This window comes from Paenibacillus tabacirhizosphaerae (genome assembly GCF_040812395.1).
In the GTDB taxonomy this organism is placed as follows: domain Bacteria; phylum Bacillota; class Bacilli; order Paenibacillales; family NBRC-103111; genus Paenibacillus_E.
The window spans coordinates 57,672-173,014 of sequence record NZ_JBFNXH010000011.1 but is presented as its reverse complement, the minus strand read 5'-3'; the positions used below and the strand labels follow the sequence as shown (position 1 = coordinate 173,014).

Here is a 115,343-nt window from a genome sequence, read left to right as displayed (position 1 = left end):
TATATCCGATCGGAAGATAACCCGTCTGTTGTATTGTATGTTGGAGATCGCTCCTATTTCAGGCAAGCAGCGAAAACTATGAGCGATATTTCCGGTGTGTTGATTACGAAAATAACTGGCAAACAAATGATTGCCTTCTCCTCCCCTGTGCTTGGGGATCAGAACGAATTCGAGGGGGTTATCGTCGGTTTGGTACCCTTGGAGATGCTTGATAAGCAAATTGAAGAGCTCAATTTTGGCAAAACGGGCGAGGTCTTCGTTCTTGATATGAATGGGGACATCGTAACCGCTTCCAAATCCAGGACGGAAGTAAATATGAAGATGTGCACTGATATTGTCCAAAGAGCGAAAGCAAACGTCAATTCAAACGAGTCTTATATCGGATTTCATGGCAAAAAGGTATATGGCCAATTTATACGTTCCTCAGGCAATGGTTGGATTATCGTCGCTGAAATATCGGAAAGTGAAGTATTTCAGAAATTAAACGAACTAAGCCTCACAATCATACTTATTACCTTGATCGCGCTCGTGCTCAGTTTTTTCGCTGTCATCTCCATCACAGCAAGGATTGAGCGGCCGATCCGCTATCTGCTTCGAGGGACGAAGATTATACAGAGCGGCAATTATGATTTTCAAATCGATTGTGACAATATTAAGCTGGCCCCGGTGGAGCTGAGACAGCTTTGCAATACGTTTAATTTGATGTCAAGCAAGCTGAAAACCAACATGGAGCTACTGGAGCATTCGGCACTCGTTGATCAGCTAACTCAGATTCACAATAGGCGCTATATTATGGCGGAAGGAAGTTGTCGATTACAGGTTTGTATTGACGCGGGACACCCTTGCACAGTGATGATGCTGGATATTGATTATTTCAAACGAATTAATGACACTCACGGCCACTTGGTTGGAGATCGGGTGCTCCACAGGGTAGCTACGATTTTAAGCGAACATGCGGGAGAGGATACATTGGTTGCCCGATATGGCGGCGAAGAATTTATTCTGCTAGCTCTTTATAAAGACGCAGAGCAAAGCGAGAGTTTGGCTGAGGCATTACGAATTCGTTTAATGAAGGAATCTAATGAGGATGAGAATGAGCAGGTGAAGATCCCTGTAACGGTGAGCATTGGGCTTGCGGAGTATGTACCGCATCGGCTTTATGGGACAACCGTACTGGAAGATATGGTTTATCGCGCTGACCAGGCGCTGTATCAAGCGAAGTCAAAAGGGCGCAATAGAGTGGAGCTAGATCGATGATGTTTCGTTGATCTAGTTTTTTTGTCTTTATAAATGTGGTCAGAAATCGGAATGTTTAGTGTATAATAGGCAGAGAGTCACAAAAATTACCAACATTTAGGGGGATTATATGCTAAATACGCCGCTGAGGCCTATGGGAATTGGAAGAATACTGGATCGGAGCTTCCAACTGTATCGAAAGCATTTTGTGAAACTGACGTTAATTATGTTGATGTTATACGGTCCATTTTATTTGCTGCAGCACTTGCTGCTGTTTCAAGAAACGGCGAACACCTCGGCTTCCATCCTATCTCAAATTCAAAGCGGGGCATCGTTGCAGGATTTGCTTCCACCAGGTGCAGCTTTCGGAGGCAAGGCGCCAAAAATTGATTTATGGAAAACGCTCGTTTTTGTGCTTGTGCTGCTTCCGTTATTTATGCTCGCGGTCATGCCGGCATCGATTGCTTCTGTTGTACACCTGGTGAAGGCTCATTTGATGGGTGAGCAGATACCAGGCATTGGGCAAATGCTCAAAAAGTCGTTCAGCCGCTTCTGGCCTTTAGTAGGAAGCACGGTTCTGTATGGACTTATTGTTTTTGGTATGTATGTGGCTTTTGCAATGATCGTTGCCATATTTGCGATTGTCTTCGCTCTAGGATCCGGTTTGTCCAGCATTATAGGTAGCCCGGGCGCAGGGACGGCTGTATTTGTCATCATCTTTTTTATCCTGCTGGGGTTAGGCATTATCGTGACCTGGTCTTATTTCTTGATTCGTTGGGGCTATTATTTGCCGATTGTCGCGCTGGGCGAAGATTCGATTGGTTTAAGCGGAAGTTGGAGACTAACACGCAAAAGCTTCTGGCGCTTGTTTCTTATGTTTTTTGTACTTATTCTAATTCTTTACCTTTTTCAATTAGTATTAAGCTTAATTATTAGTGCTGCTCTCGGTTTGGGGCTAGGCGCGCAATTGCTCCAAAGCTTGCTCTCGATTTTGGTGTCGCCGCTTTGGCTGCTGCCCTATGCGATAAGCCTTTTTGATCTGAAGGTACGCAATGAAGGCTTAGGGCTTGAGAGTTTAATTAATACTACTGTATTTGCTGAGCCGCAGGGGCATGAGGAAGAAGCACCTGTGAAAAATGAGAACCCAGAGGATTCGGATAACAAGAATGAATAGTGATAAAGAACTGCTGGAAGACATTTTAAATCAAGACGAATATAAGGCGTATGATGTCAAAGAGCATGGTTCATTGTTGGAATGGTTGAAACCATTTTTTCGCAAATTGTGGAGCTGGCTTCCTGATTTCAATGTGTCTGATACGGCCGCCGATTGGGTTACGTTGATCTTCTTGGTGCTGCTGATCGCGATGGCAGTGTTCGCTATCTATTGGTTTTCCAGACAGTTGATCAAGCAAAAACGCATTCGCTCTAAAGCTTACTTGCCGCTAGGAGAATTGAGCCGTTCGTACGACTATTATTGGGGGCAGGCCGCGGCTCTGAGAGGAACAAGGGAATGGAGGGAAGGCGTTCGGTTGGTCTTCCTTTCTCTGCTCTTTTACCTGGAAGAAAAGCGTTCGATTCGTGTGGAAAAATGGAAAACAAACTGGGAATATGCAGAGGAGCTGACAGGAACAGCGCCTCTGTTACTCCCTGTCTTTCAGGAGAGCTCGTTAGTATTCGAGCGAATTTGGTATGGCAAGGAAGACGTTACAGAGGAGCAATTTGTTTCGATGTACGGGCAGGTGGCAGGGGTAATAGGCAATGAGGGGGGCTTCAAGCATGAGAAGGCTGAATAGGCTGCATGTGGGACTAGCACTCAGTATTCTATTGTTTTTGCTGCTGGGCTATTGGCTGATTAAGCCTGAGATTGCCGATCAGTCGCCATACTTATCCTTTTCAGCGGATGTTGACGGAACCAAAGCCTGGAGAGAGCTGCTTCGTACCAAGCAGCCTGCCGTTAAAGAATGGCGTTTGGATTGGAACAATCTGCCGGGTGAAACGAATATGCTGCTAGTCGCCATACAGCCGAATGCTGTGTCAAAGTCGGATAGGGAGCAATTGCTTAAATGGGTTCGGCAGGGGAATGATTTCGTCCTGTTCGACCGCCATCCGGAAGGGTGGTCGCAGTGGACGACCGAACGTGTTGATCGCGGGGCTGAAGCAGATGGGAAGAATGGCAAGAACAAGGGTAAAGATAAGGGCAATAACGAAGCTAAGAACCAAGATAAGAACCAAGATAAGAACGAAGATAAGAACGAAGATAAGAACCAAGATAAGAACGCAGGTTGGGACATGGACCTTGCTGGTAAGATCGCGGGTGCGAAACAAGCAGTTGCGATTCAAGCTGGGCCGGAATTTACAACCGCGGAGGGTCCTTTAACCGGCGAAGTGGACACGCCCTATCGACTCAAGGCAGGCGATGAAGGGCAGACGTTGTTCGCCGATGAAAGCGGCGTGCTGGCCAGCCGCTTTCAGGTGGGAGCGGGCAACATCACCGTGGTGCTGACCCCGAATTGGATGCAGAATGGGACGATTGATCGAGCATCCCATTTCGAACTGATCTGGCCGCTGTTCGCGAAGTCGTGGCATGCCGTCTGGGTCGATGAGACCCATCACGGCTTAGGGACGAAGCCCGGACTGCTGGCCGTTTATCCCGCGTGGCTCGTGCTCGCCAGCGTGCAGCTTGGCCTTGCGCTGCTGATGTGGCTCTGGCTGCGCGGCAAGCGTTTTGGTTCCGTCCACACGCCGCGGGCGTGGACGGTCCGGCGCGGCGACGAGGGCGTGTTAGCCGTCGCCGCCTGGTATGAGCGCCTCGGCTTCCGCGACGAGGCGCTGGCGCACCAGCAGCAGCTCCTGCGGCAGCTGCTGGCTCAGCGCTGGGGGCTCAGCCCCAGCGTAAGTGCGGTGCAGGCCGCGGCCGCTGCGCGCGGCCGTTGGCCCGAGGAGCAGGCGGCGCGTCTGGCACGCCTGCTGGAGGATTGGCCGCCGGCTGCGGACGGCGGCGACGGCTCTGTGCCCCGCGCTGCGAAGCAGCGGGGCGTGAACGCGAAAGCGTTCGTTGAACGAACGCGTGAGATGGGCGACATGATCGCCTACCTGGAGAAGGAGTGAGCGAAATGAATCAATTAATCGAATCGATGGAGCAGCGCCTGCTGGGGCAAAAGCTCAACATCCGGCTGCTGGTAACCGCTATGCTGGCTGGCGGCCATGTGCTGCTCGAAGGGGTGCCGGGTCTCGGCAAAACAAGAATGGCCCGCACACTGGCGGAGCTGTCCGGCGGCGAGTATCGCCGCATCCAATTTACGCCTGATTTGATGCCCGGCGACATCACCGGCAGTGTCATTTACCATATGCAGGATCAGAGCTTTACAACGATCAAGGGGCCGATTTTCACGAATGTGCTGCTAGCTGATGAAATCAATCGTTCTGGGCCGAAGACGCAAGCGGCGCTGCTCGAAGCGATGGAAGAACGGCAGGTGACGATTCAAGGGAACACGTATAAGCTTCCTGATCCGTTCTTTGTAGTCGCAACACAAAATCCAGTTGAATACGAAGGGACCTACCCGCTGCCCGAAGCGCAGCTCGACCGCTTCTTGTTTAAGCTGGTGCTGGATTATCCCGGCGAAGAAGCGGAGGTAGACATTCTGCGCCGACACGTGCCGTTTCGTCAGGAGCTGGAGCAATCGCTTCAGGCTGTATTCACGCCTGAGCGAATTGCCGAGGAGCAGCGAAAGTTGGCCGATATTGTCGTGGAGGAATCTCTCTACGTTTATATTGCTACGTTGATCCGCAAAACCCGCGAGTCCAAACGGATACAGCTCGGGGCAAGCCCGCGTGCGGGCATTGCCGTGCTAATGGCCAGCAAAGCGTGGGCGCTGCTGGAAGGGCGGACGTACGTCACGCCCGACGATATCAAGCTTGTCGCGCGACCGGCACTGAGGCACAGGCTGCTGCTAACGCCTCAAGCGGAATTGGAGGGCGGAACCAGTGACCACATCATCCAAGAGACGCTCGGCTCCATTCCGGTTCCTCGCTAAGCTTCTGCTGCAGGATTTCGTTCTGCCGACTAAGCGGTTTATCGCGCTTGTTATGGCGGGAGCGGCTGTCACCGTGCTGGGCTCCCTATATGGGGTCGGACTTCCTGTGTTCTGGAGCTACAATGCTCTGCTCGTGGTGCTGACATGCGTTGATTTGCTTCTCCTTCCCAAGCGCAGCACATGGACGATTCATCGGAAGCTTCCCGACCGGATGGATGTTAGATGCGGATTTGAAGTTGGTCTCGAGCTTCGTGCGAAGACCGGTCAATCCGTTCAAGTTGAGCTCAGTGACGACTTGCCTGCTGTGTTCAGTGCCGTCCGTAATTCGCTTGGCGGCAGGTTCGACGGAACGGAGGCATCTTTCTTTTATACGACGATGGCTCTCGAAAGAGGAAAGTATGTGCTGGCCCATGTCTACCTGCGCTATTGGGGCGGCTTGAGTTTGTGGAAAAAACAGGTGCAGCTGACGCAAGCAGATACGATCGATATTTATCCCGACCTCTCGCAGGTGCGAGGTGTACTCGGTGCTGCGCAGGATGCTTTGATTTTGGAAGGGCATCGGCTGTTCAAAAAGCAGCGCAGCGGTTCAGAGTTTCACTATATTCGTGATTATGTGCAGGGCGATGATATCCGGCACATCAATTGGAAAGCGACGGCTCGCACGACCAAGCTCATGACGAACCTTTACCAACCGGAAAAAGGGAAAATTGTTGCGCTGGTGCTCGATTGCGGCCGCCAAATGGGCATTGAGCTGGAGGGGCAAGTGAAGCTTGACCGTACGCTGGAGGCTGCTTTGACTTTGGCTGCTGTTGCCCTGAAACAGGGAGATCAAGTAGCTCTGCTCGCTTATTCGAACCGCGTGAAAGTGTACGTTCCCCCCGGCAAGGGACTCCTGCATCTTCAGGAATTAACCCGGGCCGTCTATGATTTGCGGACTGATTTCCTGGAGTCTAGCACAGGGATTGCGATGTCTCATGTGCTTCGTTTTCTGAAGAAGCGTTCGTTCGTCGTGCTTTTTTCAGATATGGAGAGCTATATGTATAATCATGAACTGTTGCTCTATGTAGAGAGGCTGCGCAAAAGCCACCAGGCGCTGCTGCTCTCGTTGCATGATCCGCTTCTGCATCAGTGGAGCCGCATTCGTGCGGAGGATAGCCGTCAAGCTTACAGGCAAAGCATCGCTCATAAATTCACATGGGAACGACATGCCTATGTAACGAAAATGGCCGGCCGAGGCATCCCGGTTATGGATGTCCCAGCCGACCAACTTACGCTAAGCGCGGTCAACGCATATTTGGATTTGAAATCTCGCGACGTACTCTAATGCCGTACACATAATATAGCGCAAGCAGCAGTAACGTGACTCCGGCTATCAGGTATTTAACCTCCAGGGAAAGTGTGGAAGGCGTAATGTAGCCTTCTATCAGTCCTGCAATTATGAAGAGAGGAATCGTGCCGATGAGCAGTTTAGCCGATTCTTTGGCCGATTCTAGAAAGCGCAGCTTTCTCGGAAACGGGCCGGGTACGAAGAAGCGGTATCCCATATATAACCCGGCTCCGCCTGCGATGAAAATAGCCGTCATTTCAATAATCCCGTGAGGTAAAATATAGGCCCAGAACACGTAGCTTTTCCCTGATTGCATGAATACCGCAGCCAATGCGCCTATGAGGAGTCCGTTGGTGATCATAAGGTAAACGGTGCCGATGCCAAGCGTGACTCCGCTGATGAAAGCGAGCACGGCGACTTTAATGTTATTCGTCATAATGGTGGTAGAGACGAGCGGGCTATGCAGATTCCCGCGGGGCTCTGCCGTTTTGGATGGATCGATGTTGTCCGCCATCCCTCCCGGCAGAATTAAATGAAGATTAAGCGGATCGTTCCAAACCGACAAGAAACCGAGCAGTCCGCCAAGCAAAAAAAGGAGAAGGGCAAAAGCGACAAACAGTATTCTCGCTTGGATAAGCGAGGGAAAGTAGTGGAGAAGAAATGTCTTCATCTGTGTGGTGCTTTTGTTGTTCTCTTTGTACATCGCATTGTGCGCTCCCGATACGAGATGATTCAGATAGATCGTCGTTTCATCCGCAGGACGGTGAGTCTGCATCGTTGCAAGGTGTGTCGTCGTTATTTTGTAAAGTTCGGCGAATCGGTTCAAATGGCTGGCTTGCAGCTTGTTTCTTCCTTTATTAAGCTGTGCGAGGAGCTGCTCAAGTTCGGTCCATTGTGGTTTGTTTTCTTTAATAAAGCGTGATATTTCCATGCGGGCCTCCTAAAAGTTTTGCTTTAGCAAAACTGGCATCGTAAGCAATACGCCTGATGATCCTGTATATTTTACCATAATTTTGAATCCGTGAGGAGATGCTATGAACGAGTCCTTGGATAAAGAACTGACGATCATTACCCCCGAGCAGGTGCAGCTGCAGTTTCAAACCGCGGGACTCGGCAGCAGGGCGCTGGCCCATTTGCTCGATGCTTTGATTTTACTGGTTTTCAACGGGGTCCTGCTAATCGCCATAGTTGGTGTAAGTCGGTTGTATACGGGAAATTGGATGCCGACCGTTGCTGACTATATAATTGTAATTATCCTTGTTTTATTTATTGTTGTGAATGTAGGCTACTTTGTTTGCACCGAAGCCTATATGGGCGGGCAAACCCCCGGCAAGAGAGTAACAGGGCTTCGTGTGCTTCAAAATAATGGGCAATCTGCGACAATATTATCGATTCTTATCCGTAATTTATTTCGGCTGCTGGATGTACTGCCTACTTCCTATTTTCTCGGAGCCGTTGCGATTTTTTTTACATCCAAGGACAAGCGGATCGGGGATATGGTGGCAGGAACGATTGTTGTTATTGAAGCCAGAAGCGAGCGGTTGAAACGCAGACGCCAGATCGATAAAGCGATAGCCAAGTGGAAATTCAAAATGTCTCCTGTAGAGCTTGATCCCTACATAAAGCAAACTGTGGCAGCTGAGGATTGGCAGCTTTTGCAGGCTTGGATCGAGCGGCTTCCGACTATGCATGCGGCAAGGCTGAAGCAGCTAGCTATACCGATTTCAGACCATTTTGCGAGAAAATTCGAGCATGATTGGCGTAGTGAGCGGCCCGATCCTTCCGCGTATTTAATTATGATTTATGAGCAGCTACGGAGTGATTGGGAGGTTTGATGCCAGGCAAAATAGGGGGCTGTGTGTGTGGGAACTACAGCCATTGTCGGGGCGCCGAAGATGATAATGGAAGCGACTATCTTCGAAGAGGAACTATCCGCTCTGGGACTGCGCTCCTTAATATACTCCGTCCTTCGCTAATCCTCGGGGATCGCGAAGAGTTCCGTTCAGCGAACTAGTAAGCGAGCTATCTTCAGGACAAATTGAAGATCTGGCTTCCGAGTAACGAGCAAAACATATAAGGAGGAGAAAAAATGGGGATCGCAGTTCTTTACGGGAGTTCCCGCAGACAGGGGAATTCAGACACGCTTGCCAATCAACTCGTTGGGGGGGCTGAAGCGGATCAGATTTATTTGTCCGATTATAACCTCCAAGCGATCGATGATTATCGGCATACGGAACGCGGAGCTTACCCGGATGATGACTACCAGATGCTGATAAACCGCATTCTGGAGCAGGATGTCCTCGTGTTTGCTACGCCGATTTATTGGTATGGAATGTCAGGTGTCATGAAAACGTTTGTTGACCGATGGTCGCAATCTTTAGTTGAAGATAGGGCGCACTTCAAAACGAAAATGTCCACGAAAACCGCTTATGTAATTGCAGTCGGGGATGATGAGCCGCAGGAAAAAGGGAAGCCGTTGATCCAGCAGTTTCAATATATTTTCGATTTCGCAGGTGTTACATTTGCGGGCTATATTCTTGGTAAAGGGAACAAGCCAGGTGAAATTTTGCAGGATACCGAGGCGCAAATCGCCGTGGAGAAATTAAGAGGAAGCTTGCATTCACGTTAAACTTGTTTGCAAATTTAAAGGGCAGTAGGAATCTCACACATTCCTGCTGCCCTTTTCCTATTCTTCTTGATCCGTATAGAGCACCCGCGCTAGCAGGTCCTGGTTGTAGTTGCCGAAATTTTGGCCATAGATGGTTAAGCCGCGTTTGTTTTTCGACTTATCGTCGACGGCCATCTTGAAGTTAATATCACTCTTATAATCCAGATTGATATCTGACAGCGTCACATCAGAGATGCGGCAGCCGTCAATGAAGCTGCCTTCTTCATTCACACGGATCAGTTTTAGCACGCCGTATTGATTGAGGTGCGGCGGCCACCAGTCCGGATTGAACGTGCCTCGCTTGTCACCGAAATCACCAGGGCTTGTCCAGAAGCCGATCTCTTGACCATTAATATAGAAATAAATATCGGATGGATAATTACTGCAAAAGCCTGGCGCCTCCGAGCTTAATTCCATGGAAAATTGAATTTCCTTAAATAATTGGTTCGGTTTTAAATAATTCGGTATCCGATATTCCAGGAAGCCTTCTGCGAGCCAGACAATTTGGGAATCGATTCGCTGCGGATCGGCAAAATATCTCGGATCATCGAAATCCCCGATAATACTGTCTTTCGTGGCAAGACCGCAGGTAGGCAGCGCTTGATAGTTGCTGTAGTGACCCACTTTGATGTTGACTTCGTACAGATTGTCGATATCTTTGCTGCGAAGATCAACCATAAGTTTTTCTTCATTCAGGTAGCAAATCTTTTGAAGACCATGCTTGCCTACGGCGGTATTAATTTCGATTAAACCGCTTTCTTCGAGCTTCTTGATATGCATGGTGATAGCGCCATTCGTCAATTGAAGCTTGGTAGCAATATCATTTAAGTTTAAACTTTGATTTTTGGCCAGAAGCTCAAGAATTTCGATTCGAATCTCTGAACTTAATGCTTTAAATATATTTAAACCAGAGCGGAGCTCTTTGATGTATATCATATGTCCTGTCTCCTTGTTTATTTTACATTTATTATAAATGATATACGTAAATTAATAAAGATAAAGGCTAAAATAATTGATTTTTGGCGGAAAACGAATTATTTATGTAAAACAAAAAGGGGAATTGGAAAAAAATATAACTTTTTATATGACAAATTATTTCTCAGAAGCGTAATGTGAGCATGATATCTATTATTTTATATAAATGTGAAAGAGATAGTATGTCACGATACATCATTTTAAAGTGTCAACTTATCAATTAAGCGGTTTAAATTGGAAAAATGTAGTATTTAAAGCTTTCGTAAGCGCATTCAAATTAGTGTTGACAAATAAAAAAGAGGATTGTAATATGAAAACATAAATTGTTTTAGATAAATATGAAACGATTTAGATGAAGCAAATAGTTGATTGGGGGAATTTAAACATGCGCAAGACGACATTTAAAGTATTAACGGTTGCTATGGCTTCGATGTTAGCGCTTACGGCGTGCAGCAAGTCAGAAGATAAACCGGCAGCTAGCTCTCCGGCAGGAACGAATAGCCCAAGTGCAACGACAGGTACGGCAGCCGCTGGAAAACCAACTAAAGTTGTTTTCTGGACGTTCAATGAGCTTCATTCTAAGTACTACCAAGGTATGGCTGAGAAATGGAATAAGCAGCACCCTGAAAAACCGATTGAATTTGAAGGTAATGTATTCCCATATGATGATGAACATAATAAATTGCTGGTTGCCCTGCAAACAGGCGTCGGCGCTCCAGATATGGCAGACATTGAGATCAGTAAATTCGCCAACTATTTGAAAGGTACGCCTCAACTTGTTCCATTGAACGATATCATTGAGCCTGAAATGAAGAACCTCGTTAAATCGCGTTTCGATATTTATGCTAAAGATGGTAAATACTATGGAATTGACTATCATGTAGGTGCTTCCGTTATCTACTACAATAAAGAAATTCTCGACAAAGCCGGTGTGAATCCGGACAATATCAAAACTTGGGATGACTTCCGTACAGCCGGTAAAACCGTTCTTGAGAAAACGGGCAAGCCGATGACGACGGTAGAAGCAACTGAGCAATGGTCGATGTGGCCGTTGATTGCGCAGCAGGATTCCGATCTTCTGGGTAAAGACGGCAGCGTCACGCTGGACAGCGAGAAAAACATCAAAACCATGACATACCTGCAAAATCTGGTGAAAGATAAAATTGCGGTTCCGGCTCCAGGCGGATTCCACCATGCTGAAGAGTACTACGCTTTCATGAATAAAGGCGGCGCAGCTTCGATCTGGATGCCAATGTGGTACATGGGCCGTTTCACCGATTATATGCCTGAACTTAAAGGCAAAATCGTCATTAAGCCAATGCCGGCTTGGGAAGCAGGCGGTGCGCGCTCAGCAGGTATGGGCGGTACTGGAACGGTCATCACGCAGCAATCCAAGGTTCAAGATGTAATGAAACAGTTCCTTGCCTATGCGAAGCTGTCCAAAGAGGGCGCTATCGAGATCTGGAAACAGCTTGGCTTTGACCCTATCCGTTCAGACGTATGGAATGACCCTGCGCTGAAAGAGAAAAATAAATTCACCGAATACTTCGGCGAAAACATTTTCGATACGCTTAACACAGTAAAGGATGAGATCAAACCGGTTAATATTGGCGAGAAAACGCCTGCTATCATTGATGCGGTGAAACGTTCCGCCGAGTTCAAAATTATTAACGACCTGGAAGATCCGGCTAAAGTGTTGAAAGCTGTTGCTGAAGAAGTTCGCAAGCAATAATCATATATTCATTTTAATCATCACTAGCCTTGCAGCTTGCCAGGCTAGTGATTGTTTCACAGAAAGGAGGAAACGTGATGGATCAACAAGCCGCACTTACGGCAGTAGCTTCAAAACGGTCTAAACGAACAAGTCTGCTATATTCAAAGAAAACCGCACCCTATATTTTTGTTCTTCCTTTTCTGATCACGTTCCTGGTCTTTTTTGCTTATCCCGTTCTATCTACGGTTCAGATGAGCTTTCAGGAGATTTTGCCTGGAGCCACGAAGTATATCGGATTAAAAAATTATGAGAAATTGCTAAATGCCCATTTCTACAGAGCTATTTTTAACAGTTTCCTATATACGGTGTTAACGTTAGTGGTATTAATTCCATTTCCGCTTGTGTTTGCGGTATTTTTGAATGCCAAGATGATGATTTTCAAAAATTTCTTCCGTTCCACCCTGTTTGTTCCCGCACTGGTTTCTGCGGTTGTAGCAGGTACAATTTTCCGCATGCTGTTCGGGGAATTGGAAAATTCCTTCGTTAACTCCGTTCTGGGCGTATTCGGCGTAGGGAAGATGAAATGGCTGGGCAGCGCGCAGTTCGGCATGATTACACTGGTGCTGCTGGCTACTTGGCGCTGGCTTGGGGTCAATATCATATACTTCCTGTCCGGTTTGCAAAATATTCCGACGGAACTGTATGAATCCGCGGAAATTGACGGGGCGACAACGTGGACCAAGTTCACGCGCATTACGGTTCCGCTGCTTAAACCTGTAACGATCTATGTGCTTACGATTAGTGTATTCGGCGGTTTATCCATGTTTATCGAAAGCTACATGCTGTGGAGCGGTAACCGATCGCCTAATGATATCGGTCTTACCATGGTTGGGTACATTTATCAAAAGGGTATTGAGCAAAACGATTTCGGTATGGGTTCAGCAATTGGACTCACTTTATTGGCCATAACACTACTACTAAATATGATCCAATTGAAATTTTTTGGATTGTTCAATAAGGAGGACTAACAAGTGGATAATAAGAGATCACTTACTTTTTCTTCCGTAATGATGGTGTTGTTATTCATTGTTGTTGCGATCCTGGTCCTCCTGCCCTTCTATGCGATCACGCTTGCATCCTTTAAGCCGGCCAATATGGTGATCAGCCAAGGACTTACCTTCCGCATTCAGCCGGAATTGTTAACGATGGATAACTACACCTCATTGTTTACGAAATCGGCGCAAACGTACTTTACTTGGTTCAAGAATAGTATTGTTATCACGATTTTCGGTACGATTGTGACGCTGTTTTTCTCATCTGCCGTTGGGTATGGGCTCGCGATGTATAATTTCCGGTTTAAAAATGTCGTGTTCACCATGATTCTATTGATGATGATGGTTCCTCTGGAAATTATTATGCTTCCGCTTTATAAACTCATCATTAATTTCAAAATGATCGATTCGTACTGGGGCGTTATTTTGCCTTTTGTCGTCGCTCCGCTCCCGGTGTTCTTCTTCCGTCAGTATGCCAGCGGGTTGTCCAAAGAGTTTATGGATGCGGGACGTATTGATGGTTGCACGGAATATGGCATCTTCTACCGCATTTTTGTTCCTTTAATGGTTCCTGCCTTTGGCGCGATGACGATTCTTCAAGCACTGGGCAACTGGAATAACTTCCTCTGGCCATCACTGGTGCTGCGTACGAAAGAAATGATTACACTTCCGATTGGTCTAAGTTCTCTCATTACGCCTTACGGCAATAATTATCAAATTTTGCTTGCTGGTTGTGTACTTGCTGTTCTGCCGATCTTGATTCTTTTTATTTTCTTCCAAAGATACTTCATTTCCGGTCTTACTGTCGGCGGTGTTAAAGGCTAACGGATGAGACATCGCGAAGGTTGCGGTAAACTGGCGTGTGTACTTCTGGCAAAGGAGACACGCATTATGTATTTTCAACCGATGTGAAAGCGTCGGGCAGATTTGAAGGAAGTCATTCTATGATAAAGAAGAGAGTGGAATCATACATGAGAGAGAGAACAGTGGGTACAGCCGAAACATTCGTAAATCCAATTATTGAGCAGCGGGCTGATCCGTGGGTGTATAAGCATACGGACGGCTATTACTATTTCACCGCATCCGTACCTGAATATGATCGAATTGAAGTGCGCAGAGCAAGGGGGATTCAAGAGCTTGCTGCCGCAGAGCCTGTTACCGTATGGAAAAAATATGAGAGTGGTCCCATGAGCGCTAATATTTGGGCACCTGAAATTCATTATATACATGGCAAGTGGTATATCTATTTCGCGGCGGCGCGGACGACAGAGACCAATAACGGGTTGTTCGATCATCGCATGTTCGTTCTTGAAAATGGTTCTGAGAATCCTTTAGAAGGCGATTGGGTGGAGAAGGGGCAAATTCGCACGGACTGGGAGTCGTTCGCCCTCGACGCAACTCAATTTGAACATCGTGGCGTTCACTATCTGGTATGGGCGCAAAAAGACCCTGACATCTTCGGTAATTCGAATCTGTACATGGCTCCGCTCCAGAACCCATGGACGATTCTGGGCAAACAAGTCATGATTGCGCGACCTGAGCATGACTGGGAAATTATCGGCTTTCATGTAAATGAAGGCGCGGCTGTCATTAAAAAGAACGGCAAAATCTTTATCAGCTACTCCGCCAGCGCGACAGACTTTAACTATGCGATGGGCTTGCTGAGTGCTTCGGAAGATAGCGATTTGCTGGACCCTGGTTCGTGGACGAAAAACCCGACGCCTGTGTTCACCACCAATGAGTCTACTGGGCAGTATGGTCCAGGCCATAACAGCTTCACGGTGTCGAGTGACGGATCCGAGGATATTTTCGTTTACCATGCCCGTAATTACAAGGAAATTGTTGGGGATCCGCTTTATGATCCGAACCGCCACATGCGCGCGCAGCGTCTTGGCTGGCATGAGGATGGGACGCCGAATTTCGGTATCCCGGCGGCAGATGGGGAAGCCGTGTAATTCGGCGCACAAATAGATAAGCAGCACTCTCGCAAGCAGGTCGAGGGTGCTGTTTTTTTCTGCTTCTAGGGAAGCGGGCAGGTTGCATTGGCAGGCGAAGACCGTTACATTAGAAAAGGACATATGTCCTATTTGTTAAAGGCAGTTATTCCTTAGACTGTTTGAAGGGCAGTTTCCTGCCGGAAATTGCTGAAGCGGAGGGCTTATCTTGCAAAAAATTAACGATGCTGAGGCGATTCAGACGTTTGTGCGAAGGAACCATTTGGGTGATAAATTTGGACCGCAGGTCGTGGAAGCGATGGAGCTTCGCGTCTATGCCGATAGAGAAATGGTCTGTTTGATGGGGGAAATGCTGGACGGCTTGTATGTGCTCGTATCCGGCAAACTGAAAATTCATACGCTGCTCCCAAATGGCAAAACGATGCTGCTCCGCTTCTCCAGACCGCCATCCTTAATTGGGGACGTCGAATGGACGGCGCAGTATCCGGTCAAAAACAACGTAGAAGCTGTAGGCGAATGTTCGGTTCTTGTCATAAGCAGGGAGCTGATTATGGAGAAGGAAGCGAACAACCCGGCGTTTCTCTGGTTTATGATTCAGAATTTGAGCCATAAGTTGTATACACTTGGCAATGCATCGGCGATGAATTTGCTATATCCGGTGGAGAACCGGTTCGCCAGCTATTTGCTTTCACTGTTTTCGCAGGAAAACAGCAGCGAGCAGGCGGAGGAAATACGCACGTCTACATTGACGGAAACAGCGGAAATGCTCGGAACCAGCTACCGGCACTTGAATCGCGTGATCAATCGCCTGATTCAAGAAGGTGTGTTGGTCAGGAAGAAAGGCCGGCTTCTTGTGCTGAATGAGGCAAGATTACGAGAACTGGCGGGCAATCATTTGTACAACTAGACGGATCATTGAAAGGTAAAGGTCATTCATGAAGTCAACTCAATTACTGCGAACGTATAACTTTTTGTATTTTGCGCTCTTGGCGATGTTCGTCTCTTTTCTGCCGGTTTACTTGGATGCGCAGGGACTTCCTGCGACGAAGATCGGACTCATTATTGGAACGGGAGGCATTATTACGATCTTCGCCCAACCTATGTGGGGCATGATTAGCGACCGTACGAAAACGATTAAAAAGATCATGCTGCTCCTGTTGGCCTGTTCCTCCGTAACGGGGTACTTTTTGTATGCTTCAGGCAGTTTTATTGTTCTTCTTCTCTTTGCCATGCTCTTGTATTCCTTCCTGATGCCTCTGGATCCGTTAACGGAAAGCCTTAATTTCCAAACGGCTGAGGCCAGTGGGGTGAGCTACGGCTCGATTCGCACATTCGGCGCATTCGGGTATGCGGTGACGTCGCTTGCTGTCGGTTATGCCATGCTTTATTTCGGTGTTCATAGCTTGGCGCTTATGTTCGCGGGCATTGGAGTGATCAGCATGCTGGTTTGTCTCGGTTTGCCGGATGCGCCAGTAACCGGGAAGCCAGTTACGCTGAGAAGCTTGCGGGACTTTCTGGGACATCGCGAAACGGTCTGGTTTTTGATTCTGATATTTGTTTCTGCCGTGCCTCAGCGCATTAACGATACGTATCTTGGCGTATATATTCGGAAATTGGGCGGAACGGCCGATCTGGTAGGTCAAGCTTGGTTTCTTGCAGCGGGAAGCGAGATCCTCGTATTCGCTTTGAGCTTCTGGTGGCTGCGCAAGGGCAAAGAGATGATTATCATCGCGTTTGCCAGCATTTTTTATGTGATCCGCTTCCTTCTCTCGGCCTGGATTACGGATCCTCATTGGCTGACGTATATACAACTGCTGCAAATCTTTACATTTCCGATTTTTTATTCGGCGGCCATTCAGTACCTGTACCGAATCGTCCCTGAGGAGTGGAAAGCTACAGGCCAGACGGTGCTTGCCTTGCTTTTCTTTGGTGTTTCGGGCATTGTGGCTTCCTACCTAGGCGGATGGGTTTATGAAGCTTTAGGCGCCAGCACCTTATATGTCCTGATTTCATGCATGTCCTTTGTAGGCTTGCTGCTCAGCTTCGTCCTTCATCGCATTTATGGGAAGAAAGAGATTGAAATAACGGAAGCATCATAGGTAGGAGGTTGTCGAGGTGGAGATTCGCCGGATCGGAAACGAAGAGGTTTATGAGGCCTATAACCTGATGATGGACGTTGTGTCGCGTCTTTCCTCAGGAGCGATATTCGCAATGGACGATGTAGAGTACCTGCATGCTCATGTAGAGAACGAAGGCGAAATATATGGTGCTTTTCTGGATGGGAGGATGGTCGCTTATACCGTACTGGCGTTCCCAGGCCTCAAAGCGGGCAATCTCGGCAGGGAGTTCGGGGTGCCGGACGATGAACTGAATCGGGTCGCGGTGCTTGACGCTACAGTGGTGCATGAATCCGTACGCGGGCGAGGCTTGCAGCGCCGTTTCCATGAACTCCGGGAAGAGCGCGCCCGGGCGAGCGGCTGCTTATATCTGTACGCCACCGTTCATCCCGATAATCATGTCAGCAGGCGGAACTTAGAAGCCGCAGGCTTGGAACATCAATTTACTCGTCCTATGTATGGCGGCCTTCCGAGGCACTGTTATGCCAAGCGGTTAGATGAATAGGTGCAGCGCAAGAATAAGAAAACCAACGAAAAAAGAAGCAAAAGCCCGCTCATGAAGGGTTCTTGCTTCTTTTTGTTTTCGTCCAATTAGACCAGGCGGTAATCGTCTGTTTTTTCTCCGTCTTCCCAAATTTCTACGAAAAGCGCATCGCAATTTTCAAAATCGGAGGGATTCAGCGAGAGCGCTTTTTCCTCATCCGTGCCTACAAACACATTTTCCATACCGTCCTCGTTGAACGACAGAATGACATATATTTTCATAATTTAGAACCTCCATAGGCTGATTCTTTGCATTATAGCATAGTAGATATACCTGGAATCAAGCATCCTGTTAGTTCCAATACCCGTATAATCACTCACTGGCTGCCTACCTTTAAATTCTGCATAATGAAGACCATATAAGGCTTTATAAGAAAAAGGAGGCGCTACTATGCGTGCAGTTGTTATTCCTCAATTTGGAGATTTTCAAGTTCTTGCTTTAAAGGATGTTGCCATCCCTGATCCAGGTCCGTATGAGATCACAATCGATGTTGCTTACGCCGGGGTCAATTACGCCGAGGTTCTTTTTCGAAAAGGGGTTGTTTCTAATCTGCCCCTGCCGTTTGTTCCAGGCATCGAGGTATCCGGGACCATTCGGGCATTAGGTGAGCGGGTCACTGGTTTCCGTGTAGGGCAGCTCGTTGCGGCCTTATCCATTGGAGAAGGAGGCGGGTATGCGGAGGTCGTCAAAGTCCCATCGCAGTTCGTCTTTCCGCTTGACGAAGTAAAAGAGTCAGCCTTGGATCTTGCTGCTGCCGCTGCATTCCCGTCGAACGTAACAACGGCATACTTGATCGTTTCCGAGGTGTCCCGCATGCGGCAAGGAGAAACAGTGCTCGTGCATGCAGCCGCCGGAGGGGTCGGAAGCGCCTTGGGGCAAATAGCCCGAAAACTCGGGGCAGGTTGTGTGATGGGAACCGTTTGCAGCAAAGATAAAATCGAATATGCCAAGAGTCTTGGATACGACGCTGTTTTCCTCAGGGACGGCCATGAGCAATCGGTCATGGAGCTTACCAGAGGCCAGGGGGTCGACATCGTTGTTGATCCGGTTGGCGGCAGCATGCGGAAGACAGCACTTCAGGTACTCAAGCCCTTTGGCCGATTAGTAGCTATGGGGAATGCCAGTGACGCCGAAGACGTCCAACAATCCATTAACGAGTTGTGGTTTACGAGCAAAGCCGTGCTTGGTTTTAATTTACAACAAATGAGCGTTTACGCCCCAGATCTCATTTCGGAAGCTGCGCGCAAGGCGTTGTCCCTTGTGGTACGAGGAGACATCCGGGTCGATGTAACGGATATTTTGGAATTGCAGGAGGCGGGGGAGGCTCACCGCCGGATTGAAGAGCGAATAACAACAGGCAAGCTGGTGCTGAAAGTAAGGCAGTGAAAAGAGGATTGCCCTCGTTTAGTGCTGGATCAGAGATTGTAATTTTTCACTGGTGCCTGTTCCCTCAACCGGGATATACACGCAGCAATGCGCGTTGGTGTTGCCGTTAATTTGTGAAAAAGAATTAACGGTAAAGTTCAGCAATCCCGCTTGTGGGTGGTTGAAGCAAAGCGTCTTTATCGTCTTCTCCGTAATGTCATGGGTAGACCAAAGCTCCCGAAACTCGGGGCTTGCGCCGATTAATCGATCGATTAGCCTGCGAAACGTCAAATCGTTCAGACTCTTTTCATAGCGTCCGCGAAGCACAGCAGCTGTATATTGGGCATATGCCTCCCAATCCAAGATAGATTTGCGCAGCGCCTCATGGGTGAAAACAAGCCAAGCCATGGACCGGTCTTCAGGAGCCAAAGAAGGAAAATCGCAAATAACTTGGCATGCCGACGCATTCCAACTTAGAACCTCTGTACGATCCGTTGCAATAAAAGCTGGATATTGAATCTGGTGGACTATTTTTTCAATATCCGGCGACATGATCTGGGCGGAAGAAGGAGCACTTGGCACATCCATGTTAGCCAGGTGGAGCACATGCTGGTGTTCGTTCTCACTTAACCGAAGCGCCCTGGCTATACTGTCCAATACTTGCCTTGATGGCGTCACGGCCCTCCCTTGCTCCAGCCACGTATACCATGTGGTGCTGACATGGGCGAGTTGCGCCACTTCCTCCCGTCTAAGGCCGGGAGTTCTTCTTTTTCCGTAACCAAACGGAAGCCCTGCTTCAGAAGGGCTCAATTTCTCTCGGCGAGATTTCAGGAATTCCCCCAACAGTTGTGCTTTTTGTTTTTCCAAAGACATGGGAATATCCCCCGTTTCCTCTCATAAATCCTGAAATCCAAAATGCTGTTTGGCCAGCTCTTTGAACGTAGCGCGATCAATCTGTTCCTTTTTTGACTCGCCATGAATCCATTGAGTGAAGGATGTATCAGTTAATGTGATATTGCCATCCTTATTCAGCCTCGTTATCAGCGGAGTTTTATTAAATCGTGAATCTTTGTGCTGGGAGACGAGTTGCTGGACTTCGTTTGCTTCAGATAAATCTTCCAAAGGCCGCCTTGTATCAAACACATAGCCTAGTTTCCAATCTGTATCTTTGTAGGAGAGTTTCATTTCAAGGATATAGTCCCCATGCTCAATGTCTGTTGCTCTGATTCGAAATTCCCCGTTGTACGACGAGGTCGTTTCTCCATTTAGCGGTACAGGTTTTAGCGGCAGGTTTCCTCCAAATCCTGTATCGACCAAGTACGTGTGCCCTTCGTGCTGCAAAAGAATCGTAACATGGGTTCTCCCGAGATTCGACCAGCCGTTCGTATCATGATTGTAGACATCTCCGCGTATTAACCGCGCATGAAACCCGTTTTCGATCAAGAAAAGGTAAAGCAGCGGATTCAATTGATAGCATAGGCCGCCTTCGCCGTTTAAAAGAATTTTGTCAACCAAATGTTCTTTGGTTATCGTGCTTGTTCGATTTGAAATGATGTTTAAGTTTTCGAAAGGGAAGGTCGTTGCTGTTTTTTCAAGCAAGCTATCTAAATCCTCGAAGGTTAGTTTTTCGTTTTCCGGCATGCCGAGTCGTTTACGAAATAATCTATTCAAATCACTCATTAGGAAGATTTCACCCCGCTTTTGGAAAAAAAGGCACGCGTTTCGCTGCGTATTTGTTTGGACAACGCGGTATCCAGCTCTTCATTCAACCAGGTCAGCGTTTTGCCGCGCAGGAAAATGCGCATATGGTCTTCCGCTTCGAGCATAACTGAGTTGATCAGGCAGGAAGGAGTGCCTGAAGAACACGCATCGTGTTCTTTGTCCCGATAGAGGTAGCCGTTCGCGATAATATTTTTGCATTGAAAGATGGGGGTAGCCCCCTCAACGGCTTCGATAACATCCCAAAAGGAGATATCATCCGGAGACTTTGCCAGTTTATAGCCGCCCTTTACACCCGGTACGGAGCTTACGATGCCGGCTTTTGTTAATTTGCTGAAAATTTTGGAGAGATAGGTCTCGGAAACGCCTTGAAAAGCGGAAAGTTCCTTTATGCCAATGGTAGCGTCATGTGGGATATCAATTAAATAAACAAGGCAATGTAGCGTATATTCAACACCAATACTGTACTGCACGCAAACACCTGCTTTCTGGTTGAAAACGTTGTTAGTAATCATCTTAGGGAGATTTGTTTTTCTTGTCAAACATGGTAATTTCCTGTGCAGCCTGCGATCCATAAATGGCATTGACAGGATAAAAGCTAAGGGATATATTATGGATATAATATATCGTCGATTATAATTGTCGTCAATAAGATGGCGATATATGATCTTTAAAAGGAGAGAATAAACATGGAAAATCGGATGCTTGTTATTAATGCCCATCCCAAAGTTGAATCTGCATCATCTGTGAGCTTGAATGTTTTGAATCACTTTAAGCATGTTTACAAGGAACTGAATCCCAATGAGACCATCGATCAAGTCAATCTTTATGGAGAAGAGATTCCTTCGATCGATCAGACAGTGTTAAGCGCATTGGGGAAATTGGCGAATGGCGAACAACTTGTTGAGGAAGAGAAGCGGGTTACTGAGAGGATGTCTGAGGTATTGCAGCAATTTAAACGAGCAAACAAGTATGTCATTGTGATGCCGCTGCATAACTTCAATGTTCCATCGAAGCTGAAAGATTACATGGACAACATTTTAATTGCCCGCGAGACATTCAAATACACTGAGAATGGATCGGTGGGACTGCTGAAGGATGGCCGCAGCGTACTTGTAATTCAAGGAAGCGGGGCGGTGTACACCAATAATGATTGGTATACGGAGGTTGAGTACTCGCATAAATACCTTAAATCGATGTTTAATTTCATGGGGCTTGAAGATTATCAACTCATTCGAGTTCAAGGCAGTGCTGTTCTGGATCGCGACGAACTATTGAAAAAAGCCTATGGCGAAGCAGAAGCCGCTGCTGCGCATTTGTCCACAAAGTATGTTTAAATTTTTTGCAGAATTAAAGCGTTAGGGATGCCCATTCTAACGGAGAGCATATGTCGTCAGGTATGTGTGTGTGACGAGCTCGCGGAGCGGAGGGATTCCGCATGTATCGTGTGGCACGAGCATTTGGCAGGATGGACGCAGAAGATCCGGAAGTGCCACAGCAGTTTGGAGTATAGAAGTACCGCCACGATCTGCGATAGATCGTCTTTTTGCACGGGTGAGCGGAACGTAGGTGCGTTAAGAGGCGGTATTTTCGGTTGTAGGGACGTTTCGCGGAACTACAGTACTTTATGAGCAGGAAATGCTGGGTTTCAGGCACAGTTTTGCTCATTTAACGCACCACAGTTCCGCTTCAGGGGGAGAAAAGGGACGTTGCCGTGGAATAAGGCATCGTAGTTCCGTGGATATCGCTGTGCATGGTGAATAGGCGATCCAGCAGTACCTCCTCCGTTCTCTTGCGAAGCTTGCGGAGGCGAAATGTACCCGGGATTTTACAGGGGTGTTCATGGATAGGAATACCGGTTGGAAGACAGGTTAGTTAAAAAAGAAGTGGAAGGCAGCACAGAGTAGAACAGAAGTGGGTATGGGTATGGGTATGGGTATGGGTTTAGTTTTCTTAAATTACACTTTACATTTGCCTGCTTCCCCGACCCACTTCCTCGACGATTGCCCTAACCCCTTCATCGATTTGCTCAAGATGCGCGCGTGAAATGCTGATCCGCAAAAATTTTTCCCGATTCAGGTAACTGGATAAATAAAATCCTTTCCCGGGCACGACGCTAATTTTTCTTGTCAAAAGACGCTTGACCAGCCGTTCCATGTTGACCGTTTGCGGCAGCTTAAACTGCATATAAACGCCTGAACTGACACCTGATGCTTGGATCAATCCTTCATCGTTATACCGCTGCAATGTCTCATTCAACGCGCAAATTCGTGCCGCGTATTGGCTGTATATTTTGTGCTTGTGCCGCTCGTACATGCCGTTTTTGATATACACGTCGAGCGCTGCCTGGGATAGAAGCGAGGTGTCGGGGTACATTTTGTAAGTGCGAAACGTCTCCAGCAATCGTTCCGGCAGCACGGCAGCTCCCAATCGCAACCCGGGAAAAATGATCTTCGAAAAGCTCTTCAAATAAACGACATGCGAAGTGAGGCTGTAAGCGTAAATGGGATCGAAGCTCCGGTCTTCGCCCAAATCAGCCATGTAATCGTCCTCTACGACATACACGTTGTATTTGGTGGCCAAAGCGGCGATCGCCTTCCTCTCCTCCGTACTGTACGAGGTGCCTAGCGGATTGTGGTATCTCGACATCGTATAAAAAAACTTGATGCCGCCGCTTTTGAATTCCCCCTCCAACTCCTGCAAATTAATGCCTGCCGCTGTGCGCTCGATTCCGCGAACCGGTATACCCTCAGCTTCAAGAAAACGCAAATAAACATCGTAGCTCGGCTGTTCGACCAAAATGACGGAGTTGCCGCTCGGAAACGGCATCTTTGCCAAAATTTCCAACGCCTGCTGTGCGCCTGAAGTGACGACAATCCGCTCCGCTTGGGTAAACACTTGATCGCTGGCCAAATGGGAAGCAAGCGTGTGGCGCAGCTTGTCCAGCCCTTGCGGGTCGCCATATGTGAACAGGTTGTATTTGTAGGTATCGATTGCTTTGTTCAAGCAATGCTGGAAATCCAAATACGGAAATACGTTCAAATCCGGCGACGCCGAAGCGAAATCGATCAGTTTGCTTTCCTTGCGGCTGTGCGAATCTCCGTGCTTTTCGACGACGTAAAAGCCGCTTTGCGAGATCGAATAAATCGCATGGCGCTTCTCCAGCTCTGTGTATGCCCGAGTGATTGTACTGATGCTGCATGCGTACAGCTTCGCGGCGCTGCGGACGGAGGGCAGCTTTTGGCCCGGACAGTACTTACCATCCAAGATTTTTTGCTCCATATCGGAAAGAATGGACATATATTTGTTCACGCCGTTCCCCCTGTTCTAGTCAATTTAGGATGGATGTTTACGATAGGCGGAAGGCGCCATGCCGCTCCATTTGCGGAATTGCTTGGAGAAATACAGCGCGTCATTGAATCCGACCGAAGAGGCCACTTGATCGATGGTCATGGACGTGGCCAGCAACTGCTTTCCTCGCTCCATCCGGATTTTGAATAAATATTGCATCGGGGATAAGCCTGTGGATTTCTTGAACATTTTGCATAGATACGTACGATGGTAGCCCAACATATGAGCCAGTTCGTCAATGGAGACAGGCTGCGTGTACTGAAGCTCCAGATAACGAATCGCTTGTCCCACCTGCCGGTCAATCTCCGTTTCGCTCGCCGGTTTCACCATAAGCCGCTGACGATTGGCCTGCCCAAGCTCGCTTAGCAGGAGGCGAAGCCAGCCGCTGGCTTCCATATCTTCTAGCATCGGAAAGTCCGACTGCTGAAAGCAGGACCGAATCCGCCGATAACGGTGGCGAATAGAGCGGGGGCTGCTCCCTGAAATGACGGCATGCTCGGGGGTAACACCGATAGACGAAAGCATGGTTCCCGCCGAGCGGCCGACAAAAGCCACCCAGGCATACTGCCAGGGCCGGTCTTCATCTGCGATATAGCTGAAGAGCTCTCCAGGGAAAATGACGAACGTATCTCCCGCGGAGCAAGAATAGGTGCGCCCCCCTATTTCGAATGTTCCCTTGCCTGAGAGAACGGTATGAATGAGATAGTAATCGTGCACCGCAGGGCCCATTTTATGGAGAGGAATGGGTTGCCCTTCCCCGCTGAAAAGCACGGAGATTTCGGTATTGCTCGTCAAGGGGTTGATCATGACCGTAAAGTAGGTGTGGTCAGGATTCATAGGGTCACCTCCGAGGTGTTGATCTTTCAAGGGTACATTAAGAAACTACAAATGTCCATATTGGTGTTCGTTCAATCCGTATGCACGGAAGTGACCCTGAGCTATAGTGAAATGGAGGATATACAAGACTTTATGAAGGAGATGGTTCCATGTCCAAGATTACTTTTATAGGGGCAGGCAGTACCGTTTTTGCCAAAAACGTACTGGGTGATTGCATGCTTACTCCTCGGCTGAACTCTCCATGGATGACATTGTCGCGATGTGCGACGATCTGATCGACGCGCATGGGAAGTGGCTGCCGGAATATCGCTAGCGTTAAGATGAAAAAAGAAGGTCATTTGGATATGCGCTGCATACCCATGACCTTCTTTCGTTTTAACCGCCAAATGCGTTGCGGAACGCATGGCCCAGCACTTCCAGCTCGACGTTCCACAGAGGAGCAATGTCCGGACCGACATGCTCGTCAAACCAATCGGCCAGCACCTTGCGATTGCTTCCGTTCTCAACGATGAAAGGGAGGTTCAGCATCACCTTTTTCACATAAAGCTCTTCAGCTTCCGCCATTTGTTCAGGCGAGATCCATACTTTCAAGCGCTTGACGGTTCGGTACAGCTCTTTGCTGCACGCTCTGCGAATCCCGCGTGCGCTGGGAAACTGCTGCTTATGCTTTTCGTTCGCTTTATTAGTCAGCATCGCCGTATCTACGCTCCTCTCTATGCTATGTGTATGCATAGAAAGGGCGGAGAGCTACTGGCGAAGCCTTCGGAAGGCGCCCAAGTTGGGTAAAGGCGGATAACGGAGCTGCTTGGCTTAGCCCTACGGTGTGGCTAATCCACGACGATATAGCCGATCATGGGACCGCTGTGTGCGATATCGGCGTGCGTCATACAGATGAGGCGGTACGTGCCTTCCTCCTGCGGGGTAAAGGAGACGATCGTTTCCTTCCCTTTTTTGACCTCCCCGCTGATGTTCAGTCCTTCAATGAAGAACGGGTGGCTCTCGCCGTTTACACCGTAGATGCTGAGCTTGACCTTCTCCCCTTTATGCAGGACGACTGTACCTGGATCCCAGCGGTACGCTTCAATCGTTTTCCCGTCTGCGGTCGTCGATTTGAACTCGCCGGTAACTAAATGGATCGTTCTTTCCACAGCCGGTTCGGCTAGTGCAGGAAGAATCCGTCCCCGGTTCATATACAGCAAGCTGGAGAGGACGAGGAGCAGCGCGGCTGCTGCGAGGAAAAGATGCGTGCGTTTGATTATAATAATTTTGGACATAGCGGGTCCACCTCCTGTACAAGGGTCTTGTACATCTTATGCGGAGGCTTGTCAGCGCATGATTTTAAAATTTACTTCCAAATTGACTTTTAAATTCGAAAATCTCATCAACAGCTTGATGATACCCACCTGATTTTACAAAGGATTCCTTGATAGTTGTAACAGCTTCCTTGAAAGATGAGAGGTTTAACACCTGATCCACGGCTTCACGCAGCCCATTTGCTGTCAAGTCTTGCATTTGTAATTTAATGCCCGCTCCGATATTGGCGACTTGCCCGGCAATAATCGGCTGGTCCGCGCTTTGTGGGATTACAACCAGCGGAACCCCGTAATAGAGACCTTCGTTGGTACTGTTCATTCCACCATGTGTAATAAATAATTTAGTGTATTGCAGGACATCCGTTTGTGGAACATAATTTTTTACGATGAAGTTTTCAGGAATTTCCCCTAAATCAGAAACTTCGGTTTTGCTCCCAATAGACATGACAATCGTATGATCCGTGTTCTCGAATGCCTCAAAACAAAGCTTATAGAAATCAATTGCTCGATTAAAGACTGTACCCAGCGAAATGTAAATGGGGTTTTTCCCCTCGATTGCAGTAAAGTCGAAGTTTTCTTGAGTTAATCGTGAAGAGATGGATGGACCTACAAATTTATAAGTTTGGTCGAATGCTTCTCCATAAGGTTGAAACTCCCTTGTTGTATAAACGATTGTAAGTGGTGCAGGATTACAAAACACTTCGTAAGGAGAATGGATCTCCACATCATATTTTTCCTGCACCATTGCCGCCAGGCTTTGAAATTTATCGTTGATAGATTTAACTATTTCTGCAGGGGCCCTCAAGGAAAGGTTTTCCAACATTTTATCGAATGATTTTTTTGTCTGCGCAAAAGAAGTACAAGAGTTGATTGCAGGAAGCTTAAGAATTTGGGCAAGCAAACGTCCACAACCAAACATGGAATCATGGATGATGTAATCAAAATGCTCCCCTTCGATCTGTTCAAGAATGCTTGGTATGATTATATCTGCCGTAAGTAAAAGACCGTTGACTCTTTCGAGTAAATGATCTCTTCCGCCTGAGATAAAGGCTTGCATAAATTTTTGATCGTCAAATGTTCGTACTGAAGCTCCCGTCTTCTCAATACGCTCCCGAAAAGCTTCTACAGAAAAGTACACCACCTCTTCTCCACGCGAAATAAGCTCTTGCACAACGCCAATAGTTGGATTGATATGTCCCTCTGATCCACTACTAATAAATAAAACACGCGCCATTTCTATCACTCCTTAGGTATACTGTTCTCTAAATTGTGTAAAGGGGCACTGTCCATACCATCGCTCAAATTAAACAATGGATTCAAGTTAATCATAGTACAATACTTGAAAATCTCAAAGTTCTAATCCAAATTTTTCCTGTATTTTGCCAGCTGCTTAACGCAAACCGTTTCCTTTGCTGCTTGTGGAACCATGTTCCTTACCACCATTTTGCGGGGTAAGCCACCTTGGTCGCCCGGTGGTAAGCCAGGGCCACCAGCATGAGCAGTACCGCGCCAAGCAGCACCGGCGTGAAGAGGAAGCTCCACTTTGCGCCGGTGAGCATCACGAGCAAAGGATCTGCACCGGCAGGCGGATGCAGCGTGCGGGTCAGCTGCATCAGTGCGATCGCCGAGCCGACGGCAAGCGCCAGGCTCCAGGCGTGCACGCCGAAGGCGGACAATGCGCAGAGCCCGATGAGCGTGCTGAGCACGTGGCCGCCGACGAGGCTGCGCGGCTGCGCGAGCGGACTCTGCGGGAGCGCGAAGGCGATGACGCAGGATGCGCCGAACGGCGCCATCAGCAGCGGGATGTCCGCAGTATCGCTGAGTGAGCTGGCAATGAGGATGGCGAGGAAGCCGCCGACTCCGGGCAGGAGCAGGCGTAGGCTCGATTGTAAAGTAAGTTTCATAGTGCATACTCCTTCTTTTCATATGTTGGTTCAGATGATATCATGCTACATATATATTTTAAAAACGAATGATTTCGATATCTCGTATTTAAAAATACGATGGGTAGGTGATGGTTAACGTGATTGAACACATGGATGGCCGAAGCATGAAAACGTTCGTGACGGTCATGGAAGAGAAAAGCATCAGTAAAGCAGCGCTGCGGCTTGGCTACGTGCAGTCAACGGTCACGATGCACATTCATCAGTTGGAGCAGCTGCTGGGCAAGCCGTTGTTTCGCCGTTTGCCACGCGGCGTCGAGCTCACGGAAGCCGGCAAAGAGGTTGCGCCTTACGCGTACCGATTTCTGCGTTTGGGAGAAGCGTTGCAGGAGAAGCTTAGCGATCTTGACGAGCCCAAAGGGACTGTGCGGCTGAGGGCGCTCGAATCCTTTTGCATCGCGCATCTGCCGAAGCTGCTTCCCGGTTTATTTGATCACTATCCGCATATTCAATTGCACCTCGAAACCGGGTTTCAGCGTGATATCGCTGCGGAAGTATCCGGCCACCGTGTGGATCTCGGTATTGTTCCACGCAATCCACAAATGAAAAACCTTCATTTTGTGCCGCTCATGCGGGATGAGCTTGTATGGGTCGGTTCATTTGAACTTCTTCGCCTCATCGCGGAAGAGGGATGGAGCGCGATGGCAAGCACTAAAGTCATTGGTTTCGGGGGCCGTTGCATCTACCAGACGATTGCTGGTGAGCAATTAGCCGAGAAAGGGATTTCTTCATTTGCCACCTTGGAATTCGACAGCTCGGAACTGATTAAACAGACGGTCATTTGCGGTATGGGGCTTGCTTTGCTTCCTCGCACTTCAGTTGATATGGAAATAAGAGAGGGGAAACTGGCATGGCTCTCCGCGGAGAAGCCCCTTTTCTTCGAGCACGGATTAGTTTACGTCAAGGGCAAAGAATTGAGCGCTCCCGTACAGGCGTGCAAAGATCATCTTATTTCCTTTTTTTGTGCGGATCACAACAGTGAAACTGGTTGACATTGCCTGTCTATGGTAGAATAAACGTAGATAAAATATGGATATTTTTGTGGAGAGAGGGTTCATGTATGGGTGATTTGATTCACAATGTTTTGGTGTATCTGGAAGGACTTGGGTACTGGGGGATTTTCCTCGGGCTCATGCTGGAGGTCATTCCGAATGAACTGCTTCTGGCCTATGCGGGTTATTTGGTATCGAAGGGAGAAATCAACTTTGTCGGCGCCATCATTTGCGCAGTGGTCGGTGGAACGCTCGCACAAATCGTGCTCTACTGGATCGGCCGCTACGGAGGTAGACCTTTCCTGGAAAGGTACGGTAAATACTTGTTGATTTCCAAGCATCATATTGATGTGGCGGAGGCTTGGTTTAACCGCTATGGGACCGGTATGATTTTCACAGCCCGATTCATTCCGATCGTTCGCCATGCGATTTCGCTTCCCGGCGGCATGTCGAGAATGCCATTAGGCAAATTTACGCTGTACACAGCCCTTGCCCTTATTCCTTACTCATTCCTGTACGTGTATTTGGGCATGCTGCTCAAGGATAATTGGGAGACCATTGATGAAAAAGCAGGACCTTACATCAAACCTTTGATCATAGCGGCAGTCGTTCTTACTCTCCTGTATGTAGTTTATCAATTTTATTTGAAAAGAAAAGCTAAAACACAGCAATAAACTCGGAAATAAATTTGGAGCTTTTGTCTGTATTTGCTACAATAATAAGGGAACTGTTTATTACTAATAGGAGGTTGGAGATTGATGAGTACAAATCTTGCAAATAAGCTGCGTACCGGATTAAAACCGCAGCAGTTCATTGATGGCATGACCAAAAACCAAGAGCAATTCCTCGCATATTACAACGGATTCGAATGGGACAACGAAGAAGATAAGGAATACTTCGAGTCGCTGAACAATCGCGATGACCTGCGCTGCCTTATCGTGGCGGCAGATTGGTGTGGAGACGTTATTCGCAATGTGCCGGTCGTATTCAAAGCGCTGGAAAACAGCGGAGTTCCTACGGAAGTGCTCATTATCGAGCAAAATTACGATGTCATCGACCAGTTCCTTACTGGTGGCGGAAGAGCGATTCCGATCGTTATTTTCACCGATACAGGCGGTTTCGTACTTGGACATTGGGGTCCGCGTCCAGCCCATGTGCAGGCGGTTATGAATCAGTTCAAGAAGGAAAATCCAGATCGTGAAGCAGCCGATTACAACGAAAAAATCCAAGTGGCCAGAGCCGAAATGGGTCGTCAATATGGCGAAGGCAACGGTTACCATGCGGTTATTGTAAAAGAACTGCGCGATTTAATTTCATCGTTCTAATCTATAACTAATGAAGAAGATTGCGAGCATATCCTTATGATTAAAATAGAATCCTTTGCTTTAGGGCCATTAAGCACGAATGCGTATTTGTTATCCGATCCGGATACTAAACAAGGCATCATTATAGATCCCGGCATGAATCCGAAGCCGCTGATCAAAAGAATCGCCGACCTGGACATTGTGGCCATTCTTCTGACACACGCTCACTTCGACCATATCGGCGGCGTGGATGAGATCCGCAAGCTGAAAGGCTGCCCGGTTTACCTTCATGATCTGGAAGCGGATTGGCTGACGAATCCGAAGAAGAACGGCTCCGCGCGCTGGCCTGAGCTTGGCGGAGGGATCGAAACCGATCCGGCGGAGTATGCGCTGGATGAAGGTCAGGTGCTTGAATTCCTGGGAATCAAGCTGAAGGTGTTCCACACGCCGGGTCATTCGCCGGGCAGTGTGAGCTTCCTGTATGATAAGCACCTCTTCGGCGGTGATGTGCTGTTTAAGCTGTCGGTAGGCCGCACGGACCTGGCGGGCGGCGATTCTAATGCGCTGCTCGATTCGATCCAAGAGAAGCTGTTTGTTCTGGACGATGACGTTGTCGTCTATCCGGGGCACGGCGCCAAAACAACGATTGGTTTCGAACGCGACAACAATCCATATGTGTAACCAGATAGGGCTGCCGCCAGTTGCGGGCAGTCCTTTTTGTATGTGTTTTTACCGGCTGAGGCTCGTTCGCCCATGATAATGAACCATTTTTGTTGGCGTATGGGTGTTTACCGTGTTCGAGATAGGTGCTCTCCCATAGACTGATGTTGTAAGTAATTCACCTAACCATGAAGATAATAACAACTTCAGTGCTAATCTAAAAGGAGGTGCTTTACCCATGGAATATGTAAAACCAGGTTACGTTGCTCCAACTTACCCGGTTCAACCCATGCCACTGCCAGCGCCAATGCCGATGCCTGTTCCTAAACCGATCATGACCATGCCGATCTATCAGCAGCCAGCTCCAATCATTCAAAAACCAGTGCACAATGACATTCATCTGCACGCTTCCTACCAACATTCTTCGTTTATTTTCCCTAAACCCGCAGCCGTTGCTCCAGTAGCGGTCAAATCCTGTCATCCTTACACTTCACCTGCAAGCATTCTCGTTCTGTTCATCCTGCTCGTCATTATTACCCGTGGTTTTATTCCAAAATGCTAGTCAGTCTGTAAGCTTTCCCCTTGATCCCTGCACTCCTTGATGGAGTTGCGGGGATTTTTTTGTGTCAGAATTGGTGTATGGAAGGCTGGATGTGTGTGACGAGCTCGCAGAGCGGAGAGATTCCGCACGCATCGTGTGGTACGGGCATTTGACAGGATGGACGAAGAAGATCCGAAGATCCGGAAGTGCCATAGCGGTTTGGAGTATTGCAATACCGCCTCGATCTGCGATAGGTCCTCTTTTCGCACGGGTGAGCGGAACGTAGATGCTTTATGAGGCGGTATTTTCGGTTGTAGGGACATTCCGCGGAACTGCCGTGCGTTATGAGCAGGAAATGCTGGATTTTCGGCAGAGTTTCGCTCATTTAACGCACCCTAGTTCCGCTTCAGGGGGAGAAAAGGGACCTGAGCGTGGAATAAGGCATCGTAGTTCCACCGAAATCGTTGTGCATGGGGCGAAGCTTGCGGAGGCGTGGTCATTATCTATTTTTTGAAAAAGTTAAAGCACCGCGCATAAGCTTCCGCGGTGCTTTTTCGTGTACAGATTTGTTTGGTTATGCGGCAATTGCATCAGCAGTTTTTTTCTTGTTATTTCTTTTGCGAGCACGTGCCTTTAGTTGCCACATGATAATTCCAGTAAACATTAATATGAGAGGCATCATACCGAATACAAAGTAGACCAGCTTAGCAGCTTCCCCGCCCCAAGTCGCAAAATGAAGTCCCTTTCTCCATGTGTTGTAAAGATTAATGGCGAGATCTGGGTTTGTTTTATACAAAATATCTCCGGTAGAGGCATCCATATAGACCGTGCTGTTGCTATTTGTTGAAGCGCCGAACCCTTCTTTCAGACCAACTTGAAAAGTCTGTCCAGGTTTCTGGGGAAGCTGGATTTTGGTTATCTTACTGTCCGGGTAAGACTTCTTAATCATATCAACAACATGTTCAGCAGTAAGAATTGGTTTATCTTTGCTTTTGGATTGCAATGCTGATGCAGGTATTTCTTCCTTTGCTTTAAACCCAATCCAAACAGGAAGCGATTTCTCATAAGCATTAACGACACCAGTCAGTGTGATAATCAGCAGCACTGGAATGGATATAATTCCAATCATTTTATGTAGACTCATATTATGGGCAAGTTTACCGCGATTCCGAATGACTCGAAAACCAAGAGCCCATTTTCGAAGGCCAGGCCACCATAAATATGCGCCTGTCAGCAGGATGAGCAGCAATCCGATGCCTAGATATCCGACGAAGAAAGCGGCCTGCGTTTTGCCTATCACATTGGTCAGTAAAAAATAGCGGTGCAGGCTATAAATGGTCGCGAAAGGTTCACGACGTTCTTGCTGTACCTCGCCAAAGACTTCGCCTGTGCCAGGGTCCGCATAGACGAGACCGGCATCCTTGCCGCCATCCTTGGTAAGGTGGATATGGTAGAACCCATCCTGGGCTGGCCATTCGATCCGATCCGATTTCAAATCTGGATTCATTGCATCAGCCTGCTGCTGAATGACCTTGACGCCAACATCTCCAGGTGTTGGTTGCTGAGCAATAGGATGAAACAGCCGTTCAACATCGGGTTCGATCATTAGAAGGCTGCCAGTTGTACAAGTGACTACAACAAAGAGCCCAAGAATTAAGCTGAGAAACAAATGAATGGTTAAAACAATTTTTCGCAAAGATGACCCCTCCGGTATGTTATTCCAATGCCATTTAATAATGATAATCATTTTCAGATAATGCAAATGATATTCATTATCATCCAATTTGTCAATATGGCACGAAATAAATGGCCTAAGTAGAGTCATTTGCTTCACATGAAGCCCTTAAGTGCCGTCTCCTAAAACAGAACGATTACATACTTTATATCATCTAGTAAAATGTTAAAAATATTTAGTAGATGAGGATGGTTATATGAAGGTGCTAATGATCGTTTCACGGCTGAATATAGGGGGAACTGAGAAATACATTCTTTCTATCTCACGATATTTACTATCAAAAGGAGTTGAAGTTGGCGTTGCAGCTAAGAAAGGCCCACTTGTTAATTCTTTTGAAAGAGCTGGAATTTCTGTGCATTTGCTTCCCATAGGTGCTGAAAAAAGAGCATCCTCGCTATCCTCGATAATTGCGAATGGAGGATATAGCCTTATTCATGCACATGATTCAAAGTCGTTTTATGATGTAGCAACATTATCTAGAAAACTTCATATTCCCTTTATTGCTTCCGTACATGGTACTTATCTTGATCGTAATGCCGTACTAGCGATGTCCAAAGTTGCAAAAAAGATCATTACGGTTTCACCGCAATTATCAGAATGGCTGAATGATGAATTTAAAATACCTAAACATAACATACACATGATTCCTAATGGTATTGATACGTCCATATTTAGTTCGATTTCTGAGAAAAATAAATGTAGAATGACGCTTCGCTTACCGCGAACAGCCCAAATACTTGTTTATGCCGGAAGATTTTCATTTGATAAATACCATATAGCTAGAAAAGTGATTTTGGCAGCAGAGATCATTGCTAAAAAGAATCCTAATTTTATGGCTATTTTATTTGGCCCAGGTTTATCTTATCGATTAAGACTCATAAGACTTGCTAACGTAATCAATCGCCGTCTTGGCAGACAAGCCATATTTATTCGTCCAGCTTTATCAAACGTACAAAATGCCTATTATGCAGCCGATGTTGTGGTAGGAACCGGACGCGTTGCCCTTGAAGCAATGGCATGTGCGAGACCGGTTGTAGCGGTGGGAGTTAAAGGATATTGCGGTGTAGTAGAACCTGAAAACATAAATCAAATCATTCACAATCACTTCGGTGATCACGGAACCGCTGCTCCCATAACCGTTGCAAATCTTTCGAGGGACTGCGAAAGAATATTGAATAACCCCAAGATGGCTCAATTATTAGGTGAATTTGGCAAGCAAACAGTGGGGAGTAAATTTTCTATCAACTGGATTGGTTCCAAACTGCTTGAAGTATATATGAAATACCAGTAAAGACAAAGTGCAGTGTGGGAAATTCTCACCTGCTTTTTTTATTTCCAGTGAGAGAGGCATCACTTTTCAATTTAAGAAATATTTAAGAATTGTTTCACCAGACTTTCATTTTTCATGCCTATGATTACCCTGTAGTCCAATTCATTCACTTTTAGGAGGAACAAATGAAAAAGAAATGGTTAGTATTGGGTAGCGCAGTTGGGATAAGCAGCATCGTGATGGTTACAACAGGTTTCAGTGCAATGGCAAGTACTTCAGGGTACGATGCCTATAAATCAGCACTGAAAAACACGAAGGCGGTCCAAAATGTAGCGGTACAAGCCTCGGCTTCTCTGCAGGACAATGGAAATAACCTCGTGAGTGCAAACGGCGTTTTCAAGGTGAACGTAGCTGGGAAAACCGCAAGCGGAAATGCAAACGTGACAGTAAATGGCACCCAGCAATCATTGAGCGTATACAAGCAAGAAGGCCAAACGGTCATGAAATCGGCCAGCAGCGATGTTTATTACGTGAAGCAAGAGGGCAAAGAGAAGAATAAAAAAGAAAAAACGACAGAGGATGGTCAACTTTCTGCGCAGGTCGAAACAGTCATAGACGCTCTGGTGGGGAATCTGAAAGACTACGTAGCCGTTGATAACAAGTCAGATGGATCGAAAGATATTTCGATTCAGTTAGACAACGCTCAAATCCCAACTGTCATTAACGCGATCGCTCCGATTGCTATTAAAGAAGCAACGAAACATAAAGATGACAGGGAGCAAAAAGATGACAACAAGCCGGAGCCGCAATTGTTCCAAAAGGATCTTCTGAAAGATGCAGCGCCTCAGTTGTCACAAGATATTAAGATTGAAAATGTTGTGATCAAAGCGACAGTGGATGCTTCCAACTTTATTCAACATCAAGAGGCTGACCTCACAGTATCAGGGAAGGACGATAGTGGTACTGCGCATAAGGTAACACTTCATCTGCAAGCCGATATGTCCGGATATAACAGCACTACGCCTGACACCATTGATTTGACTGGCAAAACGGTACAGACCTTGCAAAAGCATGGTCATGAAGGAAAAAATCACGACGATAATGAGTAATTGATGCGTTATCCAGTTTGACCCAGCGGATAGGTTTTCGACAGAAAGCCTATCTGCTGCAACATGAAAGAAACATGGAGGTGTCACCTTTGAATATCATTTTAGAAACAAAGCAGCTAAGCAGGCAGTATCGGAATGAAAGGGGAATACGTGATATTAGCCTACAACTGCGTGAAGGTGATGTGTATGGCTTGCTCGGGCCTAATGGTGCTGGAAAAACCACATTTCTGAAGCTGATTACAGGTTTGATTCGAGCGGATCGCGGAACAATTCATTTGTTTGGAGCGGATATTTCACATAATTATGTACACGGCATGCAGCATGTCGGATGCATGATCGAATCCGCTGATTTTCATGAGTTTCTGTCCGCGCAGCAATATCTGCAGCTGGTAGCGAGGTTTTACCCGGATGTGTTTGCTACGAGGATTGACGAAATGCTGGAAATAGTAGGTCTTGTAAAGGTTCGGAAAGAGAAAATTAAAGGCTTCTCGACCGGCATGAAACAGAAATTAGCGCTTGCCGCAGCGTTATTGCCTAAACCAAAGTTGGTAATTTTGGACGAACCGACAAATGGCATGGATATTGAAGGAACAGTGATGTTCCGCAGGTTGATTCAACAGTTCTCCGAACAACAAAGAACTACTTTCATTATTTCGAGCCATATGATTCACGAGCTTGAGCAGCTATGCAATCGAGTTGGTATTATGGCCCAAGGAAACTTAAAACGAGAAGGCTACGTGTCCGAACTTTTACAAAGCAATCAATCGCTGGAGCAATTCTACATCGATGAACTGCAGCTGACGAAGGAGGTTCTCAAACATGCGTAGATGGCAAGCAGGTTTCATGAATGAACTGTCTCTCTTGTGGTATCGAAAGAAAATAATCGTATTCGGTATATGCTCGGTTTTGCTTCCCATCATTTTGGCGATATCGCTTAACGCCCTGCAGCCCTTTCTGGGACTTCTTGCTGTAAGCCCTTCGTTTCCGATTGAGATGCTTTCTATTTATACCGGTATCTGGATTCCTCTCTTTATCCTGACAGTTGTTGGCGATATATTCCCGAATGAATACGCATCGCGCACTTTGAAACTTGCGTTGCTGCGTCCAAATTCCCGGTTTCAAGTTTTCAGCACCAAAGTTGCCGCTTTAGGTACTGCTATCGCTGTTTTACTAGTTCTTCTATGGGTTGTGACATCGATATGCAATCTATTTGCTGGAACATCGGCTGATTTTATAAGTTTTTTCGGTATTTGCAAAGCTTACGCAGCCGCTCTGATCTCCATGATTGCTCTTTCGGCGCTCTTTGTATGTACGGCTCAGTTTTTTAAGACAGCTGGCGGGTTCATGGTGTTCGCGATCGTGCTGTACGCCGCGGCTAAAATTGCCCCTTTTTTGTTCAGCGCATTCGCGGCATTTTCACCGATATCCTATACGGATTGGCATATGTTATGGCTGAGCCGAACCGTTTCGACGGGTAAGCTGTTGACAACAACTTTATTCTTAGTATCCAGCTGTATGTTATTTTTTACACTTGGCTACTATAAATTCGATCGTAAAGAAGTCTAGAGTAAACGGGGAATGTACGTATGTCTATTCGTCTCAAATTGGTGATACGCAGACCGTATAGGACCATTGGGGATTGCGTCAATTCTCATAAAGCTCTCATCTTATGAAAGTATACTTTGAAAGGTGAAAAGATTGCTAGATACATCTACAAGTTAAAATGGCAAAGAAAGTAGGTAGACCCCATGAATGAGACTTTATTTACATTACTAAATCGGTATGCAGGACAATTTCACGCCCTGGATTGGTTTATGGCAACATTTTCGCAAAATGTTCAATACGTTTTGGTCGTGTTTCTGCTTGTATACTGGTTCAAAGGGAATCATAAATCAACGATTCATGCTGTGTTCAGCGCTTGTTTAGCGCTCATATTCGGATTCCTGATCAGCAGTTTTTACACACATCCACGTCCATTTATGGTCGATCCTGCTGCCCACCAACTGATTCCCCATGTTGCTGACTCTTCATTTCCAAGCGACCATGCGCTGGGAACATTTTCACTTGCTTTTGCCATATGGCGTACGAACCGAAAATGGGGGATCGGTTTATTTGGTTTGTCTATTTTCATGGGCTTAGGTAGAATATTCGTAGGTGTTCATTATCCCGCAGATATTGCTGGCGGTGCCCTTGTGGCTCTGTTGGCAGCATTCATTGTCATTCGAGCTGAACGTAAGTTGGATCCTTTCACTCAGTTCATTTTAAAGCTTTATCGAAAATGGTTTCCATTTTTGCAATTAAAAGAGCATTCGATAGAATCTTCTAAGTTGTAGACACGGAAGGTGTGGATGAGTTTGAAGAAATCATATTGTCTCTTATTGATGGCGATCCTTTTAACAGCTTGTTCACAAACAGCAAGTGAAGAATCGGCACAGCCAACGGCAACTGATGCTCCTGTCAGTACGAAGCAACCGACGAATCATGATACGGCTTCGATACCGTCGCAACCACCAGTTCAAAGTCAAGCTCCATCGCCAAAAGTAGCGGTGAGCCCGCAGGCCACTCCAATTGTGGGAGAAGTGCCCAAACCAGACCATGTTGTCATCGTTGTCGAGGAAAACCACTCTTTCGAGAAAATAATTGGCAACAAGTCGGCACCCTATATGAACGCCTTATCCCAACAAAGTGCTTTTTTTTCACAATCCTATGCGGTTACTCATCCGAGTCAGCCTAATTATTTGATTCTTTTCTCTGGTTCTGACCAAGGCGTAAAGGATGATTCTTGCGGACATAACTTTAAGACAACCAACCTGGCAAGCGAATTGTTGCAAGCGAATTATACATTCGGAGGCTACTCGGAGGATCTTCCTTCGGTGGGTTCAACCGTATGCACGAATCATCAGTACGGACGAAAACATAGCCCTTGGGTTAACTTCACCAATGTTCCGAAAGAGATGAATATGCCTTTGGACAGTTTTCCATCGGATTTCAGTAAGCTGCCTACGGTCTCTTTCGTAATCCCCAATATGGATAATGACATGCATGACGGAACGATAAAAACTGCGGACGATTGGCTGAAATCTCATGTGGACCCCTATGTTCAGTGGGCAAAAAGCCATAATAGCCTTTTTATACTAACATGGGATGAGGACGATTCATCCAAAAAAAACCACATTCCTACACTTTTTGTGGGTCCCATGGTGAAAACGGGTCAATTCGATCAACCCATCACGCATATGAATGTACTTCGTACATTGGAAGATATGTACCAGCTCCCGCATGCAGGTAAGTCTGGTGATGCTCAAGCTATTAAGGGGATTTGGGAAAATTCCCGATAAGATAAGGCAGATCATTGATGTCAATGGTTATACGAATGTATTTGGGGAGACACAGCAAAAGGGAGAACGACGTTCTCCCTCAAGTTTATGAACTCGCATGCTTTTCAACGAGAAAATCTGCCGTGAAAACGGGCATATCGAAGAACTTTGAAGAACATCTGTTTATCATGCAGCTCATTGAATATATATGGATCGGGAGCCGTATTCACTTCAAGAATCCAGGGTTTTAAATGTTGATCAATGCCAATATCTACGCCAATTTCTTTGAAATTAGGAGCATTGCGCTCTAATTGTTTAGCGATCTGATAGCCAAGTTGAGTCAGTTTATCGAGATATTCTTTTTTCTTACTTTCATTGAAGTAGGAGGCAAGCAACAATTCGAGCGGCAGCGGATTGCCGTTACTATGGAAGTTGGTCACTATTTTTTTAGGAGCTGCAACACGGCCGATATAACCGGTTACTTCCCATTTTTGTTTTTGATTTTTCTGGACCATGAGCCTCACGTCGAAAATTCGATGTTGATAGGTTAATAAGTGAATGCCTTTTTGAATCAAATATGCGCGATTTAATTTGGATGCACGCAAGGATTTGAAGAGAGCAGGATAAGTCAAAAAGGTGCGGGTGATTTTACCGACTTTGTAGTGGTACTTGGCATCATCGCCCCGCTCGACTCGAATGACACCTTGACCGAATGACCCGTGAATGGGTTTGATATAAACCATTTTATACTTCTTTAACATGGCGAATAGATTACTTTCGCTCCATATCCTTGTTTCAGGGACAAATGGGCTTAGATCTTTATTCGCCAAAAGCATCTTCGTTTTCGTCCATTTACTGCCCAATGTGCGTGAGCGGGTTACTTTCATCCAAGCACCTCGATTGTTAATTTTTCTTTGCATACAAATGCGATAACTTACTTGCAGTTACCTGCCAACTAAACTTACGCCGGACATCCAGCAGGGCTTGGTGCGCTAGTCGCTTCGCTTTTTCTTTATTTTGGGCAATGATGGCAATCTGTTTGGCAAATGCTTCTGGGCTGCGATAATTCGTGACCAGCAATCCGTTGTGCTGATGCTTGATAATCTCTGGAATACCGCCGTTCCGAGAAGCTACCGTTGGAATGCCAGAAGCCATCGCTTCGACATTGACGAGTCCAAATGCTTCATGGCCTTGAGACGGACATACAAAACAGTCCCCCGAAGCGTAGAAATTCGGCATTTGACCGCGGGATACATAACCTCTAAACGTAACTGGAATTTGAAGCGAAGCCGCTAGCTTTTTCAAATATTCTTTATATGGTGGACGTCCAGTGCCTCCCGCAATCACTAACTTCGCATGGGGGACAGTTTTCCTTACGATTTTTGTCGCTTTCATGAGCACAGGGATTCCTTTACGGGGAATCAGCCGTCCGGCAAATAAAATCACGAAGTCTTTTTTCGTTTTATGCTTTTGGCGAGGGTGAAATTGATGCCAATCAACACCCAGATGAACAAACCGAACTTTATGACTGTGGGATGGAAACGTTTTGATTAAATGGTTATTTAGCGAGCGGCTGTTGCCAATGATCAGGTTCGCGCCTTTGAAATCAGCATTCGCTTGTTTGATTGAAGTCATTGGGGGAGAGATAAACGTTGTCGAGTGTAAAAAGACCGAAATGCGCGTTGACGGGAAAACTTTTCGAACCGCATGAATAAATCGAGGACGATTATCGATCTGAATAAAGTCGTATTGTTGTCCTCGAATCAAACGAATGACCTGACTTAAATAAGAAGTTTTCGTTGTTCCGGCGACACGCAGAATGGTTACATGCCCAATAACGCTTTTTTTCGGATAGCCTGAACGCCATCGGCTAACAATCGTAACCTGGTGTTGAGTAGGCATTTTTTTGGCAATTTGATAGATACAATGTTCCACAGATCCGCCAACAGGAGGAGGGACCGGGATTTGTTCAGGCGCAATGATTAATATTCGCAAAGCAATTCACACCTTTCATTTACTGCCAACCTTGTCTCGCCAACAGAATATTCAAGTAACAAGAAAGTTTCTTGTAGCAATGTCTAGTGAAAAAAAACAACTTCGTTTTATAGAAGTTGTTTTTTTTTCTGGGTATGATAGGTGCCTTTATTGGTTTGATTTCAATAAGAGGTGTCTAAGATCGAACACTGTCCAATCAAGTTGGTTAGTCTTTCATATTGTATAGCAGATGTGAAAATTTCAGAGATAGGAGGGAGAATCAGTTTGAAACAGGATAATTTACAAGGGGTTTCTATTATTATCTCTACGAATCGTCCGCAATTTTTTGCTAATATCCTCGCTAATTACAAAAGTCAGCTTTACAAGCTAAAAGAACTAATTATTGTATTGAATAAAGACAGCATGGATTTATCCAAGTATCGCAAAATAGTTAGAGGCCATAGACAGGTTTCGGTCTTTAAACTGCCTGAGAAAGTCTCGTTGGGCATGTGCTTAAATTTTGCGGCAAGCAAGACAAAATACCCGGTTATTACTAAATTCGATGATGATGATTACTATTCACCACATTATTTGGTGGAGCAGATGAGAGCGCTGCTTCGTTCGGGTGCTGATGTTATCGGGAAGCGCGCGTATATGTCCTATCTTGAATCGAGAAAGCTGCTCATCCTCCGTTTTCCTACGAAGCGAAATAAATTTGTGGGACTTGTCGCAGGGGGGACAATCTTATTTAAAAGACGAGTTTTCAACCACGTACGATTTCCCAATACATCATTAGGGGAAGACGTAGCCTTTTTAAGCAGATGCCGGGCAAAAGGCTATAAGATATACGCGCCAAGTCCCTACAATTATGTTCAAATCAGAAGGAAGAACAAACAGAGCCACACATGGACAGCCGGAGACGATTATCTGTTAAAGGGAAGTCTGATCTTAGCAAGAACCGATAAATTCCGTGAACTCGCTACTCGGCCTTAGTCGATATTTAATTCTAGGGATTAACAATTTCCTTGATGGATTTTTATAAAGTGTATCTGTAGCGAGCCAAAAAATATTCGTTCTTGATTGTATGTAAGTTCACATTTGTACCCATACGAGCGTAAAACGGATTGTAGTGATTTAAAAGCTGGCAGCGTTCTAACCAAAGATGTAATCTGCTGAACGACATAGTTTGGCAGTTTCGTAAACATCGTAGCATGAATTCCATCAGCAACCGATACGAAACTTGGAAATGTAGCTTTGTTGAAATTCGAAAAGTTGACACTGTCCTTCGTAATTTCGAATATCTCTTTGTTCAGACGATTTAGGTTGATGGTGATATTTTTGTAAAAGTAGATACCGAATCCTATTTTATTAGTCAAGGGATTTAACCGTTTTTTCCATTTTAACGTTTGTGCTTCCAGATAAGTCTCCAACTGTTCACAGAATGTATGCCAATAAGGCAGCAATTTAAAAGATCTTTTCATCATTTTTCTCCTATGTCTTAAAGATGTGTGAAATATCATATTACGTAAATTTGACGTAGGAACTATGATCATTGTTCGTTAAATTAATTGGTTATTATTGGGGGCGATAGATCGCCTTTTTGCATGGGTGAGCGGAACGTGGGTGCGTTATGAGGCGGTATTTTCGGTTGCAGGGATAGTTTCGCGGAACTACCGTGCGTTATGAGCAGGAAATGCTGGACTCTAGGCACAGTTTCGCTCATTTAGCGCACCCTAGTTCCTCTTCAGGGGGAGAAAAGGGAAGTTGTTGTGGAATAAGGCATCGTAGTTCCGTCGATATCGCTGTGCATGGGGAATTTGCGGTCTGGAAGTATCTCCTCCGTGAAGGCAGCACAGAGTAGAACAAAAAAGGGAATAGCTGTGGGGGAAAAGCGATAGCAGTTGGAACGCTATACCCAAATTCCCTCCCCATGCCTAGACGTATGGGTTTAGACAAGAACCTGAGGCACAGCCCTCAGGTTCTTTCTTGTTTAACAGCCCAAGAATGTGCAACTATCACCTAACTTATATAAATTTTTTTGCATGCGACACGTTGAATTATGTTGACAACGATTAAGAATGGATTATAATTGCATATATACAACAAATGTATAAACACAACAAATGTATTCATTTAATTATTGTTCCATCAGGTTCAGTGAATACCGGAAGACTAAATCAAAAATATGGAGGTTCAACCCACAATGAAGCAATATGCTTATCAACCCCGGATTTCTCCCAGGAATAATTCGAGTCGCTGGATTGCCCTTATTGCGCTTATGGCTGCGCAATTCATGATTGTCATCGACATAGCAGGCTTAAACGTTGCTCTGCCATCCATAAAGCAAGCGCTCCATTTTTCGGAGACAAACCTGCAATGGGTCGTAAGCGCCTATCAAATTATGTTTGGAGGCTGCTTACTTCTAGGCGGCAGGATTGCGGATCTTTGGGGACGCAAACGAATGTTTTTGATAAGTACCGCCTTATTCTCCGTCACTTCCCTGCTATGTGGATTGGCTTGGTCCGATACTTCCTTGATCGTTTTTCGTGCTATTCAGGGGATCTCTGCCGCTTTACTTGCGCCTACATCGCTTTCGACGGTGACCAGAATGTTTTCAGAAGGTCGCGAACGCAATATTGCATTAGGCATTTGGGGTGCAGTGTTTGGCGCAGGTGGCGCATTGGGGAGCGTACTGAGCGGAATCATCACGACAACATTCGGTTGGACATGGTTCTTTTTCTTCAATGTCCCTCTTGGCGTGTTCGCGCTGATCGTCGGTCCACTTCTACTGCCCAAGGACAACACAGAACGGAAGAGCCAGAAGCTAGACGTTGCAGGCGCACTCACCGTATCTTCGGGTATGATGGCATTTCTTTACGCGCTCACTCAGGCACCGCAAGTAGGTTGGACGGCTCCAAGTACAATCTTATATTTATTAACTGCTCTATTTCTTTTCTTTGGCTTTACCCTCATTCAACGTAAAGCGAAATCTCCGCTTCTGCCGCTATTTCTAGTCGGTCAACCGACTATGAAAGCAGGAATTATTATCGGAGTTTTAGCAGGTTCCTACCACTTTTCACTATTTTTTCTGCTTACTCTTTATATGCAAAATGTACTGCATTTTTCAGCACTCCAAACGGCTTTTGGCTACTTGGCGGCTGCTGTATTCACGATTCTATGCGCCAATTTGATATCGCGTCTTATTCCGCGTTTCGGTGTAAAACGTTTACTGATTACCGGGCAACTGCTTGTAACGGCAATGTTTATCTATTTAACTCGGATACCAGCAGAAGGAAACTATTTTATCGATTTATTGCCAGCACTTATTATCGGAGGAATCGGGTGGGGACTCATTTTCCCGTCCATCAACATTTTAAGTTTCTCAGGCTTGGAGAAGATCTATTCGGGAACTGCTGCCGGTATCATCAATATGAGCGAGCAGCTGGGTGGGGCAGTAGGGATCACAATGGCGGCGATTGTCGCCTCAGTATGGACAGGAAAATACATGCAGGCGAACCCGGACCAAGGCATATACGCTCCAGAAGCAATGACGGCTGGATTTCATGCGGTTTTCTGGGTTCTGGCCGGTTTAGCGGCATTGAGCGTCATCTGTACAGCTGTTTTTAATCCAACGTATGAAAAAACGAACAGGAGCTAACCCAATGAAGGAAAATATTGTCGTGGTTGGTGGGTATGGTCGTGTTGGAGGAGCAATCTGCAGGGATTTGGGCGATTTGTATCCTGGGAAAGTTTATGCGGCGGGAAGAAGCCTGGGAAGCGCTGAGCAATTCTGCCAGACAACTGGGGGCAAGGTTAGTCCTTTGCAATTAGACATCAAGGAAAAGGTTGATTCGAAATTTTGGGATAACACCAAGCTAATCGTGATGTGTCTGGATCAGTTGGATGTGGCTTTCGTCCGTTCCTGTATTGAAAATGGTACTCACTATGTGGATATCTCCGCGGACTATTCTTTTTTGGCCAAAGTTGAGACTCTACACGCGCTGGCTGCAGAGAATAAGGTAACAGCAATGTTGAGTGTTGGGCTGGCTCCAGGCCTGACGAATTTGATGGCTTTACACGCAAACAATCAATTGGATCGGACAGACGCTATCGATATCTCTCTGTTGAGCGGATTGGGAGACTATCACGGAAAAGGCGCAATCGAGTGGACGGTCGACAATTGGTACAAAGACTTCAATCTGCTGAAAGATGGAAGAAACATCGTTGTCTCTAGCTTTTCTGATGGGAAAACAACGGATTTTGGCAGCGGATTGGGAAAATGGAAAGCATACCGATTCAACTTTTCAGATCAACATTCGTTGATGCGGACACTTGATGCTCCTTGGGTGGCCACAAGACTTTGTTTTGACAGCTATGCAATGACGAAAGGATTGTATTTGCTTAAGGCGGCCAAAATCACCAAACTATTGAAAATACGGTGGATTCGAGATGCGGTAGTACGTATGTTCGGGAAGATACGATTCGGAAAAGAGCTCATTTCCATAAAAATAGATGCATGGGGCAAAAAGTGTAATGAAGATACAAAAGTGGAGTGTTTCTTGCTAGGGAAGAACGAGGCTGACATTACCGCAAGAGTAGCTTTTTTCGTAGCTGATAGGGTTTATCGTTCAGAGTGTAGACACGGAGTTTATCATATTGATCAACAGTTTGAATTGATAAGCGTGTTAGATAGGCTATCCCTGTCAGTTTCATTTGAAAACCGAGTCAATGGTGAGATATACGCTTGACATTGTGCCAAGACTCAAGTATAGTAAGGAATGTAAGTAAGTACTTGCATTAGAAAGGGTAAGATCAATGAGCAATAATCAAAGTACTAGTGAAAAACTTCTGTTGGCGGCAATCGATCTCATGGCACAAAATGGATATGACGGAACGACAACCAAAGAGATTGCCGCTGCTGCGGGAGTGAACGAAGTTACGTTATTTCGCCATTTCGGAACGAAGCAGAAGCTGGTTGAGGCCGCATTTAATCGCTATCATTATGCCGAAGAGATGACCCAGCTATTTAACGAGGGGCTGACAGGGGAACTTCATTCGGATCTGCTAACGATCAGCCGAACCTATCATAAGATCATGTATCGGAACAGAAAATTATTTTTAGTCACTCATAAAGGAAGCAGCAATCTCCCCGATGAGGTTCTTGATGAGGCCGCGCGCCATCCACAACATCTAAAAAGACTGCTAACGAAATATTTGGCCGACATGTCGGATCAAAATAAAGTGGTAGCATCGGATTTTGAACTTCAGGCGCAGTCTTTCATGTGGATGAATTATGGTGCGTTCATCAGTAAGATGAGTGCAAAGGTGGCCGCTCCAGAAAACGCGTTGGACGGATTTATCGAGGAAAGCGTACGGTTATTCACTAGGGCATTAACCCCCTAGTTTTTTTAAAAACAATATGCAAGTAAGTACTTTCATACATTATATAAGGAGTGATAGGCTATGAATTCTGATACACGGCAAAGTAAAGGTCTGATCTTAATGCGCCTAATGATGTTTACCGTAATGATGTCATCGATGAGCGCGCTTATGTTTAACGTTGTGCTTCCGCAAATTAGCAAGGAGTTCCATCTTACCCTTGCTCAGGTGAGTTGGCTCTCATCCGCCTATACGCTTATCTATGCGCTTGGAACCGTGACATATGGGAAGCTGGCAGACAGATTTCAACTAAAGAGTTTATTGATATTCGGTCTGGCATTGTTTGCAGTCGGTTCTCTTGTAGGGCTAGTCTCTCAAACCTTCTGGATGGCACTTCTCGGAAGATGCCTGCAATCTGCGGGGGCTGCGGCTATTCCGGCAATTGCATTAATTATCCCCGTGCGGTATTTCTCACCTGAGAAGAGAGGCTCCGCATTAAGCATGACAGCCGTCGGGATAGCACTCGGAAGCGCTCTTGCACCTGTCATTTCGGCGCTTGTCGTCAGTTTTGTGAACTGGAGATGGTTATTTTTACCCTCCTTGTTGATCGTGCTGCTGCTACCGCTTTATCGCAAATATTTGGAACATGAAGTGAAAGAAGCTCCTCGGAAATTCGATTGGCTTGGCGGAATCCTGCTCGCTGCATCCATTACGCTGCTCCTGCTTGGGGTCACGAATCTAACCTGGTGGTATCTGGTTGTCGGATTAGCGGCTTTAATCCTTTTCATCCTGCGAATCTGTCAAACCAAAGAAGCGTTTATTCAGCCCCAATTGTTTCAAAACAAAAGGTATGTCATCGGACTTGCGCTTGCATCTCTCATTAGTGGCATTGGCATTTCCTTGTACTTGTTAACTCCAATTCTGTTCTCGGAAGTATATCGTCTGGGTTCCAATTGGATCGGTTTCGCTATGGTCCCTGCTGCGGTTGCCTCCGCCATTCTGGGGCGTAAAGGTGGGAAACTGGCGGATTTGAAAGGCAATTCCTATCTAATCTTTGTTGCTTCTGGATCTTTAATTACTTGTTTTGCCTTGTTGTCCATCTTCACAGGAATCTCACCGTTATGGATTTCGATCTTTTTAATATTCGGTAACGTCGGGCAATCTTTCTTGCAGATTGCGATGTCCAATTCCATCTCAAGATCATTGCCCAAAGATCAGGTTGGCGTAGGAATGGGGCTTTTCTCAATGATCAATTTTATATCCCAAGGAATGGCTGCAGGCGTTTACGCTATTATAGCGGCGCATGGTTCATCCGTAAATTGGAATCCGATACATGTCGATCCGAACAGTGCCCTATTCAGCAATATGTATCTCGTTCTTGCCGCAATGCATGTGGGGATCTTGTTATTCTACCGCTTGCAATTCCGTACCAGGAATTCAAGTGTTTCCATATAAAACGGCACAAGTCCGGTAAATATGCTCCGGTGAGCGGTGGATTTACGAAGGAGTGAAATAATTGAAAAGGAAAGTGGTGTTTATGTTAACTGCAAAGTTAATCGACCAATTGCTTACATGGCCAGAAGTAATACAGCAGCCACACCGTTTCGGAGGGATTGAATTTCAGTTCAGAGGAAAAGAAATCGGACATTTACATGGCGATTATCTGGTCGACTTGCTTTTGCCGAAAGCAGTACGCGATCAACTCGTAGCCTCAGGGCGTGCCGAGCCCCATCATATGTTTCCTGATTCTGGTTGGGTATCTGTTTATTTAAAATCAAATGAAGATGTGCATAGAGCTATTGAACTTTTACGGCTCAAGTATGAGGATCTAGTTACACGCCAGGCAAAAAGTGAGCTTATAGATAATAGGATCGTTTACAAAAATTAGAATGAGAGAAGGAGACTGATAAATATGGAATATACAAACCCTTTTGACACCAACAACAACGAACTCACGGATACTTCAATCCGGCCATTTCGCATCGCAATCCCTCAAAGTGAACTCGATGATCTTCATAATCGACTAAGCCATACTCGTTGGCCCGACGAATTACCTGGCGTAGGAGAAAGATACGGTGCAGCGCTTGGGCATATAAAGGAGTTAGCGGAGTACTGGCGCACCTCGTATGACTGGCGTAAGCAAGAGGAACGGTTGAATGAGTTTCCTCAATTTACCACAACAATTGATGGTGCAAATATACATTTCCTGCATATTCGCTCATCTGAGCCGGATGCAATTCCGCTTATTCTCAACCATGGATGGCCCGGTTCTATCATAGAGTTCCTGGATGTAATCGGTCCTCTTACCAACCCGCGAGCCTATGGCGGTGACAAGTCTGATGCCTTCCATCTAGTAATTCCATCTATACCCGGCTATGGCTTCTCTGGTCCGACGAATGAAACTGGATGGAATGTCCAGCGAGTTGCTGAGGCGTATGTTGAACTCATGAAGCGTCTGGGCTATGACCAATACGGCGTTCAGGGAGGAGACGTTGGTTCGGTGGTTTCACTGGCTATGGGCCAACTAGCCCCTGAGAACATTATTGGCGTTCATCTCAACTTCCTACCCATGCCACCGTCCAGAGGAGATTTAAGCGACCTATCCGAGGAAGAGGAGGCGAGAATTGCGAAATTGGAGAGCTATCTGGCCAATCCTTCCGGTCACAAAGTACTGTTGTCTACGCGACCTCAAACGATAGCTTATGCTCTTACTGACTCACCCGTTGGGCAGTTGTCCTGGATAGCTGAGAAGTTCAGTGAGTGGGCCGATCCCGGGCGTCCGATTGAGAAGGATCACCTGCTCACCAATGTGATGTTCTACTGGATCACAGGGACGGCTGCCTCCTCTTCTCGGCTCCACTATGAGTCTGCTTATGTCGTGAAACAGAAGAAACCATGCCCTGTTCAAGTAGGCGTAGCTGTGTTCCCATTCGATTTGTTCCAACCTGTACGTCGCCTTGCCGAGAGAAATTACAAGATCGTTCACTGGTCCGAGTTCGAGCGTGGTGGCCACTTTGCAGCGATGGAGGCTCCCGACTTGTTAACCGAAGATCTACGGGTATTCTTCCGGCGTTTCCGATAAGATCAGGGGATTGATTATCAATTAAAGGCATCGGCAGTCTAGGACTTGATTTTCGCGTCCAAAGCTACCGGTGCCTTTTTTATTTGAAATCAGTCTAAAACTTACTATTTTTCACTCAAAAAAATCAATGCACGAATTTCGGCGGCGTCATTTTATGAAATAGATATAATTTAAATAACGTTAAGGATAAGGAGGAACAGAATGGTAGCGTCCGAAAAAAACTGGAATAGGGTGGAGAAGTTATGGCGAGTACATGGAAAATTTACTTTTTGGCAATCGTTACTTTTTTAGTCGGGACATCCGAGTATATCATCTCAGGCATTTTAGATAAGATCGCGGATACGATGGGAATCTCAATATCCGCTGCGGGCCAATTCATTACTATTTTTTCTTTAGTATATGCGATCGGAACGCCCATACTTATGGCTTTGACAGCTAGCGTGGAGAGAAAAAAATTGCTCATGTATTCACTCGGAATATTCGTGTTTGCCAATATCCTTTCCTTTGCTTTACCAGGGATTGGGCTTTTCGTTATCGCGCGAATTATTATGGCTTTAAGTGCAGGGGTGGTGGTGGTTACCGCATTAGGTACCGCTGCGAAAATTTCTCCCGCAGGAAAGCAGGCCAGTTCCATCGCGATCATAATTATGGGATTTACGGCCTCATTAATCATTGGTGTCCCCTTCGGGCGAATTGTATCTGCTGCCTACGGTTGGAAGTCGGTTTTTGGCCTCATAGCACTACTCGGACTCCTTGCAATGGTTGTTCTGTTCCTAACAATTCCGCGGACGAAAGGGGATGAGCCCATCCCTTTACTCAAGCAGTTAGCCTTGATGAAAAATACCAAAGTGGCACTTGGATTATCCATAACCTTCTTTTGGCTTGGCGGATACTCAATCGCTTATACCTATATTTCACCTTACCTCCTTACCGTTACGGGATTAAACGAAAAAATGCTGAGTACGGCTTTACTCGCTTTCGGTATCGCTAGTTTAATCGGATCAAAATTGGGGGGCATCAGTACAGATAAATGGGGCGTTCCCTCAACGCTAATCGGAGGGATGCTCCTTCACTTCCTATCCTTGATTGCCCTCTCCTTTACAACGGCGACGAATACCTTAGTTCCGATTTTCGCTATCCTTATGGCATGGTCATTTGCGTGCTGGTCATCAGGTCCCACACATCAGTATAATATGGTTCGGCTTGAACCGAATTCTTCTGGTGTGATGCTCGGCCTCAATCAGTCGATGATGCAATTGTCCATGTCTACCGGAGCTGGAATCGGGGGAATCGCTGCTCAACAAATATCTTTATCCTCGATTACTTGGTTCGGGGCTTTTGGAGTCGCAATTGCGATTGCTGCTTCGTTGGCACTATTTCGCTTAGATATGCGAGAAAAGGCTGGGAAGGAGGCACTAAGGTTTCAAGAATAGCAGGATACTAACTAACAACTAATAATGGATAATGATACTAAAATAATAATGCACTACTATTGAGCGCCTTGACAGATAATGAAAGCCAACTTATAGTTTAAACAAATGTTTAAATTAAACGATTGTTTAAACGAAAAGGGAGTGGTTTTTTTATGAAATCAGCGTTAGGCGCATTTCTTGCACCAGCAACGACAAAGGTTGGCATAATTACAGCCGTGATGTTTCAACTATTGTTCAGCATCATCTGGATGACGGGTTATTCAGGGGTCTCCGATAACACGAAAAATCTGAAGATCGCTATCGTGAATGAAGATCAAGGCATGGGAAGTAAAGTTGTAGACAATTTAAAAGCGAATTTGCCGTTCCATACGGAAGTGATTCCAACGAATGAGCAAGCGCAAACGATGTTAAATGAGCGCGAGGTGCAGATGGTGGTGCACATCTCCGCTGATTTCTCAAAACAGCTGCAAACTCCGGGGCAAACCGTACCCATCACGTATACGATTAACGAATCCAATCCTTCCATGACGAAATCGATTATGCAGGCTGTTGCCGGCAATGTAACCGCGACGGTGAACAAGGAGGCAATGGCGGCAGGAACATCCGCTGTTCTTACGCAAATGAATCCTAAACTGCCCGTGGAACAAGCTCAGCAAATCGCTCAAGGGCTGGCGGGAAAAGTAACTTCCGACATCCAAAGCACGAATAAAGTGAAGGATACGCCCAATCAAATGCTGCCGATGATGCTTGTGCTCGCTTCGATCGTAGGAACCATGATTATGGGGATGAATTTTTCCGTTACAAGCAACCTTATTGGAGCATCGCTGTCAAAAGGCCAGAAATTGGCCGCTCGGCTGATTATTACCGTTATCGCATCGGCAGTTATCGGAGTGATCGGCGCTACAATGGTTGTGGCGTTAGGGGGACATGTAGAGAAGGGATATCTGGCTCTTTGGGCGTTCCAGTCCTTATTCTTGCTCACTTTCGCGCTAGTCGCTCAAATGTTTTTGACATTGTTTGGGAACGCAGGTATGCTATTTAACATTGCGATGCTATCTCTGCAATTGGTGTCGTCAGGAGCCATTGTGCCGCGAGAGCTCTTATCGAATTTTTATCACACACTGAGCAGTGTATTTCCCGCAACTTATGCCGTTAACGGCTTGATGGACATTCTATTCGGAGGTCCAGCCGTAGGTAAAGAAGTAGGTTATCTATTCCTAATTGCCGGGATTGCCGTTATAATTGATATGTTTGTCGTTGCTTTAAAAAGAACGAAGGGTGCGACTGAAGCTCAGCATCGCCCGCAAACTGCGTAGCTCGAATCGGGGGTAAGCGATGACCGATCAAGAACTGGATATGCGAATGCGCATTCTTCTTGCAGCTAAAAAGCTTTTTGCCAAGAATGGTTACGACGCAACAAGCGTTCGTCAAATATGCGAGGAGGCCAGGGCCAATGTTGCTCTGGTTTCCTATTATTTTGGCGGCAAAGAGAGCGTTTTCCATGAAATATTTAAACAATTTTTTCCGAGCTTTAAGTTTGCGGATTTTTTCGCGATTGAAGATCCCGTTATCGGGATTCAAACCATTATTAGAGAGGTCGTTATGATCCGAAGCGTTGATGTGGAGATTATTACGATCATTCAGATGGAAATTATCACGATAACGCCGCGAGTTGAACGCATCCGTGAAATTGTGAATCCCGTATGGGGGAAAGTTAGAGATTTCCTAGATAAGGGGCGGCAGCAGGGCATCTTCCATTTTGAATCTTTGGATAGTACGCTTATGTTTGTGTTGGGCTCGATGTTTTTTTATAAACAAAGGGATTTTTTCGAGATATTGTTTAAAGAAGAGCGTCCGGATACGCAAACCTTAATCAGACAAACGACGCAATATATCATGAATGGACTTGGATATGTTAGAGAAGGGGATTGAATGAAATGGACAAGCGTTATATTGTTTGTTTGGGTGAGTTATTAATTGATTTTGTGCCTGACGTCAACGGGCAGGCGTTGGCAGACGTCGCGAGCTTTGGGCGGGCGGCGGGCGGAGCGCCGGCCAATGTGGCTGCGGCTGTCGCCAAGTTGGGCGGCGACGCGCGGTTTATTGGGAAGATCGGCCGCGATCCATTCGGCGATTATTTGGTGCGCACGCTTGACGAAGTCGGCGTGCAGACAGCTGTGATCCAGACCGAGGAGGCGAAGACCGGTCTGGCTTTTGTGTCGCTGCGCGCGGATGGAGAGCGCGACTTTTTGTTTTTTCGCGACCCGGCGGCGGACATGCTGCTGCGCGCCGACGAAGTTGAGGCGTCGTGGCTGGAAGACGCTGCGGTCTATCACTTCGGCTCGGTGTCGCTGATTGCCGAGCCTTGCCGCACCGCGACGCTGGACGCTGCGCGCCGCGCTCGGGAGCTTGGCGCATTGGTGTCGTACGACCCCAATGTGCGCCTTGCGCTATGGCCGAGCCCTGAAGCTGCTCGGGCGGAGATTCTGGCACAGCTGCCGCTGGCCGATGTGGTCAAAGTGAGCGAGGAGGAAATCGAATTCCTCCTCGGCGTAGACGCGACCACAGGTGCGCAGCAGCTGCTGCAGCGCGGTCCCAAGGTGATTGTCATCACCTTGGGACCGCAGGGCTGCCGTGTCGTGACCGCACGGCAGGATGTGGTCATACCCGGCCAGCCTGCGGCGGCCGTGGATACGACTGGCGCCGGCGATAGCTTCGTCGGCGGCATGCTCTTCCAGCTGGTGGCGCTTGGCGCTACGCCAGCTACGATCGTTGACGCGCTCGGCGAAGCCGGAGCCGCGGAGCGGGTGTTCACGTTCGCCAACCGCGTTGGCGCGATTACGATCACCCGCAGGGGCGCTATTCCCGCATTGCCTACGCTCGCGGAGGTACAGGGCTAGCCAGCTAAATGTAGCTTGCGTGATGTATTGGCAACCGCATGCTCATCTTACTATCCCTTAGGCTCAGGTTGGATAGCCTCAATTAACTTAAGGCGTCTTTCTGAGTTAAGGGGATAGCGTGCATATGCGTGCTCAGATGAAAATCGTTTGGAATTTTACTTGCCGATAGAGAACACTCGGAAGTACTCTTCAACGTTCGCGAATCAGGGGTATGCACCCAGTGCATTTAGGCTGCTATTCCCCCATTTATTCACTCTAATTGTCTTTTTGTAAGAATATGTTGAAAAATGGAAGATCATATGCTATTTTAAACATATCACAAATGCACTTATAGCCATATCTTGGTTTGCGAAGAACGCAAATTTCGGATGAATGTCCGAGGTTTGCGTTCTTTTTATTTTGAAGCAAGAGGGAAGGGGGTGAGGTATTTGAATCGCAGCAGGAGAAGCCTGCTTATTAGTTTGATCGCTGCGGCGCTGGCTGGGGTGCTCGTGTACGTTGTGTACGTTTTGCAAGTGTATCAGGTGGAACTGCAGCAGACGATGCAGGTTGTTGTTCCCAAAGACTTTATCCGCGCCGGGACGATGATTAGCAGTGATATGGTTGAGCTAAGAGCCGTGCAGAAGGGAAGCTACACGAACAGCATGATTACAGATGCGAAAGAAATTGTTGGTCAGGAAGCACTTATCCCTCTTGGGACGCATGAACCCATTCTTAAATGGAAAGTGAATCGGTATCATCTATTGCCAAATGATCGGCAGGCTACCTTTCAGATTCCGAAAGAATATGTACTGTCTGTATCGAATGGGATACGAGCCGGGGATCGTGTGAGGGTCTACTTATCTGCATCTGATGGCAGTTCACGTAAACTGCTGGATCAGGAAATAACCGTCGCTTCGGTGAAGTCATCTGCCAATGTGGAGGTCGATAATCCCAAAAATTCTAACTTACAGTCCAAAGTGGACGGCGATACGGAAAAAATGTACGCGTCTAGATTAGAAGCTAACGGTGCTATTGACCAAATTAATTTAAATCTGAAAGAGGAGGAATGGTTGGAGATCGATCGGCTTTGCAGCACGAAAAAGTCAAAACTGGTCATCGCATTCAGCGCTACTTCTATACTCGAACCCCAATGAAAGGAGGAATGAGATTTGAATATTGGATTGCTTTCAACGGATGAAAGACTTATTGATGAGCTTACGAATGTGGTTTACAAGCAAGCTATGGCCTGGACGGTAAGCCCGACTTTGGAGGAGCTGAATCAAGAATTAAGCAAAGCTGCTTATTCACATGCCATCATTTCGGATAGGCGAATGGATTTTGGGGTATTGGAGGAATGGCTAGATCACTTAAAGAAGCAGTATCTTGAGATGAAATTCATTTTGCTGCTCTCGAACTATCACGATGTCACTGTAAATGAGAAGTATGTGAAAATGTGCAAATTGAAGCAGATTGACTTTATTCAACCCGGGCGCAGTACGGCGGTGATAGCTGATGAAATCCATGCTTGGGTCGATGGGATGACGCCAGAGCATAAGTATCAGCAGCCGTCGGGCAAATTGATTACGTTTGTCGGATCGACGCCGAATATTGGCGCTACCTTAACATCGTTCGGTACAGCGTATGCTTTAGCGCAGGAAACCACTGCGAAGATCGGTTACATATGCCTCAACCTAAAAAGTTCAAAGCTTCATCGTTATCTTGGCCGAGATGACCATGCATTTACGTTGGACGGCCTGAGGGCGGAGTTAAAAGCTCAAAGCCTTAAGGCTGACAGGTTACTGCATGTCTCCGATAAATTAAAAGACATACCTGGCCTGTATGTAATGTATGGGAATATGCTCCGAGAGCAGGCAGAATTTTTTACGCCATCTGAAATTATTCATTTATTGCGAGTAGCAAGAGCAGCCTTTGATGTCTGTGTAGTGGAGGTAAACGCATATTGGGATAATGCGGCAACGGTTTGCAGCCTTTTGGAAGCTGACACGAGAATTGTTGTAACCACGCCGGATATCGCCCAATTTCAAGAAGATTTCTCGAGGTGGATCAGACAGGTTGGTTCTGTCTTCGGACTTCAACCCGACGCTTTTGAACTAATTGCTGTTCAGGCAGACCCTACTTCCAAAGGAGATGAATTCACGATCAAAGATATTCGCAAGGAGACTCAACTTCATCTAATCGGCCAAATTTCCAAACATGGAGATGCGCTTGCCCGCTGCAATCAAGGCAAACTGCTCGATCTGTTCGTCCCTGGCCATGTGATGCGAGAAGAAGTTGGAGCTATCTCGCGCAAGTTCATTGATTTCTATCAGCTTCCGCGAAAAGTAAGCTTGCGACAGGCGACTTGGTTCCGAAAAATGTTCGCTGGTCATCGAGCGGCGACCTAAGCGAATTGAGAGGAGCGAGAGGACGTGAATGTGAATAGGTTTTCAATCGTCACTTATATGCATGAGCGTAGAGGTGAAGAGGCCGCTGTGGGCAATGGAGCTCATGAAGATCTCAGTTTTCGATCGACCCACACCGAAGAACAAACGCATGGCGATGCTGTTTTTAACCAATGGGTTCAGGATATTCGAAGTGAGCTTGTAACCGTCAGGGGGAGAAATGAAGAGGAAAAGCAGTTGTATAATGAAACGCTGAATCGAGCTATTCTGGGCTATGAAGAGGATCGGAGCAAGCTGCTTGCCCTTATTCACGATCTTGTAGCAAAACGCAGGCTCTCCGATGTCCCACCGCGCGCGAGCAGCTACGAGACCTTGCCCGAAGCTATATTTGCTGAAATTATCGGGCTTAATATACTGGAACTGGTGCTGAAGCATAAGGAAGGACTTGAGGAAATACAAGTTGTAGGCAAACAGATTTTTGAGGTGCGGAGCGGAGTTGCCGTGCCGTCGCCTTACATGCTGCCGACGGTGAAGGATTTGGAACGGATTCAGCAAAATTTAGTGCTCTTTAATAACGATACTTTAAATCCCAGAAAGCGGTGGGCAGAAGTTGTTTTGCTCGACGGTTCACGCGTGACGATGACGGGCTTCGGGTTTACGGCTGAACCGACCTTGACGATCCGTTTTTATACAATCAAACGATTCGATCTAGTGTCTCTAGCCGGACCTGAGCTTGCGACGTTGGATGAACGCATGAAAGACTTGCTGTTCTGTCTTATCCGTTCCTACTTCAATATGGTTGTTATTGGTCCGACCAATTCGGGTAAAACCAATTTAATCAAGGCGATTATTGCCGAAATGGACGATAACGAAAGAATCATTACAATCGAATCGAGGTTCGAATTGAATCTGAAGCGGGATTTCCCAAGTAAAAATATTGTTGAATATGAGATCGATGAGGAAGATTCCAGACATTCTGGCTTGCAGGCTTTCAAATTAGCGCTAAGACAATCCCCTAAGCGCATTTGCCATGCCGAGATTCGCGACGAGGACGCCAACTTGTATGTGCGGGCATGTACCCGTGGGCATGAAGGCAGCATTACATCAGTCCATGTGAATGAATTGGAAGATGTGCCCGAAGCGATAACGGATATGTGTATGCTGGATGGCAGGGGAATGAATCCGACACGATTAACGAAGCGAATTACCGAATATGTTACACAAATCGGGCTTCAGATGGCTGTTGTTCATGGAAAAAGAAAAATTGTGCGAATTGGCGAATATCGTTTCGAAAATGGTGAGGTTCATGTTACGAATCTCGCACTTTATGACAATTTCACAGAACGATGGACATTTCCCGGGAAATTGTCGCAACGTGCATCGCAAAAAATAGTTAAACATGACCCAGAGAGTCTTACTGTGCTGACGAAGCTCGATTTTATTAAGAAAGAAGGCGAATAGTAGGATGGTTTTCGCCAAGTATTTATTTCTTTTCCTGCTGTTTTTGCTGTGTTATGTGTTTCTTCATTCCATCCTCCAATCACTGATCCGACAGCGTAAAGCCAGATACAGACTCCATTATGTCAAACAATCGACGATTGGAAGCAGATTTAGTGAATATTTGGGGAAAAGAAGTCGTTTTTATAGACATGTTAAGGAGATGATGGAGTCCGTCGAATCCAGATTGAGCATGAATGCGATGATCTTGTTATCGATCATTTTATTTGTAACGGGCTTGCTTGTAGGTATGATAGGCTTCCAGACTTTGAAAGGCGTCGTGGTTGTCACGTCAATATGTGTATCGCTGCCTTATATGCTGCTGCGTTTGAAGCTGCTGAGTGTTCGTTTACAAACGAGGCTGGAGTTTTTGCCTGCGGTGGAGGTCTTTTATCAGTACTATATGATTGACCCTAACAAAAACATGAAAATCGCGCTCAAATTTTGCCTAGAAGAAGATCGAATTCTGTATCCAATCAAGCCCGTGTTCGAGCATTTATATCGAAATTTAATGACTCAACGAGAGACGGAGGAGAGCTTACGGATTTTTGCTATTGCTCTAGGCCATACGTGGGCGGACTATTTTGTCGGAATCGTTCGTGTCGCTTTGACGGAGGGCAGTTTCGTCGGGGAAAGCTTAAAGGAGTTAATTGTCGATATGCGAAAAGCGCAGCGCGCCGATCAATTAGAAAGAAATCGGCTTTTGGAAATTCGTATCGCGAATTTTACACCCATCTTGTTCCTTGCATTATTTCTGTTTATTAATTTTAAAGTGAATGCGGATAATGCGTATGTCTACTACATGCTGGACCCTGTTGGCCGTGACATGCTGCTGGATGCGCTGCTGCTCATTTTCGTCTCGTTTCTTATGGGCATTTATTTATCGTTGAGAAGAATGTGAGGTTGTGGATTGGTTATTGAAAGCAAACAACTATTTATTTTGCAAATAGCTTCGAATGTGCTGCTATTTGTGCTTATGATGACTGCTTTGTATCATATCCTTCTTCGAGTGCCTGTCCGTGCCAAGAGATGGAGGTCCTTGCATGTAAAACGCGTGCTTCAACAAGCACAGTTTCCCCCATGGCTAACCAAATTGCTTGGTATGAATAGCAAAAGTGTGGAAGAGAAACAGCAACTGCTGTATGGATGCGGCATTCGCATAGACGGTGCTGTGTATGAGGGAAGCAGGCGGCTATTCATAGCCGGGGTGTTCGCAGCAGAGCTTGGAGGATACCTGAGTTTCAGATTTACGTTATTTATACTTCATGTGCACCCGATTTATATCATGACCGTTGCCGGATGCTGCCTGGTCTTCCTTCTATTCGATAAGAAAATGCTTCATCTGTTAAAGGAGCAGAGAGCTCATCGGATCGTCAAAGAAATTTATGTCGTTAGCCATCATCTTCTTTATTACAATGATTCTCACATGAATTTACATGGAAAGCTTAGTTTATGCGCCCATCAGACAAGATCGATTAGACCGTTATTTCAGGAGATGCTCAATGAATGGTATCAGGATGCGGAGGCAGCGATTCATCGTTTTAAAATAAGGCTTGGAACCGATGAAGCATACAGCTTTAGCGAGACCTTAAACGCATTAAGGCTGAATGAACATGGCAGCTATTATGAGCTGTTGAAGCAAAGAATTCAAGATTATAAAGAGAAAATGGAGCTTGTCCGCGATAGCCGAAAGGAAACGGTCTCGTATGTGCTGTTTGTGTTGGCGGGGCTGCCGATTCTGAATACGTTTCGAGTATTCATGTACCCATGGATCGCGGAGGGACAACGCTTATTTGAGATGATTAACTAATTGGAAGAGGGAAGATATGAGGAATATTCTAATTACGGTAATGATGCTGATTGTAGTGGCGGTACTTTTTACAACCATTATTAATGATGGTTCTACAGGCATGAAGAAAAATATTGAAACACATGGAACGAAAGCGAATACGAACATTGCAGCTTTGCAGCCTTAAGGGTAGCTGTGAGATCTATTCTTATTTCAGTGATGCTAATGATGGCGGTGATTGTCATTTATATCAATGTCGTAAGCGGAAGTGCAGGGACACGGCAGCAGGTTTGGGACAGCGGGGCAAAAATCAATGAGACAATCCAACAGATCGATCCATGAAACAGATTCTTGTCTTCATTTTATTCGCTGCGCTTTTGTGTTGGTTCATGTTCGCACCCGTGTATAAGCACGTTATCATTGTTCGGCAAGCGCTTCTGCAAAAAGAGGTCGATTATTTGCTCGAAATTGGTTCTAACGGCAGTCATGGCTATATTAATCAAACGATGATTAATGACTCTAAAGACCGCATGAAGGCCAGAGGGTTTGAGCCTACTGATTTGGTTTATACAGTCACAACGACTTCTGGAGCAGATGGAACCCATGCAGGTCTGCCAGTTTGGAGAGGGGTGGGATTGTCGTTGAAGCTTACCTACCCCTATCATCGGCTTTTCGTCATTGATCAACTTGCCGGTATTGCGGTTCCCGCTCAAACGGATCGTATGGGTGCAGCGGGTATGAAGATGAGCGAATATGTGCCCTGAGGAGATGCGATGTATAAGCTGTTGCTGTTGATCTTAATGAGTGTCGTTTATTTGGCGATGTATGCGTTGCAAACGGATGAGGAGGTGGCTATGCATACGCTTTTTCAAGGGAAGTATGCGTTGAATCGCGCAGCGCATGCGGCTGCTCAGCAAAGCGACCAAGAGAAACTTGCTCTGGGTATCCATTCAATTGAAGAAAGCCGTGCAAAAACTGAAGCGCTTCGTTATTTGCAAACTAATTTGCGGTTAGATGGCAGCAATAATCCGCTGCCTGGTACGTTTTTGCGGTCGCGGGTCGCGTTGGAATTATTTAAGGTGGTTAACGATGGGGAAGAATTCCCATATACGTATTCGAATGCGGAATATGGATATTCAGTCACATTAAATAGGCCGGGCGTTATTATGATTGTTCGTCTGGAATTTCCGCGAACTTATGCGGTATTACAGCCTATTTCCTGGAGCATCAAGGGTTCGGCGGAGATGGTGTATTAATGTATAATGGGGGGAGATATGCCAAGAGCTAAGTATGCGCTGTAAGGAGTGGTTTCGATGAATATATTTGAACGAAGGCAGCAATGGCTGCAAGCCGAGATGGTCCAGCGGGGTTGGGCAGGCTTTTTGGTTACTCAAAATGTAGATATTTATTATTATACGGGGTCGATGCAGAACGGATATGTGTTTATTCCAGCGAAAGGCGAAACCTTGTATCTGGTTCGGAGAAGCTTAGCGCGTGCGGAAGAAGAGGCGTCAGCTATCGTCGAACCGCTGGGGTCATTGAAGACGCTCAAAGAGCGTCTTGCAGCCCGGTACCCGGGGCTGCGCGAAGCCGGTGCCGCAGCCGCGCCGCTGCGGCTGGCGACCGAGCTGGACGTGCTGCCTGTCCAGCTCTTTCAGCGCTTACAGGCCGCGTTGCCCGGCGCGGCCTGGGAAGACGGCTCGCTGCTCGTTCGCGAGCAGCGCATGATCAAATCGCCGGACGAAGTTGCGGCGATCCGGAAGGCTGCGTACGTCGTTGACGCAGCCCTGGAAATGGTCATCCCCCACATTCGCGAGGGGATGGAGGAACTGGAGCTGATGGCGCTCATCGAGCATCAGCTAAGGCTGCGCGGGCACCAAGGTCTGATGCGCATGCGCGCTTACAATTCCGAGTTGATCACCGGAATGGTAGCGGCAGGCGCATCGGCAGCGGTGCCCACCTATTTCGACGGGCCGGCCGGGGGCACGGGACTTCACCCGTCCGGCCCGCAAAGCTCAGGCCGCGCGCCGATCCGGCGCGGCGAACCGATTCTCGTCGATCTCGGCTGCTGCGTCGACGGCTATCTGATCGATCAGACGCGTACGCTCGTGATCGGCGAGCTAGACCCTGAGCTGCAGCGCGCTTATGAGGTGGCGGAGCAGGTGCTCCGTGCCACGGAAGCCAGGCTGCAGCCGGGCGCGATCAGCGAGCATCTGTATCTGCTCGCGCTGGATCAAGTGCAGGAAGCGGGGCTGAGCGCCCGCTTCATGGGGTACGGCGCTGACCAAGTGAAGTTCCTTGGTCACGGCATCGGGCTCGAAATTGATGAACTGCCTGTTCTCGCCAAGGGCTTCAAATACCCGTTGACGCCAGGAATGGTCATCGCCATCGAACCCAAGTTCACGTTCCCGGGACGTGGAGTCGTGGGTATCGAGGATACTTACCTGATTACAGAAAAAGGTTATGAAAAATTAACCGTTTCCCGAAGCGGAATCATCCTCATATCTATATCCGGTTTTTGAGGAGGCGGCTACCGTATAGAGACATATGAGAAAATTAGTAGCCAAATTTATTTCTAAAGTACTATCAAAGTCTGCTCAAGTATTCGTAAGAACGAATAAAGCGTTCGTCGGTAGCCCTAAAGTACCTAAGGAGTTGCTTACAAAATAAGTTACCATAAAAATAAAAAGAGACTAGCGCCAATTAGCGCCGGTCTCTCTTATTTTTTGGAGTTTAGAGTCCATTTGTTTCCATGACGTCTGGAATTGCTCGGGACTTGGGACTATATGCTCACTGTAACTGGATTGAATAGCCAATTCTAGTAGGTCCTCAAATGCTGTGAAAGGTGGATGCATATTTTTATTTATTTCCATTTCATGCTCCTTCTTTCTTAAATAGATATTTAATGGATAAAATAATGACAATCTGCCTTATCATTTGGGTCTTTATGGGATTTTTAGTGGATAACAAAATGATACCATATACCTATTTTCATGTAAGCACTCATTTAAAATTTAAAAATATATTGACACATGCAATAAAACGTGGTAAATATTACCAAAAATAAGACTGCCTTAGGGTTTCAGTCCCTAAGGCAGTCTTATGATTAAAAAGAAGAAGCTGATTAAATTCGTTCTACAACTTTGTCGATTAAACCGTAGGTTTTGGCATCTTCAGCGGATAGGAAGTAATCGCGATCGGTATCACGTTCCACTTTTTCGACAGATTGATTGCTCGTTTCGGAAATGATGCGGTTCAACGTTTGGCGCGTCTTGAGTATATGATTTGTACGAATTTGTATATCGCTTGCTTGCCCTTGGGCGCCGCCCCATGGTTGATGAATCATGATTTCAGCGTTGGGAAGCGCGAGTCTTTTCCCAGGAGCTCCGGCGGTTAGCAGCACTGCACCCATGGAAGCAGCCATGCCCACGCAAATAGTAGATACATCCGGTTTAATGAAATTCATCGTATCGTAGATCGCAAGTCCCGATGAGGTCGAACCGCCGGGCGAGTTGATGTAGAGAGAGATGTCTTTCTCCGGATCCTCCGCGGAAAGAAACAAGAGCTGGGCGATGATTGCATTCGCGACTTGATCGTTAACCTCAGTACCCAGAAATACGATACGATCCTTTAGCAATCGGGAATAAATATCGTAGGAACGCTCTCCACGCGAAGATTGCTCGACAACCATAGGAATGAAACTCATTTGAATCATCCTCTCCATTATTCATTTATGCAGCCATACTTTGAACAGTTAGGCTGTTGTGGGCAGGCTTTTGGGCAAATCCGGAGGAAACGATCAACATTCGAATAGGTTCCTCAGTTGAAGAAGTGCCGATAACACGGCTGGAAACTGTCGCTTCTAATTCCACGTTTGCGGTGCTGTGACGGCGATAATCATCGATGGATACAATTTTGCCACTTGTATCAGGTGTTCGTTCAACCTTCTGTTCCCACACAACAACAGGTGAGACGTCGCTATGAGACTTATTGCTTTGTTTTTCTTTGCTCATTGGAGTACCTCCTTATTCGCTAGGTTTCGGATACACGGCTAACAGAACTTGATACGGTGATGCGACGCCAGGTCCATTTGTATACCGGCTTACTAGTTGCTCGACCATAGCGGAATATTCTTCCACAAAGGCATGGCGCTGCGCTTCATCGGCCAGATGTACCTGGAACTGAAGAGATGCGCTGGGGATGACTTCGTCGGCTTCGGATTGCTCCATCAGCAGCATGGCATCTCTTTTGATTCTTTCCGAAGTCGTGATGAGATGAGCTAGTGAGCTTTGGTCCTTCAATCTCTGTACCGTTTCGGGCTTCATGCTGAGTGACTCCGCAAGAATGAAAGTCCGGGCGATCGCCCTGTACAGTACTTCAACTAAATTGCGCACTTGGCGAGTCCCCACCTTATGCACCAGTCCCGCTTTTTCCAGCGCTTTCAGATGATAATTGATCCGCTGAGCCGTCTCGCCAAGCTGTCTGGCAACTTCAGCCGCGGATGCAGGCTCCATCAACTGCGCAATGATTTCCCCGCGAAGGGGATGAAGCAGAACGGTCGCTTGCTCAGGCAACTCAATGTAATGGCTGTCTTGCATGTCTTTCAACATGGAGTGGTGCGCCTCCAATACAAAATATATGTTACGTAAAAATATTTTATTACGTTAGGTGAGGAATGTCAAATGGCAATGGCCCAGCACGTCGTTAGTAGTAGAAAATTAGATTGATGTTGGAGGACAAATAAGTTTTGATGTAACGAATTAAGTTTAGAAGTAGATAGAAAAGATTTAAAGTGATTATTTTCCAGTATGTAACGGGAAGAAACATTGGATCGCGCTGTCGAACGGCTGCTAGTGCTTATTTTTAAAGCCGTCGACAACAAGAAAGAGAAGGCTTTCTTCGATCAGTAGGCGAGAATTGTCGAGCGGGAGAGTATGGTACTGTTGAAGAATAAGGAAAGGCTTTTGCCGCTACCGAAACCGGCCGGATCGCTATGATTGAGGAGTTCACCCGCCGTCCGAGATGCCAGGGCAGCGGTACCCCCCTTAAGAGAATCTTCGCTAATCATCCTCCTTAAGTAAAAAGTGATCGGTACATGTGGTAAATGGGGTACTCCTTGTATTCGTTCTGAACATTTTCATCCAAAGAATGAAATACATGTTCTGACTCTAAACGATTTTCAAGTAGTACATCGATACAAAATAGCAATTCTTTTGAGGGAGAATCGAGTTTCATCGCAAGCAACCGCCCAATCATTTCTTTTGATAACTGCCCAAATTTTCGTTTTTCTAATTGACATCGATTCACAAAAACAATTGGATCGTTTAGTTTCTCGGGACATAATTCAAGGATATGATGTGCTAAATCGAGCATAAGTGAATCCCCTGTTTTATCAAATACTTTTATGCTATTCAAACAATACTGGATTGTTTGGCTAAATCCTACATCTGTAAATGCATGTTTAGCAATTCTAGTAAATGAGTCACATACTGCATCGACTTTGAAATTTTGGGTACGACAAACCAGATGGTTCATGAAGGGGGAATAGTGCCTGTTTCGAAAAAACGAAACATTTCGTATTTTTCGGTTCAAAATAAAAAGGACTGGCTAGGCCCAAACAGAACCTGAGAAGTCCTTGCTCATTCTTTTTAATATACATCGCATCTTATTTGGAGCCGCAAGACTCTCGAATCACTAGTTCGGGTTCGACCATAGCAGAGCTTGCGTTCATAAGCGCGGCGAGTTTCCCTATTTTTTTCCTTGTCCTGCTTAATCGTAGTGAGAGGAGGGGAGGTATACTTAGCCGCCTCAATGTTGTCGCAACCGATGATTGCGACATCTTCGGGTACCCGGAAGTTATGCTCTTTCAGTGCACGCATGGCACCTATGGCAAGGAGGTCCGAACTTGCGAAGATCGCTTTGGGAAGAGAGCCGTTTCCGATCATTTGTTTCATTGCTTTGTGTCCGCTAAGCTCATAGAAATCTTCACCGTGAACAAACCAATTCGAATTTACAGGTAAGCCCCATCGCTCCAGATATTTGATCATCGCTGTCTCTCTCAGGGAAGAGATTTCCGAATTTGTTGTGCTGCCGATGAATCCGATCTCCCGGTATCCTTGGAGATAAAAGTGTTCGATTACTTTGGAGGAGATTTTGTCGTTGTCCGACATGATATACCCGGAATATTTACCAGATAACTTCAAGTCTACCCCGATGCAAGGGATAGGGCTGTGGTCCAAATCTTGAATCGTTTTTTCTAACTCCTGCCCGGTGATAATAATGCACCCATCGACTTGGAAATGCCTGCATCTGGCATAGTAATCTTCGCCGACGGGGTGAAATTTTTCGTTTGAGAAGAATAGCAGGTCATATCCCATTATCCCCATCTGCTTCTTAAAAGCATTCAATACTTCAACAAAGAATGGATGGGTGAAGTCGATGTTTAACTTGCCTGCGAAAATAACACCGATCCGAAATCTCCGAATAGTTATTAACGATTTTCGAAACTGCTGAGACGGAGACACCGGCTAGATGAGCGACGGTTTTAATGTTTACAGTCATTATCTTTACCTTTTTTCGTTATAAATCGCGAAATAATTAACGAAAATTTAAAGCCGATTCAAGTGCTGGCTCGTAAGGATTGAGCGAAAATTTATCTATAATCTTATGGTGTGTGCTTGTATTCACGATGTCAATGAATGTTCTAGTGCTTTTTTATTAAAAAAATGGATATCTTTACAAAAATGGTTTTCTGAATATAATAAAGTTTAAGAAATATTTTTCGAAAACAAGTGAAATAATTATATAAAATTTCGTAAACTATTTTTTAATCTATGAGGGTATCGGGAATGAGGAAGTTAGCCTTTTGTTTGATGCATTGAATGTAGATGCGGTGAATTCCATTGAGGTGGTCCTATTTTGATTCGTACGATATCCAATGATTTACCACGCAATCCTGCCCATTCGTTAAGAAAAAGGCAACCAATACATTGGCTGCCGTTTTTTTGCTCTTATTGAGATATCGTTCCTCCCGTCAGCTTAATTGACTGTATGACAACGAAACCCATTCACTTAGGGGGTTACTTAATGCAGCAACACTCCAACTATAGAGGCCAATAAAAAAAAGATAAGTGCTTTAAAATCCAATTGAAAGGCAGTGAATTCGTACGAATACATTGAATGTCCATCCGATCAAAAGTGTAGGAAATTGCTTTGATGACGTTATAGAAACGGTAGGCCGCTGGTTACAACGAGACCATTGGCTAATGTACACTTCTTCTTTAAAAATTGCATTCAACACAGAAAGCATCTCGAAGAGCGTTGGTGAACGGATACAAGCCGATTTCAGGGATTATTTCTCTTTGCTTCATAAATATCATGGACTGCTACTCCAGATTGACAGCGAGCTTTCAGCTCAAGATACCATGACTCTAATTCGTGAACAATGTAAGAAAGGAACACCTGTCGGATTGTATCTGAATTCCTGTTTTATCCCTTGGGACCCTTTTTACCAAATCAATATTCCATGGGCTCACATTTTTTTGGTTGTTGGCATCGATGAAGAAACGGGTGCTTTGCATTGTGTAGATCCTTTTTATGAGAAAAAAGATTTAATGCTACCCTTCGATGATTTTCAACAAGGATTTCGCTCATGCCTGACTTTCACAATAGATCGTTCAGACAACCAAACAGACAAAAAAGAGCTATTTCAAAATCTGCAGCAAACTTTCCGCGAATACACAGATTCGAAGCATACGCTCAATCATATGCTGGCGCTGTCCGATGCCATTTCTACTTTAGATATCAATAAAGAAACCAGGGGCACTAATAATTTCGGAGAATCCCGTCTTTATACCCGAATTGGTAAAATCATTAGCCGAAGAAATAATTTTGCCAAAATGCTCTTATACCTCGATTCCTGCTATTATGCCCCGCAGCTTAGAGTGATTGCAGAACAGGTCAGACAACTATCTGATAATTGGACACTGATACGCGGACTGCTCACGAAAAGCGCTGTAATGCACCGGATTAACGCTAATTTAACCACGATTATGTCGAATATCACCGAGAAAATCAGAGCGACAGCATATGCCGAAGATCAACTGCTCGAATCCTTAATCGAAGCTCTGGATTCAAGCATCGAGGCTATACCTGTTCTCGACGCCATTCAAATAGACCCAACAAATGAGGATCATGACGGTGTTAACTCCATCGTATATGTAGATCTTCAAGACCTCTTTAACAACAGAGCATTCGACAATGATAGCCATTCCGCCGACTTCGATTCTCAAGGCAACTGCTTCTCATCCGATCAACTGCCTGTGAACGGCAAACTCGAACTATTGAATATGTCATTCAACTTTCCTGCCGGCCAGATACAAACTTATGACAACCTAACATTCATGGAACAGACGATTGAAGTGTCGCCTGATGCCTACAAAGGATTTATGTGCCTCGGGGCCAGTGAGACGGGAAGCTTCCGGGACGATATGATCATTGAGTATGAAGATGATACAAGAGAGACAGTGACAATAGGATTCTCCGATTGGTGGTCTCATACATTGATTAACAAAGAAATGATCGCTTGGGCCACGAACATGGTTCATCCTACAAATGGTAAGCTGCCAGATTCCAACGTTCGTATATTTGCCACAAAGACTGCTATTCAAAGCGGCGGTAAAAACGTCAAACGGCTCATCCTTCCACTAATGCCGAATACTCACCTTTTCGCTCTTTCGATGTGGAAATGAACTAAATTTGGAGGAATCCTATCTTTTTTTTAGTTTTTGAGGAGGATTTTTTTGGCATATTGTAGCGAATAACTAGGTTATAAGATAAGGCTTTACAATCTCATACTTTATGCCGAGTTCCCGTTATTGGGAAACGAGGTAACCATTTTTGGGTGAATTGATCTCGTTTCAGAGTGATCATAGGGAACCTTCAACCTTGACTGAAAAACCACTTCAAAACTTATTTGTCACCCAACAGATCATGGATCGGTCATTTCTACTTTTCAAGTGAATCCGAATATAAAGTAAAGGGCAGAGATCTCTGTCCTTTACTTTATAACGGAGCACTAACGCAAATTCGATCTCATTTCGAAAAATCTTACCTTATAGTGTGACAAATGTTTTGGCAATTAGAACGTACTAGCTACTTTAACTGCCTTTTCAAGCCCATCTGCAATAATTTTTTGAGCTTGCTCTGGGAATTGATTGTGTCCTTCAATCACTACGGTTTCCATATTCGTTGCACATAAGAAGTTCATCATGTTCGTAACGTATTTTACCGCCATTTCCTTTTCGGATCTTGGACCTTCTGAATATACACCGCCACTTGCGTTTAATAAGGCAATTTTCTTATCTCCAATCATTCCTACTGCACCTTCTGGCGTGTATTTAAATGTTTTGCCAGCGCGATTTAAATAATCAATATAGGTGTGAAGTACAGCAGGGATTGTTAAATTCCAAAGCGGGAAAGCAAATACAACCTTATCCGCAGCAAGAAATTGATCTAAATATTTATCAGCAACAGCGACTGCTTTTGCTTCCTTTTCTGTTAAATCTAGTTCTTTGCTAACCTTAAAAGAACCATTAATATAATCTACGCCTACATATGGCAATTCTTCATTGAATAGATCAAGCTCTATCACTTTATCATTTGGATGCGAATCTTTATAGCTTGCTAGAAAAGCTTCATATAATCTCACACTTACTGACTGATCTGCCGGACGATTGTTAGCTTTTACAAATAAAACTGTTGTCATTCTCTGTTCCTCCTAGGATCTTTTTTAGGTTGCTATATGTTGTTTATTCTTGCAGTGGAACGATATTCGCCATAGATATACCTCATCTCCCCTTGGAAAAAAGTCAATTTGGTTGACACGGGTTTATATTGGGGTCCCGTCGACATTTTAACGAAAATATACGCTAAGCCTGAAAACGAGTCTTGGTATGATGTATTTTTTACTCTAAGGGCTATTGCTTCCAATGTTTCAAAAAGCTTGCTTTACGAGACACGGGTCGTTTTAGGGGCTTAAGATGATAATCGAATTAAATATCATTTATCTTTTGAATTGTTATACAAACCGGTCATAATGAGATTCCAAACATGCTCATATTCTTGATCGATAGTTGGGGAAGTCCACTCATTGGCATGTCCAGGGTGGTGAAATCTGATCGTTGCTGTAAAAACAGCAGATGCAGAAGTTGACGCATTGTCTGATTTGAATTCATCCGCTTGGATTCCTTCTTCAATAATTCTCGTAAGCTGAAGGACTAACTCATTCAAATGTGCTTGAACAACATCAATCGCTTCTTCTGAAAGCGCTAAGTACATCGCAAATAATTCCGGGTCTTCCACAGCGTTAGAACGTTTTAATTGAATTAAAGTATCTAACCATCGACGTAATCGCGCTGTTGCACGTTCTGGTAGTGCATGTATTCCTTCAAGTGAATATGAAATGCGTCTTAGCCATCTATGAGCTACTGCTTCTCGAATGGCAACTTTGCTTGGAAAATGGCGATAAAGAGTTCCGTGACTAACGTTAAGTGCCCTTGCCACATCTACGACCGTTGATTTTTCGATTCCAAATCGGCGAAACACCTGTTCAGCCGTATCTAAAATTTGTTCTTTCGTTAAAGGTATTTCGACCATGTTTTTAAAGCACCCCTAGAATTGGCATTTGATTTGCTGCATAACGGGTTCCAACTACGGCTCCTGGCGGTACGGCTGCTTCAATGTTTGCAAGTTGATCATCCGTAAATGTAATCTCTAGGGCACTGAGCGCATCCTGAAGTTGAATACGTTTTCGGGCGCCAATGAGCGGAATAATATCATCGCCACGGGATAATATCCACGCAATCGCAAGTTGTGCAACATTAATATTTTTTTCATGAGCAATCATTCGCAACGATTCAACAAGCGCTAGATTTTTATCCAAGTTCTCACCTTGAAAACGGGGTGAATATGTACGTGAATCAAGCGAACCTTGACGATCTTTGGACCATTTGCCGCTGAGCAGACCGCGTGAAAGAATTCCGTATGCGGAAAGAGTGATACCCAACTCACGTAAAGTCGGCAATATTTCCATTTCAATGCCCCGACTAAAGAGCGAATATTCAATTTGTAACCAACTGATTGGATGAACGGCGTGAGCGCGTCGAACAGTTTCTGCATTTGCTTCAGACAGTCCAATATGCTTCACATAACCAGCTTGGACCAAGTCTGCAATGACTCCAACTGTTTCTTCAATTGGAATCGTTGGATCGACGCGCGCAGGTTGGTAGAGATCTACATAATCAACATCTAGACGTTTAAGCGTATATGCTAATGAATTTTTGATAGCCTGCGGCCGATAATCCATACCAAGCCAAGAACCATCAGGAGCCCTTAACATCCCGAATTTAACGGCGATAAAAGCATTGTCACGTCGATGGCCTAGTGCCTCACGCAGGAGTAGCTCGTTATGGCCAACACCATAGAAATCCCCCGTATCAAAGAGGGTAATTTGTTTCTCGAGCGCTTCGTGTATAGTAGCAATACTCTCTTTGCGATCAGTTGCACCGTAAAGATCAGACATCCCCATGCAACCAAGACCTATAGCTGAAACTGTCGCATCGCTATGGCCTATTTTACGTTGATCCATTACCAATTACCTCCAATCTGTTGATGAGGTAATTTTAGCACAATAAATACAAATTACAAGTGACAAATTTCAATATTTGTCATTCGACTTGTTTTTATTCTGTAGGTGAAGGCTGTTTAAGAGGACGTAACCCTTCCAGAGCTGCGATTTGTTTTATCCGCAAGGGTTGACCAAGCATTTGAGATCCATGATAAGCAAATTTTAACTTTGCAATTAAAAGGACGAAAACAACAAGAGGAGATTCAAAAACAAACCGGCAAAGCTGTTAATGAAAAAGTTATCCATTATGCAGACTTAGGATCTGCTCTTATCAAGGCACGAGATGAAGGCATTGATCCTTTTATTTTGCTAGAAAAAATAATGCCTTGGGAAAAGTTTATTGAATCTGTGGAAGATGCCAACACGAAAGTGATTAATACGAATGCACGTGACGCGGTTCAAGTAATCGATGGTCTCTTGCATCATGAATCAGACTTAACCATTGAAGAGCATTATACAGATACTGCAATTGGACGAATTCAGCTCCTTCTTATTACGCTAAAACGGATAACGATAGCTGCATATAAACAGGTAAACAAAGCAGGCGCAATAGCGACCTGCTTTGTTTATTGAGGTATCGGTACAAATTATCTTATGGCGTCACGCATTAAGTGTTGCAATTCCAACGTGGCGCTCTGGAACTCGACTCTTACTATGAATTCATTGCACTTACACTCAACTTACTTAAATCAACCCTGTCCCCAGTAGGGTCACTGATATACACGGTCACTTGCTCGCCCGCGCGTAGATCGAAGAAGTTGTCGCTGAAGCGGATATTCCCCTGAGGGAGGTCTAGCTTCACCATCCGCGCATGTGCACCATTTGCTGTGATATGCACAGCTTGCGTATTTGCATCGACATTTACGCTGAGTGAAGTCGCAGGGAATTGAAGGTCCTTCTGATCCCGCAGATAATGGAGATTATCAGGCGCAGCCCAGTCTGTCGTGTGCACACGGACAACAACCTGCTCGGGAAGTGACCCATTTAAGACGGCAGTTTCTGGCAAACGTCCTAATTGGATCGCAGTGTTTGCCCCGACAGCAGCTTCGAACGCATGCGTGAATAATTGCTCACCGGAGAAGTTATAGACAGACACGTGAACCTGTCCTTTTAAGGCAGACAAAGTATCGTTGACAGCCCAAACCGCTAAGTCCTGCCCAGGCTCATGATCGATCGAGAGCAGCAGCGGGTGATAGAACTTCGTCGCATAGTAGAACGAAGCCTTCGGCAGCAATTCATAATCAATTAGCGACCAACTTGTACCTGGCCAGCTATCGTTCAATTGCCAGATGAGTGATCCACTCGTGCGATGCTTGTTCCGACGATAATGCTCAATGCCATACTTCAGGCCTTCCGCTTGTGTCAGCATGGAGAAATTCATATATTCCTCAATGTTTGTCGGAATACCGGTATATCCTTCCATGAGCAGAATACCTTTTTGGTGATTCGTATCTTTATTACGATAAGCCATTTCAACACTGTTCCAGTAAAATTGGCCATTTGGAATGTTCTTCTCTAGCGTGTAGCGATTGGCTGAAGCATGCATACCGAATTCACTACTGAAAAGAGTGAAGTCTTTTTTGTAATTTTTGAACGTGACACCTTGAATACTGTAATCGAGCAACGGCACATCACCAAATTGGCGGGGATACACGGAACCGTGCCATACCTGCCAGTTATGGCGGTCACCGACATCGGGATCGTTGGCATCATTGCCGCCGAAAGGGGAAGATGGCCAGTATGCGCGACTGTCATCGAGGAGTTCCAGTGCGTCTGGAATCAGCTCGTGGTAAATGATTTCTCCGTAGAACGGACAGTTGATATCACCGCCAGCGGATTTCATATCGTACAGCCAGTCAATTTCATTATTCCCGCACCAGAGGGCCAGGGAGGTATAATTGCGCAAGCGCTTGATGTTGTAGATAACCTCGTTACGGACATTATCCATGAAGTCACGGTTAAAATCTGGGAACAACGCGTTGGCGAAGGCAAAGTCCTGCCAAACCAGAACGCCGCGTTTGTCACATTCCTCATAGAAGACATCCTTCTCATAGATGCCGCCTGCCCACACGCGCAGCATGTTCTGATTGGAAGTAACAGATAGATCAATTAGATCTCGGTAACGTTGATCAGGGATGCATCCGATGAAATGATCCGCGGGAATCCAGTTCGTGCCCTTTGCGAATAGCTTAACGCCATTGAGCACAAAAGCAAAGGCATGCTGGCCCTTATTATCGAGTAACTGCAGTTCGATTGTTCGGATACCAATCGATTTGCGATACGAATCTACTTGCTCGCCATCCGCGTGCAGAATCACTTCAAGCTCGTACAAATAAGGCTTGCCCAAGTCATGTGTCCACCAAAGTTGAGGATCGGGGACCTGTAAAGTAAATGAGCCGGATGTCTGTACATTCCCTTGCGTATCAGCAACAACTTGTCCAGCCGCATCAATTAAACGAATGTTACATGACTTCTGTACACCTTTGCGAAGGGTTGTAACGTCGACATCGACTTGGATTTCAGCCTGGGTTCCGCTAATTGTACGTGTCCGAGCAAAAACGCTGTCCAGCTTCGCGCGGCGGTAACGTTCAATAAATACCTTGCCCCAGATCCCCACTGTGACCATGCGTGGACCCCAGTCCCAGCCGAAATTCATCGCTGCTTTGCGCAACCAAGGGCGCTCTTTGGTATAAGAGGACCATTGGAACAATTCTTTGTCCTTATTGTGTAGATATAAAGGATCAAACTTAACAGCAATTGAATTTTTGCCGTCCTGAATGACGCGAGTTACATCGAAGGTATGGGCCATGAGCATGTTGCTGGTTGTCCCGATTTCCTTCCCATTCACGTAGATCGTAGCAAATGTATCAAGACCTTCGAAGGTCAGTTCGTGCTTCTCTTTCTCGTCTTTCGTATCCCCTAACGAATAATTGAAGGAGTGGCGGTACCACCATTCTTTTTGCTCGATCCATCGGCTTTTCGCATCATTATGACCGAAATAAGGATTCTCGATCAAGTCTCGCTCAATAAGTGCGGAATGGACATCCCCGGGAACCTTAGCTGTAATCCAGAAACGATCGTCTAACCATGCTGCTGCTACATCGAGTGGTCTAGCTTGACCTACTTCGAACTGCTGCAAACGCCATAATCCTGATAATTCCATCTGTCATTTCTCCTCTTACACCCTGATATTTTAAAATTTTGGAGGTGGAGCAGCAGGATGAAGCACTGCTTCCTCCCGGAACTCACTCGGCGTTTTGCCAGTGAATTTCTTGAATACTTGACTGAAATATTTGATATCTTCGAATCCGACTGAGCTTGCGACATCGGCGATTTTGGCAGGCGAGACGGTCAGAATTTCCATGGCACGCTTAATCTTTTGCCGTGTCACATAGTCACCAAACGTAATCCCAGCTTCCTTTTTAAAAACTTCGCTCAAATGATTCGGATGCAGATGCACATGTTTAGCAACCTGCTGTAAGCCAACATCTTTCCCCAAATTCTCATGGATGAAGGCCATTGCTTTCTGCGTATGGGTGGCTTGACCCTCACCTAACTGATGATGGTACAACTCCATGATTGTCAACAGATATTGAAACAACGCGTCTTTCAGCACGATATCCCGTTTGACGACGAAGGTGATATTTAAATCATCGAGCGCTCCGAGACGCCCCGTTGCTGTCAGCACACGTTCTAGCCAACGATGTGCGGAGAGGGCAGCAGAGTGGACCAAGGATTCAAGCGATTCGATCGTCATGTGCTGATCGCTTAGTTCAGATTGCAAATAACGTTGAACCCAGTTCTTCAAAGCGATGGAGTCATCTTCCAGCAATATCGAAGAGAGCGCGAGCTCTTCCTCGTGGGTACAGACGGTTTTGCCGCCTTTACGTTGAACAATGTCTGAGTAAATCAGGATGGATTCATCCAAATAATGCTTATAGCTGAATGCATAATCAGCGGTGACATAGGATTTATATAAATCCGACTGCTGATGAACGACCTCGCCGACAGAGACACTGACTTTGCATTTGAGCAGACGCTCGATTTTTTGCTTCGCAGAATCGGGATGATCGAAGAAGTCAGATGCACTAGTTTTTGGGAGCGCCACGACAATTCGCTGTCTGTAGATCAAGGTTTCACATTGTAAGATATCATGCAGCATGTTGTCTACAGCGAACAGCAGCAGGGAGGTTTCGGAGGAGGTTTCTCCCCAGCCTTCCGCGGTAACCACGTAGGTTTGAAATTTAGGTTGAACATGGTCATGTGTGATAAATAAAAGAGGGAGATAATCGGGCAACATGTCCTCATCGACAGCCGCGGATTCGCCTTCAATAATCCAGCGCTCAAACAAACGATTGCGAACTTCTTTGTTTTTATAGAGATCCTGGTTGAGATGCTTCCATTTATCCTCAATGCGCTGCATGACTTGGAGGACGGCTTTCATAATCTCTTCCGGCCGACTAGATTTCAACAGATAGTCGCTGACACCTTGTCGAATCGCTTGCTGTGTATACATAAAATCATCGTACCCAGATAAGATAATCGTCTCGATGTCCGGTAGGAATTCTTTCGCCTTTTGGGCTAATTCTAAGCCATTCATGTGCTTCATTCGGATATCTGTCAAAAGAATATGAGGACGTTCCTCGGGTATGCGACGAATCGCCTCTTCAGCAGAAACGGCTGGTTTCAGCAATTCGATTCCGATTTCTTTCCAATTAATGACTTTGGCCAAGCCTGTCCGGATGATGACTTCATCATCAACGATCAAGATTTTCATGGTTATCCTCCAAAACTGGGATCGAAAATGACACACAGGTTCCTTCATGCAATCGGCTCTCGATCTTAATTCCCGAATCAAGCCCATAATGCAGCCGTAAGCGTTCATGCACATTACGCAATCCGTAACTGGCATCGCTTCCTATCGCTCCCTCGGCAGGGTATAAACTGTCCAAGACCTCATTCAACCGCTCTGATGACATCCCAACGCCATCATCCATCACTTTGAAATACATCATAGGCCCCTTCTGCTCGACATAGATGGAGATGGTGCCAGGCTGTTCTTTCATTTGTATGCCATGAATCATCGCATTTTCAACCAATGGTTGAAGCAGCAATTTCAGCATGAAGGAATCACTTAAACGGGCATCAACCACATAGTCAACCGTAAACTCATCGGGAAAACGGATCGATTGCACTTGAACATAATTACGAATATGGGCTAGCTCCTGCGAGACCTTGCAATATTCTTTGCCTTTATTCAAGCTGAAGCGTAAAAAGTCACTTAACGCGCCTACCATCTCAGCGATGCGGTTATCTTCATTGAGCAAAGCGATCCAATGGATCGAAGACAACGTATTGTATAGAAAATGCGGATTAATCTGTGCTTGCAAGGCACGCATATCGGCTTCTTTTTTGCGCGTTTCATTGTGGATGAGCTGCTTTTTTAAGACCTCGATATGGGTGCTTAACAAATTGTAGCTGCCAGCAAGGCGGCCAATTTCATCGGTTGTATATACCGGATAATACGGCAAAGGTTCATCCGGATTTATGGTTGATAGTAGGCGAGTTAAGGATCCAAGAGGCGTCGTAACTTTGCGAATAACGAAAATCGTAAGTAAGACATTCGTAAGGACGGAAAGCGCAACGGCTACGGCTGTTAATTGCAAAATATACCGATTCTGAGCGCTATACAGCTTCGATGGAATAATGCCGACAATCGTCCAACTGAGCATAGGCTCCCGATAAAACAAAATGCTCTGCTGGGATGCACCTAAACCTGAAGTCCAAACGCCAAGAGAATGACCGTGAATCCGTTCGTTTAAGCCAGGAAACAAGTTATCTGCTTCTTGTGAGAGCCAGCCTTTGGAAGTGGAAGATATGATTTCATTTCGTTCATTAAGCAAAGCGACTTGACCATAACCATCAGCAAGCTGCGGAATGGACCAAATGCGTGACAAGACTTGTTCATCCACACTGATGGATATCCAGCCAAGTGTCCCATAGGTATTCAAACCACGGATGGGACGTACGAAGGAAAATACTTGTCGATCCCCCATATAATTTTCGATGTGATATAAGCCAGTCCACAGTTTGTCCGTAATCTGTTTAATTGTGATCTCTTGATCCAAACCCGATTTGTAAATCGTGGATGTGGAAAGAGGCGTCGTGTTATTGCTGGGATATAGCGTGATATTGGAAATGTAATCCTTGGTGTACACCAGATTTGTCATGAGCCCGAGGATTTGTGCTTGCGCATCCAAGTTCTCATCGGTTCGCTTCAAATACGATTGAATATCACGCTGGCCGATGAGGAAAATGGATATATTTTCAACATCCTTTAAGATGAACTTAAATTTGGCGTCCATTTGAGCGAGCGAATTCAAGCCTGCTTGCTGCGCTTTATCTTGGGTAATATCCGAAGACGTCGTGAAAGCGAAGGTGCCCAGAAACAAGAGGGGGATTAATGTTGTTACAAGCATAATGAAGGATAGCTTGCGCTGTAAGGAATAGCCAAACCACTTGCGCAACAGGTGTCATCTCCTTACTCGTTGTCTGGATGCTGAAAGTCAACTAACCTTTTACTGCTCCCGCGGTCATCCCTTTCATAACCTGCTCTTGGAAAGCCAAGTACACAGCGATTGTAGGAACAACAGCGATTGTCATAGCGGCGAGTGTTAAGCCATAATCGGTTTGGTAGCCGTCCGCGAAATTTGCAATACTTAATGGTAACGTTTTTAAGCTGCTTTTGCTAATAAAAACAAGTGCGAACGAAAAATCATTCCAGAAATGCAGGAAGCTTAAGATGACAACTGTCGATAGTGCTGGCAAGGAGATAGGTAGCATGATGCGCCAGAATACACCCCAAAGCTTAGTGCCATCAATATAGGCTGCTTCTTCGATTTCTTTGGGCACAGAAGCCAAATAAGCGGTAAGTACGAAGATAGCTGTCGGTAATGCGAAAGCGGTGTAAGGCAGTATGAGTGCCAAATACGTATTCAGAAGTCCGATTTGCTTCATGAGAATAAACAAAGGAACTAGTGTACTATGAATAGGAATCAGCATCCCAATGACGAAAAACGCAAGGATAATACCCTTGAAACGGAATTTGAGCCGGGCGAGAACATAAGCCGCTAGAGAACTCAAAAACAACGTGAGTGCTAGTGAGACCAGCGATACAATGACCGAATTGAGAAAAGCGGTACTCATTTTGGACGCTTGCCATGCAGTTGCATAGTTAGAAAACTTCCATGCTTGGGGCAAGCCGAACGGATGGTTAAAGAATTCGCTGTTCGTTTTAAATGAGGAAATAACGAGCCAAAACAAGGGATACAACGTGAGGACCGCATAGAGAGACAGGAACGTCCAGAGTGCACCTTGTTTCCATAAACGAAATGAAAACTTGCGAGATGTCGCAGTTGATTTTACTTGAATTGGAATAGAAGACATAGCCAGCTTCCTCCTTTCACTATACTTTGGATTTACGGCTTGTTGTCCATTGGCTAATACCAATGAAAATAAGACTGATGAAGACGATTGTTGTCGAAATGGCACTACCAAATCCATAACGGTACGACGAAAAGGTCGAATTATACATATACGTAGCGAGCAGTTCAGTCGCATGAGCAGGTCCGCCCTTGGTCATCACATACACGAGATCGAAGGATTTCAAGCTTCCAGAGATACATAAGATAATGGCAATTTGTACGGTGCTCCACATCATAGGCAGGGTAACTGAAAATAACTTGCGTGCGCCTTCTGCGCCATCGATCTGAGTAGCATCATGGATTTCACCAGGAATATTCTGAAATGCGGATATGAAAATAATGAGATAGAGACCGACAAAGCTCCAAATGAGAGGAGGGGCTAAAGCAAAAATCGCAATCTTAGAATCAGATAACCATTGCAGCTTCCAGGATGCTAAACCTAGTCTATCAAGCAGCAGATTCAGGATACCGATTTGTGGATGATAAATATATTGCCAAATCATCCCGATAACGACGGATGACATGACCATCGGAACGAAGACGGCAGAGCGGATGAACCGTTGCAGCGCGTTGCTTTTGTGCAGCAGAATTGCCAGGATAAGTGCTACAGGAAGCTGACCGAAGACAGCGACAACTAGAAAAATAAGGTTGTTCTTTAAGGATGTCCAAAAAATAGGATCATGAATAATTTCTACATAGTTTTTCAAACCGATAAACTTGGCCGCACCAATTCCTTTCCAGTCGAAAAAGCTATAGTATCCTGACCAGAGGACAGGGACAAACACAAATAAGGCGTAAACTAAAATCGCAGGGGCAAGGCTCATAATTACAAACCTGCGTACGTAAGCTGCATTCATCATTCTCACTTCCTTCATGTGTGAAATTAGTCAGCCCTGCCACAGACGTGGAGGGCTGGATGCGCGATTTTGTATTATTTACCTAATGAAGCGGCTTGCGAGTCTTGAATTTTCTTAGCGATCGCTTCGGCGTTTCCACCCATGAGCAGCTCTTGTAGTCCGTTGTTGATGACCTCAACGGCAGATGAGCTTAATTTAGCATCGTAGACCGGTGTGATTTTTGTCTTTTTCATCAAATCATTAAGTTCAACGAATAACGGATTTGCTTTGGAAGGGTCAAGCTCGATGTTGTAACTAACCAATGTAGAGCTGTTCAACGTTGCTTGTTGTCCATCAGGACCAGATAATGCGTAGAATAATTTCTGAGCTGCTTCTTTTTTCGCGCCAGTAATTTTCTTGCTTACGCCAAGACCTGTACCAACAACACCTGAAGTGGATTGAGGATCACCTTTTCCACCAGCAATGGAAGGCATTAAAGCGATATGCGTGTTACCAAGCACATCTTTAGGTGCGTTCTGAACTACGTCAGCCATTGCCCAGCCACCATCGATGAACATAGCTGCTTTTCCTTGATAGTACAGCTGTCTCATTTGATTTTGATCAATACTGTTGAAGCCGTCTTGGAAAGCTTTCGCGTTGCTTAGCTCTTGCAGCTTTTTCAAGGATTGAATAAATTCTGGATCTGTAAATTTCACCCCTTCTTGCTTAGCCGCTTTAAGGAACCATTCGGAACCTGTCATACGGTCAGCAAGTCCGCTGAAAATGGTGGATTGTACTGCCCAGTTTGCTTTGTTGCCCAGCGCGATTGGGATGATTTTGTTATCATTAAACGTCTTCACAGCAGCCATAAGCTCATCCCACGTTTTTGGAACAGGGACATGGTATTGATCAAGAATGGCTTTGTTATAGTAGATAAAGGATGTTGGAGATAGGTTCATAGGTACGGAATAGACCTTGTTATCTACGGTATATCCATCTAAAGCACCTGGAATGAAATTATTTTTCCATTCTGGCTTGCTGTCCAAGAACTCGTTGATCGGTTGAAGCAGGTTGCCGCTAACGAATTCCTTCGTCATAGCGTCTGGCCACATAACGAACAAGTCTGGCATTTCATTCGCTGCTGCAACTGTTTTCAAACGTGTTTTCAAACCGTCAGTAGGCAGACCTTCAATTTCCAATTCGATATCTTTATTTTGAGCTTGGAAATCATCAAGAATTTTACGCATAGCGACAGCTTTCGCATCTTGACCAGACCAGTTGTGCCAAATGGTAAGCTTAACTCTCCCGCCAGTTGTACCGTTATCTGTAGTAGCAGCTTCTTTCCCGTTTCCACATGCGGAGACAAGCACTGTTGTTGCAAGTAATGCTGTAGAGATTAGAGTTAGTTTTTTCATGTTCGACCTCCTGATTGGTTGACTCTTCTTCATTCTAAAGTTTTTATTAGGATTCGTAAGGTGAACAGGATAAGGAACTGGGTAGAAAATGATCAGATGTGATCTTCTATTCATAAGCATATCCATAAGTAGAGGAAAACTTTAAACAGCGATCCTCGCGAAACAAGATTGGCAGGAAGATCAAATGAAGAAAGCCATGTTTAGAATAGACGGGGCATAGTTACTATGAGGTTTCCTACTTAGACATGGCACGAATGAATCGAAACGGAAGGGCCATTCCGTATTTATTTGAGCTTTCAACCGTGTGAAACTGGATGAATTGCAGCCTTTGCGGGTAACAAACAAAGTCTTGAAGTGACAAATTAAGTTTTGAAGTTAAATAGGCGCGCACTCGTTGAGTGAACGCCTATTTAGCTTCTCGTATGAAGAAAAAAATTTAGTCGTATGGAAGCAAGCAAGTCAGTTAGTCAACCCGAGGTGGTACCATTCCATCACTAGTTCCATTTCATCCATGAAAATGTATCCTTTCTACGAGAAAGGTTTGGAAATTTAACAGGTATAATCTGTTTTATCGAATTGATATAATCAATGTGCTTCATCGATCGCCAACATTATTGGATGCGGTTACATGATATCCATTCCTGTTATTTATTCGCTCGACCCTGAAAACAACCCCGGTATCCTTACGAGGTAATCGGGTGTTTTTATTTTGTAAGAACGTGCAACTCATCCTGGAAGGAAGTTACAGATATGAGAAATTCCTTGCGCTTCAAATTCGTTACTGGTTTTCTAATTATCATCATCCCGCTTGTCTTTTTTCTATTATTTAACAATTTGTATGCAATAGATGTCGTCCGAGAGCAGGTATCTAAAACAAATAGTAACTTGCTAACGCAACACGTAAAACAAATCGATCAAATATTTCTTGAAACGAATACCTATCTTTATGATTTATGGAACAATGAGGCTGACATTAATCAGCTCAATGATCTTAGGTTTGGTACGGATGATTATTTACTAACGAAAAGACGTGTAGTTAACCGTTTCCAAACGGACATCAACAATTATTTTCTGATGGATACTATATTTCTTTATCATACACAGACTCAAGATGTGACCTTCGTAACTAAACAAGATTATTATCTTCAACAGCGATTGATTATGGAAAAGGTTCCAGAAGAGACTAAGCTTATGAGTCAGAAAGATATGGATACGCCAATATGGCAGTTGATTCAATTTGAAAATAGAACGTTTCTGATGAAATTTACACCTCTTACGAATAATTTGATCGCGGGTGCCATCGTTAATACAGATAGTTTGGTTGCCTCTTTACGATTTCTGGATATGGGTACAGGTGGAGCGGTTATCCTTACTAAATCTGGGGAAGTTGCTTCAGAGACGACTCTCAGAGCATCGATGGTGAATGCAGCCGCCCAAGAAGCACCCAAACTTAATAATGCTTATCGAATCGTTTCCGATCCGACAGACAACCATAAATATTTGATTATTAGTGTTCCTTCTGAAATTGCAAATATCAAATACATCGTAATGATTCCAGAGGGGAATATGCTGAAGCATCTCCCATTCTTCCAGCTAGCTATCTATTTTATCCCATTGGGTGGGATATTGATTTTGCTTTATTACTTATACTTTCTGCGAAGTGTCTTATTAAAGCCAATGAATACATTGATACTTGGGATGAAACGTATTATGAGGGGGGATTTAAACATTAGATTAAATGAAAATCATTCTAGTGAATTTTCTTTTTTAATGAGTACCTTCAATAATATGGTCACTGAAATTTCACGATTGAAGATAGATGTTTACGAGGAAAAACTTCGTTCTCAGGAAGCTGAATTCGGGTTGCTGCAGCTGCAAATCCGGCCGCATTTTTATTTGAATTCCCTTAGTATTATTTATAGTTTAGCGGCTATAAAGGAAAAGGCAACTATTTTCGGTTGCTTACGTTCGTTGTTAATAAGATGAACCTGTTATACCCGGAGGGGCAGGGAGCGATGCAGGATGTCATTTCTCAAATGCCCTCCTTATATAAAGAGCCCAATTTGTCGTCTCTGCAAAATAAAGCTGCGGAGCTGCTCGAGGGCCTCATGTGGTATGACGGTGATAGAGGCAACGAGAAAGTGATCAAGCAGATATGCGATTTTATTCTAAGGCATTATTATGAGAACCTGAAATTGGAAACGCTCGCGGAACTGTTTAACTACAACAGCAAATATCTAGGCCGTCTGTTTAAAAACCATACAGGCGAATACTTCAACACCTACCTCGATAAAGTTCGCATCCAGCAGGCGATCCGTCTCCTTTCCGAAGGGTTGAAGGTTCACCAGGTATCGTCCAGAGTCGGATTCACACATGTGGACTATTTCCACAGCAAGTTCAAGAAATATATCGGAGTGCCCCCATCGAGCTATAAAAATAACGCCATAGCTGAAAATAAGCGATAATCGAAAAACCGCCAAGCGTTCAAATTCGCTACGGCGGTTTTTTCACTTTTCCATGCTACAGACATATCTTTTCTCTGTCTGCGGTGAACCTTTTTACATGATTAGTGAGGAGATTTATCGGGTATTTATCGCAAACTGTAAGCGTTATCATAGAATTGCAACATCACCTAACCCATACAAAGGAGAAATGAATGATGAAGTCGTTTATCGTCGCATTCGCTAAGCCGTACGCGATCATACTGTTCAGTTTAATGATGCTGTTTCAAGCCTTCGGCCTTGCCGCCCCTGCCTCAGCCGCCGCATGCGGAAACCCTGTCAGTTATTTCGGTGAAATGAAAGCAAACGGGAACCGGATCAACGGTTCCAAAACGAATCGTCCGATGATGGTAAAAGGATCAAGCTTCTTCTGGAGCAATTGGTCCGGTCAATTCTATAATGCTGCCACAGTGAATCGGATGGTGGATGAGTTCCAGGTGGAGATCGTGAGAGCGGCATACGGCGTGGACGAATCCGGCAATCCATACAACTCATCGGATGAATCCAAAGTTCGCGATGTCGTCGATGCGGCAATCGCAAAAGGCATCTATGTCATCATTGACTGGCACTCGAGCGGCGCGCAAAACAACGTAAGCGCTGCCAAGAGTTTCTTCAGCCGAATGGCGCAGCAATATGGCAGTTACGACAACGTCATCTTCGAGGTCTATAACGAGCCCCTTATTATCCCTTGGACAACGGTCAAAAGCTATGCTGAACAAGTTATTCCGTCCATTCGCCAATATTCCGACAACTTGATCGTCGTCGGCACGCCGACCTGGTCACAGGATGTCGACCAAGCTGCGAACAATCCGATTACGTCCTCTAGCAATATCGCATACACGCTGCATTTTTATGCGGGAACTCATTTTCAGTCGCTTCGAGACAAAGCCAACTATGCGCTTAGCAAGGGTATTCCGCTGTTCGTTACCGAAATGGGCTTCGTTAACGCGGACGGCGACGGCAACATCAATTACGATTCCACGAATCAGTGGCTTGACTGGATGAACCAGAATAACCTGTCGTGGACGAACTGGTCGATCAATGATAAAGCGGAAAGCGCTAGCATTTTCAAGACGGATGGCAGTCTCACGGCGGGAGGCAGCTATCTGAAAAGCATTCTTAAAGGCCATGCCCCCTATGCGGATTGGAGACAACCTACGGCTTGCCGTGGCGGTAATGACGGCGATACCGGAACTGCGTTATACGACTTCGAGGGCGGCACGCAGGGCTGGTCCGGGTCGAATGTTGCGGCTGGTCCATGGAGTGTAACGGAGTGGGCGTCCAAAGAAAGCCATTCCCTTAAATCGGATATCATCATGTCCAGTTATTCCAAGCATTATCAGCTCCTCACTCAAACCCGCAGCCTTAGCGGCAAATCAACGTTAAGCATGACGGCCAAACATGCATCTTGGGGCTCTGTAGGTGATGGCCTCTACGCTAGAGTTTATGTCAAGACCGGATCAGGTTGGACTTGGCATGCAGGCAATGCCGTCAAACTTAATGCTTCTGGAGGCACGCTACTATCGATCAACCTTGCCTCCGTCGCTAATCTTGGCGATGTCAGGGAAATCGGCGTGGAATACCTCTCCTCGGCGAATAGCTGGGGGCAGACAGCCGTTTACGTAGATAACGTGACGATTCAATGATGTTCATAACAAAAGGCAGTCCGTAAGGAAATAAGAGCTGTGGCGGTCTAAGACTTTTATCGAGGTCTTTAACCGCCGCAGTTTTTTAATTCTGGTAATGATTTAAAATCCAGGCATAGGGTTCGTTCGTTTCATGATGAAACGATGTCCACTGCACGATAAAGTTTACTCGTGTGAGATGAGGGCGAACTTTTTTTGCTATGGGATTTTTTTTTGCATTTCTCGTTTTTTTTGAATTATAATAAAGGCTTGAGTATGCTTTTGCACCTAGAGTAAAAAGGAGGCAGCCGATGCCTATGCTAAGCGAAATAAAAGCAAACCAAAGGAATAAGATTAGCTTAGCCACGCTTTTAACAGGGCTGGTCTCCCTATCAGTTCTTCTGACTGTAACCATTCTGCTCGTGTCTTCCTATCAATCCAAAAAAACTTCGTTGATCGACACTACACTCACTTTGAATTTCTCAAGCGCAGGCAAAATGAGCCGGACCATAGACTCTTTGTTTAAATCCATGAGGAGCAGTCTGAATTATGCTGCAAGCACCTTTTCAGATATAAACACCATGAATGCAGATGAAGTATATTCTAATCTAGAATTAATACGTCATAGCAGCAACTACTTTAATTCCATTTCCGTGGTGGATGAAACGGGACGTGTTCGAAATGTGTCTCCTAAATCCGACTCTGTTGGAAAATATATTACAACGGAAGCGGCGAAGACTGCATTAGCATCGCAAAAGCCCTTCCTCTCAAAACCTTATGTAACTACAAATTCCAAGCGCCTCATCGTATATATGAGTGAACCCATATTCGATAAGGAAGGTACATACCGAGGGTTTATCGGAGGAACTCTTTATCTTGAAGAATACAACATATTGAATATGATCTTCGGGAGCAATCCGACAGATAAATTAGGGTCATATTTTTATATAGTGGGATCTGAAGGTCGCGTGCTGTTCCATCGGGACACAACTCGGTTAGGTGAGGATGTCAGCGCCAATCAAGTGGTTCAGAAGCTTATTCAAGGTCAAAGCGGGTATGAGCAGCTGGTTAATTTGAATGGAGAGGCTCAGCTAGCGGGATACGTAAAGGTTCCGGAAAATGGTTGGGGTGTAGTTGTGGTATCGCCTTTCAGTGTCGTCAATGAACAATTGAGCCGTTATATAGCAACGATTCTGTTGTATATGATTTTTCCATTTTTGCTTTTAATGCTAATCGTTATAGTCCTTGCTCGCAGATTAGCGAAACCTTTTGTATCATTGGCCGATTTGGTGAGCCAAAGCACTCAAGAGAAAATCGAACTTCCTGAAGAAAAACAACATTGGAATAGAGAGGCTGATTTATTAACCAAAGCTATTAGATATGCATTAACGGATATACAAAAACAGACGGATCAATTGACGCAAGAAGCGACGACTGATTCATTAACCGGGTTAATAAACCGAAGGACACTCGAAGCAATCATGCTGAAGTGGATTAAGGAGCAAACTTCGTTTTCTGTTATTATTATGGATATTGATAGATTTAAAACGATAAATGACACTTATGGCCATCAAGTTGGGGACGAAGTATTGAAACATTTCGCGAAAATTATTACTTCGGCTGTCCGGCCAAATGATGTGTGTTGCCGATTCGGAGGCGAAGAATTCATTGCACTTATTCCGCAAGTTACTGCTGAAGAGGCTTATATAGTTGCAGAACGAATACGCAACATGCTAGAAAATAGTGCAAATCCAGCTGGACAACCTGTTACTGTCTCTCAGGGTATCGCTCACTATTCTACGCACTCCAATTCGGCTGAAGAGCTGATTCACATGGCCGACCAGGCTTTGTATAAAGCTAAAGAATCTGGAAGAAACCAGACATTTATCGCGGATATTAGGGGAGGAAGCGTATAGTCATTGAGTTATTTCCTCTATTTTGCATCATGGAAAATAATCCCCAGACTATATCTTACTCCTGATGTAATCGTGCTAACGCCGTGTCGCAGTGTCGCTTTGTAATAGCCGCGAGTTCCGTGCACAGGCCGATGATTGGTGGGGAAAATCAACCCATCCCCTTGTTTCAGCGTGATGACGTGGCCTTGGCTCTGGGCACGCGGCCGCTGTTCAACCAGTAGAAACTCTCCGCCCGTGTAATCTTCCTCTCTTTGATTGAGGGCAAAAACAGCCTGAAAGGGAAAATACACATTCCCATACAAATCTTGATGCAGGCAGTTGTAACCACCGGCTTCGTATTTCAATATCAATGGCGTGGAACGTGTCTGTCCCTCTTTGTGGCATTGATCCAGAAACTCTGCTAGCGTTTCCGGGTAAGCAGCATCTTGACCCCATTGTTCAAGCCATCGATTCGCCGTTATTGCAAGCTTGGGATACAGGCCCTCGCGCAGTTGTTGCAGCGAATCTGGGAGAGGTGCGTTGTAATATTTGTACTCCCCAATCCCGAAGCGGTATCTAGACATATCAATGGTACTTCGGAAATTGTCCTGTACCTCATAGGTATTGATGATTTCTTCACAGACTTTTTTATTTAACAAAGAGGGGAGCTTCGCGTACCCTCTCTCATCTAATGACTGCTGCAATAGCACCCAGTCCAAATCCGCTATGCGTTCGATAAGACAATCAGTCATGCTGCAAGCCGCCTCTTTCATACGTTTATTTTGAATTTGGCGATAGTTAGCCGGTGTAGGAAGCATCATTAGGGATGGTTGCTACGCCTTTTTCGTCTACCTCCACGAACAGTATAACCCCAAAAATAAACGTTTGTACGCATTTCGGAATGTAACAGCAAGAAAACGAAACTTGATGGAAATGAAGCGAATCATAGAAACCAGCGAGCCGCATGAACCTCAAAAAATAGCAAAATTAGTCGAATTTTGTCATGTTAAATAGTTCCAATATATGATAATATAGTACTGGGAATATGTGTTAATTGCCTGAGATTCTCTAATTCACAAGAAAAGAGTGGTCATGAAATGAAGAACATCTTCACCAAGAAAGTATTGGCAAGCATCAGTATTATCTCTTTGGCTGTAACAGTAGGTGCGGTCGCATACGCTGACTCTGCATTACGGCAAATCACCGCGTATCAAAATCAAGCTTTGAAAGTAACCGTTAACGGCAGTGCTGTAGATATGTCAAGCGAAGACGGCACTATGTACCCTATCGTTTATGAGGGTCACAGTTATGTGTCGGCTAAAGCAGTTGCAGAGAAACTAGGCGCTACCGTAAGATGGAATAATGATACGCAAACCGTTGAAATCACTAGCAGCGGATCTGTACCGTCCAATGCCGGTATTCCGGATAAAGATAATTCGGGATCTGCCCCGGCCACACCGACACCTGCTCCGCAGTCGCGTCCTTCTGCGTCTGGAAATACGGGAAGTCTGACAGATCCGATTGCATTTGGTTCATCTTTCACGTACACAGACAATTATAATTACAAAGAGGGCGAACACGATACGACATCCGTGCAATATACAGTCACTGTAAAGAAAGCTACTCCAATTACACGTGATGAAATTGAAGCGCTTGGCTTTAAAAAACCGGAAGCTAGTTCAACTGTTGACTATGTTATGGTAGATTTAAACGTGAAAGCTGCAAATGCTTCCATGAAGAAAGGCAGCGACAGCGGCGAACGCGGCTATGAATATTTAAGATCTTATGTTCCTAAAATTTGGGGATCGAAAACATTAGACGGTGATGCAAAGATCATCGGTGGAACCGAATATGGTTTCGATGGCGCATTTCAGAGGGTGCTGGAAGATAAAGTAGAGTTCACTAAAATCACGCAAGGCAATCCAGGATCATACGAAGTTTCCGGTAAAGTTTTATTGCCTATCATCAAAGGGCAAAGCAATTTGTTTGTCCTACAAAAGCAAGATACGGATATCGAGTATGATAGCTCGATGATTCACTTTAAGCTGAACTAGTTCGCTTATTCTAAGTGGTTTTTCTATATTACGGGGCTTTCCATAAGTAGATTGTCTACAGATGGAAGAGCCTCTTTTTCTATGGAAAAAAGTGCTACACCCCTGCATTTTAGTGTAAAATTACGACAAAAGTGTCACTCGGAAAAGGGGCATCAGTTTCCTATAATCCGGACTCGGGAGGTCGTTCATGAAGGAACAGAGGATTGCTGATCGACGAATGTTTAATTTGCAAATTACGGGAGGGAAACTGGATAAGCCCGAACAGGTCGTAAAGCAACTGGGCGCGCTGCAGGCACAGGATTATCACCAGGCCCTGTGGGCAGTCGGATTGCGCGTGCAGTCCGCAACTTTGGCCGATATTGAGCAAAGTATTGAAGACCGTAAGATCATGCTGACTTGGCCGATGCGCGGTACGATCCATTTTGTACTACCGGACGACGTTAGATGGATGCTGAAACTTTCGGCTTCACGTATTTTGGCGAGGGATAACCGGAGGCTTGAGCAGTTGGGGCTTAATCAGGAAATCATTGAACGCTGCAAGCAGCTTTTCTATGATGCCTTGCATGGAAATAAGCGGATTTCCCGACCTCTTCTCATGCAGTTGCTGGAGGAAGCGGGAATTAGTACGAAGAATCAACGGGGGTATCACCTTTTGTGGTATCTCGCGCAATCTGGCTTCATTTGCTTAGGACCGCGGGAAGGCAAGCAGCAATCCTTCGTACTGCTGGATGAGTGGGTGCCCGCAGCCAAAGAAGCTTCTATAGATGAAGCGCTCGCCATGCTAGCTGAGAGGTACTTTACCAGTCATGGTCCTGCAACGGTTCATGATTTTGCCTGGTGGGCAGGCATCACGCTCTCCGATGCCCGGCGGGGAGCCGGCGCCGCACCACGCGGACTCGCGTCGGAAAAAGTAGGCGGTCAGGAATACTGGTGGAGCGAGCAATCCCAATGGGGATCCGCTGATGGTGGACCCGCTGTTACTCTGCTTCCGGGCTATGATGAGTATTTGCTCGGTTATAAGGACCGCAGCGCGGTACTGAGAGCGGAATATGCGAGCAGCATTGTCCCGGGCAATAACGGCGTATTCATGCCGACCGTTGTCATTGACGGTCAAGTCGCAGGCTTATGGAAGCGTACGATCAAGAAAAAAGGGATGGATATCGAAATTCGTTTGTTTGAGTCTCATAGCGACCGGGAAGAGAGCATTCAGGAGGCCGCCGAGCGGTATTGCGGGTTTATGGACTTGCCTTTAGCTTCGATATCCGTTGAAGTGAAGCATGTATAGAGAGGCTCATTAAACTCGACAGATGTCTTTAGGGCAGTTTTCACAATGGCAAATATGACGAAGATAGGACAGATCGCTTACAACGAGATGGCCATTTTCGATGGAGATGGCGTTCGCTTTCCGAAGCTCGCTTAGCATGCGGTTCACACTTTCTCTTGTCGCGCCGATCATATCGGCAAGCTCTGTGTGGGTATGCGATTTGGTGATCAGGATACGACCGTCTTGCTCTATGCCATACGAGTTGGTCAGTCTGATCAACAGGGAGCATAAGGCTCCGTGTTTGCCAAACATCAACAAATCGCGGAATTTGGTTTGCGTCATCCGATGGATAAGCCCCATCCACTTCATGAACTCAACAGCCAAATCTCCATTGCGCCAAAGCAGCACTTCCAAGTCCTTCTGTAAAATAGCCCCAATGACGCTATCCTCGATAACTTCCGCGTTAAAAACATGGGTCGATTGGCTAAAAGGGTCGATCTGACCAAACATATCGCCTTCCTGATACATGTACAAAATAAATTGTCTGCCTTCGGCTGATGACTTCGTCAGTTTAATTCGTCCGCTCTTAATAAAGAACAGCTTATCAGCAGGATCTCCCTCCCAATAGAGATGTGATCCCATAGGGACTCGGGATTCATACATGTTTTGCTGAAGTTTAACTAAGTTTTCGGCTGAGATGCAGGCTGTGTTCAGGACACCAACTTCTTCGTGCAAAGAAATAGTATCGTTCATGAGATTCATCCCTCCACTCCTTAATCAGTTAGTTTAGTATATTCATTTTGCCTGTCGATCGATGTGATTTATGTCACAACGGGCGCGAGGCGGGTGTGACATTTTTCACTTACAAGCGAAGCTATTTTGTCTAAAGTGGAGCTATACCAAATAATTGTAAAGGAGACGTGATGGTCATGCTTTCAGGAGTGATATTGGCTGGCGGAGCCAACCGCCGAATGAAAGGAGAACGGAAAGCATTGCTGCCGTTTGGCGGACAGCCGCTGATTGTCCGGCAAATCGATCGAATGCGGGAAATATGCGATGAGATGATTGTGGTCACTAATGATCCCAAGCCATTTTTAAACATCGTCGATCGTTCGGTTCGTATCATTACGGATTTTTTTGAGGGTCATGGGCCCCTTGGGGGTATGCATGCGGCATTATCTCTTGCGAAATATGCCTCCGTCTGGGTAGTTGGGTGCGATATGCCTTTTATATCCAGTAAAGCCGCCCAATTGCTGTTGCAAAGAAAGCTCGATGGATTTGAAGCCGTTGTGCCCTTGGTGGCTGGCGAGGTGTATCCATTGCATGGTATTTACGATCGCGCCTGCGTGCCCCACATTGCGCCTCTTTTAAAACAAGGGGAAACGAGGGTTTCGTCTCTGCTCAAACACGTTTTTTGGAACGAGCTTGGGGATCGGTTCTTACATGAAAACGGCGTTGATTTGAATTTCGTGTCCAATATCAAAACGTTCGAGGACTACGAAGCGATGAAGCGGCTTGATAATTTGTAATTTGCAAGCTAACAAAGCAGGCAGCGATAGGTATGAGTAGAGAAATGTGAGGACAACGATGCGGCAAATTTTATGAAAATAGAACTGCCGCTTTATTAATAAATTAGAATGTGAAAATATTCACAAATTGTTCAATGAATTCTTTTGGGCAGCCTCGTTTAGTGTGATTTTTGTCATAGTTAGGGATTTTTATTAAGTCTAATCTTAGGATATACAACAAAGACGTCGGCATCATATTTTTGAAAAATAGAGGAGTGGTTGAATCATGACAACTAAAGAAGCCAAGATGATTGATCAAATTTCTGCTCAAGACGAAGTTAACCAGCTGGTAGCCAGAGCGAAGCAAGCTCAGCAGCAATTTCTTAAGCTGGATCAAGCGCAGGTAGACCACATTGTACAGCAAATGGCGTTAGCTGGCATCGATAGGCACATGGTTCTTGCCAAGCTGGCTGTGGAAGAAACCGGTCGCGGTGTTTATGAGGATAAAATCACCAAGAATCTCTTCGCTACGGAGTATATTTATCACAGCATTAAAAATAACAAGACTGTTGGTGTTATCGAGGAGAACCACTATGAGAATTACCGGATGGTAGCTGAGCCTGTGGGCATTATCGCGGGTGTTACGCCGGTCACGAATCCCACTTCAACGACGATGTTCAAATCATTGATTGCGACGAAAACCCGCAACCCGATTATCTTCGCCTTCCATCCATCCGCTCAACAATCAAGCAGCGCGGCTGCAGCGACATTGCTGGAGGCGGCTGTCCAGGCGGGGGCGCCGGAGCATTGCATTCAGTGGGTGAAGCATCCGTCCGTGGAAGCTACCCAACTGCTGATGAATCATCCGGATGTAGCGCTTGTTCTGGCAACGGGAGGCTCTTCAATGGTGAAGGCAGCCTACAGCACTGGGAAGCCGGCACTAGGCGTGGGGCCTGGCAATGTGCCTTGCTTCATAGAAAAAACAGCGAATCTTCAGCAGGCTGTTAATGATTTGCTTCTATCGAAAACGTTTGACAACGGAATGATTTGTGCTTCTGAACAAGCTGTTATTATCGAAGAGCCGGTCTACGCGGAGACACGGAAATTGATGGCTGATCAAGGCTGTTACTTCTTAAATAAGGAAGAAACAGAGGCAGTTTCCAAATTGGTGATTAACCCTGAGAAATGTGCGGTTAATGCCGTCATTGTCGGTCAATCCGCTTCGAAAATCGCCGAGATGGCTGGCATCAAGGTGCCTGCGGCAACGAAGATACTGGTCGCTGAGCTAGCTGGCGTTGGGGAGGCATTCCCGTTATCCGCTGAAAAACTAAGCCCCGTGCTCGCCTGTTACAAAGTGAAAAACGCGGAGCAAGGGATTGATCGGGCTGTGGAAGTGGTCAAATTTGGCGGAATGGGACATTCCTCGGTCATTCATTCCCAGAATGCGGAAGTGATCCAGGCTTTCTCCAACAAGCTTCAAACGGGCCGGATCATTATTAATTCGCCTTCCACACACGGTGCTATCGGCGACATTTATAATACGAACCTGCCTTCCTTGACGTTAGGCTGCGGTTCATATGGTCATAACTCGACAACATCGAACGTAAGCGCAGTGAATTTGATCAATGTGAAGCGCGTTGCTTACCGCACAGTCAATATGCAGTGGTTCAAAATACCGCCAAAGATTTATTTCGAAAAAGGGGCTACCCAGTATTTAGAGAAAATGCCCGACATTACAAGGGTCATGATTGTTACGGATCCAATGATGGTGAAGCTCGGTTACGTTGAGCGCGTTGAATATTATCTCCGCAAGCGGCAGCTGCCTGTCTATATCGAAGTGTTCTCTGATGTGGAACCGGACCCATCCGTTGAAACGGTGGAACGCGGCCGCGCGCAGATGGCAAGCTTCCAGCCGGATTGCATCATTGCTTTAGGCGGCGGATCGCCTATGGATGCGGCCAAAGCGATGTGGTTGTTCTATGAATACCCGGACACAAGTTTCGATGCCTTAAAGCAAAAATTCATGGATATCCGCAAACGGGTTTACAAATATCCGCGTCTGGGACGCAAAGCGAAATTCGTCGCGATTCCTACGACTTCGGGAACGGGTTCGGAAGTAACGTCTTTCGCCGTCATTACAGATAAAGAAAAGGGCAACACCAAGTATCCGCTTGCCGATTACGAGCTTACGCCTGACGTTGCCATCATTGATCCTGACTATGTGTACAGCTTGCCGAAGACAGCCGTGGCCGACACGGGCATGGATGTCCTCACCCATGCCATTGAATCCTACGTATCCGTGATGGCGAACGACTATTCGGATGGATTAGCGATGAAGGCCATCCAGCTGGTGTTCCAAAACCTGGAGAAATCGTTTGCCACGGCTGATCCTGTTGCACGGGAGAAAATGCATAATGCTTCGACGATTGCCGGTATGGCCTTCGCGAATGCTTTCCTGGGCATTAATCACAGCTTGGCGCATAAATGGGGAGGCGAATACCACACCGCTCATGGACGCACGAACGCTATTCTGATGCCGCATGTCATTCGCTATAATGCCCAGAAGCCGACGAAATTCACTTCATTCCCAAAATACGACCACTTCATAGCGGATCAGCGTTATGCCGAAATTGCGCGCATGCTGGGGCTTCCTGCGAAGACAACAGAAGAAGGTGTGAACAGTCTCATCGAGGCAATCCGTAAGTTGAATAGAACGCTCGGTATTCCTGAGAAGTTTCAGGATCTTGGGTTCAATCCCGAGCAATTCGAAGCCCGTGTAGATTACTTGGCGGATCGCGCGTTTGAAGACCAATGTACGACAGCGAATCCCCGCATGCCGTTAGTAACGGAGCTCGCTGACGTTTATCGGAAAGCTTTTTACGGTAAGTTTGAGTAAGGCTGCAAGTGGAGCAAAGATTGCATTGCAAACCCTAAGGAGGTGCCGTCATGGCGGTACGGGAAGTTGAGATAATGACAAGCAGCTGTTGGAGCGGGTTTGTGAGAGGGAAATGGGTAACGGCCATCGATGTTAAAGATTTTATCGATAAAAATATAACGGTTTATACAGGCAATCATGCCTTTCTGGCGGGTCCTACGGAAGCCACGGATGAGCTGTGGCGCATGATCAGTATGTTGACACGCAAAGAGAGAGAAAATGGCGGCGTGCTGGATATCGATCTTCATACGATATCTACGATTACTTCGCATGCGCCAGGGTATATTGCACAGGACAAGGAAAAAATCGTCGGCTTGCAAACCGACGCCCCGCTTAAGCGTTCCGTACAACCATTTGGCGGTATCCGCATGGTTATCGATGCTTGTGAGGCGTATGGTTTCAAGCTGCCGGAAGAAATCGTTCAAGTGTTTACAGATATTCGCAAAACGCATAACCAAGGCGTATTCGACGCCTATACTTCAGAGATGAAGACAGCACGCAAAGCTGCTATTATTACAGGTCTGCCTGATGCTTACGGCCGCGGACGCATTATTGGCGACTACAGACGTGTCGCGTTGTATGGTGCAGATCGCCTGATCGAGGAGAAGAAAAAGGATCTTTTACAGTTGGAAGTGGACACGATTACGGAAGATATCATCCGGCTGCGCGAGGAACTTTCTGAACAAATCCGCAGTCTCGGCGAGCTGAAGCTGATGGCCAAAACGTACGGTTATGATATTGCGAAGCCGGCGCTAAATGCTGTTGAAGCGATACAGTGGGTATACTTCGCGTATTTAGCCGCCATTAAGGAGCAAAATGGCGCAGCGATGAGCCTTGGGCGCGTATCCAGCTTTCTAGATATTTATATCGAACGGGACTTGCAGAATGGGGTCTTGACGGAAATAGAGGCGCAGGAGCTAGTTGACCATTTTGTCATGAAGCTTCGCATCGTCAAATTTTTGCGCACGCCTGACTACAATGAGCTTTTCAGCGGAGATCCGACGTGGGTAACCGAATCGATTGGCGGCATGGGGCTCGATGGCAGAGCAAGGGTGACGAAAAACTCCTTCCGCTTCCTGCATACGTTATACAATCTTGGTCCTGCCCCTGAACCGAATCTGACGGTGTTGTGGTCGACTCAGTTGCCTGAAGGCTTTAAAGCATACTGTGCGAAAGTATCGGCAGAGACCAGCTCAATTCAATATGAGAATGATGATCTGATGCGGCCTTATTATGGGGATGATTACGGCATTGCTTGCTGTGTATCCGCTATGCGCATCGGCAAACAAATGCAGTTTTTCGGCGCCCGCGCCAATCTGGCCAAAGCGCTCCTCTACGCGATTAACGGCGGTGTGGATGAGAAACTGGGCATACAGGTGGGGCCTCAGTTAGCGCCTGTGACTTCGGACATTCTTCGTTATGAAGAAGTGGCCGAGAAGTTCGATACGGTGATGGAGTGGCTGGCGAAGCTGTATGTGAACACATTGAATGTTATTCACTACATGCATGACAAGTACAGTTATGAGCGGATCGAAATGGCGCTGCACGACCGTGAAATTGTGCGCACGATGGCTACGGGAATCGCGGGATTATCGGTAGTCGCCGACTCGCTTAGCGCGATTAAGTATGCGAAGGTTCGTCCAATCCGCAATGAAAAAGGGATTGCGGTCGATTTTGAAATTGAAGGCGAATACCCGCAGTACGGCAATAATGATGAGCGTGTGGATGCGATTGCCGTTCAATTGACGGAAGCGTTCATGAATAAGATCAGGAAGCATAAGACGTATCGAGGCGCGGTGCCGACGATGTCCGTCTTAACGATTACATCGAATGTCGTATATGGGAAAAAGACGGGAAGCACGCCGGATGGGCGCAAAGCGGGAGAACCTTTCGCGCCAGGGGCTAATCCTATGCATGGTCGCGACCGGAAAGGCGCGCTGGCGTCGCTCGCTTCCGTAGCGAAAATCCCTTACGAGCATTGCTTGGACGGCATCTCGAACACGTTCTCCATCGTGCCGAAAGCTCTTGGGCGCGAAGAAGAAGCGCGCATCTCCAATCTGGTCTCTTTGCTCGATGGCTATATGGCGAATCAGGGCCATCATTTGAATATTAATGTGTTCGACCGGGCGCAGCTGCTGGATGCAATGGAGCATCCGGAGCAGTATCCGCAACTGACGATTCGCGTTTCCGGCTACGCGGTGAATTTTATTAAGCTGACCAGGGAACAACAGCTTGACGTGATACATCGTACCTTCCACGGCTCGATGTAATCCAAGAGAGGGGTGCAGACCGATGAAAGGACGCATACATTCCTTCGACACCTTTGGCACCGTTGACGGTCCGGGCATCCGCTTCGTTCTTTTCATGCAGGGCTGTGCGCTGCAGTGCAAGTACTGCCATAATCCCGATTCATGGGAGATGAATACAGGCAGGCAGATGGATGTAGAAGAGATTTTGAATGAGATCGAGCCTTATCTTGAATACTATCGCCGCTCAGGCGGGGGGATTACGGTAACAGGCGGGGAGCCGACTTTGCAGGCTCCTTTCCTGGCCCGTTTGTTCGCTGAATGCAAAAGGCGCTGGGGGCTGCATACGGTGCTGGATACGAACGGATTTTGCGAGCCGAGCCATGCGCAGGAGCTTCTGAAAGTAACCGATTTGGTGCTGCTTGATTTGAAGCAAATGCATCCAGGCAAGCACATCGCGCTGACAGAGCAGCCGAATGACCGCATCCTGCGCTTCGCTCGCTTTTTGGACGAAATCGGCAAACCGGCTTGGGTTCGTCATGTGCTCGTGCCTGGATGGACAGATGACTACATGGATTTAATCGAGCTCGGCAAGTTCATCGGTTCATTGCGTAACGTTAGCAAATTGGAGCTGCTGCCTTATCACAGAATGGGAGTCTATAAGTGGCAGCAAATGGGGAAGGAATATCCGCTTGAACATTGTCCTACGCCAACCGATCAGGAAGTAAAGAGGGCGAGGAATCTCATTGATTCCGGCATACTTGCTCGTCAAATGGATGAAGGCAATGCAGAAACGCAAGGGATACAACTTGGAAAATAACTGCGTCAAACAAAACCAGTAGTGCGGGCTGGATGCCGGTGCTGCTGGTTATATGTTTGATGTGTAATGTGATTTAATTCACATAACCCGTACATGCAGCTGGAACTGTGACCAATATCACATCGGCTTGCCGCATAAAGACTTATGATTTACCTATACAAGGGTGTATGAAAGGATCCATTCATGACAATAAACCGGAGCCATAGGTTTGCTCGGAGAGCAGTCAAAGTCGATCATGCCCAGGGCATGATTATGCAGCATGTTGTGCCGTTGGAAAGTGAATACACGTCAATTGATCGCAGTTTGCATAGAAGAATTTCAAAACCGCTGTATGCGAAGGAAAGCATGCCGCATTTCCCCCGTTCCGGGATGGACGGGTATGCCATTTTGAGCGAAGAAGCCCTGTTGGCTGCGCCGCAAAATCCTACCCTACTGAGGGTGATCGATGAAGTGCCCGCAGGGTATCTGTCGAATAAGCGAGTGGTGCCTGGCACCGCGATTCGAATCATGACGGGAGCGGCTGTGCCGGACGGGGCGGACGCTGTCATCATGTTTGAGCAAACGGAGGAGATCCAGGAAGACGGACAGGCATTCATCCGCATCAAGCATAAAGTAGCCCGCGGGCAGAACATTGCCAGGGTGGGGGATGAAATCTCGGAGGGGCAGCTCCTCATGAGCGGAGGCACCCGAATAGGTCCAGGGCAAATTGCGCTGCTCGCCTCGATGGGTTATGCAGAGGTTCCTGTTTTTCGGCGTCCCGTGGTAGGCGTTGTCATGACCGGAAGTGAACTGCTCACCGTTATGGAGCCGCTTCAGCCGGGGAAAGTGCGCAATAGCAATGCCTATATGCTTGCGGCGCAAATTGAACAAAATGGGGGGCACGTGATCCATTTTGGAACAGCCCCGGATGATATCGTGGAAGTTGCCAAGACGGTGAGAAGAGCTTTAGAGAAGTGTGATCTTCTTATTATAAGCGGCGGGGTCTCTGTCGGGGATTACGACGTCATGGCGGACTTCTTTACGGCTAGCGGGATTGAAAAAGAGCTGCTTTTTAATAAGGTCGCCATGCGTCCCGGCAGTCCGACGTCGGTAGCTGTCATCAACAACAAGCTCGTGTTCGGCCTGTCCGGCAATCCCGGCGCCTGCTTCGTGGGCTTTGAACTGTTTGCGAGGCCTGCACTGCTGGCGATGCAAGGCATAGAAAGCCTTTATAATCATCATACCCAAGCGGCGATGTTGGATGATTATGAGAAAGGCTGTCCGCACGATCGCTATCTAAGAGGGCGAATGACGCATTTTAATCAACAGATAATCGTTAGCGCATTGGAAAAAAATAATTCAAGCATGCTTGTATCGATACAAGATGCTAATTGCATTATTAGGATACCAGCGGGTTCCAAAGGAATTGCCGCGGGCCAATCTGTAGAGGTTATCCCGCTTCCTTATGAAATGACTGCGTACTGAGGGAGGACAACTATGAAACCTGACCATAAGGAAGCTCACAGCACTCATAACCTAACAGACGCTCTTCATAGGCCCCTTCGCGATTTGCGCATATCGGTGACAGACCGTTGCAATTTCAGATGCAGATATTGTATGCCTGAAGAGGTATTTGGCCCGAACTTCCGTTTTCTTCCTCAGGATAAGCTGCTTAGTCTTGAAGAAATCATACGTTTAACGCGGATTTTCGTCTCTCTTGGCGTTCAGAAAGTGCGAATCACAGGCGGCGAGCCGCTTTTAAATAACCAGATTGGCGAAATCATAGCCCGGATACGCCTCATTGAGGGCGTCAACGATATTGCAGTTACAACCAACGGCTCCTTGCTGAAAAATAAGGCGAGAGAGCTAAGGGACTCCGGACTTGAGCGAATCACGGTCAGTTTGGATAGTTTGGACGATAAGCGATTTGGCGCTATGAACGGGAGGGGCTATCCCGCAAGGGGCGTGTTGGAGGGCATCGATGCCGCAGCCTCGGCAGGATTATCCGTTAAGATCAATATGGTCGTGCAAAAAGGGATTAATGACCAGGATATCGTGCCTATGGCCAAATATTTCCGGGAGCGCGGGCATATTTTGAGATTTGTTGAGTACATGGACGTTGGGAACAGTAATGGTTGGAATTTGAGGCATGTTGTTCCCAGCAAAGATATTCTCGATATCCTTCATAGGGAGATGCCCTTGGAACCGGTGGAGCCGCATTATCTCGGGGAGGTTGCAACCCGTTATCGTTACCGGGGCTCTCAGGATGAGATCGGCTTGATTTCCTCTGTGACCCAAGCGTTCTGCAGTACGTGTACACGAGCGCGGCTTTCTGCGGACGGACACCTTTATACCTGTTTGTTTGCCTCAGACAAAACGGACCTGCTTAGTAGGATGAGGGACGGTGTGAGCGATGGCGACTTAAGATTAGTTATTGCCCGGGCTTGGGGAAATCGGCAGGATCGGTACTCCGAACAAAGACTTGCACAGACCACTCCCACGCATAAAGTAGAAATGTCTCACATTGGCGGCTAGCGCGATGAATCGGGCTGCGTAAGCGGCGGATATTTGAAACTTTGTCAGATAGAGATGAACTTGTCAGGAGGAAGAGGTCATGCTTATCAAAGAAAATGCACCGCAGCTGGTACTGATTGGCAATGGAATGGCGGGCATAAACACGATTGAACAGATGTTGAAGTTAGTCCCGAATCACTATGAGATTACGGTCATTGGCAAGGAACCGCACCCTAATTATAATCGTATTCAATTATCCTATTTGCTCGAGGGAAGCAAGACATTCGACGACATCCTGCTTAATGATTATGACTGGTACGAACGAAACCATATTCAATTGCTTACAGGCGTTGAAGCGACACGAATAGATTTGGTCTCTAAGTGGGTGCATCTAAGCAATGGGCAAATAAAGCCTTACGATAAGCTCGTCATTGCGACAGGCTCCAACCCGATTATGCTGCCCATACCTGGTGTAAATAAGAAAGGGATTGTTGGCTTCCGCGATACTCATGATTGTTATGAAATGATGGCTGCGGCGGGAAGGTTCAAGCGGGCAGCCGTCATTGGCGGCGGATTGCTTGGTCTTGAGGCTGCTAAGGGTCTTTTGAAATTAGGTATGCATGTTACGGTTGTCCATTTATTCCCTGATTTAATGGAGCGACAGCTGGACTCAGCGGCGGCGCTTATGTTGAAGACAGAACTTGAAGAGCAAGGGATTCATTTTCTATTGAATAAAAAGACCACAGAAATTTTAGGCGATGAACATGTTCAAGGACTTCAGTTCGAGGACGGTTCCATGCTCGAAGCGGAATTCGTTGTTATGGCGGCAGGGATTGCGCCCGAAACTGTACTTGCCCGGGATTGCGGCTTAGAAGTAGGCCGGGGCATTATCGTAGACGACTTCATGCAGACAAGCGCACCGGATGTCTACGCTGTAGGGGAATGCAACCAACACCGCGGAGTCAGCTACGGTTTAGTCGCTCCGTTATTTGAGCAAGGGGCCGTGCTGGCCAAACATTTGTGCGGCGTTCCGACGGAACCTTATCAAGGCTCGACAGTATCTACGAAACTGAAAATATCCGGTGTGGATGTGTTTTCTGCTGGTATTTTTCAGGATGAGCCGGGGCTTGCTGTCATTCGCATGCAGGATAACTGGAAGAAAACATACAAAAAAGTGCTGCTCAGCGAAAATCGCATTGTTGGAGGCGTGTTATTTGGCGATGTAAGTGATTCTGTCCAACTGCTTAAATGGGTAAAAGCGCAAGTGGTGATGACTCCGGAGATTCATGGACAATTGGTGGGCACTTCCGCCGCTGAAGGGTTCAATCCTTTGACTGTAGTCGCTGAGATGCCGCTGGATGAGATTGTGTGCGGCTGCAACGGGGTCACGAAAGGCATGATCGTTGAAGCGATTACGGAAAAGGGGCTTAGCACCGTAGATGAAATAAAATCATGCACCGGAGCAAGCCGCTCCTGCGGAGGGTGCAAACCGTTGGTGGAGCAGCTTCTTGCTCTGACACTCGGTGATCAGTATGAAGGAAGCCATGCGGTGAAAGAGACGTTGTGCGGCTGCACCACTCATAGCCGTGAAGATGTCATTGCTGCGATCAGAGATAAGCGCTTAACGCACGTTCGCGAGGTAATGAACGTGTTGGAATGGCAGCATGCGGAAGGCTGCACGAAATGCAGGCCGGCCATTAATTATTATATTGGCATGGTTTGGCCGGAAGCCTTCGAGGATGAGCGGGATTCCAGATTCGTCAATGAGAGATTACATGCCAATATCCAAAAAGACGGTACGTACTCGGTGGTTCCCCGGATGTATGGCGGGGTAACGACCCCTGAGCAGCTGCGGAAAATTGCTGACGTCGCAGACAAGTATGACGTGAAGATGGTGAAAGTGACTGGCGGGCAGCGCCTCGATTTATTAGGCGTGAAGAAGGAGGATCTCCCGCAAGTATGGGATGAACTTGGCATGCCGTCAGGGTATGCTTACGCGAAGGCGATTCGAACGGTGAAAACCTGCGTGGGCTCTACGTTTTGCCGTTTCGGCACACAGGATTCCATCGGCATGGGGATCTGGCTGGAGAAGAAATTCGAACGGCTCTGGATGCCTGCCAAGTTCAAAATGGCGGTTAACGGCTGCCCTCGTAATTGCGCCGAAGCAGAGATTAAGGATTTCGGCATTATCGGCAATGATGGCGGATGGGAAATTTATGTGGGCGGTAACGGCGGCGTGAAATTAAGAGCTGCGGACCTTTTGTGTAAGGTGAAAACAGATGAAGAATTGATTCAGCTTGCGGGTGCGTTCATTCAGTTTTATCGGGAAACCGGCAAGTATGGGGAACGAACCTCCGATTGGATCGAACGGTTAGGCATTCAAACCATTATCGATGAAGTTGTTGTGAATATCGAGCGGCGCAAAGAGCTGGAGCAGCGGATTGAACAGGCGCTTCTTGGCTTGCACGATCCTTGGAAGGATGTAGTGGAGCAGGAAGAGCTGCGGCATCAATTGTACGAGAGCATTCAAGTAAAGTAATGTGAAGTGAAGTGATGAGATGAAGTGAGGGAGGGAATACGATGGAGGCAGTTAAGGTCATCGATAGAGTAAGTTATTATTCGATAGGTGTAAGGGAGGATTTCCCTCTGCATCTCGGAAAGGCCGTTCAACTTGGTGAAACCGAGATCGCTGTGTTTCGTGTTGCAGAGGATCTGCTGTATGCATTGGAGAATCGAACAGGACATAAGAAAGGAGGGCCTCTCGCTGAGGGGCTCGTCAGCGGGGATTATGTGTACTGTCCGCTGCGCGATTGCAAAATAAGCCTGCTTACCGGGGAAGTCCAGCTTCCGGATACGGGGCAAGTAAGGGTATTTCCTGTAAAACTAGAAGGCTCTAATGTGCTGGTCGGCTTAGCGTAGCGCCTTCCGAATATGACTGCAATCCGCTCGCGGGTTGCGGTAGATCGTCTTTTTGCACGGGCGAGCAGAACGTAGATGCGTTAAGAGGCGGTATTTTTGGTTGTAGGGACATTTCGCGGAACTACGGTGCGTTATGAGCAGGAAATGATGGGTTGTAAGCACATTTTGGCTCATTTAACGCACCCTAGTTCCTCTTCCGGGGGAGAAAAGGGACGGTTGCCGTGGAATAAGGCATCGTAGTTCCGTCGATATCGCTGTGCATGGGGAAATAGGCGGTTCGGCAGCACAGAGTAGATCAGCAAAGAACCTAGCGGTGATCTTCCGCTAGGTTCTTCTTAATTTATATCAATTGAGAACCGTTTGGGATTCCCAAAGAAGGCTGCCGGTCTTAAAGAAAGCAATCTCAGCTACAATAGTAATAAAGTAGGAAATGACAGTCAACTTCAAAACGTTCACAGACTGTTCACTTATGCGGAGGTTTCTACTATCGCTATAATAACAAGGGTGAACAGAAAGGATGATGGAGATTGCCGACAACTAAGAAAGAAGATTTTTATTTTGGATTGATGATGTGCTTGGGGATGGTCGTGTTCATGACATTTTATAACTTATTTACACACGGCTTGATCGGCACATTATCATTGAAAGAAATACTTACTCAACTTATTCTAGTCTTTATTATTGCATCCTTATTAGAATTATTTATTGTCGGTCCAGTGGCAAAAAAAATTGCTTTATCATTACCATTTGACAAATCTAAGAAGGCATTTGTGATTCTATCTCTTGCCTTTTTTATGGTGAGTGGAATGGTTCTCTTTATGTCACTTTATGGATTGGGGAATGCTTACTTTTCCGACAGTCTGATGGGAGAATCATTGCTTGAAAGTTACTTTTCTTTAGTGTTTAAAAATTTTGTTTTTGCTTTTCCTCTTCAACTCATCATTGTGGGTCCGCTTGTTCGGTATTTATTTGTGAAATTCGTTAAAGATAAAAGAATAATGGGATCTTTAAGCTAAACGATAGTCAACAAACGGATAACAAGAGTTCAATAGTAACAAGAGAAGGCGGCGGACCCAATTGGAGCTGCTGCCTTTTCTCAACTATTGGGCAGGCTAATCCGCGCCAGACGCAGATCAGCAGCCCATACCCGCAAGTGCAAGAAAGCGTGACGGAGTTTTTTATTTTTCGTTGGACGGGTATGCTTTTTAAGTTTAGTCGATTACAGACGGGATAATATATTCCTTAATCAGTGTCCACCTATCACGAGGATTCATGATGAATGCTGATGCAATGGCTATGACCAGGTTTTTATCTGGAATACAACAGATGGCATTACCGCCATCGCCTAGTGCTAAGTATGCAAAAACTCCGTCCTCTTCGCCTAACCACCATAGATAACCGTATTTATTGGGGTTCATCGCTGTTGATTCGTCAATCCATGTCCCCGAAATAATCTGATTATTGTCCCAATTGCCACGGTTCAGATATAGTAAGCCAAAACGTGCCATATCACGGGGAGTTAGCGTAAGTCCCCAGCCTCCTGTGGAGTTGCGGTTTGGATCTGAAACCCATCCCTTCACATTTTTCCCGAATAAATCCTCAAACTCAAATGAGTTCATTTTATAATCCGGGATTTCTTTCATGCCGATGGGTTTAAATAAGTGTTCGCCCGCAAATTCACGAGCACTTTTTCCTGTGCTGCGAGTGATGATGGCTGAAAGCAGGTGCGCCCCTGCGGTGGAATATTTAAAAGTTCCAATATTTCCTTTTTGGCCGAGCATATCCAGCGTATACTTAACCCAGTCTGGTTGCATACACATCTTGTCCAGCGGTTCGTGCCAATCCTCAAATGGATAGGGAGCTGTCATCGTGAGAAGATGGCGGATGGTGATTTCTCGTTTCTGCCCATCAGCGGCATCGGGAACATATTCGGGGAAAAAATCCAGCACCTTCTGGTCTACATTTTTAATAAATCTTGCCTCTATGGCAATACCAATGAGGGCAGATATGATGCTTTTCGTTACAGATGTCGCATGGTGCGTATCATCCGGGCCATAGCCATTATAATATCTTTCATAAGCCATATATCCATTTCTCACAACAACAATGCTGTTTATATTGCTGTACTCGGATTTTATTATAGGTTCAAGCTCTGAAAGCTTTTCAGAGTCCATCCTCAAGGTTGCCGGATCTACGGCTTGCCAGTCTGTAGTTGGCCAGTAGTTTCTTTGCATGCTAGGAACCTCCTAAAAGACGTTTTTTGTTTAGTGCTTACTATTTTTTCTTTACAGGAAAATACACCTCGGTAACAATGTCCTCAGGATCGGTGGCTTGGTTGGGATCCGTTACGTATACTTCATATGGTGAATTCACCAACTCATATCTTTCATTTTCTGCCCATTCCCTCAGCTTAGCATATACCGATGTCAATTCTGGGTATGCCCCCTTTAGAACAGACTTCGCACAAAGGCCTCCAGGCAAATCTCTCGTTCCCTTTACAGTCTCCTCTATCGGGATGGCAAACTCTGTATCATTGCCGGCAGGATTGTATTCAGGGCTGTGATAAATCGTCATTGGCGTACCAAGCAAGGTGAGTTTTTCGGTAGCAATCTTTTCATATAGCCTGCTAAAACACGTTTCATATCCTAGCGCATAGTCATCACTACTCATCATCTGACGTGTATAAAGGATATTCATTGGCTGGGTTTCAACAAGTTGCACGACTATATTGTCAAGGTATGACATAATTGGGATGCCCTTCTCTAAATTTAAAATATCGTTACTCATTTGTTTTAGGGTATATTCAAAAGCGTTTAGTTTTTCCTGGATGTCCCTTCTCTTTCGATTAAGGACAGAACAAAGCTGCTCTTCTGCTTGATCATCTTCCAATTCCAGAATGGCTTTGATTTCTTCCAGAGAAAAATGGTAATCTTTCAAACGGTTGATAAAGAGCATCTTTTTTAGCTGCCTGATGGAATAATACCTATAACCATTTTCAGGATTGATTTCATCAGGATTGATTAATCCAATTTCATCATAATATCGAAGCGTTTTTGTAGATACTTCGCATATCTTCGAGAATTCACCAATCGATAGCAAGAGGCGACCTCCCTTCTTCATATTTTTATAAGGACTGAATGCTTTAAAGTATCGATACTTTGTTGTATTCTACTGATCACTTTACCCTTTACCCTAAGGGCAAAGTCAACTGCGTTATGCATACCCATATAATTATACATACTTGCCTGCATGAAACTCGTTGTTGGTTGGAAGCAAACCATCCCAAGGTTCTATTCAGAATCCTCCGCTTAATTCCGATAAAAATAAATGAATGCGAGAGATGCTTCAAGAAATCCAAACACAGAGAGAAGACGACACCATGACTAAAAAACAAGGAACTATGAACCGAATTCGTAATATGTCTTTACGTGTTAAACTGCCCCTACTAATCAGTTTACTAGTGGTTTTAGTGCTATCAGCCTCATCCATATCTTTTTATCATTTTGGATCTGGCTTGCTATTGCAAAAAAGCAAGGATGAAATCAATGGTAATGCTGATAGAATTGGAGAAGGCCTTTATACGGCTGTTCAACTTCAAGAGCAAGCTTCATATCTAATTTCCGTGCATAGTACATTCCGAGATATGTTGAAGCTTAGAGAAGAAGCTAAAATGTCCGATGCGGATTTCCTTTCTGCTAAAAACCCATACTTCAATAAAGCAAATGAAATCTTAGCAAAAAGCTTTCAAGGAACAAGAGGCAACGAGTCGTTTTTGGTGCTCGATTCCAAAGGGATCATTGTAGCGGGGAGTAAAGGCGACACTATTGGTCAATCCCGCTCAGATCGTGAGTATTTTACGCAATCAATTAAAGGTAATTCCTTTATTAGTGATGCTATTGATTCAAAGAGCAGCGGTAAACTCCTTATTGCCTTTTCCCATCCGATTAAAGATGAAAACGGAAAAGTTCTTGGCGTATATGCCTCAACGGTAGACAGCAAGTTCTTTGTCGATAAATTGGGCAAAATAAAAATTAATGGCGAAGGTGAAATTGAGATCTTAAGCCGTGGAGGCACTGTACTTTACAACTCAACGGATGATTCAAGAATCGGCAAGAAACTCGATGATCCAGGAACGGTCGAATTCTTGAAGCAACGAGCTCTTGGTGAGATGATACAAGTGGATACAGACTTTGGTTCTGATTATCTTCGATACAACAAGATTCCTAATGCGGATTGGACGGTATCCGTTATTGATAGTTACTCGGATATTAAACGACCAATTCAATCATTGTTCTTGCAAATGATTATGATCACTGTTTTGGCGATTGTGGTCGCAATTGGAGCGGGTATGTTGTTGTCTCGCTATATTGCAAATCCGATTATTAAGTTGACTATATTGTTCAAACAGCTTGCCTCTGGAGATTTGACGGTAATTACAAGTGGTAAGTATGACAGTGAATTTAATGATTTGGCAGATAGTTTCAACAGCATGGTTGGGCAAAATAAAGAGCTGATTATTAATATGAATAAGTCTATTTCTATATTAAATGCCAGTACAAATGAACTAGACAAAGCATCCAAACAAACCACTCAGTCCATTAACGAAACCTCAGTAACATCGATGGAGATTGCTAAAGCAATGGAGTCACAATCTCATGATACTGAAAACATCGTAGATCAATTCTACGGGTTTGGTGAAAAAATTGTGGCCATGAATGATAAGGCTCAATCCGTGAAGGAAAGAGCAGAGGAAATTGTGGATGTGTTCCATGCCAGCAAAGAAGTGGTTGAAAACCTGATTCGAATCAATGACAAGAATGAAGAAGAGGTTTACAAAATTTCGGCAATAACGTTAAAACTTCAAGAAAGCTCCACCAATATTAGCAAGATCACCGGGGCTATCAGCGACATTGCCAGCCAAACGAACTTGCTTGCTCTCAATGCATCCATTGAAGCGGCAAGAGCAGGAGAGCATGGTAGAGGGTTTGCGGTTGTCGCATCTGAGATTCGCAAACTTGCCGAGCAAAGCTCGAAGCAATCAAATGAAATCAATGCGATTATACAGCAAAATCTAACTTTCGTAGCGGAAAACAATGAAAGTGTAAATGAAATCCGAAGTATTTCAGCTAAGCAAGATGAGTTTGTAGGTCAAACACAACAAGCATTCAAAACGATCCTAGAGAATGTCACCGAAATTACAGAACAAATTAAGGCTATGGCAAATGATGTTACTCGCATGGAAAAAGCTAAGGATGAAGTTCTTGAGTCGGCACAAAGCCTTTCAGCCTCGGGTGAAGAGGTGTCTGCTTCTGTTGAGGAAGTGACAGCAACCATGCAGGAGCAGTCGGTAACCGTACAACAGCTCGCTGGCATGGTAGAAACGATTAATCAACTGACAAGTGAGCTCGCAGAAGCGGCTTCTAAGTTTAAGGTTAAATAAGGTCGAAAAAGGATGGGGTGAAAACTCCATCCTTGATTTGCTAGATTTTTCAAGATAATCTTGTCTTGTGATAAGATTTGTTTGAGTAACCACTCAATACATTCAAGAGCCAACGGAGACAATATGACAGATAACGATAAGAAAGATAAAATCATTGATGCTGCTTATCAAGTTTTAGCTGAAAATGGTTATGATAATGCTTCCACCAAAGAAATTGCACGTGTTGCCGGTGTAGCTCAAGGGTTGATTTATTATTATTTTTCCAACAAGGATCTTTTGTACGCCGAAGTTTTTCGGCGCGACTCGGAACGGTATTGCGAATCGTTGGATTTTATTAAAGAGGTAGGAAACCGGCCTTTGACGTCTGAATCGATCAAATCGGCACTGAACGTACCTAAGCAGAGGGTATTAGACCATCCTGCCTGGATTAAACTCCGTTATGAGTTGTATGCGTTGGGCCTTCGAAAACCGTCCGTGTCTGAGAATATTAAGGACACTTTATCGATGAAACGCAAACATTTACAGGGATTTATTGAATCGGTAGCCAAGCTGCCGGAGGAGCATTCTCGTCCATTAAGCGCGATTCTCCTTGCGACATTTGACGGTCTGGGACTGCAGCAAATGAGCGATGAGGAGTTTGATTACGACGAGGCATACAGTACATTAGCTTTGTTGATGGAGTCTTACATAAAGAGAGTTTTCTCCTAATGTAAGACATGTTTTTAAGCAGTATTGGTTGATTAACCAAACAATTTATTGTTTTATTTTGATTGAGTAACCAACTAAATTATATCGTATTCAAGGGAGGACATTGGAATGGGAAATCCAAGACGTGAAGATCCAATTCGTATCGCACAAGACAAGGTGCCTTTTCTTCGGCGAGTAGGGCAATTTACCGTGCGGGCCAGATGGTTTGTGATTTTAGTTGGAGTGCTTGCATTGGTTGTCTCTGGCGTTATCGGGGCAGGAACTGTTGGCAAGCTATCGCTTAGCAGGTGGGAAGTACCCGGTTCCGAATCGTACCGGGCAGGGAAGTAGATAGCGCTGACAATGTTAAAACCGGATTAGCCTTAACGAGCGAATTGGCTGTAGATGAAGCCGTCAAAGAAGCTGGCTCCTACTGGCCTTAGCCGTCCTCGTCGATGCGACGTTGATTCGCTTCATTTTGGTTCCTGCCTTCATGAAACTGGCTGGAAAAGCGAATTGGTGGGCACCGCCTTTTTTACGCCGCTTTCACCAGCGGTACGGAATTTCAGAGAGTTCCCCTACAACCATCGATGAAGAAGGAGAGAGAACAAATGGGTACAAAGGGCTTTTGATTTAGGATACGCAGAGATTAGCCGCCCATCGTGCTAGCAGAGAAGTGTGACGGCAAATCAGCATTAGTGTGACGACGCTCACACAAGGTTAACCGACTTTTCGTTATAGTGGACTCAGAAACACAGTGACGAGGAGGATTTAACATGGCAACGTACATTCAATTAACCGATCGCGTCGGAGATATTGTGACAAGGTTCCCCAAGACAGCGGAGGTATTCAAAGAATACCGCATTGATTTCTGCTGCGGAGGCAATCAATCCCTGCTTCAAGTGATTCAAAACCGGCCTATCGCGGAAGATGCTTTGCTAAATAGTCTTAATGAAGCTGCCCAATCTCCCATACCTGCGAACCTGAATTGGCAGGAACTAAGCTCCAGCGAATTAATCGACTATATCATTCGAAACCATCATGGCTACTTGAAAACAGCGCTGCCGCAGCTCAGCGAATATGTGAACAAGGTCGCGCGCGTACATGGCGCTCACCACCCCGAGCTTCTTCAAGTTCATCAAAGGTTTGGCGCATTGAAAAGTGAAATGGAGCAGCATATGGAGAAAGAAGAGTTGGAAGCTTTCCCGGCTTTAACCGAGTTTGAGAAAGAGCCCACAGCAGAGAAAAGAGAGAAGCTCCTTGAAATTCTGGACAGTCTCGAACAAGAGCATGAGGGATCCGGCGATCTTTTAAAACAAATCAGGGAAATTACCCAAGATTATGAGCTGCCGGAGGATGCCTGCACGACGTTTCGGCTCACTTACTTGAAGCTGGAGGAATTGGAAGCGGATATGTTCCAACACATCCATGTAGAGAACAATATTTTGTTTCATCGCCCCAAACTGACTGCTCAACTCGCACCCAAACAGTAAGCTTCAGCATGTGTTAAGGGGGAGTATCCATGTTTAGGCTTCCGCTATTGTTTATAGTAACCGGGATTCTTAGTTTTATCGGGTTTCACGTACTATCTTTGTTTTCCTTAGGATCTTGGGTGGCAGAGCCTCCGAGGAATCCGGAAGGATGGTTCCGCATTCACCTGATCGTACTGGATTGGGGCACGATGATCGCTATGGGGGCCGTCTATCAGTTGATGGATGTGGTGCTCCAACGTAAGCTCTACAGCCGTAAGCTGGGTTACGTTCATTATGCGTGCTTTCTTGTTGGTTCGGTCATCTTATTAGTAGGATTTCTCCGCCTGGAGGTTAGCTGGATTGCCGTGGGGGCGGTTGTGACTTGGCTTGGCATCTGCCTGTTTGCCTGGAATATCGGCCAAACGATGCGTCTCGCCGCACAGTGGAACGCGATTACCGTGAGCACAGCTTGTGCCGTGGGGTATCTGGTGATGACCGGGATGCTAGGCATCATGATGGGGATTGACTTCGTTTATCCCATCTGGGGCGGCATTCACGATCGCTTGCTTTCCGCTCATATCTGGATGGGAACGCTCGGATGGTTCGGCTTATTAATTACGGGCTTCAGCTACAAAATGCTCCCTATGTTCTACTTGTCCCACGGAGAATCGCCCAAACGGCCGATTGTCATTGTTATACTCTGGAATGCGGCAACACTCCTTGGAGCGGGTCAATTCATACTGGGAGGGGATGCTCCCTTCCTTGGCGTAGCGATCGGCTTCATCCTGGCGGCGCTCCTTGCTTACGAAGCTCATATCAGAGACATCCGGAAGCACCGCCATAAAGGGTCCCCGGGCTCCGGGATTCGTTGGTCCATTTTCTGCACCAGAGGGCTTCTTGTTTACGTTGTTGTTCTCCTCGGCGTTTGGCTGGTAAACCCGGAACGATTCGGGGACGAGAAGCTGCTTATCGTGACGGGGTGGCTGTATCTCTATGGATGGGTAGCTATGACCATTCTTGGTTATTTGTCTAAAATAGTTCCTTTTTTATGGTGGACGCATAAGTACGGCCCTCTGGCAGGCAAAGTGAAGGTTCCTGTTATGAACGATCTGATAGAAGATCGGTACGTAAAGGCCGGGATGGCCGGCATGTGCGGTGGACTGCTTCTCCTCCTGCTAGGCATTGGCATCAATGGTATGGCGTTGGTTTGGATCGGCGGATGCGCGCTTTCCTTATGTTCCCTTGGATATATAAGCCTGATCGCCCGTGTATTTGCACGTTAGGCTAACCGCTTCATTAGAGACAGCGGCTTTCCCTTAGATCTTCGAAGATCTGAGAGAGGGCTGCTTTTTTTGTCGAAATCATGACAACTGCATAAATGTGTTTGAGATCACATCTTGGGCTGCTGCGAGCCCGTATATTGGGATCAAGCGCCTGTTAAATGGGTTCATTTTCAATTGAAATAAATCCACAGTGATTTTTCTCACAGAGCAGGACGGCGTGTGCATGTTTAAATGTAACTATGAGATTACGAGTGAAGGGGCAATGATAAATCATGGATCGAGCGTTCGCGTCAAAATTCGCCAAATGTGTCTTTCTAGCTGTTTGCGGACTAATTATTCTCATGGGAGTCGGTTCGAGGTTTTTCACACACATTGATTTGGCCTTATATGGGTATATGGTGGGCACGGTGGTATTCATTTGCGGTTTCTTTTACCGGTTTATTGCTTGGGGAGAGCGGCCGCCAACGAAAATCATTTTGAAGAAAGGCATCAAATTGTTATTTCGAAAAAGTACGCCTCAGACAACCGCTGAGCATCTGGTCACCTATCGGTTTATCTGGAATCGCGGGTGGTATCGCTGGACACAGCACGTTCTCCTAGGTTGGGGCTGCATTTTATCAGCGTTCGTGACGTTTCCGCTTGTGTTCGGTTGGATGTACTTCACGATGGGAGAGAACGGCACGTATACCGTTGTCGGTTTCGGGATCGACTTGATGAAAATTAAAGCGGATGGCATGCTCGGATTTCTCTTCTATAATGCGCTCAATATTACAGCGTTCATGGTCATCGGCGGCGTTTGCATGGCCCTGTATCGCAGAATCAAGAACATGCAGGCTCGAGCGGAGCAAACATTTATCTATGATTTCCTCCCGCTGTATATGCTGCTTTTTGTTAGCTTAACCGGATTATTGCTTACTTTCTGCAATATTTTCCTCCGGGGATACGGGCACCCGGTTGTCACACTAGTCCATCAATGGTCCGTTATCGTAACGCTTATTTATATCCCTTTCGGTAAACTGGCACACATCCCGTTCCGTCCGATGAGCGTCTTTGCCCGGAATTACCGAGAACATTATACAGAGCAAGCGGCCAAACAATGTAAAGTTTGCGGAACCGGCTTCGTTTCCGTCGAACAATCCAACGATGTCATCGCCGTGCTGAAAGTGAATGAGATTGAATTTAAAACAGAGGAAGGCTTTCATTTGGCTGAGCTTTGCCTGCCATGCCGCCGGAAATACAGAATGTCCCGCTTCACTGGAATACCGACCCACCAGATTCGCGTAAAGGAGTCCAATCAAAATGCCAAAGGATAAATTTTTTAAGGTAATCGCCAATAAAAAGCACCCGAACGAAGAGCTGGTGCCGACGCATTGTTCCTATTGCGGTATGCAGTGCGGCATGAACCTTCGCGTGGATAAATCTACGAATACCATTATCGGCGTTGAGCCGCGATATGATTGGCCTGTGACGCTAGGCAAGATGTGTCCTAAAGGCGTGACGGCTTATCAACAAACCAATCATCAGGATCGCCTCTTGCTGCCCTTAATCCGTGACGATGCTTCGCTCAAAGGAACGAAGCTTGGCTTCCGCGAAGCAAGCTGGGAAGAGGCTTATGCGTTGATCGTGAAAAGATTTCAAGAGCTGCAAGGCAAGCACGGCAAAGACTCGCTTTCTGTATTCAGCGGCGTATCCATGACCAACGAAAAATGTTACCTTACCGGCAAATTCGCCCGGGTCGGGCTGCAAACCCGCTACATTGATTATAATGGCCGATTCTGCATGTCGAGCGCGGCGGCCGGGTTCCTTCGCAGCTTTGGGGTAGATAGAGGTTCTACACTGCCTTGGACGGACCTTCATGAAACGGACTGCTTGTTCATCGCCGGCAGCAATACGGCGGAATGCCACCCGACCTCGATGTTCCGGGTATGGGAAGTTCAGAATCGCGGCGGTTATTTGATCGTAGCCGACCCCAGAGAAACGCCGATTGCTAGGCGCGCGGATATTCATCTCGACTTGCGTCCGGGGACAGACTTGGCGCTTGCCAATTGTATGATCCATCTATTAATCCAAAACGGCCACGTTGATGCAGAATTTGTCGCGAATCACACTAAGGGCTTTGAGGAAATGAAAGAGGTTGTGAAGGAATTCACGCCAGAATATACGAGCGAAATCACGGGCGTGGCTCCTGAGAAATTAATGCGTGCCGCCGAGATTTATGGCAAGGCGCCCAATGCCGTCGTCATGTTCGCACGCGGGATTGAACAACAGATTAAAGGGTCGGACAACGTATCGGCTTACACCAACATGTGCTTAGTGACCGGGAAAATCGGACGTCCGAAATCAGGCGTTGCTACTTTCACGGGACAAGGAAACGGTCAAGGCGGAAGGGAGCATGGGCAGAAGGCCGATGCGCTTCCGGGATACCGTAAAATCACGAATCCGAAGCACGTTGAAGAAGTGTGCAGGGTGTGGGGAATTACCCCGGAAGAGATGCCGCAGCCCGGTGTATCGGCGTATGAGATGTTCGGGCTTATGCAGGAAAAGACGATCCGCGGATTGTATCTGCTATGCTCGAATCCGGCTGTATCCGCGCCGAATCAGAACTTCGTTCGCGCGGCGCTTCAAAATCTGGATTTCATGGTTTGCGCCGATATCTACTTATCCGAATCCGCTGAATTCGCGGATGTTGTACTGCCATCGGTAACCTGGTCGGAAGATGAAGGAACGGTAACTAATCTGGAAGGCCGAATTATTAAAATCAATAAGGCTCAGGAACCCATCGGGCAGTCGAAGCCTGACTGGTTGATTCAGGTAGAGCTGGCTGAACGATTAGGCAGAGGGAAGTATTTCAGCCATCTGAAGACGGCTCGCGATGTAGCGGATGAGTTCCGGTTCGCTTCCAAAGGCGGATATGCCGACTATTACGGAGCGACTTGGGATAAGATCGAAAAGCAAAACGGCGTATTCTGGCCATGCCGGAGCGCAGAAGATCCTGGCACGCCGCATATGTTCCTGGATCACAAGTTCTACCATGCGGATGGCAAAGCCCAGTTATGTGCGCTGCCTTACAGGCCGCCTGCCGAAGAGCCATGCGAGCAATATCCGCTCCGGCTTACGACAGGCCGGGTTGTGTATCATTACTTATCCGGGAATCAAACAAGAAGAATTCCTTTCCTGCGGGACATGTGTCCGGAGCCATACGTCGAGGTGCATCCGGAAACGGCGGCGCACTACGGCATCGCGCATGACGAGGTAATCCGGCTA

103 protein-coding genes and 3 pseudogenes (2 of these 106 cut by a window edge) are annotated in these 115,343 nt (G+C 46.0%); 73 read left to right on the top strand and 33 right to left on the bottom strand.

Annotated elements, in window-relative coordinates; all coding sequences use genetic code 11:
- From ABRS97_RS19370 to ABRS97_RS19345, 6 genes are all read left to right on the top strand, one after another.
- Positions 1 to 1,257, top strand: partial view of a sensor domain-containing diguanylate cyclase gene (locus tag ABRS97_RS19370; RefSeq protein ID WP_367816416.1) — the 3' portion only. It extends 348 nt beyond the left edge of the window; the window shows 1,257 of its 1,605 coding nt (coding positions 349-1,605); its start codon lies beyond the left edge, outside the window; the stop codon is at positions 1,255 to 1,257.
- A 109-nt stretch (positions 1,258 to 1,366) separates the two neighbouring features.
- On the top strand, positions 1,367 to 2,410 hold the full coding sequence (locus tag ABRS97_RS19365; RefSeq protein ID WP_367816417.1) for a hypothetical protein: 1,044 nt from the start codon (positions 1,367 to 1,369) through the stop codon (positions 2,408 to 2,410).
- Entirely contained in the window at positions 2,403 to 3,029 is a 627-nt protein-coding gene (locus ABRS97_RS19360) for a DUF4129 domain-containing protein (RefSeq protein WP_367816419.1), read from the top strand. Before ABRS97_RS19365 ends, ABRS97_RS19360 begins: the two co-directional genes overlap by 8 nt.
- A complete protein-coding gene (locus tag ABRS97_RS19355; RefSeq protein WP_367816420.1) occupies positions 3,013 to 4,344 on the top strand; it encodes a DUF4350 domain-containing protein in 1,332 nt (443 codons plus the stop codon). Before ABRS97_RS19360 ends, ABRS97_RS19355 begins: the two co-directional genes overlap by 17 nt.
- Before the next feature lie 5 nt (positions 4,345 to 4,349).
- Positions 4,350 to 5,270, top strand: coding sequence for an AAA family ATPase (locus ABRS97_RS19350; RefSeq protein ID WP_367816422.1), 921 nt, complete (start codon positions 4,350 to 4,352; stop codon positions 5,268 to 5,270).
- Entirely contained in the window at positions 5,221 to 6,594 is a 1,374-nt protein-coding gene (locus ABRS97_RS19345) for a DUF58 domain-containing protein (protein WP_367816424.1), read from the top strand. Before ABRS97_RS19350 ends, ABRS97_RS19345 begins: the two co-directional genes overlap by 50 nt.
- Here ABRS97_RS19345 and ABRS97_RS19340 read toward each other — a convergent pair.
- Positions 6,554 to 7,528, bottom strand: coding sequence for a stage II sporulation protein M (locus ABRS97_RS19340; protein WP_367816426.1), 975 nt, complete (start codon positions 7,526 to 7,528; stop codon positions 6,554 to 6,556). The genes ABRS97_RS19345 and ABRS97_RS19340 overlap by 41 nt on opposite strands.
- Positions 7,529 to 7,631: 103 nt before the next feature.
- On the opposite strand from ABRS97_RS19340, the gene ABRS97_RS19335 reads away from it, so the two are divergent.
- Together ABRS97_RS19335 and ABRS97_RS19330 are read left to right on the top strand one after the other, a co-directional pair.
- Entirely contained in the window at positions 7,632 to 8,432 is an 801-nt protein-coding gene (locus ABRS97_RS19335; RefSeq protein ID WP_367816428.1) for an RDD family protein, read from the top strand.
- A 254-nt stretch (positions 8,433 to 8,686) separates the two neighbouring features.
- The gene (locus ABRS97_RS19330) at positions 8,687 to 9,226 is read left to right on the top strand and encodes a flavodoxin family protein (protein WP_367816430.1); all 540 of its coding nucleotides are present in this window, start codon (positions 8,687 to 8,689) and stop codon (positions 9,224 to 9,226) included.
- Between the two features lie 57 nt (positions 9,227 to 9,283).
- On the opposite strand, the gene ABRS97_RS19325 is transcribed toward ABRS97_RS19330, so the two are convergent.
- Positions 9,284 to 10,201, bottom strand: a complete 918-nt coding sequence (locus tag ABRS97_RS19325) for an ArsR/SmtB family transcription factor (RefSeq protein ID WP_367816431.1) — start codon at positions 10,199 to 10,201, stop codon at positions 9,284 to 9,286.
- Between the two features lie 424 nt (positions 10,202 to 10,625).
- On the opposite strand from ABRS97_RS19325, the gene ABRS97_RS19320 reads away from it, so the two are divergent.
- The 7 genes from ABRS97_RS19320 to ABRS97_RS19290 all read left to right on the top strand — a co-directional run bounded on the left by ABRS97_RS19320 (position 10,626) and on the right by ABRS97_RS19290 (position 17,583).
- Positions 10,626 to 11,972: an ABC transporter substrate-binding protein gene (locus tag ABRS97_RS19320; RefSeq protein WP_367816432.1), complete on the top strand. Its 1,347-nt coding sequence runs from the start codon at positions 10,626 to 10,628 to the stop codon at positions 11,970 to 11,972.
- Between the two features lie 77 nt (positions 11,973 to 12,049).
- Positions 12,050 to 12,982 (top strand): carbohydrate ABC transporter permease, encoded by a 933-nt coding sequence (locus tag ABRS97_RS19315; protein ID WP_367816434.1) that lies wholly within the window; start codon positions 12,050 to 12,052, stop codon positions 12,980 to 12,982.
- Positions 12,983 to 13,021: 39 nt separating this feature from the next.
- The gene (locus ABRS97_RS19310) at positions 13,022 to 13,831 is read left to right on the top strand and encodes a carbohydrate ABC transporter permease (protein ID WP_367816695.1); all 810 of its coding nucleotides are present in this window, start codon (positions 13,022 to 13,024) and stop codon (positions 13,829 to 13,831) included.
- A 146-nt stretch (positions 13,832 to 13,977) separates the two neighbouring features.
- A complete protein-coding gene (locus ABRS97_RS19305) occupies positions 13,978 to 14,961 on the top strand; it encodes a glycoside hydrolase family 43 protein (RefSeq protein WP_367816436.1) in 984 nt (327 codons plus the stop codon).
- Positions 14,962 to 15,169: 208 nt separating this feature from the next.
- On the top strand, positions 15,170 to 15,868 hold the full coding sequence (locus ABRS97_RS19300; RefSeq protein WP_367816438.1) for a Crp/Fnr family transcriptional regulator: 699 nt from the start codon (positions 15,170 to 15,172) through the stop codon (positions 15,866 to 15,868).
- 28 nt (positions 15,869 to 15,896) lie between these two features.
- Positions 15,897 to 17,060, top strand: a complete 1,164-nt coding sequence (locus tag ABRS97_RS19295) for an MFS transporter (protein ID WP_367816439.1) — start codon at positions 15,897 to 15,899, stop codon at positions 17,058 to 17,060.
- Positions 17,061 to 17,076: 16 nt separating this feature from the next.
- A complete protein-coding gene (locus tag ABRS97_RS19290) occupies positions 17,077 to 17,583 on the top strand; it encodes a GNAT family N-acetyltransferase (protein ID WP_367816440.1) in 507 nt (168 codons plus the stop codon).
- An 86-nt stretch (positions 17,584 to 17,669) separates the two neighbouring features.
- Here the strand turns inward: ABRS97_RS19290 and ABRS97_RS19285 are convergent, their stop codons facing one another.
- Positions 17,670 to 17,843, bottom strand: a complete 174-nt coding sequence (locus ABRS97_RS19285) for a hypothetical protein (RefSeq protein ID WP_367816442.1) — start codon at positions 17,841 to 17,843, stop codon at positions 17,670 to 17,672.
- A 169-nt stretch (positions 17,844 to 18,012) separates the two neighbouring features.
- Here ABRS97_RS19285 and ABRS97_RS19280 point away from each other — a divergent pair, with 169 nt between their 5' ends.
- Entirely contained in the window at positions 18,013 to 19,008 is a 996-nt protein-coding gene (locus ABRS97_RS19280; protein ID WP_367816444.1) for a quinone oxidoreductase family protein, read from the top strand.
- 18 nt (positions 19,009 to 19,026) lie between these two features.
- On the opposite strand, the gene ABRS97_RS19275 is transcribed toward ABRS97_RS19280, so the two are convergent.
- Genes ABRS97_RS19275 through ABRS97_RS19265 form a run of 3 tightly spaced genes read right to left on the bottom strand, consistent with a single transcriptional unit; the run spans position 19,027 to position 21,179 of the window.
- Positions 19,027 to 19,860: a helix-turn-helix transcriptional regulator gene (locus ABRS97_RS19275; protein ID WP_367816445.1), complete on the bottom strand. Its 834-nt coding sequence runs from the start codon at positions 19,858 to 19,860 to the stop codon at positions 19,027 to 19,029.
- Positions 19,861 to 19,881: 21 nt separating this feature from the next.
- On the bottom strand, positions 19,882 to 20,667 hold the full coding sequence (locus tag ABRS97_RS19270) for an arylamine N-acetyltransferase family protein (RefSeq protein ID WP_367816447.1): 786 nt from the start codon (positions 20,665 to 20,667) through the stop codon (positions 19,882 to 19,884).
- A complete protein-coding gene (locus ABRS97_RS19265) occupies positions 20,667 to 21,179 on the bottom strand; it encodes an RrF2 family transcriptional regulator (protein WP_367816697.1) in 513 nt (170 codons plus the stop codon). Before ABRS97_RS19265 ends, ABRS97_RS19270 begins: the two co-directional genes overlap by 1 nt.
- Positions 21,180 to 21,395: 216 nt before the next feature.
- Here ABRS97_RS19265 and ABRS97_RS19260 point away from each other — a divergent pair, with 216 nt between their 5' ends.
- Positions 21,396 to 22,043: an FMN-dependent NADH-azoreductase gene (locus ABRS97_RS19260; RefSeq protein ID WP_367816448.1), complete on the top strand. Its 648-nt coding sequence runs from the start codon at positions 21,396 to 21,398 to the stop codon at positions 22,041 to 22,043.
- A 628-nt stretch (positions 22,044 to 22,671) separates the two neighbouring features.
- Here the strand turns inward: ABRS97_RS19260 and ABRS97_RS19255 are convergent.
- A complete protein-coding gene (locus ABRS97_RS19255; protein ID WP_367816450.1) occupies positions 22,672 to 24,018 on the bottom strand; it encodes an aminotransferase-like domain-containing protein in 1,347 nt (448 codons plus the stop codon).
- A 24-nt stretch (positions 24,019 to 24,042) separates the two neighbouring features.
- Entirely contained in the window at positions 24,043 to 24,894 is an 852-nt protein-coding gene (locus ABRS97_RS19250; protein ID WP_367816452.1) for an AraC family transcriptional regulator, read from the bottom strand.
- Between the two features lie 149 nt (positions 24,895 to 25,043).
- On the opposite strand from ABRS97_RS19250, the pseudogene ABRS97_RS19245 reads away from it, so the two are divergent.
- Positions 25,044 to 25,130, top strand: a pseudogene (locus ABRS97_RS19245) (family 4 glycosyl hydrolase); the annotation flags it as partial.
- Between the two features lie 139 nt (positions 25,131 to 25,269).
- Here the strand turns inward: ABRS97_RS19245 and ABRS97_RS19240 are convergent.
- The 4 genes from ABRS97_RS19240 to ABRS97_RS19225 form a co-directional block, all read right to left on the bottom strand.
- Positions 25,270 to 25,587: a dehydrogenase gene (locus tag ABRS97_RS19240; protein WP_367816454.1), complete on the bottom strand. Its 318-nt coding sequence runs from the start codon at positions 25,585 to 25,587 to the stop codon at positions 25,270 to 25,272.
- Positions 25,588 to 25,721: 134 nt separating this feature from the next.
- The gene (locus tag ABRS97_RS19235; RefSeq protein ID WP_367816456.1) at positions 25,722 to 26,168 is read right to left on the bottom strand and encodes a cupredoxin domain-containing protein; all 447 of its coding nucleotides are present in this window, start codon (positions 26,166 to 26,168) and stop codon (positions 25,722 to 25,724) included.
- Positions 26,169 to 26,232: 64 nt separating this feature from the next.
- Positions 26,233 to 27,441, bottom strand: coding sequence for a macrolide family glycosyltransferase (locus ABRS97_RS19230; RefSeq protein ID WP_367816457.1), 1,209 nt, complete (start codon positions 27,439 to 27,441; stop codon positions 26,233 to 26,235).
- A gap of 199 nt (positions 27,442 to 27,640) precedes the next feature.
- On the bottom strand, positions 27,641 to 28,111 hold the full coding sequence (locus tag ABRS97_RS19225) for an HPP family protein (RefSeq protein ID WP_367816459.1): 471 nt from the start codon (positions 28,109 to 28,111) through the stop codon (positions 27,641 to 27,643).
- Between the two features lie 119 nt (positions 28,112 to 28,230).
- On the opposite strand from ABRS97_RS19225, the gene ABRS97_RS19220 reads away from it, so the two are divergent.
- The 5 genes from ABRS97_RS19220 to ABRS97_RS19200 all read left to right on the top strand — a co-directional run bounded on the left by ABRS97_RS19220 (position 28,231) and on the right by ABRS97_RS19200 (position 31,668).
- Positions 28,231 to 29,142, top strand: coding sequence for a LysR family transcriptional regulator (locus tag ABRS97_RS19220; protein WP_367816461.1), 912 nt, complete (start codon positions 28,231 to 28,233; stop codon positions 29,140 to 29,142).
- Positions 29,143 to 29,210: 68 nt separating this feature from the next.
- The gene (uptA, locus tag ABRS97_RS19215) at positions 29,211 to 29,816 is read left to right on the top strand and encodes an undecaprenyl phosphate transporter UptA (RefSeq protein WP_367816463.1); all 606 of its coding nucleotides are present in this window, start codon (positions 29,211 to 29,213) and stop codon (positions 29,814 to 29,816) included.
- Between the two features lie 84 nt (positions 29,817 to 29,900).
- Positions 29,901 to 30,467 carry a thioredoxin family protein gene (locus tag ABRS97_RS19210; RefSeq protein WP_367816466.1) on the top strand — a complete coding sequence of 189 codons (567 nt, stop codon included), beginning with the start codon at positions 29,901 to 29,903 and terminating at the stop codon, positions 30,465 to 30,467.
- 36 nt (positions 30,468 to 30,503) lie between these two features.
- Positions 30,504 to 31,127 carry an MBL fold metallo-hydrolase gene (locus ABRS97_RS19205; RefSeq protein WP_367816468.1) on the top strand — a complete coding sequence of 208 codons (624 nt, stop codon included), beginning with the start codon at positions 30,504 to 30,506 and terminating at the stop codon, positions 31,125 to 31,127.
- Between the two features lie 217 nt (positions 31,128 to 31,344).
- Positions 31,345 to 31,668 (top strand): hypothetical protein, encoded by a 324-nt coding sequence (locus tag ABRS97_RS19200; protein ID WP_367816470.1) that lies wholly within the window; start codon positions 31,345 to 31,347, stop codon positions 31,666 to 31,668.
- 553 nt (positions 31,669 to 32,221) lie between these two features.
- On the opposite strand, the gene ABRS97_RS19195 is transcribed toward ABRS97_RS19200, so the two are convergent.
- Positions 32,222 to 33,343, bottom strand: a complete 1,122-nt coding sequence (locus ABRS97_RS19195; RefSeq protein ID WP_367816472.1) for a PepSY-associated TM helix domain-containing protein — start codon at positions 33,341 to 33,343, stop codon at positions 32,222 to 32,224.
- A 235-nt stretch (positions 33,344 to 33,578) separates the two neighbouring features.
- Here ABRS97_RS19195 and ABRS97_RS19190 point away from each other — a divergent pair, with 235 nt between their 5' ends.
- The 6 genes from ABRS97_RS19190 (at position 33,579) to ABRS97_RS19165 (ending at position 39,099) form a co-directional block, all read left to right on the top strand.
- A complete protein-coding gene (locus tag ABRS97_RS19190; RefSeq protein WP_367816474.1) occupies positions 33,579 to 34,673 on the top strand; it encodes a glycosyltransferase in 1,095 nt (364 codons plus the stop codon).
- A 164-nt stretch (positions 34,674 to 34,837) separates the two neighbouring features.
- Positions 34,838 to 35,761, top strand: coding sequence for a hypothetical protein (locus tag ABRS97_RS19185; RefSeq protein ID WP_367816476.1), 924 nt, complete (start codon positions 34,838 to 34,840; stop codon positions 35,759 to 35,761).
- Positions 35,762 to 35,850: 89 nt separating this feature from the next.
- On the top strand, positions 35,851 to 36,588 hold the full coding sequence (locus tag ABRS97_RS19180) for an ABC transporter ATP-binding protein (protein ID WP_367816478.1): 738 nt from the start codon (positions 35,851 to 35,853) through the stop codon (positions 36,586 to 36,588).
- Positions 36,581 to 37,327 (top strand): ABC transporter permease subunit, encoded by a 747-nt coding sequence (locus tag ABRS97_RS19175; protein WP_367816479.1) that lies wholly within the window; start codon positions 36,581 to 36,583, stop codon positions 37,325 to 37,327. The genes ABRS97_RS19180 and ABRS97_RS19175 overlap by 8 nt, the downstream gene beginning before the upstream one ends.
- Before the next feature lie 182 nt (positions 37,328 to 37,509).
- Positions 37,510 to 38,094, top strand: a complete 585-nt coding sequence (locus ABRS97_RS19170) for an undecaprenyl-diphosphatase (RefSeq protein ID WP_367816481.1) — start codon at positions 37,510 to 37,512, stop codon at positions 38,092 to 38,094.
- A gap of 15 nt (positions 38,095 to 38,109) precedes the next feature.
- Positions 38,110 to 39,099, top strand: coding sequence for an alkaline phosphatase family protein (locus ABRS97_RS19165; protein ID WP_483312478.1), 990 nt, complete (start codon positions 38,110 to 38,112; stop codon positions 39,097 to 39,099).
- A 104-nt stretch (positions 39,100 to 39,203) separates the two neighbouring features.
- On the opposite strand, the gene ABRS97_RS19160 is transcribed toward ABRS97_RS19165, so the two are convergent.
- A complete protein-coding gene (locus ABRS97_RS19160) occupies positions 39,204 to 39,965 on the bottom strand; it encodes a YheC/YheD family protein (protein WP_367816485.1) in 762 nt (253 codons plus the stop codon).
- 16 nt (positions 39,966 to 39,981) lie between these two features.
- A complete protein-coding gene (locus ABRS97_RS19155) occupies positions 39,982 to 41,073 on the bottom strand; it encodes a glycosyltransferase family 4 protein (RefSeq protein WP_367816487.1) in 1,092 nt (363 codons plus the stop codon).
- Positions 41,074 to 41,337: 264 nt separating this feature from the next.
- Here ABRS97_RS19155 and ABRS97_RS19150 point away from each other — a divergent pair, with 264 nt between their 5' ends.
- The 20 genes from ABRS97_RS19150 (at position 41,338) to ABRS97_RS19055 (ending at position 62,038) form a co-directional block, all read left to right on the top strand.
- Positions 41,338 to 42,045, top strand: a complete 708-nt coding sequence (locus ABRS97_RS19150; protein ID WP_367816489.1) for a glycosyltransferase family 2 protein — start codon at positions 41,338 to 41,340, stop codon at positions 42,043 to 42,045.
- A 1,210-nt stretch (positions 42,046 to 43,255) separates the two neighbouring features.
- Complete coding sequence (locus ABRS97_RS19145) at positions 43,256 to 44,710, top strand: MFS transporter (protein ID WP_367816491.1); 1,455 nt, start codon at positions 43,256 to 43,258, stop codon at positions 44,708 to 44,710.
- A 4-nt stretch (positions 44,711 to 44,714) separates the two neighbouring features.
- The gene (locus ABRS97_RS19140) at positions 44,715 to 45,800 is read left to right on the top strand and encodes a saccharopine dehydrogenase family protein (RefSeq protein WP_367816493.1); all 1,086 of its coding nucleotides are present in this window, start codon (positions 44,715 to 44,717) and stop codon (positions 45,798 to 45,800) included.
- 67 nt (positions 45,801 to 45,867) lie between these two features.
- Entirely contained in the window at positions 45,868 to 46,455 is a 588-nt protein-coding gene (locus ABRS97_RS19135; RefSeq protein ID WP_367816495.1) for a TetR/AcrR family transcriptional regulator, read from the top strand.
- 60 nt (positions 46,456 to 46,515) lie between these two features.
- Positions 46,516 to 47,886 carry an MFS transporter gene (locus ABRS97_RS19130; protein WP_367816497.1) on the top strand — a complete coding sequence of 457 codons (1,371 nt, stop codon included), beginning with the start codon at positions 46,516 to 46,518 and terminating at the stop codon, positions 47,884 to 47,886.
- Between the two features lie 82 nt (positions 47,887 to 47,968).
- Positions 47,969 to 48,319 (top strand): luciferase domain-containing protein, encoded by a 351-nt coding sequence (locus tag ABRS97_RS19125; protein ID WP_367816699.1) that lies wholly within the window; start codon positions 47,969 to 47,971, stop codon positions 48,317 to 48,319.
- 24 nt (positions 48,320 to 48,343) lie between these two features.
- Positions 48,344 to 49,513, top strand: coding sequence for an epoxide hydrolase family protein (locus tag ABRS97_RS19120; RefSeq protein ID WP_367816499.1), 1,170 nt, complete (start codon positions 48,344 to 48,346; stop codon positions 49,511 to 49,513).
- 242 nt (positions 49,514 to 49,755) lie between these two features.
- A complete protein-coding gene (locus ABRS97_RS19115) occupies positions 49,756 to 50,946 on the top strand; it encodes an MFS transporter (protein ID WP_367816501.1) in 1,191 nt (396 codons plus the stop codon).
- A gap of 152 nt (positions 50,947 to 51,098) precedes the next feature.
- A complete protein-coding gene (locus ABRS97_RS19110; protein ID WP_367816503.1) occupies positions 51,099 to 52,262 on the top strand; it encodes a YhgE/Pip domain-containing protein in 1,164 nt (387 codons plus the stop codon).
- A 19-nt stretch (positions 52,263 to 52,281) separates the two neighbouring features.
- Complete coding sequence (locus ABRS97_RS19105) at positions 52,282 to 52,878, top strand: TetR/AcrR family transcriptional regulator (RefSeq protein WP_367816504.1); 597 nt, start codon at positions 52,282 to 52,284, stop codon at positions 52,876 to 52,878.
- A 5-nt stretch (positions 52,879 to 52,883) separates the two neighbouring features.
- Positions 52,884 to 53,846 (top strand): PfkB family carbohydrate kinase, encoded by a 963-nt coding sequence (locus ABRS97_RS19100; RefSeq protein ID WP_367816505.1) that lies wholly within the window; start codon positions 52,884 to 52,886, stop codon positions 53,844 to 53,846.
- Positions 53,847 to 54,265: 419 nt separating this feature from the next.
- A complete protein-coding gene (locus ABRS97_RS19095) occupies positions 54,266 to 54,982 on the top strand; it encodes a CpaB family protein (RefSeq protein WP_367859126.1) in 717 nt (238 codons plus the stop codon).
- A gap of 15 nt (positions 54,983 to 54,997) precedes the next feature.
- The gene (locus ABRS97_RS19090; RefSeq protein WP_367816507.1) at positions 54,998 to 56,233 is read left to right on the top strand and encodes a CpaE/TadZ family protein; all 1,236 of its coding nucleotides are present in this window, start codon (positions 54,998 to 55,000) and stop codon (positions 56,231 to 56,233) included.
- A gap of 24 nt (positions 56,234 to 56,257) precedes the next feature.
- Entirely contained in the window at positions 56,258 to 57,691 is a 1,434-nt protein-coding gene (locus tag ABRS97_RS19085; protein WP_367816509.1) for an ATPase, T2SS/T4P/T4SS family, read from the top strand.
- Positions 57,692 to 57,695: 4 nt separating this feature from the next.
- Positions 57,696 to 58,628, top strand: a complete 933-nt coding sequence (locus tag ABRS97_RS19080) for a type II secretion system F family protein (RefSeq protein ID WP_367816511.1) — start codon at positions 57,696 to 57,698, stop codon at positions 58,626 to 58,628.
- A gap of 9 nt (positions 58,629 to 58,637) precedes the next feature.
- Complete coding sequence (locus tag ABRS97_RS19075) at positions 58,638 to 59,537, top strand: hypothetical protein (RefSeq protein ID WP_367816513.1); 900 nt, start codon at positions 58,638 to 58,640, stop codon at positions 59,535 to 59,537.
- A gap of 16 nt (positions 59,538 to 59,553) precedes the next feature.
- Entirely contained in the window at positions 59,554 to 59,703 is a 150-nt protein-coding gene (locus tag ABRS97_RS19070; RefSeq protein WP_367816515.1) for a hypothetical protein, read from the top strand.
- Positions 59,704 to 59,854: 151 nt separating this feature from the next.
- Positions 59,855 to 60,280, top strand: coding sequence for a hypothetical protein (locus ABRS97_RS19065; RefSeq protein WP_367816517.1), 426 nt, complete (start codon positions 59,855 to 59,857; stop codon positions 60,278 to 60,280).
- A gap of 9 nt (positions 60,281 to 60,289) precedes the next feature.
- Entirely contained in the window at positions 60,290 to 60,772 is a 483-nt protein-coding gene (locus tag ABRS97_RS19060; protein ID WP_367816518.1) for a hypothetical protein, read from the top strand.
- 57 nt (positions 60,773 to 60,829) lie between these two features.
- Positions 60,830 to 62,038 (top strand): M24 family metallopeptidase, encoded by a 1,209-nt coding sequence (locus ABRS97_RS19055; protein ID WP_367816520.1) that lies wholly within the window; start codon positions 60,830 to 60,832, stop codon positions 62,036 to 62,038.
- Between the two features lie 602 nt (positions 62,039 to 62,640).
- Here ABRS97_RS19055 and clpP read toward each other — a convergent pair.
- The 5 genes and pseudogenes from clpP to ABRS97_RS19030 form a co-directional block, all read right to left on the bottom strand.
- On the bottom strand, positions 62,641 to 63,222 hold the full coding sequence (gene clpP / locus ABRS97_RS19050) for an ATP-dependent Clp endopeptidase proteolytic subunit ClpP (RefSeq protein ID WP_367816522.1): 582 nt from the start codon (positions 63,220 to 63,222) through the stop codon (positions 62,641 to 62,643).
- 25 nt (positions 63,223 to 63,247) lie between these two features.
- A complete protein-coding gene (locus ABRS97_RS19045; protein WP_367816523.1) occupies positions 63,248 to 63,529 on the bottom strand; it encodes a hypothetical protein in 282 nt (93 codons plus the stop codon).
- 12 nt (positions 63,530 to 63,541) lie between these two features.
- Positions 63,542 to 64,126: an ArsR/SmtB family transcription factor gene (locus tag ABRS97_RS19040; protein WP_367816524.1), complete on the bottom strand. Its 585-nt coding sequence runs from the start codon at positions 64,124 to 64,126 to the stop codon at positions 63,542 to 63,544.
- A gap of 463 nt (positions 64,127 to 64,589) precedes the next feature.
- The gene (locus tag ABRS97_RS19035) at positions 64,590 to 64,889 is read right to left on the bottom strand and encodes a hypothetical protein (RefSeq protein ID WP_367816525.1); all 300 of its coding nucleotides are present in this window, start codon (positions 64,887 to 64,889) and stop codon (positions 64,590 to 64,592) included.
- Between the two features lie 292 nt (positions 64,890 to 65,181).
- Positions 65,182 to 66,077 (bottom strand): annotated as a pseudogene (locus ABRS97_RS19030) (LacI family DNA-binding transcriptional regulator).
- A gap of 704 nt (positions 66,078 to 66,781) precedes the next feature.
- Between ABRS97_RS19030 and ABRS97_RS19025 the strand changes: the two are divergent.
- On the top strand, positions 66,782 to 68,266 hold the full coding sequence (locus tag ABRS97_RS19025) for a hypothetical protein (RefSeq protein WP_367816527.1): 1,485 nt from the start codon (positions 66,782 to 66,784) through the stop codon (positions 68,264 to 68,266).
- Between the two features lie 389 nt (positions 68,267 to 68,655).
- On the opposite strand, the gene ABRS97_RS19020 is transcribed toward ABRS97_RS19025, so the two are convergent.
- The 3 genes from ABRS97_RS19020 to ABRS97_RS19010 all read right to left on the bottom strand — a co-directional run bounded on the left by ABRS97_RS19020 (position 68,656) and on the right by ABRS97_RS19010 (position 71,163).
- The gene (locus tag ABRS97_RS19020; RefSeq protein WP_367816529.1) at positions 68,656 to 69,282 is read right to left on the bottom strand and encodes an FMN-dependent NADH-azoreductase; all 627 of its coding nucleotides are present in this window, start codon (positions 69,280 to 69,282) and stop codon (positions 68,656 to 68,658) included.
- Between the two features lie 293 nt (positions 69,283 to 69,575).
- Entirely contained in the window at positions 69,576 to 70,172 is a 597-nt protein-coding gene (locus tag ABRS97_RS19015) for a TetR/AcrR family transcriptional regulator (RefSeq protein WP_367816531.1), read from the bottom strand.
- Between the two features lie 4 nt (positions 70,173 to 70,176).
- The gene (locus tag ABRS97_RS19010; protein WP_367816532.1) at positions 70,177 to 71,163 is read right to left on the bottom strand and encodes an aldo/keto reductase; all 987 of its coding nucleotides are present in this window, start codon (positions 71,161 to 71,163) and stop codon (positions 70,177 to 70,179) included.
- Positions 71,164 to 71,562: 399 nt separating this feature from the next.
- On the opposite strand from ABRS97_RS19010, the pseudogene ABRS97_RS28220 reads away from it, so the two are divergent.
- Positions 71,563 to 71,670: pseudogene (locus ABRS97_RS28220) on the top strand (Tn3 family transposase); the annotation flags it as partial.
- 184 nt (positions 71,671 to 71,854) lie between these two features.
- Here the strand turns inward: ABRS97_RS28220 and ABRS97_RS19000 are convergent.
- The 6 genes from ABRS97_RS19000 to ABRS97_RS18975 form a co-directional block, all read right to left on the bottom strand.
- Positions 71,855 to 74,365, bottom strand: coding sequence for a beta-mannosidase (locus ABRS97_RS19000; RefSeq protein ID WP_367816534.1), 2,511 nt, complete (start codon positions 74,363 to 74,365; stop codon positions 71,855 to 71,857).
- Between the two features lie 30 nt (positions 74,366 to 74,395).
- Positions 74,396 to 75,979: a response regulator gene (locus tag ABRS97_RS18995; protein WP_367816536.1), complete on the bottom strand. Its 1,584-nt coding sequence runs from the start codon at positions 75,977 to 75,979 to the stop codon at positions 74,396 to 74,398.
- Positions 75,960 to 77,729, bottom strand: coding sequence for a sensor histidine kinase (locus ABRS97_RS18990; RefSeq protein WP_367816538.1), 1,770 nt, complete (start codon positions 77,727 to 77,729; stop codon positions 75,960 to 75,962). The genes ABRS97_RS18995 and ABRS97_RS18990 overlap by 20 nt, the downstream gene beginning before the upstream one ends.
- Positions 77,730 to 77,772: 43 nt before the next feature.
- Positions 77,773 to 78,648, bottom strand: a complete 876-nt coding sequence (locus ABRS97_RS18985; RefSeq protein ID WP_367816539.1) for a carbohydrate ABC transporter permease — start codon at positions 78,646 to 78,648, stop codon at positions 77,773 to 77,775.
- Between the two features lie 19 nt (positions 78,649 to 78,667).
- Positions 78,668 to 79,543, bottom strand: coding sequence for a carbohydrate ABC transporter permease (locus ABRS97_RS18980; protein WP_367816701.1), 876 nt, complete (start codon positions 79,541 to 79,543; stop codon positions 78,668 to 78,670).
- Between the two features lie 74 nt (positions 79,544 to 79,617).
- A complete protein-coding gene (locus ABRS97_RS18975; RefSeq protein WP_367816541.1) occupies positions 79,618 to 80,937 on the bottom strand; it encodes an extracellular solute-binding protein in 1,320 nt (439 codons plus the stop codon).
- Between the two features lie 750 nt (positions 80,938 to 81,687).
- Here ABRS97_RS18975 and ABRS97_RS18970 point away from each other — a divergent pair.
- The 4 genes from ABRS97_RS18970 (at position 81,688) to ABRS97_RS18955 (ending at position 86,979) form a co-directional block, all read left to right on the top strand.
- Entirely contained in the window at positions 81,688 to 82,923 is a 1,236-nt protein-coding gene (locus tag ABRS97_RS18970; RefSeq protein ID WP_367816543.1) for a sensor histidine kinase, read from the top strand.
- Positions 82,924 to 82,952: 29 nt separating this feature from the next.
- Positions 82,953 to 83,402 carry a helix-turn-helix transcriptional regulator gene (locus ABRS97_RS18965; RefSeq protein WP_483312479.1) on the top strand — a complete coding sequence of 150 codons (450 nt, stop codon included), beginning with the start codon at positions 82,953 to 82,955 and terminating at the stop codon, positions 83,400 to 83,402.
- A 191-nt stretch (positions 83,403 to 83,593) separates the two neighbouring features.
- The gene (locus tag ABRS97_RS18960; protein WP_367816545.1) at positions 83,594 to 85,084 is read left to right on the top strand and encodes a glycoside hydrolase family 5 protein; all 1,491 of its coding nucleotides are present in this window, start codon (positions 83,594 to 83,596) and stop codon (positions 85,082 to 85,084) included.
- A 290-nt stretch (positions 85,085 to 85,374) separates the two neighbouring features.
- Positions 85,375 to 86,979, top strand: coding sequence for a sensor domain-containing diguanylate cyclase (locus tag ABRS97_RS18955; RefSeq protein WP_367816546.1), 1,605 nt, complete (start codon positions 85,375 to 85,377; stop codon positions 86,977 to 86,979).
- 17 nt (positions 86,980 to 86,996) lie between these two features.
- Here ABRS97_RS18955 and ABRS97_RS18950 read toward each other — a convergent pair whose 3' ends face one another.
- On the bottom strand, positions 86,997 to 87,710 hold the full coding sequence (locus ABRS97_RS18950) for a 2OG-Fe(II) oxygenase (RefSeq protein WP_367816548.1): 714 nt from the start codon (positions 87,708 to 87,710) through the stop codon (positions 86,997 to 86,999).
- A 345-nt stretch (positions 87,711 to 88,055) separates the two neighbouring features.
- Between ABRS97_RS18950 and ABRS97_RS18945 the strand changes: the two genes are divergently transcribed.
- Positions 88,056 to 89,012: a stalk domain-containing protein gene (locus ABRS97_RS18945; protein WP_367816550.1), complete on the top strand. Its 957-nt coding sequence runs from the start codon at positions 88,056 to 88,058 to the stop codon at positions 89,010 to 89,012.
- Between the two features lie 187 nt (positions 89,013 to 89,199).
- Complete coding sequence (locus tag ABRS97_RS18940; RefSeq protein WP_367816551.1) at positions 89,200 to 90,297, top strand: winged helix DNA-binding domain-containing protein; 1,098 nt, start codon at positions 89,200 to 89,202, stop codon at positions 90,295 to 90,297.
- Between the two features lie 9 nt (positions 90,298 to 90,306).
- Here the strand turns inward: ABRS97_RS18940 and ABRS97_RS18935 are convergent, their stop codons facing one another.
- Positions 90,307 to 91,029, bottom strand: a complete 723-nt coding sequence (locus ABRS97_RS18935) for a Crp/Fnr family transcriptional regulator (RefSeq protein WP_367816553.1) — start codon at positions 91,027 to 91,029, stop codon at positions 90,307 to 90,309.
- 176 nt (positions 91,030 to 91,205) lie between these two features.
- Here ABRS97_RS18935 and mobA point away from each other — a divergent pair, with 176 nt between their 5' ends.
- The 9 genes from mobA to ABRS97_RS18890 all read left to right on the top strand — a co-directional run bounded on the left by mobA (position 91,206) and on the right by ABRS97_RS18890 (position 104,213).
- Positions 91,206 to 91,805, top strand: a complete 600-nt coding sequence (mobA, locus tag ABRS97_RS18930) for a molybdenum cofactor guanylyltransferase (RefSeq protein ID WP_367816555.1) — start codon at positions 91,206 to 91,208, stop codon at positions 91,803 to 91,805.
- A gap of 265 nt (positions 91,806 to 92,070) precedes the next feature.
- Complete coding sequence (gene adhE, locus ABRS97_RS18925; protein ID WP_367816557.1) at positions 92,071 to 94,680, top strand: bifunctional acetaldehyde-CoA/alcohol dehydrogenase; 2,610 nt, start codon at positions 92,071 to 92,073, stop codon at positions 94,678 to 94,680.
- Positions 94,681 to 94,730: 50 nt separating this feature from the next.
- Entirely contained in the window at positions 94,731 to 96,989 is a 2,259-nt protein-coding gene (gene pflB / locus ABRS97_RS18920; RefSeq protein WP_367816558.1) for a formate C-acetyltransferase, read from the top strand.
- Positions 96,990 to 97,011: 22 nt separating this feature from the next.
- On the top strand, positions 97,012 to 97,785 hold the full coding sequence (gene pflA, locus ABRS97_RS18915) for a pyruvate formate-lyase-activating protein (RefSeq protein WP_367816560.1): 774 nt from the start codon (positions 97,012 to 97,014) through the stop codon (positions 97,783 to 97,785).
- 183 nt (positions 97,786 to 97,968) lie between these two features.
- Positions 97,969 to 99,249 (top strand): molybdopterin molybdotransferase MoeA, encoded by a 1,281-nt coding sequence (locus ABRS97_RS18910; protein WP_367816561.1) that lies wholly within the window; start codon positions 97,969 to 97,971, stop codon positions 99,247 to 99,249.
- A gap of 12 nt (positions 99,250 to 99,261) precedes the next feature.
- On the top strand, positions 99,262 to 100,299 hold the full coding sequence (gene moaA / locus ABRS97_RS18905) for a GTP 3',8-cyclase MoaA (RefSeq protein ID WP_367816563.1): 1,038 nt from the start codon (positions 99,262 to 99,264) through the stop codon (positions 100,297 to 100,299).
- 79 nt (positions 100,300 to 100,378) lie between these two features.
- Positions 100,379 to 102,817 carry a nitrite reductase large subunit NirB gene (gene nirB / locus ABRS97_RS18900; RefSeq protein WP_367816565.1) on the top strand — a complete coding sequence of 813 codons (2,439 nt, stop codon included), beginning with the start codon at positions 100,379 to 100,381 and terminating at the stop codon, positions 102,815 to 102,817.
- 41 nt (positions 102,818 to 102,858) lie between these two features.
- Positions 102,859 to 103,197, top strand: a complete 339-nt coding sequence (gene nirD, locus ABRS97_RS18895; protein WP_367816566.1) for a nitrite reductase small subunit NirD — start codon at positions 102,859 to 102,861, stop codon at positions 103,195 to 103,197.
- Between the two features lie 527 nt (positions 103,198 to 103,724).
- Positions 103,725 to 104,213 (top strand): DUF2798 domain-containing protein, encoded by a 489-nt coding sequence (locus ABRS97_RS18890; protein WP_367816568.1) that lies wholly within the window; start codon positions 103,725 to 103,727, stop codon positions 104,211 to 104,213.
- A gap of 195 nt (positions 104,214 to 104,408) precedes the next feature.
- Here the strand turns inward: ABRS97_RS18890 and ABRS97_RS18885 are convergent, their stop codons facing one another.
- Positions 104,409 to 105,431, bottom strand: coding sequence for a serine hydrolase domain-containing protein (locus tag ABRS97_RS18885; RefSeq protein WP_367816570.1), 1,023 nt, complete (start codon positions 105,429 to 105,431; stop codon positions 104,409 to 104,411).
- A 40-nt stretch (positions 105,432 to 105,471) separates the two neighbouring features.
- Complete coding sequence (locus tag ABRS97_RS18880) at positions 105,472 to 106,296, bottom strand: MerR family transcriptional regulator (RefSeq protein WP_367816572.1); 825 nt, start codon at positions 106,294 to 106,296, stop codon at positions 105,472 to 105,474.
- A 280-nt stretch (positions 106,297 to 106,576) separates the two neighbouring features.
- Between ABRS97_RS18880 and ABRS97_RS18875 the strand changes: the two genes are divergently transcribed.
- The 7 genes from ABRS97_RS18875 to ABRS97_RS18845 form a co-directional block, all read left to right on the top strand.
- Positions 106,577 to 108,637, top strand: a complete 2,061-nt coding sequence (locus tag ABRS97_RS18875; protein WP_367816574.1) for a methyl-accepting chemotaxis protein — start codon at positions 106,577 to 106,579, stop codon at positions 108,635 to 108,637.
- A gap of 123 nt (positions 108,638 to 108,760) precedes the next feature.
- On the top strand, positions 108,761 to 109,345 hold the full coding sequence (locus tag ABRS97_RS18870; protein ID WP_367816576.1) for a TetR/AcrR family transcriptional regulator: 585 nt from the start codon (positions 108,761 to 108,763) through the stop codon (positions 109,343 to 109,345).
- Between the two features lie 108 nt (positions 109,346 to 109,453).
- Positions 109,454 to 109,675, top strand: a complete 222-nt coding sequence (locus ABRS97_RS18865) for a hypothetical protein (RefSeq protein ID WP_367816578.1) — start codon at positions 109,454 to 109,456, stop codon at positions 109,673 to 109,675.
- 425 nt (positions 109,676 to 110,100) lie between these two features.
- Positions 110,101 to 110,817 (top strand): iron-sulfur cluster repair di-iron protein, encoded by a 717-nt coding sequence (ric, locus tag ABRS97_RS18860; protein WP_367816580.1) that lies wholly within the window; start codon positions 110,101 to 110,103, stop codon positions 110,815 to 110,817.
- A 29-nt stretch (positions 110,818 to 110,846) separates the two neighbouring features.
- The gene (locus ABRS97_RS18855; protein ID WP_367816582.1) at positions 110,847 to 112,079 is read left to right on the top strand and encodes a hypothetical protein; all 1,233 of its coding nucleotides are present in this window, start codon (positions 110,847 to 110,849) and stop codon (positions 112,077 to 112,079) included.
- A 272-nt stretch (positions 112,080 to 112,351) separates the two neighbouring features.
- Positions 112,352 to 113,392: a hypothetical protein gene (locus tag ABRS97_RS18850; protein WP_367816584.1), complete on the top strand. Its 1,041-nt coding sequence runs from the start codon at positions 112,352 to 112,354 to the stop codon at positions 113,390 to 113,392.
- Positions 113,379 to 115,343: the 5' portion of a molybdopterin oxidoreductase family protein gene (locus ABRS97_RS18845; protein ID WP_367816586.1), read on the top strand. The gene runs 207 nt beyond the window's last position; 1,965 of the gene's 2,172 nt are visible here — the first part of the coding sequence; its start codon is at positions 113,379 to 113,381; its stop codon lies beyond the right edge, outside the window. Before ABRS97_RS18850 ends, ABRS97_RS18845 begins: the two co-directional genes overlap by 14 nt.

Coding starts and splice junctions, on each gene's coding strand:
- ABRS97_RS19365 (WP_367816417.1), top strand. CDS start 1,367: ATGCTAAATACGCCGCTGAGGCCTATGGGAATTGGAAGAATACTGGAT.
- ABRS97_RS19360 (WP_367816419.1), top strand. CDS start 2,403: ATGAATAGTGATAAAGAACTGCTGGAAGACATTTTAAATCAAGACGAA.
- ABRS97_RS19355 (WP_367816420.1), top strand. CDS start 3,013: ATGAGAAGGCTGAATAGGCTGCATGTGGGACTAGCACTCAGTATTCTA.
- ABRS97_RS19350 (WP_367816422.1), top strand. CDS start 4,350: ATGAATCAATTAATCGAATCGATGGAGCAGCGCCTGCTGGGGCAAAAG.
- ABRS97_RS19340 (WP_367816426.1), bottom strand. CDS start 7,528: ATGGAAATATCACGCTTTATTAAAGAAAACAAACCACAATGGACCGAA.
- ABRS97_RS19335 (WP_367816428.1), top strand. CDS start 7,632: ATGAACGAGTCCTTGGATAAAGAACTGACGATCATTACCCCCGAGCAG.
- ABRS97_RS19330 (WP_367816430.1), top strand. CDS start 8,687: ATGGGGATCGCAGTTCTTTACGGGAGTTCCCGCAGACAGGGGAATTCA.
- ABRS97_RS19325 (WP_367816431.1), bottom strand. CDS start 10,201: ATGATATACATCAAAGAGCTCCGCTCTGGTTTAAATATATTTAAAGCA.
- ABRS97_RS19320 (WP_367816432.1), top strand. CDS start 10,626: ATGCGCAAGACGACATTTAAAGTATTAACGGTTGCTATGGCTTCGATG.
- ABRS97_RS19315 (WP_367816434.1), top strand. CDS start 12,050: ATGGATCAACAAGCCGCACTTACGGCAGTAGCTTCAAAACGGTCTAAA.
- ABRS97_RS19310 (WP_367816695.1), top strand. CDS start 13,022: ATGATGGTGTTGTTATTCATTGTTGTTGCGATCCTGGTCCTCCTGCCC.
- ABRS97_RS19305 (WP_367816436.1), top strand. CDS start 13,978: ATGAGAGAGAGAACAGTGGGTACAGCCGAAACATTCGTAAATCCAATT.
- ABRS97_RS19295 (WP_367816439.1), top strand. CDS start 15,897: ATGAAGTCAACTCAATTACTGCGAACGTATAACTTTTTGTATTTTGCG.
- ABRS97_RS19285 (WP_367816442.1), bottom strand. CDS start 17,843: ATGAAAATATATGTCATTCTGTCGTTCAACGAGGACGGTATGGAAAAT.
- ABRS97_RS19280 (WP_367816444.1), top strand. CDS start 18,013: ATGCGTGCAGTTGTTATTCCTCAATTTGGAGATTTTCAAGTTCTTGCT.
- ABRS97_RS19275 (WP_367816445.1), bottom strand. CDS start 19,860: ATGTCTTTGGAAAAACAAAAAGCACAACTGTTGGGGGAATTCCTGAAA.
- ABRS97_RS19270 (WP_367816447.1), bottom strand. CDS start 20,667: ATGAGTGATTTGAATAGATTATTTCGTAAACGACTCGGCATGCCGGAA.
- ABRS97_RS19260 (WP_367816448.1), top strand. CDS start 21,396: ATGGAAAATCGGATGCTTGTTATTAATGCCCATCCCAAAGTTGAATCT.
- ABRS97_RS19250 (WP_367816452.1), bottom strand. CDS start 24,894: ATGAATCCTGACCACACCTACTTTACGGTCATGATCAACCCCTTGACG.
- ABRS97_RS19240 (WP_367816454.1), bottom strand. CDS start 25,587: ATGCTGACTAATAAAGCGAACGAAAAGCATAAGCAGCAGTTTCCCAGC.
- ABRS97_RS19235 (WP_367816456.1), bottom strand. CDS start 26,168: ATGTCCAAAATTATTATAATCAAACGCACGCATCTTTTCCTCGCAGCA.
- ABRS97_RS19230 (WP_367816457.1), bottom strand. CDS start 27,441: ATGGCGCGTGTTTTATTTATTAGTAGTGGATCAGAGGGACATATCAAT.
- ABRS97_RS19225 (WP_367816459.1), bottom strand. CDS start 28,111: ATGAAACTTACTTTACAATCGAGCCTACGCCTGCTCCTGCCCGGAGTC.
- uptA (WP_367816463.1), top strand. CDS start 29,211: ATGGGTGATTTGATTCACAATGTTTTGGTGTATCTGGAAGGACTTGGG.
- ABRS97_RS19210 (WP_367816466.1), top strand. CDS start 29,901: ATGAGTACAAATCTTGCAAATAAGCTGCGTACCGGATTAAAACCGCAG.
- ABRS97_RS19205 (WP_367816468.1), top strand. CDS start 30,504: ATGATTAAAATAGAATCCTTTGCTTTAGGGCCATTAAGCACGAATGCG.
- ABRS97_RS19200 (WP_367816470.1), top strand. CDS start 31,345: ATGGAATATGTAAAACCAGGTTACGTTGCTCCAACTTACCCGGTTCAA.
- ABRS97_RS19190 (WP_367816474.1), top strand. CDS start 33,579: ATGAAGGTGCTAATGATCGTTTCACGGCTGAATATAGGGGGAACTGAG.
- ABRS97_RS19185 (WP_367816476.1), top strand. CDS start 34,838: ATGAAAAAGAAATGGTTAGTATTGGGTAGCGCAGTTGGGATAAGCAGC.
- ABRS97_RS19175 (WP_367816479.1), top strand. CDS start 36,581: ATGCGTAGATGGCAAGCAGGTTTCATGAATGAACTGTCTCTCTTGTGG.
- ABRS97_RS19170 (WP_367816481.1), top strand. CDS start 37,510: ATGAATGAGACTTTATTTACATTACTAAATCGGTATGCAGGACAATTT.
- ABRS97_RS19165 (WP_483312478.1), top strand. CDS start 38,110: ATGAGTTTGAAGAAATCATATTGTCTCTTATTGATGGCGATCCTTTTA.
- ABRS97_RS19160 (WP_367816485.1), bottom strand. CDS start 39,965: ATGAAAGTAACCCGCTCACGCACATTGGGCAGTAAATGGACGAAAACG.
- ABRS97_RS19145 (WP_367816491.1), top strand. CDS start 43,256: ATGAAGCAATATGCTTATCAACCCCGGATTTCTCCCAGGAATAATTCG.
- ABRS97_RS19140 (WP_367816493.1), top strand. CDS start 44,715: ATGAAGGAAAATATTGTCGTGGTTGGTGGGTATGGTCGTGTTGGAGGA.
- ABRS97_RS19135 (WP_367816495.1), top strand. CDS start 45,868: ATGAGCAATAATCAAAGTACTAGTGAAAAACTTCTGTTGGCGGCAATC.
- ABRS97_RS19130 (WP_367816497.1), top strand. CDS start 46,516: ATGAATTCTGATACACGGCAAAGTAAAGGTCTGATCTTAATGCGCCTA.
- ABRS97_RS19125 (WP_367816699.1), top strand. CDS start 47,969: ATGTTAACTGCAAAGTTAATCGACCAATTGCTTACATGGCCAGAAGTA.
- ABRS97_RS19120 (WP_367816499.1), top strand. CDS start 48,344: ATGGAATATACAAACCCTTTTGACACCAACAACAACGAACTCACGGAT.
- ABRS97_RS19115 (WP_367816501.1), top strand. CDS start 49,756: ATGGCGAGTACATGGAAAATTTACTTTTTGGCAATCGTTACTTTTTTA.
- ABRS97_RS19110 (WP_367816503.1), top strand. CDS start 51,099: ATGAAATCAGCGTTAGGCGCATTTCTTGCACCAGCAACGACAAAGGTT.
- ABRS97_RS19105 (WP_367816504.1), top strand. CDS start 52,282: ATGACCGATCAAGAACTGGATATGCGAATGCGCATTCTTCTTGCAGCT.
- ABRS97_RS19100 (WP_367816505.1), top strand. CDS start 52,884: ATGGACAAGCGTTATATTGTTTGTTTGGGTGAGTTATTAATTGATTTT.
- ABRS97_RS19080 (WP_367816511.1), top strand. CDS start 57,696: ATGGTTTTCGCCAAGTATTTATTTCTTTTCCTGCTGTTTTTGCTGTGT.
- ABRS97_RS19070 (WP_367816515.1), top strand. CDS start 59,554: ATGAGGAATATTCTAATTACGGTAATGATGCTGATTGTAGTGGCGGTA.
- ABRS97_RS19065 (WP_367816517.1), top strand. CDS start 59,855: ATGAAACAGATTCTTGTCTTCATTTTATTCGCTGCGCTTTTGTGTTGG.
- ABRS97_RS19060 (WP_367816518.1), top strand. CDS start 60,290: ATGTATAAGCTGTTGCTGTTGATCTTAATGAGTGTCGTTTATTTGGCG.
- ABRS97_RS19055 (WP_367816520.1), top strand. CDS start 60,830: ATGAATATATTTGAACGAAGGCAGCAATGGCTGCAAGCCGAGATGGTC.
- clpP (WP_367816522.1), bottom strand. CDS start 63,222: ATGAGTTTCATTCCTATGGTTGTCGAGCAATCTTCGCGTGGAGAGCGT.
- ABRS97_RS19045 (WP_367816523.1), bottom strand. CDS start 63,529: ATGAGCAAAGAAAAACAAAGCAATAAGTCTCATAGCGACGTCTCACCT.
- ABRS97_RS19040 (WP_367816524.1), bottom strand. CDS start 64,126: ATGTTGAAAGACATGCAAGACAGCCATTACATTGAGTTGCCTGAGCAA.
- ABRS97_RS19035 (WP_367816525.1), bottom strand. CDS start 64,889: ATGCTCGATTTAGCACATCATATCCTTGAATTATGTCCCGAGAAACTA.
- ABRS97_RS19025 (WP_367816527.1), top strand. CDS start 66,782: ATGTACACTTCTTCTTTAAAAATTGCATTCAACACAGAAAGCATCTCG.
- ABRS97_RS19020 (WP_367816529.1), bottom strand. CDS start 69,282: ATGACAACAGTTTTATTTGTAAAAGCTAACAATCGTCCGGCAGATCAG.
- ABRS97_RS19015 (WP_367816531.1), bottom strand. CDS start 70,172: ATGGTCGAAATACCTTTAACGAAAGAACAAATTTTAGATACGGCTGAA.
- ABRS97_RS19010 (WP_367816532.1), bottom strand. CDS start 71,163: ATGGATCAACGTAAAATAGGCCATAGCGATGCGACAGTTTCAGCTATA.
- ABRS97_RS19000 (WP_367816534.1), bottom strand. CDS start 74,365: ATGGAATTATCAGGATTATGGCGTTTGCAGCAGTTCGAAGTAGGTCAA.
- ABRS97_RS18995 (WP_367816536.1), bottom strand. CDS start 75,979: ATGAAAATCTTGATCGTTGATGATGAAGTCATCATCCGGACAGGCTTG.
- ABRS97_RS18985 (WP_367816539.1), bottom strand. CDS start 78,648: ATGTCTTCTATTCCAATTCAAGTAAAATCAACTGCGACATCTCGCAAG.
- ABRS97_RS18980 (WP_367816701.1), bottom strand. CDS start 79,543: ATGAATGCAGCTTACGTACGCAGGTTTGTAATTATGAGCCTTGCCCCT.
- ABRS97_RS18975 (WP_367816541.1), bottom strand. CDS start 80,937: ATGAAAAAACTAACTCTAATCTCTACAGCATTACTTGCAACAACAGTG.
- ABRS97_RS18970 (WP_367816543.1), top strand. CDS start 81,688: ATGAGAAATTCCTTGCGCTTCAAATTCGTTACTGGTTTTCTAATTATC.
- ABRS97_RS18965 (WP_483312479.1), top strand. CDS start 82,953: ATGCAGGATGTCATTTCTCAAATGCCCTCCTTATATAAAGAGCCCAAT.
- ABRS97_RS18960 (WP_367816545.1), top strand. CDS start 83,594: ATGATGAAGTCGTTTATCGTCGCATTCGCTAAGCCGTACGCGATCATA.
- ABRS97_RS18955 (WP_367816546.1), top strand. CDS start 85,375: ATGCCTATGCTAAGCGAAATAAAAGCAAACCAAAGGAATAAGATTAGC.
- ABRS97_RS18950 (WP_367816548.1), bottom strand. CDS start 87,710: ATGACTGATTGTCTTATCGAACGCATAGCGGATTTGGACTGGGTGCTA.
- ABRS97_RS18945 (WP_367816550.1), top strand. CDS start 88,056: ATGAAGAACATCTTCACCAAGAAAGTATTGGCAAGCATCAGTATTATC.
- ABRS97_RS18940 (WP_367816551.1), top strand. CDS start 89,200: ATGAAGGAACAGAGGATTGCTGATCGACGAATGTTTAATTTGCAAATT.
- ABRS97_RS18935 (WP_367816553.1), bottom strand. CDS start 91,029: ATGAACGATACTATTTCTTTGCACGAAGAAGTTGGTGTCCTGAACACA.
- mobA (WP_367816555.1), top strand. CDS start 91,206: ATGCTTTCAGGAGTGATATTGGCTGGCGGAGCCAACCGCCGAATGAAA.
- adhE (WP_367816557.1), top strand. CDS start 92,071: ATGACAACTAAAGAAGCCAAGATGATTGATCAAATTTCTGCTCAAGAC.
- pflB (WP_367816558.1), top strand. CDS start 94,731: ATGGCGGTACGGGAAGTTGAGATAATGACAAGCAGCTGTTGGAGCGGG.
- pflA (WP_367816560.1), top strand. CDS start 97,012: ATGAAAGGACGCATACATTCCTTCGACACCTTTGGCACCGTTGACGGT.
- ABRS97_RS18910 (WP_367816561.1), top strand. CDS start 97,969: ATGACAATAAACCGGAGCCATAGGTTTGCTCGGAGAGCAGTCAAAGTC.
- moaA (WP_367816563.1), top strand. CDS start 99,262: ATGAAACCTGACCATAAGGAAGCTCACAGCACTCATAACCTAACAGAC.
- nirB (WP_367816565.1), top strand. CDS start 100,379: ATGCTTATCAAAGAAAATGCACCGCAGCTGGTACTGATTGGCAATGGA.
- nirD (WP_367816566.1), top strand. CDS start 102,859: ATGGAGGCAGTTAAGGTCATCGATAGAGTAAGTTATTATTCGATAGGT.
- ABRS97_RS18885 (WP_367816570.1), bottom strand. CDS start 105,431: ATGCAAAGAAACTACTGGCCAACTACAGACTGGCAAGCCGTAGATCCG.
- ABRS97_RS18875 (WP_367816574.1), top strand. CDS start 106,577: ATGACTAAAAAACAAGGAACTATGAACCGAATTCGTAATATGTCTTTA.
- ABRS97_RS18870 (WP_367816576.1), top strand. CDS start 108,761: ATGACAGATAACGATAAGAAAGATAAAATCATTGATGCTGCTTATCAA.
- ABRS97_RS18865 (WP_367816578.1), top strand. CDS start 109,454: ATGGGAAATCCAAGACGTGAAGATCCAATTCGTATCGCACAAGACAAG.
- ric (WP_367816580.1), top strand. CDS start 110,101: ATGGCAACGTACATTCAATTAACCGATCGCGTCGGAGATATTGTGACA.
- ABRS97_RS18855 (WP_367816582.1), top strand. CDS start 110,847: ATGTTTAGGCTTCCGCTATTGTTTATAGTAACCGGGATTCTTAGTTTT.
- ABRS97_RS18850 (WP_367816584.1), top strand. CDS start 112,352: ATGGATCGAGCGTTCGCGTCAAAATTCGCCAAATGTGTCTTTCTAGCT.